At 73.7% G+C, this 109,451-nt stretch carries 95 protein-coding genes, 3 tRNA genes, 1 rRNA gene, 1 other RNA gene and 2 pseudogenes (1 of these 102 only partly in view); 53 read left to right on the top strand and 49 right to left on the bottom strand.

The window, feature by feature from the left end; translation table 11 throughout:
- Positions 1–74, top strand: a 5S ribosomal RNA gene (gene rrf, locus ACLQ22_RS26945); the annotation flags it as partial.
- Between the two features lie 115 nt (positions 75–189).
- Here rrf and ACLQ22_RS26940 read toward each other — a convergent pair.
- Positions 190–576, bottom strand: coding sequence for a hypothetical protein (locus ACLQ22_RS26940; protein ID WP_425694769.1), 387 nt, complete (start codon positions 574–576; stop codon positions 190–192).
- 86 nt (positions 577–662) lie between these two features.
- Positions 663–2,477 carry a VanW family protein gene (locus ACLQ22_RS26935; protein WP_425694768.1) on the bottom strand — a complete coding sequence of 605 codons (1,815 nt, stop codon included), beginning with the start codon at positions 2,475–2,477 and terminating at the stop codon, positions 663–665.
- Between the two features lie 179 nt (positions 2,478–2,656).
- Here ACLQ22_RS26935 and nudC point away from each other — a divergent pair, with 179 nt between their 5' ends.
- The gene (gene nudC, locus ACLQ22_RS26930; RefSeq protein WP_425694767.1) at positions 2,657–3,577 is read left to right on the top strand and encodes an NAD(+) diphosphatase; all 921 of its coding nucleotides are present in this window, start codon (positions 2,657–2,659) and stop codon (positions 3,575–3,577) included.
- Between the two features lie 42 nt (positions 3,578–3,619).
- On the opposite strand, the gene ACLQ22_RS26925 is transcribed toward nudC, so the two are convergent.
- A complete protein-coding gene (locus tag ACLQ22_RS26925) occupies positions 3,620–6,082 on the bottom strand; it encodes a DUF5005 domain-containing protein (RefSeq protein WP_425694766.1) in 2,463 nt (820 codons plus the stop codon).
- 89 nt (positions 6,083–6,171) lie between these two features.
- On the bottom strand, positions 6,172–7,431 hold the full coding sequence (locus ACLQ22_RS26920; RefSeq protein ID WP_425694765.1) for a polysaccharide biosynthesis protein: 1,260 nt from the start codon (positions 7,429–7,431) through the stop codon (positions 6,172–6,174).
- 86 nt (positions 7,432–7,517) lie between these two features.
- On the opposite strand from ACLQ22_RS26920, the pseudogene ACLQ22_RS26915 reads away from it, so the two are divergent.
- Together ACLQ22_RS26915 and ACLQ22_RS26910 are read left to right on the top strand one after the other, a co-directional pair.
- A pseudogene (locus ACLQ22_RS26915) lies at positions 7,518–9,083 on the top strand (hypothetical protein); the annotation flags it as partial.
- A 139-nt stretch (positions 9,084–9,222) separates the two neighbouring features.
- Entirely contained in the window at positions 9,223–9,417 is a 195-nt protein-coding gene (locus tag ACLQ22_RS26910; protein WP_132238409.1) for a hypothetical protein, read from the top strand.
- Here ACLQ22_RS26910 and ACLQ22_RS26905 read toward each other — a convergent pair.
- Positions 9,402–10,613 (bottom strand): glycosyltransferase family 4 protein, encoded by a 1,212-nt coding sequence (locus ACLQ22_RS26905; RefSeq protein ID WP_425694764.1) that lies wholly within the window; start codon positions 10,611–10,613, stop codon positions 9,402–9,404. The two genes, ACLQ22_RS26910 and ACLQ22_RS26905, sit on opposite strands and share 16 nt — an antisense overlap.
- Before the next feature lie 86 nt (positions 10,614–10,699).
- Between ACLQ22_RS26905 and ACLQ22_RS26900 the strand changes: the two genes are divergently transcribed.
- On the top strand, positions 10,700–15,010 hold the full coding sequence (locus tag ACLQ22_RS26900) for an alpha-(1->3)-arabinofuranosyltransferase domain-containing protein (protein ID WP_425694763.1): 4,311 nt from the start codon (positions 10,700–10,702) through the stop codon (positions 15,008–15,010).
- On the opposite strand, the gene ACLQ22_RS26895 is transcribed toward ACLQ22_RS26900, so the two are convergent.
- Positions 14,902–16,101, bottom strand: coding sequence for an acyltransferase family protein (locus ACLQ22_RS26895; RefSeq protein ID WP_425694762.1), 1,200 nt, complete (start codon positions 16,099–16,101; stop codon positions 14,902–14,904). The genes ACLQ22_RS26900 and ACLQ22_RS26895 overlap by 109 nt on opposite strands.
- A 110-nt stretch (positions 16,102–16,211) precedes the next feature.
- Here ACLQ22_RS26895 and ACLQ22_RS26890 point away from each other — a divergent pair, with 110 nt between their 5' ends.
- From ACLQ22_RS26890 to ACLQ22_RS26880, 3 genes are all read left to right on the top strand, one after another.
- Entirely contained in the window at positions 16,212–17,333 is a 1,122-nt protein-coding gene (locus ACLQ22_RS26890) for a DUF3068 domain-containing protein (RefSeq protein ID WP_425694761.1), read from the top strand.
- 416 nt (positions 17,334–17,749) lie between these two features.
- Complete coding sequence (locus ACLQ22_RS26885) at positions 17,750–18,025, top strand: DUF6230 family protein (RefSeq protein WP_425694760.1); 276 nt, start codon at positions 17,750–17,752, stop codon at positions 18,023–18,025.
- Positions 18,026–18,097: 72 nt separating this feature from the next.
- A complete protein-coding gene (locus tag ACLQ22_RS26880; protein ID WP_425694759.1) occupies positions 18,098–19,342 on the top strand; it encodes a DUF6114 domain-containing protein in 1,245 nt (414 codons plus the stop codon).
- A gap of 59 nt (positions 19,343–19,401) precedes the next feature.
- On the opposite strand, the gene ACLQ22_RS26875 is transcribed toward ACLQ22_RS26880, so the two are convergent.
- Positions 19,402–21,072: a DUF885 domain-containing protein gene (locus ACLQ22_RS26875; RefSeq protein ID WP_425694758.1), complete on the bottom strand. Its 1,671-nt coding sequence runs from the start codon at positions 21,070–21,072 to the stop codon at positions 19,402–19,404.
- Positions 21,073–21,124: 52 nt separating this feature from the next.
- Positions 21,125–21,718 (bottom strand): Uma2 family endonuclease, encoded by a 594-nt coding sequence (locus ACLQ22_RS26870; protein ID WP_425694775.1) that lies wholly within the window; start codon positions 21,716–21,718, stop codon positions 21,125–21,127.
- A gap of 123 nt (positions 21,719–21,841) precedes the next feature.
- Between ACLQ22_RS26870 and ACLQ22_RS26865 the strand changes: the two genes are divergently transcribed.
- The gene (locus ACLQ22_RS26865; RefSeq protein ID WP_425694757.1) at positions 21,842–22,999 is read left to right on the top strand and encodes a DMT family transporter; all 1,158 of its coding nucleotides are present in this window, start codon (positions 21,842–21,844) and stop codon (positions 22,997–22,999) included.
- Positions 23,000–23,137: 138 nt separating this feature from the next.
- On the opposite strand, the gene ACLQ22_RS26860 is transcribed toward ACLQ22_RS26865, so the two are convergent.
- The 3 genes from ACLQ22_RS26860 to ACLQ22_RS26850 all read right to left on the bottom strand — a co-directional run bounded on the left by ACLQ22_RS26860 (position 23,138) and on the right by ACLQ22_RS26850 (position 28,137).
- Positions 23,138–24,214, bottom strand: coding sequence for a PHP domain-containing protein (locus ACLQ22_RS26860; RefSeq protein ID WP_425694756.1), 1,077 nt, complete (start codon positions 24,212–24,214; stop codon positions 23,138–23,140).
- A gap of 65 nt (positions 24,215–24,279) precedes the next feature.
- Positions 24,280–27,204, bottom strand: a complete 2,925-nt coding sequence (locus ACLQ22_RS26855) for a glycosyl hydrolase (RefSeq protein ID WP_425694755.1) — start codon at positions 27,202–27,204, stop codon at positions 24,280–24,282.
- Between the two features lie 171 nt (positions 27,205–27,375).
- The gene (locus ACLQ22_RS26850; RefSeq protein WP_425694754.1) at positions 27,376–28,137 is read right to left on the bottom strand and encodes a M23 family metallopeptidase; all 762 of its coding nucleotides are present in this window, start codon (positions 28,135–28,137) and stop codon (positions 27,376–27,378) included.
- A 60-nt stretch (positions 28,138–28,197) separates the two neighbouring features.
- Between ACLQ22_RS26850 and ACLQ22_RS26845 the strand changes: the two genes are divergently transcribed.
- The 4 genes from ACLQ22_RS26845 to ACLQ22_RS26830 all read left to right on the top strand — a co-directional run bounded on the left by ACLQ22_RS26845 (position 28,198) and on the right by ACLQ22_RS26830 (position 30,185).
- On the top strand, positions 28,198–28,590 hold the full coding sequence (locus ACLQ22_RS26845) for a hypothetical protein (RefSeq protein WP_425694753.1): 393 nt from the start codon (positions 28,198–28,200) through the stop codon (positions 28,588–28,590).
- A 143-nt stretch (positions 28,591–28,733) separates the two neighbouring features.
- The gene (locus ACLQ22_RS26840) at positions 28,734–28,901 is read left to right on the top strand and encodes a hypothetical protein (protein ID WP_165947875.1); all 168 of its coding nucleotides are present in this window, start codon (positions 28,734–28,736) and stop codon (positions 28,899–28,901) included.
- Between the two features lie 122 nt (positions 28,902–29,023).
- Positions 29,024–29,551 (top strand): tRNA adenosine deaminase-associated protein, encoded by a 528-nt coding sequence (locus tag ACLQ22_RS26835; protein ID WP_425694752.1) that lies wholly within the window; start codon positions 29,024–29,026, stop codon positions 29,549–29,551.
- Positions 29,552–29,735: 184 nt separating this feature from the next.
- Positions 29,736–30,185: a nucleoside deaminase gene (locus tag ACLQ22_RS26830; RefSeq protein ID WP_425694774.1), complete on the top strand. Its 450-nt coding sequence runs from the start codon at positions 29,736–29,738 to the stop codon at positions 30,183–30,185.
- A 5-nt stretch (positions 30,186–30,190) separates the two neighbouring features.
- On the opposite strand, the gene ACLQ22_RS26825 is transcribed toward ACLQ22_RS26830, so the two are convergent.
- From ACLQ22_RS26825 to deoD, 3 genes are all read right to left on the bottom strand, one after another.
- Positions 30,191–30,658 carry an acyl-CoA thioesterase gene (locus tag ACLQ22_RS26825; RefSeq protein ID WP_425694751.1) on the bottom strand — a complete coding sequence of 156 codons (468 nt, stop codon included), beginning with the start codon at positions 30,656–30,658 and terminating at the stop codon, positions 30,191–30,193.
- Entirely contained in the window at positions 30,655–31,293 is a 639-nt protein-coding gene (locus ACLQ22_RS26820; protein WP_425694750.1) for a TetR/AcrR family transcriptional regulator, read from the bottom strand. The genes ACLQ22_RS26825 and ACLQ22_RS26820 overlap by 4 nt, the downstream gene beginning before the upstream one ends.
- 111 nt (positions 31,294–31,404) lie before the next feature.
- The gene (gene deoD, locus ACLQ22_RS26815; protein WP_089003001.1) at positions 31,405–32,112 is read right to left on the bottom strand and encodes a purine-nucleoside phosphorylase; all 708 of its coding nucleotides are present in this window, start codon (positions 32,110–32,112) and stop codon (positions 31,405–31,407) included.
- Between the two features lie 75 nt (positions 32,113–32,187).
- Here deoD and ACLQ22_RS26810 point away from each other — a divergent pair.
- A tRNA-Ser gene (locus ACLQ22_RS26810) sits at positions 32,188–32,274 on the top strand.
- Between the two features lie 229 nt (positions 32,275–32,503).
- Here the strand turns inward: ACLQ22_RS26810 and ACLQ22_RS26805 are convergent.
- From ACLQ22_RS26805 to ACLQ22_RS26795, 3 genes are all read right to left on the bottom strand, one after another.
- Positions 32,504–33,058: a DUF4362 domain-containing protein gene (locus ACLQ22_RS26805; protein WP_425694749.1), complete on the bottom strand. Its 555-nt coding sequence runs from the start codon at positions 33,056–33,058 to the stop codon at positions 32,504–32,506.
- Complete coding sequence (locus ACLQ22_RS26800) at positions 33,039–33,551, bottom strand: SigE family RNA polymerase sigma factor (protein ID WP_425694748.1); 513 nt, start codon at positions 33,549–33,551, stop codon at positions 33,039–33,041. The genes ACLQ22_RS26805 and ACLQ22_RS26800 overlap by 20 nt, the downstream gene beginning before the upstream one ends.
- 381 nt (positions 33,552–33,932) lie before the next feature.
- On the bottom strand, positions 33,933–34,484 hold the full coding sequence (locus tag ACLQ22_RS26795) for a DUF5872 domain-containing protein (protein ID WP_425694747.1): 552 nt from the start codon (positions 34,482–34,484) through the stop codon (positions 33,933–33,935).
- Positions 34,485–34,669: 185 nt separating this feature from the next.
- Between ACLQ22_RS26795 and ACLQ22_RS26790 the strand changes: the two genes are divergently transcribed.
- Positions 34,670–35,245, top strand: a complete 576-nt coding sequence (locus ACLQ22_RS26790; RefSeq protein WP_425694746.1) for a kinase — start codon at positions 34,670–34,672, stop codon at positions 35,243–35,245.
- On the opposite strand, the gene ACLQ22_RS26785 is transcribed toward ACLQ22_RS26790, so the two are convergent.
- The 5 genes from ACLQ22_RS26785 to ACLQ22_RS26765 form a co-directional block, all read right to left on the bottom strand.
- On the bottom strand, positions 35,246–35,776 hold the full coding sequence (locus ACLQ22_RS26785) for a hypothetical protein (RefSeq protein ID WP_121401707.1): 531 nt from the start codon (positions 35,774–35,776) through the stop codon (positions 35,246–35,248). It lies immediately after the preceding gene.
- Positions 35,773–36,387, bottom strand: coding sequence for a hypothetical protein (locus tag ACLQ22_RS26780; RefSeq protein ID WP_425694745.1), 615 nt, complete (start codon positions 36,385–36,387; stop codon positions 35,773–35,775). Before ACLQ22_RS26780 ends, ACLQ22_RS26785 begins: the two co-directional genes overlap by 4 nt.
- Positions 36,388–36,721: 334 nt before the next feature.
- Positions 36,722–37,516, bottom strand: a complete 795-nt coding sequence (locus ACLQ22_RS26775; RefSeq protein WP_425694773.1) for a sulfite exporter TauE/SafE family protein — start codon at positions 37,514–37,516, stop codon at positions 36,722–36,724.
- A 166-nt stretch (positions 37,517–37,682) separates the two neighbouring features.
- A complete protein-coding gene (locus ACLQ22_RS26770) occupies positions 37,683–38,123 on the bottom strand; it encodes a hypothetical protein (protein ID WP_425694744.1) in 441 nt (146 codons plus the stop codon).
- A 176-nt stretch (positions 38,124–38,299) separates the two neighbouring features.
- A tRNA-Ser gene (locus ACLQ22_RS26765) sits at positions 38,300–38,384 on the bottom strand.
- An 82-nt stretch (positions 38,385–38,466) separates the two neighbouring features.
- On the opposite strand from ACLQ22_RS26765, the gene ffs reads away from it, so the two are divergent.
- Positions 38,467–38,556: signal recognition particle sRNA small type (gene ffs, locus ACLQ22_RS26760), an RNA gene on the top strand.
- A 107-nt stretch (positions 38,557–38,663) separates the two neighbouring features.
- On the top strand, positions 38,664–41,468 hold the full coding sequence (locus tag ACLQ22_RS26755; RefSeq protein ID WP_425694743.1) for a DNA polymerase III subunit gamma and tau: 2,805 nt from the start codon (positions 38,664–38,666) through the stop codon (positions 41,466–41,468).
- A 115-nt stretch (positions 41,469–41,583) separates the two neighbouring features.
- On the opposite strand, the gene ACLQ22_RS26750 is transcribed toward ACLQ22_RS26755, so the two are convergent.
- Positions 41,584–42,657 carry a DUF2332 domain-containing protein gene (locus ACLQ22_RS26750; protein WP_425694742.1) on the bottom strand — a complete coding sequence of 358 codons (1,074 nt, stop codon included), beginning with the start codon at positions 42,655–42,657 and terminating at the stop codon, positions 41,584–41,586.
- Between the two features lie 159 nt (positions 42,658–42,816).
- On the opposite strand from ACLQ22_RS26750, the gene ACLQ22_RS26745 reads away from it, so the two are divergent.
- From ACLQ22_RS26745 to ACLQ22_RS26715, 7 genes are all read left to right on the top strand, one after another.
- Positions 42,817–43,125 carry a YbaB/EbfC family nucleoid-associated protein gene (locus ACLQ22_RS26745; RefSeq protein WP_233600326.1) on the top strand — a complete coding sequence of 103 codons (309 nt, stop codon included), beginning with the start codon at positions 42,817–42,819 and terminating at the stop codon, positions 43,123–43,125.
- A 7-nt stretch (positions 43,126–43,132) separates the two neighbouring features.
- Positions 43,133–43,726 carry a recombination mediator RecR gene (recR, locus tag ACLQ22_RS26740; protein ID WP_089003014.1) on the top strand — a complete coding sequence of 198 codons (594 nt, stop codon included), beginning with the start codon at positions 43,133–43,135 and terminating at the stop codon, positions 43,724–43,726.
- A 320-nt stretch (positions 43,727–44,046) separates the two neighbouring features.
- Positions 44,047–45,711, top strand: coding sequence for an ABC transporter substrate-binding protein (locus tag ACLQ22_RS26735; protein WP_425694741.1), 1,665 nt, complete (start codon positions 44,047–44,049; stop codon positions 45,709–45,711).
- Between the two features lie 101 nt (positions 45,712–45,812).
- A complete protein-coding gene (locus ACLQ22_RS26730) occupies positions 45,813–46,817 on the top strand; it encodes an ABC transporter permease (RefSeq protein ID WP_357877825.1) in 1,005 nt (334 codons plus the stop codon).
- A complete protein-coding gene (locus ACLQ22_RS26725) occupies positions 46,814–47,770 on the top strand; it encodes an ABC transporter permease (RefSeq protein WP_121401700.1) in 957 nt (318 codons plus the stop codon). The genes ACLQ22_RS26730 and ACLQ22_RS26725 overlap by 4 nt, the downstream gene beginning before the upstream one ends.
- Positions 47,771–47,889: 119 nt before the next feature.
- Positions 47,890–48,987 (top strand): ABC transporter ATP-binding protein, encoded by a 1,098-nt coding sequence (locus ACLQ22_RS26720; protein WP_425694740.1) that lies wholly within the window; start codon positions 47,890–47,892, stop codon positions 48,985–48,987.
- The gene (locus tag ACLQ22_RS26715; protein ID WP_121401698.1) at positions 48,984–50,087 is read left to right on the top strand and encodes an ABC transporter ATP-binding protein; all 1,104 of its coding nucleotides are present in this window, start codon (positions 48,984–48,986) and stop codon (positions 50,085–50,087) included. The genes ACLQ22_RS26720 and ACLQ22_RS26715 overlap by 4 nt, the downstream gene beginning before the upstream one ends.
- Positions 50,088–50,144: 57 nt before the next feature.
- Here ACLQ22_RS26715 and ACLQ22_RS26710 read toward each other — a convergent pair whose 3' ends face one another.
- Both ACLQ22_RS26710 and ACLQ22_RS26705 read right to left on the bottom strand, forming a co-directional pair.
- The gene (locus ACLQ22_RS26710; RefSeq protein ID WP_425694772.1) at positions 50,145–50,585 is read right to left on the bottom strand and encodes a hypothetical protein; all 441 of its coding nucleotides are present in this window, start codon (positions 50,583–50,585) and stop codon (positions 50,145–50,147) included.
- A complete protein-coding gene (locus ACLQ22_RS26705; protein ID WP_416610740.1) occupies positions 50,582–51,247 on the bottom strand; it encodes an HNH endonuclease family protein in 666 nt (221 codons plus the stop codon). The genes ACLQ22_RS26710 and ACLQ22_RS26705 overlap by 4 nt, the downstream gene beginning before the upstream one ends.
- 108 nt (positions 51,248–51,355) lie before the next feature.
- Between ACLQ22_RS26705 and ACLQ22_RS26700 the strand changes: the two genes are divergently transcribed.
- A complete protein-coding gene (locus tag ACLQ22_RS26700) occupies positions 51,356–52,810 on the top strand; it encodes an MFS transporter (protein ID WP_425694739.1) in 1,455 nt (484 codons plus the stop codon).
- A 22-nt stretch (positions 52,811–52,832) separates the two neighbouring features.
- Here the strand turns inward: ACLQ22_RS26700 and leuA are convergent, their stop codons facing one another.
- From leuA to ACLQ22_RS26685, 3 genes are all read right to left on the bottom strand, one after another.
- A complete protein-coding gene (leuA, locus tag ACLQ22_RS26695) occupies positions 52,833–54,584 on the bottom strand; it encodes a 2-isopropylmalate synthase (protein WP_425694738.1) in 1,752 nt (583 codons plus the stop codon).
- 237 nt (positions 54,585–54,821) lie between these two features.
- On the bottom strand, positions 54,822–55,373 hold the full coding sequence (locus tag ACLQ22_RS26690) for a nitroreductase family protein (protein ID WP_425694737.1): 552 nt from the start codon (positions 55,371–55,373) through the stop codon (positions 54,822–54,824).
- Between the two features lie 85 nt (positions 55,374–55,458).
- Entirely contained in the window at positions 55,459–56,295 is an 837-nt protein-coding gene (locus ACLQ22_RS26685; RefSeq protein WP_425694736.1) for a hypothetical protein, read from the bottom strand.
- A 224-nt stretch (positions 56,296–56,519) separates the two neighbouring features.
- Between ACLQ22_RS26685 and ACLQ22_RS26680 the strand changes: the two genes are divergently transcribed.
- The 4 genes from ACLQ22_RS26680 to ACLQ22_RS26665 all read left to right on the top strand — a co-directional run bounded on the left by ACLQ22_RS26680 (position 56,520) and on the right by ACLQ22_RS26665 (position 61,492).
- Positions 56,520–57,785 carry an aspartate kinase gene (locus ACLQ22_RS26680; RefSeq protein ID WP_121401692.1) on the top strand — a complete coding sequence of 422 codons (1,266 nt, stop codon included), beginning with the start codon at positions 56,520–56,522 and terminating at the stop codon, positions 57,783–57,785.
- 5 nt (positions 57,786–57,790) lie between these two features.
- Complete coding sequence (locus tag ACLQ22_RS26675; protein ID WP_425694735.1) at positions 57,791–58,852, top strand: aspartate-semialdehyde dehydrogenase; 1,062 nt, start codon at positions 57,791–57,793, stop codon at positions 58,850–58,852.
- A 1,762-nt stretch (positions 58,853–60,614) separates the two neighbouring features.
- Positions 60,615–60,926, top strand: a complete 312-nt coding sequence (locus ACLQ22_RS26670) for a hypothetical protein (protein WP_425694734.1) — start codon at positions 60,615–60,617, stop codon at positions 60,924–60,926.
- Between the two features lie 62 nt (positions 60,927–60,988).
- Positions 60,989–61,492, top strand: coding sequence for a helix-turn-helix domain-containing protein (locus tag ACLQ22_RS26665; RefSeq protein ID WP_425694733.1), 504 nt, complete (start codon positions 60,989–60,991; stop codon positions 61,490–61,492).
- 14 nt (positions 61,493–61,506) lie between these two features.
- Here ACLQ22_RS26665 and ACLQ22_RS26660 read toward each other — a convergent pair whose 3' ends face one another.
- The gene (locus tag ACLQ22_RS26660; protein ID WP_425694732.1) at positions 61,507–62,928 is read right to left on the bottom strand and encodes a diguanylate cyclase; all 1,422 of its coding nucleotides are present in this window, start codon (positions 62,926–62,928) and stop codon (positions 61,507–61,509) included.
- A gap of 215 nt (positions 62,929–63,143) precedes the next feature.
- Here ACLQ22_RS26660 and ACLQ22_RS26655 point away from each other — a divergent pair, with 215 nt between their 5' ends.
- The 4 genes from ACLQ22_RS26655 to ACLQ22_RS26640 all read left to right on the top strand — a co-directional run bounded on the left by ACLQ22_RS26655 (position 63,144) and on the right by ACLQ22_RS26640 (position 67,316).
- Positions 63,144–63,926, top strand: a complete 783-nt coding sequence (locus tag ACLQ22_RS26655; protein ID WP_425694731.1) for a phosphodiesterase — start codon at positions 63,144–63,146, stop codon at positions 63,924–63,926.
- Between the two features lie 22 nt (positions 63,927–63,948).
- The gene (locus ACLQ22_RS26650; RefSeq protein ID WP_425694730.1) at positions 63,949–64,590 is read left to right on the top strand and encodes a histone deacetylase; all 642 of its coding nucleotides are present in this window, start codon (positions 63,949–63,951) and stop codon (positions 64,588–64,590) included.
- A gap of 272 nt (positions 64,591–64,862) precedes the next feature.
- Positions 64,863–65,318 (top strand): lamin tail domain-containing protein, encoded by a 456-nt coding sequence (locus ACLQ22_RS26645; RefSeq protein ID WP_425694729.1) that lies wholly within the window; start codon positions 64,863–64,865, stop codon positions 65,316–65,318.
- Positions 65,319–65,606: 288 nt separating this feature from the next.
- Positions 65,607–67,316, top strand: coding sequence for a bifunctional metallophosphatase/5'-nucleotidase (locus ACLQ22_RS26640; RefSeq protein ID WP_425694728.1), 1,710 nt, complete (start codon positions 65,607–65,609; stop codon positions 67,314–67,316).
- 224 nt (positions 67,317–67,540) lie between these two features.
- Here ACLQ22_RS26640 and ACLQ22_RS26635 read toward each other — a convergent pair whose 3' ends face one another.
- A complete protein-coding gene (locus tag ACLQ22_RS26635) occupies positions 67,541–68,824 on the bottom strand; it encodes an MFS transporter (protein ID WP_425694727.1) in 1,284 nt (427 codons plus the stop codon).
- A gap of 131 nt (positions 68,825–68,955) precedes the next feature.
- Here ACLQ22_RS26635 and ACLQ22_RS26630 point away from each other — a divergent pair, with 131 nt between their 5' ends.
- Both ACLQ22_RS26630 and ACLQ22_RS26625 read left to right on the top strand, forming a co-directional pair.
- Positions 68,956–69,429, top strand: coding sequence for a hypothetical protein (locus ACLQ22_RS26630; protein ID WP_425694726.1), 474 nt, complete (start codon positions 68,956–68,958; stop codon positions 69,427–69,429).
- Between the two features lie 280 nt (positions 69,430–69,709).
- Positions 69,710–70,978, top strand: a complete 1,269-nt coding sequence (locus tag ACLQ22_RS26625) for a cytochrome P450 (RefSeq protein WP_425694725.1) — start codon at positions 69,710–69,712, stop codon at positions 70,976–70,978.
- A gap of 61 nt (positions 70,979–71,039) precedes the next feature.
- Here ACLQ22_RS26625 and ACLQ22_RS26620 read toward each other — a convergent pair whose 3' ends face one another.
- The gene (locus ACLQ22_RS26620) at positions 71,040–71,384 is read right to left on the bottom strand and encodes a LysR family transcriptional regulator (RefSeq protein ID WP_425694724.1); all 345 of its coding nucleotides are present in this window, start codon (positions 71,382–71,384) and stop codon (positions 71,040–71,042) included.
- A 425-nt stretch (positions 71,385–71,809) separates the two neighbouring features.
- On the bottom strand, positions 71,810–72,742 hold the full coding sequence (locus tag ACLQ22_RS26615; RefSeq protein WP_425694723.1) for a quinone oxidoreductase family protein: 933 nt from the start codon (positions 72,740–72,742) through the stop codon (positions 71,810–71,812).
- Positions 72,743–72,903: 161 nt separating this feature from the next.
- Between ACLQ22_RS26615 and ACLQ22_RS26610 the strand changes: the two genes are divergently transcribed.
- Positions 72,904–73,278 carry a winged helix-turn-helix transcriptional regulator gene (locus ACLQ22_RS26610; protein ID WP_425694722.1) on the top strand — a complete coding sequence of 125 codons (375 nt, stop codon included), beginning with the start codon at positions 72,904–72,906 and terminating at the stop codon, positions 73,276–73,278.
- 140 nt (positions 73,279–73,418) lie between these two features.
- Here ACLQ22_RS26610 and ACLQ22_RS26605 read toward each other — a convergent pair.
- Positions 73,419–73,492 (bottom strand) — tRNA-Pro (locus tag ACLQ22_RS26605).
- A gap of 300 nt (positions 73,493–73,792) precedes the next feature.
- A complete protein-coding gene (locus tag ACLQ22_RS26600; RefSeq protein WP_425694721.1) occupies positions 73,793–74,686 on the bottom strand; it encodes a metallophosphoesterase in 894 nt (297 codons plus the stop codon).
- Positions 74,687–74,711: 25 nt separating this feature from the next.
- Between ACLQ22_RS26600 and ACLQ22_RS26595 the strand changes: the two genes are divergently transcribed.
- The gene (locus ACLQ22_RS26595; protein ID WP_121401662.1) at positions 74,712–75,167 is read left to right on the top strand and encodes a GatB/YqeY domain-containing protein; all 456 of its coding nucleotides are present in this window, start codon (positions 74,712–74,714) and stop codon (positions 75,165–75,167) included.
- A gap of 82 nt (positions 75,168–75,249) precedes the next feature.
- On the opposite strand, the gene ACLQ22_RS26590 is transcribed toward ACLQ22_RS26595, so the two are convergent.
- Positions 75,250–77,688, bottom strand: a complete 2,439-nt coding sequence (locus tag ACLQ22_RS26590; RefSeq protein WP_425694720.1) for a penicillin-binding protein — start codon at positions 77,686–77,688, stop codon at positions 75,250–75,252.
- A 405-nt stretch (positions 77,689–78,093) separates the two neighbouring features.
- On the opposite strand from ACLQ22_RS26590, the gene ACLQ22_RS26585 reads away from it, so the two are divergent.
- The gene (locus ACLQ22_RS26585) at positions 78,094–78,414 is read left to right on the top strand and encodes a WhiB family transcriptional regulator (protein WP_089003040.1); all 321 of its coding nucleotides are present in this window, start codon (positions 78,094–78,096) and stop codon (positions 78,412–78,414) included.
- A 6-nt stretch (positions 78,415–78,420) separates the two neighbouring features.
- Here the strand turns inward: ACLQ22_RS26585 and ACLQ22_RS26580 are convergent, their stop codons facing one another.
- From ACLQ22_RS26580 to ACLQ22_RS26570, 3 genes are read right to left on the bottom strand one after another with little or no spacing between them, the layout of a single operon-like run.
- A complete protein-coding gene (locus ACLQ22_RS26580) occupies positions 78,421–79,572 on the bottom strand; it encodes an ArsA family ATPase (protein ID WP_425694719.1) in 1,152 nt (383 codons plus the stop codon).
- A gap of 54 nt (positions 79,573–79,626) precedes the next feature.
- The gene (locus ACLQ22_RS26575) at positions 79,627–80,604 is read right to left on the bottom strand and encodes an ArsA family ATPase (RefSeq protein WP_121401659.1); all 978 of its coding nucleotides are present in this window, start codon (positions 80,602–80,604) and stop codon (positions 79,627–79,629) included.
- Between the two features lie 26 nt (positions 80,605–80,630).
- A complete protein-coding gene (locus ACLQ22_RS26570; RefSeq protein ID WP_425694718.1) occupies positions 80,631–81,302 on the bottom strand; it encodes a hypothetical protein in 672 nt (223 codons plus the stop codon).
- 309 nt (positions 81,303–81,611) lie between these two features.
- Here ACLQ22_RS26570 and ACLQ22_RS26565 point away from each other — a divergent pair, with 309 nt between their 5' ends.
- The 7 genes from ACLQ22_RS26565 to ACLQ22_RS26535 all read left to right on the top strand — a co-directional run bounded on the left by ACLQ22_RS26565 (position 81,612) and on the right by ACLQ22_RS26535 (position 89,507).
- Positions 81,612–82,091: a hypothetical protein gene (locus ACLQ22_RS26565; RefSeq protein ID WP_425694717.1), complete on the top strand. Its 480-nt coding sequence runs from the start codon at positions 81,612–81,614 to the stop codon at positions 82,089–82,091.
- Between the two features lie 46 nt (positions 82,092–82,137).
- The gene (locus ACLQ22_RS26560) at positions 82,138–82,293 is read left to right on the top strand and encodes a DUF4177 domain-containing protein (protein WP_018222171.1); all 156 of its coding nucleotides are present in this window, start codon (positions 82,138–82,140) and stop codon (positions 82,291–82,293) included.
- Positions 82,294–82,369: 76 nt separating this feature from the next.
- Entirely contained in the window at positions 82,370–82,831 is a 462-nt protein-coding gene (locus tag ACLQ22_RS26555; protein ID WP_366643684.1) for a RidA family protein, read from the top strand.
- A 120-nt stretch (positions 82,832–82,951) separates the two neighbouring features.
- Positions 82,952–83,779, top strand: coding sequence for an MBL fold metallo-hydrolase (locus ACLQ22_RS26550; RefSeq protein WP_425694716.1), 828 nt, complete (start codon positions 82,952–82,954; stop codon positions 83,777–83,779).
- The gene (locus tag ACLQ22_RS26545) at positions 83,776–87,360 is read left to right on the top strand and encodes an adenylate/guanylate cyclase domain-containing protein (RefSeq protein WP_425694715.1); all 3,585 of its coding nucleotides are present in this window, start codon (positions 83,776–83,778) and stop codon (positions 87,358–87,360) included. The genes ACLQ22_RS26550 and ACLQ22_RS26545 overlap by 4 nt, the downstream gene beginning before the upstream one ends.
- Before the next feature lie 128 nt (positions 87,361–87,488).
- Positions 87,489–87,959 carry a hypothetical protein gene (locus ACLQ22_RS26540; protein ID WP_425694714.1) on the top strand — a complete coding sequence of 157 codons (471 nt, stop codon included), beginning with the start codon at positions 87,489–87,491 and terminating at the stop codon, positions 87,957–87,959.
- A 30-nt stretch (positions 87,960–87,989) separates the two neighbouring features.
- A complete protein-coding gene (locus ACLQ22_RS26535; RefSeq protein WP_425694713.1) occupies positions 87,990–89,507 on the top strand; it encodes a protein kinase domain-containing protein in 1,518 nt (505 codons plus the stop codon).
- On the opposite strand, the gene ACLQ22_RS26530 is transcribed toward ACLQ22_RS26535, so the two are convergent.
- The gene (locus ACLQ22_RS26530; RefSeq protein ID WP_425694712.1) at positions 89,484–89,831 is read right to left on the bottom strand and encodes a hypothetical protein; all 348 of its coding nucleotides are present in this window, start codon (positions 89,829–89,831) and stop codon (positions 89,484–89,486) included. The two genes, ACLQ22_RS26535 and ACLQ22_RS26530, sit on opposite strands and share 24 nt — an antisense overlap.
- 99 nt (positions 89,832–89,930) lie before the next feature.
- Between ACLQ22_RS26530 and ACLQ22_RS26525 the strand changes: the two genes are divergently transcribed.
- A complete protein-coding gene (locus tag ACLQ22_RS26525) occupies positions 89,931–90,428 on the top strand; it encodes a hypothetical protein (protein WP_425694711.1) in 498 nt (165 codons plus the stop codon).
- A 209-nt stretch (positions 90,429–90,637) separates the two neighbouring features.
- Positions 90,638–92,443, top strand: coding sequence for an alpha/beta hydrolase (locus ACLQ22_RS26520; RefSeq protein WP_425694710.1), 1,806 nt, complete (start codon positions 90,638–90,640; stop codon positions 92,441–92,443).
- 61 nt (positions 92,444–92,504) lie between these two features.
- On the opposite strand, the gene ACLQ22_RS26515 is transcribed toward ACLQ22_RS26520, so the two are convergent.
- The 9 genes and pseudogenes from ACLQ22_RS26515 to ACLQ22_RS26475 form a co-directional block, all read right to left on the bottom strand.
- Positions 92,505–93,668: an acyl-CoA dehydrogenase family protein gene (locus ACLQ22_RS26515; RefSeq protein WP_425694709.1), complete on the bottom strand. Its 1,164-nt coding sequence runs from the start codon at positions 93,666–93,668 to the stop codon at positions 92,505–92,507.
- Between the two features lie 16 nt (positions 93,669–93,684).
- Entirely contained in the window at positions 93,685–95,772 is a 2,088-nt protein-coding gene (locus ACLQ22_RS26510; RefSeq protein WP_425694708.1) for an acetyl/propionyl/methylcrotonyl-CoA carboxylase subunit alpha, read from the bottom strand.
- 105 nt (positions 95,773–95,877) lie between these two features.
- Complete coding sequence (locus ACLQ22_RS26505; protein WP_425694707.1) at positions 95,878–97,479, bottom strand: acyl-CoA carboxylase subunit beta; 1,602 nt, start codon at positions 97,477–97,479, stop codon at positions 95,878–95,880.
- Positions 97,476–98,615 carry an acyl-CoA dehydrogenase family protein gene (locus ACLQ22_RS26500; RefSeq protein ID WP_425694706.1) on the bottom strand — a complete coding sequence of 380 codons (1,140 nt, stop codon included), beginning with the start codon at positions 98,613–98,615 and terminating at the stop codon, positions 97,476–97,478. The genes ACLQ22_RS26505 and ACLQ22_RS26500 overlap by 4 nt, the downstream gene beginning before the upstream one ends.
- Entirely contained in the window at positions 98,612–100,432 is a 1,821-nt protein-coding gene (locus ACLQ22_RS26495; RefSeq protein ID WP_425694705.1) for an acyclic terpene utilization AtuA family protein, read from the bottom strand. Before ACLQ22_RS26495 ends, ACLQ22_RS26500 begins: the two co-directional genes overlap by 4 nt.
- Before the next feature lie 95 nt (positions 100,433–100,527).
- Positions 100,528–101,310: pseudogene (locus tag ACLQ22_RS26490) on the bottom strand (TIGR03084 family metal-binding protein); the annotation flags it as partial.
- A 55-nt stretch (positions 101,311–101,365) separates the two neighbouring features.
- Entirely contained in the window at positions 101,366–101,968 is a 603-nt protein-coding gene (locus tag ACLQ22_RS26485; RefSeq protein WP_132238580.1) for a TetR/AcrR family transcriptional regulator, read from the bottom strand.
- Between the two features lie 400 nt (positions 101,969–102,368).
- Positions 102,369–103,112 carry a metallophosphoesterase family protein gene (locus ACLQ22_RS26480; protein ID WP_425694704.1) on the bottom strand — a complete coding sequence of 248 codons (744 nt, stop codon included), beginning with the start codon at positions 103,110–103,112 and terminating at the stop codon, positions 102,369–102,371.
- A 71-nt stretch (positions 103,113–103,183) separates the two neighbouring features.
- Positions 103,184–103,861 carry a Crp/Fnr family transcriptional regulator gene (locus tag ACLQ22_RS26475; protein ID WP_089003062.1) on the bottom strand — a complete coding sequence of 226 codons (678 nt, stop codon included), beginning with the start codon at positions 103,859–103,861 and terminating at the stop codon, positions 103,184–103,186.
- A gap of 219 nt (positions 103,862–104,080) precedes the next feature.
- Here ACLQ22_RS26475 and ACLQ22_RS26470 point away from each other — a divergent pair, with 219 nt between their 5' ends.
- The 6 genes from ACLQ22_RS26470 to ACLQ22_RS26445 all read left to right on the top strand — a co-directional run bounded on the left by ACLQ22_RS26470 (position 104,081) and on the right by ACLQ22_RS26445 (position 109,412).
- Complete coding sequence (locus ACLQ22_RS26470; protein ID WP_425694703.1) at positions 104,081–104,743, top strand: adenosylcobinamide amidohydrolase; 663 nt, start codon at positions 104,081–104,083, stop codon at positions 104,741–104,743.
- Between the two features lie 56 nt (positions 104,744–104,799).
- Entirely contained in the window at positions 104,800–105,963 is a 1,164-nt protein-coding gene (locus ACLQ22_RS26465; RefSeq protein WP_425694702.1) for a CapA family protein, read from the top strand.
- Between the two features lie 61 nt (positions 105,964–106,024).
- On the top strand, positions 106,025–106,813 hold the full coding sequence (gene nth, locus ACLQ22_RS26460) for an endonuclease III (RefSeq protein WP_121401627.1): 789 nt from the start codon (positions 106,025–106,027) through the stop codon (positions 106,811–106,813).
- A gap of 44 nt (positions 106,814–106,857) precedes the next feature.
- On the top strand, positions 106,858–107,481 hold the full coding sequence (locus ACLQ22_RS26455) for a TlpA family protein disulfide reductase (protein ID WP_425694701.1): 624 nt from the start codon (positions 106,858–106,860) through the stop codon (positions 107,479–107,481).
- Positions 107,478–108,170, top strand: coding sequence for an NUDIX hydrolase (locus ACLQ22_RS26450; RefSeq protein WP_425694700.1), 693 nt, complete (start codon positions 107,478–107,480; stop codon positions 108,168–108,170). The genes ACLQ22_RS26455 and ACLQ22_RS26450 overlap by 4 nt, the downstream gene beginning before the upstream one ends.
- A 63-nt stretch (positions 108,171–108,233) precedes the next feature.
- Complete coding sequence (locus tag ACLQ22_RS26445) at positions 108,234–109,412, top strand: MarP family serine protease (protein ID WP_425694699.1); 1,179 nt, start codon at positions 108,234–108,236, stop codon at positions 109,410–109,412.
- 4 nt (positions 109,413–109,416) lie between these two features.
- Here ACLQ22_RS26445 and ACLQ22_RS26440 read toward each other — a convergent pair whose 3' ends face one another.
- On the bottom strand, positions 109,417–109,451 hold the 3' end of the coding sequence (locus ACLQ22_RS26440; protein WP_425694698.1) for a phosphatase PAP2 family protein. The gene runs 736 nt beyond the window's last position; only the last 35 of its 771 coding nucleotides appear in the window; the start codon falls outside the window, past its right edge; the stop codon is at positions 109,417–109,419.

Raw genomic sequence — 109,451 nt, 5'->3', positions numbered from 1 at the left:
ACCCGGAAGCTAAGCCCTCCAGCGCCGATGGTACTGCACTCGGGAGGGTGTGGGAGAGTAGGACACCGCCGGACAATCTTTCAGTTCAGGGTCACCCTTCGGGGTGGCCCTGAACTGCGTTACGGACCAATTCGAGGCCGAAAGGCGCCAGCGCGTCAGCGCCGAGCTGAACGCCGCTCGGCGACTGTGTCAACGATCAGGCCGTGGCGGATCGTCCGGGTGTGCCGGCACAGTCATTCCGACCTGCTCGAACGGGCCGACGATCAAGTGGTACTGCTCAGGCGTGAGCTGCTCCGGCTTCCAGATCGCACGGGCCGCGCTCAGGGTCGCCACGATCGCCTCGCTGATCGCCCCGACACGGTACGCCCAGAACTGCGGGCCGCGGGCGCGCAGGTCATCCCGCACGCGCTTGTCCAGCTTGCTGAACGCCGCAGCGGACAGGCTCGGCTTCGGCTGCCGTCCGTGAGCCCGGCGCACCGCCATCCGCAACTCGTACACCCGCTCCAGGTCCTCCCTGCTCAACTGCGTCGCGACAGTGATGAACTGGTCAACCTCCGCCGTGAACGAAATTGCCACTGCGGCACCGACCTTTTTCTACAGGGCGGGCAGCTCTACAGGACGGGTGCGCCGTACCTCCGCACCTCCGCGCGTTCACGCGGTGGTCAGGACGGTTCGCGGGCGCAGATGAAGCGCGGCTCCGCCAGGTAGCGCCAGGTGAACTTCTCCCGCTTCACGACCTTGCCGTCCTTCTTGAACACCCGGAAGGCGTCCTGGGTGAAACCCTGGCTGCCGCTGGCGGGGATGCAGGTCGGGCCGGGCTCCAGGTAGACCGTCTTCGCGTGGGTGATGTTGCGGCGCGGGCTGTACTCGGTCTTCACGCTGTCCCAGATCTTCGTGCTCCAGATCGACACGGTGATCGAACTCGACGTGTAGGAGGTGTCGATCAGGACGCCGTGCTCGGTGTTGTTGCGGAACTTGAAGTCCAGGTCAGGCCAGAAGATGGTCGACTCGATGACCGCCGGATACCGGCTGAACCAGTACGAGTGCGGCTTGTGCTCGACGTCCTCCAGCCCGGCGTAGTACGTCGCGTTGAACAGCGTCGTGGTGAACTGCGAGGTGCCGCCGCCAACCCCCGGGACCAGCTTGCCGTCGAGGATGACCGGGGCGTCCCGGTAGCCCTGGGCGTAGCCGCGCTCGCCGGTGTGCCCGTTGAGCGAGAACGTCTCGCCGGGCAGCACGACCGTGCCGTCCACGTCCTTCGCGATCGTGACGATGTTCTGGCTGCGCGGCGAGGAGAGCCCACCGGTGAAGTGCGTGGTGAAGGTGGAGACCCGCTCCTTGATGCCCAGGCCGGCCAGCTTCTCCGCGGTCAGCTCCGGCTCCGCCGGCTTCAGCTCGCCGGTGACCTTCCGGTCGTCGGCCTTCGGCAGGACGGCGAGCAGGTCGCGGCCGAGGGCCGCGCTGTCGAGCTGCTGCCCGGGCTTGCCGTCGACGACCTTCGGCTTGCCGCCGGAGATGGTCATCCGGGCGTCCCTCGGCGGCACCTCGATCGCGGCCAGGTCGCCGCCGAGCGCGGCCCGCAGCCGCTTCACGTCGACCTGCGGGGTCAGCTTGCCGGCCTTGTCGGCGGTGAACCGGAGGCTCCTCGCGATCGCCTTCGGCGGGATCTGCACCGAGCCCTTGCCGGTGGTCAGCGTGACCGGGGCAGCGACGGCCGGCTTCGCCAGCTCGGCGACCAGCCGGTCCACCTCCTCGGCGGTGGTCGCCGGGTGCGTCTCGACCAGCGGCACGGTCACCGGCTGGCCGCTGAGCCAGCCCTCCCGCACCACCTGCGCGGACCGTTCCGGATCCAGCGCGAGGCTCGGCTTCGGGTGCACCGCCTTCGGCGTGGTGCCCTTCCAGGTGATCGCCGGCATGGTCATCTTCCGGCCCTGGTCGCCGACGACCTTCTCCAGGGCGGCGTCGAGCCGGGCCGCGTCCACGGTCACCACCGGCTGCACCGCCCGCGACCCCACGAGCCGGTCGACGGCGTGCGCCTCGGCCTCGGCCGCCGCCGCCACGGTGGCGTCGACGTCGACCGCCAGGCCGACGGTGGCCGGGTCGATCGTGGCGGTCCGCTCGCCGACGCGTACCGACAGCGGGGCGTTGAGCGTGCCGGCGCGGCGTTCGAGCTCGGTCCGCAGCTCCCGGGCGGCGTCCGCGCGGCTCCGGCCGCCCAGCTCCGCGCCGAGCACCGTCGTCCCGCGCGGCACGTCACCGGCGTACGCGTAGGCGCCCGCCCCCGCCACGGAGGCCAGCACCGCCGTGGCGGCCCCGGCGGCCAACAGCAGGCGGAACCGGCGGGACCGTGACCCGCCCGGCCTGCCCGCCGGCGCGGCCGGCTCCGGCTCGTCACCGGGCCAGGTCACAGCCTTGACCTGCACGGTGGGCCGGTCGTCGGCGGGTGGAGTCTGCTCGCCGTACAGCGTCACGGTCACCTCGATCGGACGTACCACAACGGGGGAGCACGCCTCCGCCCGGAAGACACCTACGGTAACCGGCGCTCCGCCGGGGCGGGAGCCAGCGCCCCACCCGTCGCGTCGCGGCGTGTCGCACGGCGTGTCGGGGGACACCGGCCGGTGTCCGGGCGGGCCGGCGGGCATGGCACGGTAGGGGCATGGGAGCGGACGAGGCGGTCCTGGCGTACGGGGGCGGTTGGCTGGACCGGGCGGGGGAACTGCGTGCCGACCCCGAACGGATCGGCGCGCTGCTCGCGAACCCGGCGAGCACCCTGCTGCCGCTCTGGCGGGACCGCTGCCTGGTCGCGGGGGACGTGCCGGTGCGGTTGACCGGGGAACGGGCGGCCAAGGCGCTCACCGTCGCCGACGAGACCGTCTTCCTGGGCATGCACGAGGGCTCGGCCGTCTTCGCCGTCGACCTCTCCGGGCTGCCCGAGGCCGCCGCCGTCGAGGTGGCGGAGGCGGACGCCGCCGTGGACGTCCGGGCGCTGGTGGGCCGGCTCGACCCGGCCGGGGCGGCCGTCCAGGCGTACGCGCGGGGGCTGCTGCACTGGCACCGCCAGCAGCGCTTCTGCGGCACGTGCGGGGCGTCGACCGTCGCCCGGGGCGGCGGGCACGTCCGGTCGTGCGCGCGGGCGGACTGCGGTCGGCTCCTCTTCCCCCGGATCGAACCGGCGGTCATCGTGCTGATCGAGGCGCCCGGCGCCCCCGACCGCTGCCTGCTGGCCCGGCACGCGGGCGCGCCCGAGGGGGCGTACTCGACGCTCGCCGGCTTCGTCGAGGTGGGCGAGAGCCTGGAGGACGCCGTCCGGCGGGAGATGGCCGAGGAGGCCGGCGTGACGGTGACCGACCTGGCGTACGTGGGCTCGCAGGCGTGGCCCTTCCCGGCCGGCCTGATGGTCGGCTTCCGGGCCACCGCCGCGTCCGAGGAGGTGCGGGTGGACGGCGAGGAGCTGCTGGAGGCACGCTGGTTCACCCGGGACGAGCTGCGCGAGCGGGCGGCCGCCGGGCGGCCGCTGGGCCGCGCCGACTCGATCGACCACCACCTGCTGCACTCCTGGCTCGCCGCCGGGGCCTGACCGGGCCAGCTCCTCCCGCGCGACGCGGCCGCCGCCGGTTTTTCAGCGGACGAGCACGGCGACCGGCGCGGACGGCGTACCGGTGTCGACGCCGTCGGTGGCGGCGACCCGGAACTCGTAGCGGTGCCCGCGGACCAGCAGCACGGCGGTGAAGTCCGTCCCGCCGACCGGCACCGGGTCCGTCCGCCACTCCCCGCCGGACGTGACGTCCCGGATCTGGACGCGGTAGGCGAGGCCCGGCCCCGCCGGACGCCAGGTCAGCCGGGCCTCGCCGTTGCCGGCCGCCGTCGCCGCCAGCCCGGCCGGCGTGGGCAGCCGCGGGACGGCCCGGACGGGCCTGCTCTGCCGCCCGGCGCCGGCCTGGTTGGCCGCGGCGACCACGAACTCGTACTCGTGACCGTTGCGCAGCTGGCGGATGGTGGCCTCGGTGCCCTGCACGGGCACCTCCTCCTCGGTGAACTCCCGCTCCCCGGCGGTGAGGTCCCGCCGGTAGACGCGGTGCCACCCGCCGGGATTGGCCGACCGCCAGGTCAGCTCCACCTCGCCCAGCCCGATCTTCGACACCCGCAGGTCGGTCGGCACCACCGTCGGCGCGGTGAAGCGCGCCTGCGCCCGCACCGGCGGGGAGAGCGGACCCTCACGGTCGCGGTCCACCGCGCTGACGGCGAACTCGTACTCGTGGCCGTGCTCCAGGTAGCGGGCGAGGTGGCTCGGCCGGGTCTCGAGTGCGGGCGAGCCGGGGCGGCTCCGGCCCGCCGTCACGTCGCGGCGGTAGACCCGGTAGGAGACGCCCGGCCCGAGGCTGGCCCAGCGGAGCCGGAGGTTGCCGTCCGGCTGGGCCTGGACGGTCAGCCTTGCCGGCGCGGCCGGCGGGCTGACCGAGGCGGTGGCCCGGACGGGCGTCGAGGGCGGGCTGTCCCCGCCGCCACCGACCGCGACGACGGTGAACTCGTACGTCCGGGCGTGCCACAGCGAGCCGACGGTCGCGCTGGTGCCGGTGAACGTGCCGACGAGGGCCGGTTCCCGCTGCCCCGTCGTGACGTCGCGCCGGTAGAGCCGGAACAGCTGGACGAACGGCACCGGCTCCCAGTGCACCGCGACGTCCCCGGTGCGGCCGGCCTCGGCCCGCACCCCGCCCGGCGGCGGTGGCGGCGGCACGGTGGCGGTCATCCGCGCCACGGGCGAGGGAGGGCCCTCGCCGCGCCGCCCGACGGCGGTCACCCGGAACTCGTACTGGTGCCCGTTGACCAGGAAGTCGGCCGAGGAGCGGGGCTCGGCGGTCGGCTCGCCGATCCGCACGAAGTGGGTCTGGCCGGCGGTCACGTTCCGGCGGTGCACCAGGTAGCGCAGCTCGTCGTCGGTCGGGACGGGACGCCACCGCAGCTCGGCGTTGCCCGCGCCCCGCGCCTCGGCCGTGAGCGCCGCCGGCGCCGGCGGGACGTCGGCCCGGTCCGGCCGGGGGCGGGGCCAGTCGACCTCGACGAAGCGCGGCCGGTAGAGGCCGGCGTCGGCGTACGTCACGGCGTCGTCGACGTTGTTGACGTTGTAGGAGACCAGCAGCTTGCCCGGACGAGCCAGTTCGGGGTGCAGGTCGGCGTCGTAGACGAGGTGCCCGGCTTCGGTCTCGGGCGCGCGGTGCAGGTAGTCCGGCCCGTCGAACGGACCCGTCGGCCCGTCGGCCGAGTACGCCACCAGGTCGGCGCTGAACACCAGGTTGTTCTCGTGGGTCACGAGCACGTACCGGTCGCCGACCCGCTGCACCCCGTACGACGTGCCGACCCCGCTCAGGATGCGGGCGGACCGGTGCGCCGCGGGCGCCCAGCCCGTGCCCGTCCAGAACTCCCACGGGCCGTTCAGGTCGGTCCCGGCGACCCGGGCGACATGCGCGAACTTCGTCTCGCCGCTCGCCTCGGTGCCGTAGATCAGGGTGTGTCCGCCGTCGCGCAGCAGGGTGGAGCCCCACGAGACGTGCTCCCCCAGCGGCAGCGGCCGCACCCCGGTGGGCGTCAGGCCGGGCAGCGCGAAGGTCGCCAGCGAGGTGCCCAGCAGGACGTGGTCCAGCGGGCCGTCGCCCGTCCGGCGGTAGCGGTTGACCAGCACCTGGAGGGTCTCGCCGACGACCTGGGCGTCGCCGATCCAGTGGAACTGGTCGGCGGCCGGCGGCGGCACCAGCGAGGCGGGGTCGTCGGCGGTGCCGCCGTGCACCGTCTCGCGCAGCTCGTCGCCCTGCTGCACCACGGCCGAGTTGTTGATGAACGACGCGGTGCGGGGGCGGGAGCCGTCCGGGCCCACGGGGCCGAGGAAGGTGTCGGAGAAGAGCCAGAGGAGCCGGCCGTCCGGGAGCCGGACCGAGGCCGTCCGGTCGGCGCCGTTCCACCGGCCGGAGGTGTCGCCGTAGCGCTCGAAGAGGGCGGTGAGCCGGTCGGCCGACATGCCGCCCTCGGCCCGCGCCCGGCCCGGTACGCCGGCCGTCAGGGTGAGCACCAGCGCGGTCGCGTACAACACGAGCAACCAGCGTGCGTGGGTGCGGCCCTTCCCTGGCCCGGATCCGGTCGTGGCCGTGCTGACGCTCACCAGAAACCCCCGTCTCCTGGTTATCCGTCCCGCACTGTGACATGTCCTCCCGCTGGGGTGGTAGTGGCCGTACGGGTGCGTTTCGGCCTGCTGTCCCGTTCGCGGGCCAATGTCAGGAATCCGGTCACGACGGCGGTGACGGCCGCCGTCGCCAGGGCGGCCCCGGCGATCCCGGCGACGGTCCGCGGCACGACGGTCGCGACGGCGGCCACGAAGATCGCCGTGGACGTCCACAGCGGAGCGGCGGGCCACCGGGCCGATGCCGCTACCCGGGCGTTGACCAGGATGAACACGACCGCGTACAGGGCGCCGGTGGCGGCGAAGAGCGGGGCGTGACGGCCGGCCGCGGCGTAGGCGGGGCCCCCGGCCAGGCGGAAGGCCAGCCCGCCGGCGAGCGCCGAGCCGAGCACCAGCACCGCCCCGGCGCCGGCGACCAGGGCCAGCGCGGTGAGCAGGGCCCGCCGGTCACCCCTGGCCAGCCGGGGCAGCGCGATCACCGTCACCACCTGCGGCGCCCACAGGGCCCCCTTGGTCAGCACGGTGCCGACGGCGTAGGTGCCGGAGACGTCCGGCGGCAGGAAGCGGCGGGCGAGCAGGAGATCCGCGTAGGAGACCACCAGCATCGCCAGGGTGGCCCCGCTGGCGGTGAGCACCGTCCGGGTGGCGAGGGAGGGCACGGTCGGGTCGACGCCGGCGCCCCGGTTGAGGCGTACCAGCAGGGCCAGCACCAGGACCGAGGTGAGCGCGCCGGCCAGCAGCGACCCGGTGAGCCCGCCGCCGAGCGAGAGCCCGGCGACCATTCCCCCGTACCGGCCGGCGCCGAGCAGCGCCATGCCGCCGGCGAGGCGCAGGAAGCGCTGGTCGCCCTGCAACTCGCCGAGCCAGCGGCCGGCCGCCACGACCGCCACGGTGAGCACGCCGAGCAGCAGCACCGCCGGGGCGGACAGCCGGAGCTGGACGGCGGCCACCGGCAGCGCCAGGGCGAGCAGCGCGGCGGAGACGAGCACCGTGAGCAGGGTCGGTCGGGCGGTGGCGGCGCGACCGTGCCGGGCCCGGTGCACGGCGACCGCGATCTGGAGCCCGGTGCTGGCCACGCCGCCGATCGCACCCAACGCCAGGAGCGTGGCGAGCGCGCTCAGCTCCGCCGCACCGAGGTGCCGCGCGCCGAGGACGGGCACCACGTAGGCGAGCCCGTTGACGAACACGCCGGCCAGCGTCACCGCGACGCCGGCGGTGCCGATACCGGTCGCCCGGCCGGGCTGCTCCGAATCCGTACCCATCAACCGTCCCGTGTCGCCGGCACTCCCGGCTGTGCAACGGGCGCGCGTACAGTGGCGCCACGCCGGTGCCACGCCCGGTCAGCGTAATGAGGAGGTCAACCCTGCGGGAGAGGTCGATGCTCGTCGGGCTCGGGCTGGCCGTCACCCTGCTGGTGCTGGCTCCGCTGGCGGCACCCGGTTACGTGCTCAGCTACGACATGGTCTTCGTGCCGCACCAGCCGTGGCGCGCCGAACTCGTCGCCCCGTCCGACTCGCTGCCCCGGGCGGTGCCGTTGGACGCCCTGGTGTCGCTGGCGAGCCAGGCGGTGCCCGGGTGGCTGGTGCAGCGGCTGGCGCTGGTCGCGGTGCTGCTGCTCGCCACCGTCGGCGCCGGGTTGCTGGTGCCGGCCCGGCACCCGGTCACCCGGCTGGTGGCCGCCGTCGGGTACGCGTGGACTCCCTACCTGGCGGAGCGGCTGCTGATCGGGCACTGGGGCCTGCTCCTGGCGTACGCGTCGCTGCCCTGGCTGGTGCTGGCGGTGATCCGGCTGCGGGCCGGTGGACGGCGGGCCCTGCCGCTGCTGGTGCTGGCCGCCGCGCTCGCCGCGGTGACCCCGACCGGCGGGCTCGTCGCGCTGGCCGCCACCGTCGTGCTGGTGCCGCGACGGGGCGGGGGCCGGGTCGGCGCGATCGCGATCGCGGCGGTGCTGCTGCTGAACGCGCCCTGGCTGGTGGCGGCGGCACTGACCAGGGCGGACGCCCGGACCGACCCCGACGGGGTGGCGGCGTTCGCGGCGCGGGCGGAGAACTGGAGCGGAGCCCTCGGCGCCCTGGCCGGCACCGGTGGGATCTGGAACGCGCAGACCACGCCGGCGAGCCGGTCGTCCCCGCTGGCGCCGCTGGCCACCGCCGTCGTGCTGGCCCTGGCGGTCCTCGGCTACCGGGCGCTGCGCCGCCGGTGGCCGGACGGGTTCGGCGACCGGCTCGCCGTGCTGGCGGCCGGCGGCTTCCTGCTCGCCGCCCTGGGCGTGCTGCCCGGCCTGGGCGCGTCGCTGGAGTGGCTGGTGGCCGCGGTGCCGGGAGCCGGGGTGCTGCGCGACGGGCAGAAGTTCCTCGTCCCGTACGCCCTGCTGGTCGCCCTGGGGTTCGCGCTCGGGGCGGAACGGCTGGCCGGGGCGGCGGGCCGGACCGGGCGGGCCGGCGCGGGCGCGGTGCTGGCCGGGGCGTTGGCGCTGCCGGTGGTGGTGCTGCCGGACCTGGCGTTCGGCGTGGCCGGCCGGCTGCGGCCGGTGGCCTATCCGGCGGACTGGGACGCCGTCGCCGCCCGCCTCGACGGCCAACCGGGCGAGGTGCTCTCGTTGCCGCTGGGCTCCTACCGGGCGTATCCCTGGAACGGGGGCCGGACGGTGCTCGACCCGCTGCCCCGTTACGTCGACGCCGACGTCCTCGTCGACGACACGCTCTGGGTGGGCACGAGCGAGGTGAGCGGGGAGAACCCGCGCGTCGCGCAGGTGCGGCGGGTGCTCGACGCCGGTGCCCCGGTGCGGGACACCGGAGTGCGCTGGGTGGTGGTGCAGCGGGTGGCCGGCGGGCAGCGGGCGGACCCGGCGGCGTTGGTCGGGCTGCGCGAGGTGTACGCCGGCGAGGACCTGACCCTGTACGAGAACCCGGCCGCGCGCGGCCCCGGTGCGCGGTGAACTGCCGCCGGTTCCCGCCGCCGGGCCGGTATCGATCGTCCTCGCGGCCCTCCCCACTGACGCTACTTGGTGGTAACGTCCCGCGCACGCAGCTCACGAGGAGGAAGTCAGCACCATGCGCAGTGCTCTCTCGTTGGTTCTCGCCGGAGTGATCGCGGTCGCTCTCGGCGTCTTCGGGTCGGTGGCGCTGGCCACCACCCTCACCGGCACCTCGTCGTCCGAGGCCGCCAAGGCCGAGCAGGCCGCGCGGACCAGCTCGGACGGCGGTGGCGGCGGCGCCAACAAGCCGCTGGTCTACGGCACGAGGTAGGACGGCTCCACCGGCTCCAACTGCTCCGCCGGCACCACAGCCCGAACGTTCGCGGCCCTCGTCACGAGGGCCGCGAATTTTTCGCCCGAGACCGGCCAGGTGAAGCGGGCCGCGTGCGCCCGCGCCGCCGTGCCCATCGTGGTGCGCCGGCCGTCGTCGGTCAGCAGCAGCCGCACCTTGGCGACGAAGTCGTCGACGTCGTCGGCGAGCAGGCCGGTCTCGCCGTCGACGAGCGCCTCCTCGACGCCGCCGGCGCCGCGGAACGCCACCGTCGGCGTGCCGACCGCCCCGGCCTCCACGATGGTCAGCCCCCAGCCCTCCTTGAGCGAGGGGGTGAGCGCGACCCACGCGCTGGCCAGCAGCTCCCGCTTCTCGGCGTCGCTGACGAAGCCGGTGAACCGGACCCGGTCGGTGACGCCCAGCTCTCCGGCGAGCTGGCGCAGCTGCGGCTCCCACCAGCCCTGGCCGGCGACCACGAGGGTGAGCCCGGGCAGCTCGCCGACGAGCCCGGCGAGCGCGTGCAGGGCCAGCTCGACCTGCTTGTGCGGGACCAGCCGACCGAGCACCACCAGGGACGGGTGCGGGGTGCGCGGCACGGGCCCGACCGTCATGTCGGGCGTGCCGTTGTGCACGACGGCGACCCGGGACGGGTCGATGCCGAGGGTGCCCAGCTCCTGCCGGGTGGCGGTGGAGACGGTCACGTACTGGCAGTGGCGGTAGACGCGCGGGGCGAGCCAGGACTCGACCCACCAGCCGAAGCCGGCCAGCCAGCGGCCCAGCACCACCGGCCACTGCTCGCGGTGCACGTGGTGCACCAGCGCGATCACCGGCCGGCGGGCGTACAGGGCGGACAGGAAGGGCAGGCCGTTGCCGACGTCCACGATCACGTCGGGGCGACCGCCCCGCCGCCGGGTCAGCGGCCCGAGGCCCAACGCGCCGGCCAGGTAGACGAGCGCGGCGCGCAGGTAGACGGTGTGCCGGCCGCCGCGCCGCAGCACCCGTACGCCGGCGGCGGTGACCTCCTCGGCGGGGCCGGCGGAGTGGGTGGCGCAGAGCAGCGTGGCCCGGTGGCCCCGGCGCACGAGTTCACCGGCGATCCGCTCGACGTACACCTCCGAACCGCCGCCCTCCGGGTTCCGGGTGTCACGCCAGTTGAGGAAAAGTACGTGCCGGGTGGCGGCAGGCGGTGCTTCCACACTTACTCCTACTGCCGAGTAGTCTTCGCGTCGCGTCACACTATGGGCTTCGTCACGCCCCCCGCAATGCCCCGATCGGAGGCGAAATGCAGCAGGCGCCGGCCCGCCCGGAGCTGACCGACCGACCGGACGTCACATCGAGAAGGGTGTGGCGTCTGCGCTTGGTCGCGGTCTGTCTCGGTTTGTCGGCCCTGGCGTTCCTCCAGGATCCGGGCATGATCGTCATCGACACGAAGGTGGACCTGGCGGTCGATCCGGCCGGATGGCTGAGCCGCGCCCTGCACGTGTGGGACCCCGACGGCACCTTCGGCCAGCTTCAGAATCAGGCGTACGGCTACCTCTGGCCGATGGGCCCGTTCTTCCTGCTCGGCGATGAACTCGGCATCCCGGCCTGGGTGGTGCAGCGGCTCTGGTGGGCGCTGCTCATGACGGTGGCCTGCACCGGCGTGGTCCGGCTGGCCGAGCGGCTGCACATCGGCACGCCGGCCGCCCGCCTGGTCGCCGGGGTGGCCTTCGCGCTCTCCCCCCGGCTGGTCACCGAGCTGGGCCCGATCTCGGTGGAGGCGTGGCCGAGCGCCCTCGCGCCCTGGGTGCTGGTGCCCCTCGTGGGGCTGGCCCGGGGTGGCTCCGTACGCCGCGCGGTCACCCTGTCCGCGCTGGTGGTGGCGTGCGCCGGCGGCGTCAACGCGACGGCGGTGCTGGCCGTCGTGCCGCTGGCCGGTCTCTGGCTGGTCGGCCTGCACCCGTTCCGGCTGCGGATCCGGGCGCTGGTCGCCTGGGGGCTGGCGGTGGGCGCCGCCACCGCCTGGTGGCTGGTGCCCCTGCTGCTGCTGGGCCGGTACAGCCCGCCGTTCCTCGACTACATCGAGACGGCGCCGGTCACCACGGCCCCCACCGACATGACCACCGTGCTGCGCGGCGCCTCGCACTGGCACGCGTACCTCAACGGCGCCTACGGGCCGTCCTGGTCGGCCGGGTGGCGGCTGGCCACCGAGCAGCCGCTGGTGGTCGCCACCCTGGTGGTCGCCGGCCTGGGCCTCGCCGGCCTGGCGCGGCGCGGGATGCCGCACCGGCGTTTCCTGGTCACCGGCCTGCTGGTCGGGCTGGCCCTGGTCGGGCTCGGCCACGTCGGCGCGGTCGACGGGTTCGGCGCCCAGACGCAGCGGGACTTCCTCGACGCGGCCGGCGCGCCGCTGCGCAACGTGCACAAGTTCGACGTGGTGCTGCGGCTGCCGCTCATCCTCGGGCTCGCCCACCTGCTCGGGCTTGTGGCCCGGGCGGCCCGCGCGGGCGACCGGCCCGACGTGAACCCGGGCCTGCCCCGCCTGCTCCAGCCGGTGCGGCTGCGCGCCGTGCTGGTCACCGGCACCGCCCTCGTCGCGGTCGCCGGGGTGGCCGCGCCGGCACTGGCCGCCGGACTGCCCGCTCAGGGCAGCTTCCGGGAGGTGCCCGGCTACTGGCACCAGGCGACCTCCTGGCTGGACCGCAACCTCGGCGACGACCGGGTGCTGGTGGTGCCCGCCGCCCGCTTCCCCCGCTACCTGTGGGGCAGCCCGAGCGACGAGGTCACCCAGCCGCTGCTGGAAAGCCCCTGGGCGGTACGCAGCTCGGTGCCGCTCACCCCGCCGGGCACGATCCGGCTGCTCGACGCCGTCGAGTCGGCGCTGGCCAACGGCGAGGGCTCCGCCGGGCTGGCCGACCTGCTCGCCCGCTCCGGCGTGCGCTACCTGCTGCTCCGCTCCGACCTCGACTACGGGCGCTCGGGCGCCACCCAACCGGTGGTGGTCCGGCAGGCGCTGCAACGCTCGCCCGGTATCCGTCCGGTGCGGGCCTTCGGGCCGGAGGTCGGCGGCGGCCAACTGCCCGGCAACTTCGTCGACCACGGGCTCGACGTGAAGGTCCGGGCCCTGGAGGTGTACGAGGTCGCGCGGCCGGTGAGCCCCGTCGTCGCGTACGACGCGAAGGGCCTCACCACCGTGGTGGGTGGGCCGGAGTCGCTGCTCCAGATCGCGGCGGCCGGCCGGCTCTCCGACGCCCCGACGGTGCTCGCCGGGGACCGGCCGGCGGGACTGGCCGACGGCCCGGTGGTGCTCACCGACGGGATGCGCCGGCGCGAGGTCGCGTTCGGGCAGCCGCACGACAACGCCTCCGCGACCATGGCCTCCGCCGACGAGGCGAGGCTCGGCGCGCCCGCCCGGGACTACCTGCCGCCGTGGGGCGAGGACCAGGCCACCACCGTGCGCTACCTGGGCATCGGGTCGGTCACCGCGTCGAGTTCCTGGTCCGACGCCCAGCCGCTGGTCGGTGGCCGGCCGGCGCACCAGCCGTACGCGGCGCTCGACGGCAGCCTCGCCACCACCTGGCGCTCGGCGCCCGGGACGGTCACCACCCAGCAGTGGCTGGAGGTGGAGCTGACCGAGCCGCAGGTGGTCCGCGAGGTGGGCATCGTCTTCGACACCGGCGCCGACTCCCTGCCCACGAGGATCACCGTCAGTGCCGGCAACCAGCAGGCGGTGGTGGAGAACCCGGGCCAGAGCGTGCAGGTCACCGTGCCCGCCGGCTACCCGACCCGGCGGGTGCGGATCTCCATCGACGAGGTCTTCGACATCCGGGCCGGCTTCGGCGGCGTCGGCATCGCCGAGGTCACCATCCCGGGCGTGCGGGCCGAGCGCACCCTGGCCGTGCCGGCGCCCCCGGCGACCGCCGCCCCGGCCTCCGTGGTGCTCACGGCCGCCGCCGGCGCCTCGCCCTGCGTCTTCGACGAGGGCCGGCCGATCTGCGACGGCGGGCTCGTCCGGGAGTCCGAGGACGGCGACCGGATCGACCGGACGCTGAGCCTGCCGGTCGCCGCCGGCTACGACGTCGCGCTGCGGGTGCGCCCGCGAGCGGGTGGGGCGCTGAACGCGCTGCTGGACGGCGGCGGCGCGGCGGCCGTCGCACGCGGGGTCAGCCCGGTGGTCGTCGCCTCCAGCGTCGGCGTCGCGCACCCCGCCGCCCGGCCGGGCGCGGTGGTCGACGGCGACCCGGCGACGACCTGGTACGCCGCCGGCTCCGACCGGCAGCCGTGGCTGCGCCTCACCTGGCCGAAGCCCCAACAGATCGCCGGGCTGAAGGTGACCCTGCCGCCCACCGCGGCGGCGGCCCGCCCGTGGCAGGCGACCGTGATCGGGGACGGCGGCATGCGCGGCGGCGTCTTCGACGAGGGCGGCAGCCTGGTCTTCGACCGGCCGCTGAAGACGGACGAGATCACCGTGCTGATCTCCGACGTGGTGCCGGCCAACACCTTCGACCCGTACCGGCGGCTGTCACAGGGCCTGCCGGTCGGCGTCGGCGAGCTGACCGTGCTGCCGGACGGACCGGTGCTCCGCAACGACCCGGAGGCGCGCGTCACGCTCCCCTGCGGCTCCGGGCCCACCGTCGAGGTCGGCGCCGTGCGGCGCCGTACGGCGCTGGTGGCCAGCCGGCGGGAGCTGGCGGAGCTGCGCGAGGTGAACGCGCTCCTGTGCGGTGCCGGCGCGAGGGATCCGCTGCCGCTGGCCGGCGGAGAGGTGCGGGTGGTGGCGGCGGCGAGCCGGCTGGCGACGCCCACCCGGCTCGTCCTGACCCCGCACGCCGCGGTCCCGGGGCCCTCCGACGGCAGTGCGGCCGGCTCGGCGGGCGTCGCCGGCTCGGCGCAGGTGGCGGACGCCGTGCAGACCCCGGTCCGGGTGGACGGCTGGTCGGCCACCCGCCGGTCGCTGCACCTGGACGGGTACCCCGGTCAGCGGGTGCTGGCCCTGCGGGAGAACGCGAACGCCGGGTGGGAGGCCACCGCGGGCGGCGAGCGACTCACCCCGTTCGTGGTGGACGGCTGGCAGCAGGGCTGGCTGGTGCCAGCCGGGTTCTCCGGCGAGGTGCTGCTGCGGTTCGCCCCCGACGACGGGTACGTCCTGGCGCTGGGCGCCGGCGCGATCGCGCTGGGCGGGGTCGCGGTGGCCGCCCTGCTCCCGAGCCGGGGCGTGCCGGCGCCGGTGGCGGGGCCGCCGCGTCGACGCCGGCACCGGCTGCTCGCCCTCGTGTTCGGCGGGGCGGCGCTGCTGCTGGTCGGCGGCCTGGCCGCGGTCGCGGTGGCGCTGCTGGCGGCGGCCGGCGTGGTGGCCGGCCACGCGCTGGCGCCGCAACTGCACCCGCCGGACCGGCGCGGGCTGCGCCGGGTCCACCGGGTGGCCGGACGCTGGCTGCCGGTGGCCTGCTTCGGCCTGGCCGGCTGGTACGCGGTGACCCGGGGCGGGCACACCGACGCGGCGCCTCAGTTGGCGGCGGTCGCCGCCGTGACCGTGCTCTGGTTCTCCCTCGTGCTTGCGCCGCGGCGCGGCCGGGGGGCGTTCCAGCGTTGGAAGGGGCGCTCGACGGCGTAGTAGCTGATGGCGGCAAGGACCAGCCCCCCGGCGACGGTGAGCAGGAAGATCTCGCCCGTGTCGCCGGTGAAGTTCGGCCGGTCGCCCACGATGTAGACCCCCTCCAGCACGAACGGGTGCCAGAGGAACAGCCCGTAGGACACCCGGCCGAGCCACCGGCCGACGGCGCCGCCGAGGACGGCCTTGGTGCGGGTGGCCGGCCCGAACGCCACCGGCAGCACCATCATCACCGCCACCAGGGCGTACAGCGCCATCTTCAGCCCGAACTGGGCGGCGGTGGGCTCGGCCAGGTCGCGGGGACCCACGATCGGCGTGGTGGCCACGGCCAGGGCGGCCAGCGCGACCGACCAGCAGGCCAGCGGCGCGGCGCCGAGGTCGTCCAGCCACCTCCAGCGGTGACCGGTGCCGGTGCGCAGCGACACGTGGACGGTCGCCAGCGCCATGCCGGCGCCGAACCAGGCGGCGTACGAGGGCAGCCACATGGTGTGCAGGCCCAGGTCGAGCAGGCCGAATCCCATCAGGGCCACCCAGCCGGCGGTGATCGCCAGCCCCGCCGCGACGATGAGGACGGTGGACCGGCCGGGACGCCAGCGCCGCCGGAGCAGCAGCGCGGCGAGCAGCGGCAGCAGCAGGTAGAAGGCCGCCTCGGTGGCCAGGCTCCAGGTCTGGCTCAGGCCGTGGCGCAACTGCCGGGGTTCGTAGATCTGGGCCAGCGCCAGGTGCCGCCACCAGTCGCCGGCGGCCGTCGGCTGGTTCTGCGGCAGCACCAGCAGGCAGACCACCACGGTCAGCCAGTAGGCGGGCAGGATGCGGGTCGCGCGGCGCCACAGGTAGCGCCGGGCGGAGGGGGACCGCTGCCCGGTGGCCGACGCGTGGGCGTACGGACGGAAGAGCAGGAAGCCGGAGAGCACGAAGAAGACGGCGACGCCCACGTCGAGGCGGGACAACCAGCTGCCCAGCCCCGAGTCGCCGGTGTTCGCACCGGTGGCGAACCCAACGTGGTGCCCGACGACGGCCAGCGCGCCGATCACCCGTACGGCGTCCAACGCGGGCAGTCGGCGGAGGTCGTGATCCGGAGTTGGGGCAGACATCAACCGTCCAGAGGGTCGCGTGAATATGTAACCCGGGAGTAACCTGCGGCCAAGTTTAGGGACAGGACCGCTCGCCGGACACCGGCTGACTGTCTTTGTTGGGAGGATCAGTGAAGGCTCGTCTGGGCGCCGTGCTGTTCGGGATAGGCGTCTTGTGTCTTGTGCTCGCCGCGGGAGCGGCGTTCTTCGTGGCGCCGACGGTGACGAAACTGCCGTACGACCTCAAGTTGTGCAACGCGGAGGGCAAGCCGGAGGGCTGCCTGAAGTCGAGCGTCGCGGTGGCGGAGAACGCCAAGTTCCTGCAGCTCAAGAAGGATGCCCCGCCGACGGTGCAGACCGGCTCGCTGGAGGCCACCACCGAGGTGGCGCCGCAGGCGGGCAACACCGAGGCGGAGATGACCGGTGACCTGGAGGGCAAGGCGGTCGTCTGGGGCGCGTACGGCACGGTGAAGTGGGTCCAGACCGGCGAGGTGATCAGCCAGTACTCCGCGGAGCTGGCCCTGGACCGGCGCACCGCCGCGGCGGTCGGCTGGGACAAGCAGTTCCTCCAGGCCGACGGCCCGGAGGGGCCGAGCGAGGTTGCCTTCGGCGGGCAGACCTACAAGTTCCCGTTCCACACGGAGCGCAAGGACTACGAGTACTTCGACCGGGACGTGCGCAAGGCGCTGCCGATCCGGTTCGACGGCACCGAGAAGATCAACGGCACGGAGGCGTACCGGTTCCAGCAGGTCATCGAGGAGACCGACCTGGGCATGCCGGCCGAGCGGGTCGGTGGCCTGCTCGGGGCGTTCGCTCCGGGCGCGACCAGCGGCAAGGTGATGTACAGCAACACCCGCACCATCTGGGTCGAGCCGGTCAGCGGCAACTTCGTCAAGGTGCGGGAGCAGCAGAAGAAGACGCTGGTGCCGGACCAGGGCGCGCCCACCGCGCTGCTGGACGCCGACTTCGTCTACACCGACCAGACCATCGCGAACAGCGTCGAGTCGGCCGGTAAGAACCGGGACAAGCTGCTGCTGATCGGGCGGACCATTCCGCTCGTGCTGACGGTCATCGGCGCGCTGGCGCTGATCGTCGGGCTCTGGCTAGTGCTGGCCGGCCGCCGGGCCACCGCCGCCGCGCGGCACCGCGCCGACGGCGACGCCGACGCCACCACGGCGCCCGCGCCGCGGGCGTCGTCCGAGCAGGTCACCTCCGGGGGACCCGTGCGCGACGGCGAGGCCGGGCACCGGTAGCGGACCGTCGGGCGGCGTCCACGTACGGGCGCCGATCACCGGCAGAAGGCAGGCCGCCACCGTCTCCCCGTACGCGGGGGGACGGTGGCGGCCTCTTTTGCGCAGACAGGACCCTTGTCGTTACTGAACCGTGACCTGCGTCGCTGCTCGTCACGGACGGTCGTGGCGGAACGACGATATGCCCGGTTTGCGTGACAATCATTGATCAATGCCGATGCATTCCAGGACCTCCTCGCTGCTACTCGCTACCCAGCGTGGCCTTGGTTGTGACGGACGGCGATCCGGGCCTTGTGACCTGCGCCTCCGCACGGCATCATCATCGCAGCTTCGTTACTCGCCGGTAACTGTGGCGACTCGGGTGCGGGGCCGTCGCCGCTCGACCGGCGACCCGCGCGACGTTCCCTGAGGAGGAAGCCGTGCAGGATCGGTTCGACGACCAGGGCCGCACCCGGTCGCGGCGCTTCGCCGCGATGCCGGTGCCCGCGACGGCCGTCGCCGGCGCGATCGTGTTCGACCCTCACGGGCGACCCGGCGGGCGCGAGGGGCGACGCGAAGGCTTCGGGCAGCAGGCCGACACGGTGGTCATCAAGGACGTGCGGCAGGTCGTCCGATCCACCCACGCCGGCATCTTCAACCTGACCGGACTGACGATGAAGGTCGACGTCGGCGCGGACGCCAGGGAATGCTCCTGACCTGATCCGCAGGCCCACAGGGTCTCGCTCCGCGGGCCCGACCCCTCCCTCTGCTCCCGGCAGGAGGCGTACGTGACGACCGTCGATCCGCAGCCCGCGTGGCGCGACCGGTTCCGCGAGGCGTGGCACGGGTTCCGCCGCTGGCGGCGGGCGCGACCGTTCTGGGGCGGCCTGCTGACCGCGCTGGCCCAGCCGGTGCCTGCCGTGCCGGCCGGCACCAAACCTGCCAGGGCCGTGCCGGCGGTTGGGTCGATCCGGTGCGACGCCGGGCCGCGCGATCTTCGACCGTACGCGGTGCTGCCGGTGCTGCTCGGCCTCGCCGCCGCCGTCGCCCTCGCCGCGCCCGGTTCCACGCCGGTGCAGGCCGTGGCGCCGCCGACCGCCCCCTGCCCGACCACGGCTCCCGACCAGGGCGGAACGCGACCCACGCCGAGCGGCACGCCGGGCACGACGCCGGCCCCGACCGGCACGCCGGGCGCGACGCTGGCCCCGACCGGCACGCCGGGCGCGACGCCCGCCCCCGCCCAAACGCCGGCCGAAACGCCGGACCCGATCGCCCCCAGCCCGTCCCCGGCGGCGGGCGGCGGCCGCGAAGTCGTCCGCGACATCCTCGACGGCATCGGCGACCTCATCGATGGCGGCCGGGACGCCGACGAGGCGGCCCCCGGGGCGACGCCGTCGACCACGCCGAGCGTTCGCCCCACGGCCATCCCGAGCGTGCACCCCACGGCCATCCCGGGCGTTCGCCCCCCGGTCACCCCGAGCGTCCGCCCCACGGCCACGGGTCGGCCGGCGGCTCCCGGCCGGGTGTGTGCCCCGGCCAGCCCGAAGCCGAGCCGACCCGGGCAGGTGGTGCCGGGCAGGCCACTGCCCTCGATCGCCGCCGACCCGGGGCAGCCGATGGTGGCGGCGGTCCCGTCGAAGCTCACCGGTTCGGAGGTGACCATGGTCGGGCTGCGGTTCGAGGGCATCGTCGACCTGCCCACCGCCGACGGCAGCCTGAAGGCGCTGAAGTTCACCATGGACAGCGCGGTCACCGAAGATTTCCTGCTCCGTGCGCCCGCGCCGGCCGGCCGGACGATGCGGTTCGCCACGGACCGGCTGACGGTGCAGGGGAACGTCGCCTTCTACGCCACCCGGTTCGTCGGGCGGCTGCTCGGCGTCAAGATCACGCTGACTCCGGACCTGCCGTTCCCCGACGGCCTGCCGATCACGTCACCTGTTCCGATCACCTTCACCGAGCCGGCCATGGAGCTGGCGTTCGTCACCAGCGACACGCTGACCGCCCGGCCGGCGTTGGAGCTGACCCTCTCCTGACCTCACTCCACCACCACCCGGTGCGGGGCCGGTGTCCCTCCGGCCCCGCACCGCCGGGCTCAGAGGCGGGCGAGCGCCTTGCGCAACGGGTCGAGCCCCAGCGAGCCGAGGTCGAGCGCCTGGCGGTGGAACTCCTTGAGGTCGAAGTCGGCGCCCTTGCGGGCCTTCGCCTCGTCACGGGCCTGGAGCCAGATCCGCTCGCCCACCTTGTAGGAGGGGGCCTGCCCCGGCCAGCCGAGGTAGCGGTTCAGCTCGAAACGCAGGTTCTCGTCCGGCACCCGGCAGTGCGCCCGCATGAACTCCCAGCCCAGTTCCGGCGTCCAGCGCTCGCCGGGGTGGAAGCCGAACGGGTTGTCCTTCGGGATCTCCAGCTCCAGGTGCATGCCGATGTCGACGATCACCCGGGCGGCCCGGAACGCCTGCCCGTCGAGCATGCCGAGCTTGTCGCCCGGATCCTCCAGGTAGCCCAGCTCGTCCATCAGCCGCTCCGCGTAGAGCGCCCAGCCCTCGCCGTGCCCGGAGACCCAGCAGAGCAGCCGCTGCCAGCGGTTGAGCAGCTCGGCCCGGACGGCGGTCTGGGCGACCTGGAGGTGGTGACCCGGCACGCCCTCGTGGAAGACGGTGGTCACCTCGCGCCAGGTGGAGAAGTCGGTGACGCCCTGCGGCACCGCCCACCACATCCGCCCGGGGCGGGAGAAGTCCTCGCTCGGGCCGGTGTAGTAGATCGCGCCGTCGCTGGTCGGGGCGAGGCAGCACTCGATGCGGCGTACCTGCTCCGGGATGTCGAAGTGGGTGCCGTGCAGGTCGCCGATGGCCTTGTCGGCGAGCGCCTGCATCCAGTCCCGGAACGCCTCCTTGCCCCGGATCGTCCGGGCGGGGTCGGCGTCGAGCGCCTCGACCGCCTCGTCGATGGTGGCGCCGGGGCCGACGATCCGGCCGGCCACCGCCCGCATCTCGGCCTCCAGCCGGGCCAGTTCCTCGAACCCCCAGGCGTACGTCTCGTCGAGGTCGACCCTGGCGCCGAGGAAGTACTGCGACGCCAGCTCGTAGCGCTCGCGACCCGCGGCCTGCTTCTCCCGGCCGAGCGGGGCCAGCTCGGTGCGGAGGAACTGGCCGAACTCGGCCGTCGCCGCGGTGGCCGCCGCCGCGCCCCGACGCAGCTCGGCGCCGAGGGTGCCGTCGGCGCCCAGCCGCTCGACCAGCCCGTGGAAGAAGTTGTCGCCGTCCGGGTCGACCCAGATGTCGCACTGCTTGGCGACCTCCACGAGCTGGACCCGGGCGCTGACGTGGCCGGCGGCGGCCGCCTCGCGCAGCGTCGCCTTGTAACCCTCCAGGGTGCTCGCGAAGCGGTTGAGCCGGGCCGCCACGTCGGCCTTGGCGTCGTCGCCCTCGGTCGGCATCAGGTCGAAGACCATGCGGACCTCGTGCAGACCGCTGGAGATCACGTTGACCTCGCTGCTCGCCTCGCCGGCGTCGTAGCGGGCGAGGTCGAGGCCGAGCCGCTCCTGCATGGCCTCCTTGGCGGTCCGCTCCGCCTCCGACTCCGGCTCGGTCACGTCCAGTTCGGCCAGCGTCCGCCGGATCAGCTCCGCGCGGGCCGTGTAACCGTCGGGCGACAGGTCGTCGAGCTGGTCGTCGTAGCCGGCGATGCCGACGTAGGTGGCGCCGATCGGGCTCAGCGGCGCCCATTCGGCCACGTAGCGGTTCGCGAGGTCATCGATTCGTCCCACGCTGCGACCCTACGTGAGGGCACCGCCGGGTTGTCGAACGCGTTCTGCGTGTTCAAGGCAGCAGTTCGGCGGGGTCGAAGTCGATCGGGAACGGCAGGTCGGCCGAGAGCCGCCGACCGCCGACCGCCCTCGCGACGGTGTCGTAACCGCCGAACTTGCCGAGGGTGAAGAGCTCCGCCTGGGCATGCCCCAGCCGGCGGGAGAGTTCGACCCGCAGGAAGTACGGCACCCGCCCCTCCGCGCACCGCATCGGCTTGTCGACGAAGTCCTGCCGGCGGCTGCCGGGCGAGACGAACTCGACTGCCATCGTGCAGAGGTGGGCCGGGATCCACCGGTCCTCCTCGTCGGTCTTCGGCAGCGCGTGCAGGACGGTGACGTCGGGCTGGATCCAGCGCCGCGGCGAGAAGGTCAGATTCACCTGCCCGAACACGTAGAACCCGTTGGTCTCTGCGGCGGGTGACAGCAGACGGGCGAGCTTTATCTCGCCGTAGCTGTTCGTGCCGACCTCGGCGGGCGTCATGACCAACCTCCCGTCGATGCACTCGTAGCGCGCATCGGGTAGCCCCGGCAACGGGAGGTATCGGTCGGCGAACTCGGTCGTCCACATGCCGTCGAGGTCGACGAGCGGGTCGAAACGCATCGGCATCGCCACGGCGTGCACCTCCTCGGGGTGGTCAACGCGTCACCAGCGTAGGCGGTTTCTGTGGTGATCGACACGGCGTCCGAAAGTCGCGGGACTTCGTCGTACGGCTGCGGCAGAGTGTCAGGGGTGACAGTGGATTCCACTCCTGACCGGGCGGCGCTGCGGAGCTGGCTGCCCGGGTTCCTGGCGCTGGCCGCCATCTGGGGCTCCAGCTTCCTGTTCATCAAGATCGGCATCGGGGAGCTGCATCCACTCCACCTCACCCTCTACCGGGTCGCCGCCGGCGCGGCGACCCTGCTGCTGGTGCTCGTCGTGCTCCGCGACCGGCTGCCCGCCGAGCCCCGGGTCTGGGCGCACCTGACCGTGGTCGCCGCGTTCGGCGTCGCCGTGCCGTTCACCCTGTTCGGCTACGGCGAGCAGCGCGTCGAGTCGATGCTCGCGGGCATCTGGAACGCCACCACCCCGCTCATCGTGCTGCCGCTGGCCGTGCTGGTGTTCCGCACCGAGCGGCTGACCGCACGCCGGGCGGTCGGCATGGCGCTGGGCTTCGCCGGGGTGCTGGTGGTGCTCGGGGTCTGGCAGGGGGTGGGCGGTGCCCACTTCACCGGGCAGCTCATGTGCCTGGGCGCGGCCGCCTGCTACGGCGTCGCCATCCCGTACCAGAAGAAGTTCGTCGCCGGCAGCGCGCACTCCGGGCTCTCGCTCTCGGCGGCGCAGCTGCTGGTCGCGACCGCCCAGCTCGCGGTCGTCGCGCCGCTGGTGGCGGGGGCGCCGCCGGCCCCGACCGGCCTCTCGGCCGAGGTGCTCGCCAGCGTGCTCGCGCTAGGCGCGGTCGGCACCGGCCTCGCCTTCGTCATCAACCTGCGCAACATCCGGCTCGCCGGGGCGAGCACCGCCTCCACCGTGACCTACCTGATACCGGTGTTCGCGGTGCTGATCGGCGCCCTGGCCCTCGACGAGCGGCTCACCTGGCACCAGCCGGCGGGCGCGCTCATCGTGCTGTTCGGTGTTGCCGTCTCGCAGGGCCTGATCGGCCGCCGGCCCGCATCCGCCGGTGTCGCCGAGCCGTCCACGGTCCGCGCCCCCGAGCCGTCCGTGCCCGACGCAGCCGTGCCGGCCGATGCCGTGCCGGTCGCCGCCACGGTGCCGGCCGATGCCGGGACCGTGGCGGATGCCGGGACCGTGCCGGCGGATGCCGCGACCGTGCCGGCCGCCGCCGTGCAGCCCGTTTCCTCCGGGGCGGCCGACCTGTCGGTGCCCGCCGCGCCGGCTGCCCGCTGCTGAGCGGTCCCGGCCGTCACCACGAGGGCCGTCGGGCCCGCTGCGACGCGGTCCCATGGACGGGGCAGCTCGACAGCGGCCGTGACGCCATCGCCCGGGCCGCCGGCCAGGGCGCCGTCCGGGCAGTACGGCAGCCAGGGGTCAGCCGGTGGCGTGAGCGCGGGCCCAGTCGACCAGCCGGTCGGCGTCCCAGGTGTTGACCACCCGGTCGGCGGGCACCCCGCAGAGGGCGGCGCGCTCGCAGCCGAACCGCTGCCAGTCGAGCTGCCCGGGGGCGTGCGCGTCGGTGTTGACGGCGAAGTGGCAGCCCGCCTCCAGCGCCCGGCGGATGAGCCGCTTCGGCGGGTCCTGCCGCTCCGGCCGCGAGTTGATCTCGACGGCCACCCCGTGCTCGGCGCAGGCGGCGAAGACGGCGTCGGCGTCGAAGTCGCTCTCCGCCCGGGTACGCGGCCGGTGCGCCCGGTCGCCCGGTCCCTTGACCCCGGCGGGCCGGGACGCCACCATCCGTCCGGTGCAGTGGCCGAGGATGTCCAGGTGCGGGTTCGCGATCGCGGTCAGCATCCGCCGGGTCATCTTCGCCCGCTCGTCGTTCAGGCCGCTGTGCACCGACCCGACCACCACGTCGAGGCGGGCCAGCAGCTCCTCGTCCTGGTCGAGTGACCCGTCGGCGAGGATGTCGACCTCGATGCCGGTCAGGATCCGGAAGCCCTCCGGCAGCGCGTCGTTGACCTTCGCCACGTGGTCGAGCTGCCGGCGCAGCCGGTCGGCGGTCAGCCCCCGGGCCACCTTCAGCCGGGGCGAGTGGTCGGTCAGCACCACGTACTCGTGGCCCAGCTCGACGGCCGCGAGCGCCATCTCCTCGATGGGTGAGCCGCCGTCGGACCAGTCGGAGTGGGTGTGGCAGTCACCGCGCAGCGCCGTACGCAGCGCGGCGGCCGCCGCGTCCAGGTCCGTGCCCTCCGTGGCGAGCAGCCGGCGCAGGTAGACCGGCTCCTCGCCGGCGAGCGACTCGGCCACGCAGCGGGCGGTGACGTCGCCGACCCCGGACAGCTCGGTGAGCTTGCCGGCGCGGGCCCGTTCGGCCAGTTCCCTCCCCGGCAGCGCGGCGAGGGCCGTGGCCGCCGACCGGAACGCCCGGACCCGGTAGGTCGCCTCGTTCGCCCGTTCCAGGAGGAAGGCGATCCGGCGTAGGTCGGCGATGGGGTCCCGGGCGCTCATGCCATGGAAAATACGCCTCCGCGCCGCCGGTCGTCAGACGACCGACGGCGCGGAGGCTCACGGGATCAGGAGTGCGGCAGCTTCACCAGCGACCGGTCGCCGATGCCGAGGGTGGTCGGGTTGTTCCCGATCGCCGACCAGACCTCCACCCGTACGGTGCCGTTCGACAGGTTGCCGAGGGCGCCGGTGGCGGAGTGCAGGCCGCTCTGCTGGGTGTAGCGCTCGTAGCCGGGAACCGGGTCGGTGGCGAAGTAGCGGTACGTCTCCACCCGCTCCCAGCTGCCGTTGCCCGTCAGGTCGTAGGAGACCCGCACCTGCACCCCGTTGCCGACCGCGTTGCCGGCGTCGAGGAACAGGTCGAAGGCGGTCTGCCCGCCGGCGTACGCCAGATCCAGGCCCGTCGCGGTGAAGACCTGCGGGTTGGTCGGCGTGCCGTCGCGGTTCGCGCCGCCCGCGCCGGCCACCGTGGCGGTCGCGGTGCCGCCGGCCGCGGCCAGCCCGCCACCGGGCAGCAGGTACCGGGTGGGGAAGTCCGCCGACGGCGGCGGGGTGGTGGGCGGCGGGGTCGTCGGCGGGGCCGTGGTGGGCGGCGGGGTCGTCGGCGGGGTGGTCGTGGGCGGCGGCGTGCCGGTGACCCCACCGGTCGCGGTGCCGCCGCTCCAGGTGTACGCCCCGCTGGTGGCCGTCTTCCCGGCGGGCACGGCGAGCCGGGTGCCGTCGGAGAACGTGACCGTCAGCGGCGCGGCGGTGATGTTGCTCGCCACGTAGGTGCGGACGCCGTTGCGCTGGAACACCGAGGCCAGCGGGTGGTTGGCGGTGATTCCGGTGTGCACCGTGCCGAGGGCGGCGAGGTTGCGGATCCAGTGGAAGGTGTGTGCCCGGCTCTCGCCCTCCTCGGGCGTGTACCCGGGGTTCGCGCGGAGCTTCGCCAGCGCCGCGTCCGGGTCGCCGAGCGCCAGGAACTGCCAGAGGATGTCCTGCCACACGGTCGGTTCCCCGCCGTTGTTGCGCACCAGTTCCTGGTAGTTCGCGCGGTTGGACGCCGGGTGGTGACCGAGGTAGAGGTGCCCGCCGGTGACCGGGAGCATGTTGATGCCCTGGATCATCTCCGGCTCGGCGCTGAACCAGGTGGCGTACGCGCCGCCGTCACCCCAGACCATGCCGACCGTGGAGTGCCCGAACGCCGCCGGGTAGTTCTCGTTCGTCACGTCGAACCAGTACTCGTGGATCGCCGCGGCCTGGGTGGTGTGGATGAAGATGCCGGCGTCGCGTACGGCGGTGTTGCCGGTGGCCTGCCCCCACTGGATGAGGGCGTTGGCGAAGTTCATCCCCTCGGACGAGGACTCCTGGTTGTTGCCGGCGTTGAACGAGCCGTGTCCGGCGGCCCAGTCGTGCCCGGCGTAGATGTCGAAGTCGCGCAGGTACGGGAAGCGGTTGTCCGTACGGTCGTAGTTGTTCGCGTCCCGGATCAGCAGGTCGATCATGCCGCCGTACTGGTCCTGGCGCGCCCAGGTCGGGTCGAACTTGGCCAGGGTGGCGGCGGCGGCGATGTAGTAGCCGTAGTGGAAGTGGTGGTCGTTGAGTTCCTGGTCGGAGCCGTAGGAGGCCGGGTAGCCGATCAGGGTCCCCCAGTTGCGGTCGTAGTGGAAGACGCCCTCGGTCTCCCCGGGCGTGGCGGTGAGCCAGTCGTTGAGCGTGCTCCGGATGGCGTTCAGCGCGGAGGTCCGGGTCTCGGCGTCGCCGACCTGGTCGGCGATCTCGGCGATCCGGGCGGCCCGGCCCAGGCCCTTGCCCGTCCAGTAGGTGTCGCCGCCGCGCTGGTCCATCGGGTTGCCCCTGACCGCGGCCAGGTGGTTGCGCAGCGTCGTCAGGTCCGCCCCGGTGCCGGTGGCGACGGCCGGGACCTCCGGCAGTACCCCGTTGAACTTCATCGAGGTGCGGAACGAGTTGACGCCGGTGAGCACCTTCATCCGGCCGCGCGCCGACGGGTAGGTGAGCGCCAGCGGGGTGGAGCCGGTCAGCGACCGCCACTGGTGCGGGTAGAGGCTGACGACCGTCTGGTTCGCCGTGCCCTCCCGGGCGGTCGTGGTGAAGGCGTACGTGGTGTTGACGGTGCTGGTCGTCTGGTCGTAGGCGTACGAGACCCGGGTGCCGGTGACGTGCGCGTGGGCGTACCGGCCGTAGGTGGTGGCCAGTTCGGCGCGGGACGCGGCGTCGGTGCTCGGGGTGGTGGGCAGCAGGGCGACCGAGAAGTAGCCCTTCCCGGCGAGGTTGGAGGTGATCCGTCCACCGTTGACGGACCAGGTGGCGCCGGTGGGCGCGTACGCGACGTAGTCGTGCCCCCGGACGGTGAAGCCGATCGTGGCGCCGCTGTTCGACCAGACCGTGGCGCTGCCGCCGGTGGCGTTGATCAGGGCGTCGCCGCCGCTGGTGCGGAAGTACGCGAACGGCAGGCCGTGGCCGATGGTGGCGCGCATGGTCCGGGCGCCGTCGGTCCAGTACGGGGTGACCGTCCAGTCGGTCCAGCCGTCGACCTTGACGACCGGGGCGCCGAGCCCGGCGATGCCGACCCGGATGTCCTCGGAGTACGTGTACTTGAACTCGCCGACGCCGGTCGCGGTGCCGCTGATCGTGGGCGTGGAGGTGGCCGAGAGGCCGAGGCCGTCGCCGGCCGGCTGGTAGGAGACCGGGTGCGCGTGCAGCGGCTCGCTGTAGGAGCAGTTGGTCCGCTTCCACAGCAGCGACGACCACCAGTCGTTGGTGGGGATCGGCCCGGCAGGGGCGTCGGCGGTGGCGAACTGCCGGGGGTTGGTGGTCATGTCTCCGCAGCCGGTGGGCAGGGGGCCCACGCGGTCCGTGGTGTAGCTGCCGGCGCCGACGGTGGCGGCCTGGGCGGGGGTGGTGGTCACGACGGCGAGGCCGCCGAGGGCGAGGGCCAGGGCGGAGGTGGCCGCCACGGCCCAGGTGCGGCGTGTCGCAGGAGGTGTCACAGTGCCTCCGGTCGGGGAGCGCCGGTCGGGGACGGGCGCGTTCTGCGGGCGAATTGTGTGGAAAGTGGCCTCAGAGAGCGCTCTCTTGCAGCGGGACGCTAGCCCAGCGCCGAGACTTCCGTCAATGTTTCCGACCGATGAAGCGCTGATGACGACAAACGGGAGCGGTCGTCAGGCGGCCGGCGGCGCCTTCGGGCAGCCGTGCCGGCGGTGCCAGGCGGCCACCTCGGCGGCCGGTTCCTTGTTGCCCTTGCGCCGCCACGAGTTCAGGTACGGCGCCGGCCATACCACGCCCCGGCGGATCCACCAGCCGTCCCGGCCGGTGCACGGCGGGGAGATGCCGAAGTGCAGGTGGCAGACGTTGTTCGCGTTCCCGGTCCGGCCCACCTCGCCGAGCCGCTGCCCGGCGCGCACGCGTACCCCCGCGTCGATGCCGTCGGCGATGCGACGCAGGTGCGAGCCGTAGTAGCGCACCCCGTCGTCGCCGAGCAGCGACACCGACAGCCCGCCGTTGTGCGGCCCTCGCGGCCCGCGCTTGTCGAACCGGTCGACCCGGCTGACCTCGAGCAGCACGCCGTCGGTCACCGCCACGACCGGCTCGCCGCAGTCGGCGAAGATGTCCGCCCCCGGGTAGGCCGAGTGGGTCGGGTGGTAGGCGACGTTCGCCGCGCGTACCGGGAAGACGTGCGGCAGCCCGGCGCGGGTCGGCGCGGTCGACGGGCCGGTCGGGGCGGCGGCCGTCGGGGTGCCGGCGCGGGTCGGGCTGGCGGCCGGCGGCGCGGGCTGCCCGGCCGTCGCCGGCAGGCTCGGCCGGGGTTCACCGGGCGTCGTCCCGGGCCGCGTCGTCGCGCAGCCGGCGGCCAGCACCGGCACGAGGACCAGCAGGACCGGGTACGCCGGGCGCGCGCGGCGTCCGATCGTCGGCGAGGGCATCCGGTCATCCTGACAGAGTCGGTACGGTGGTGGAGGCGCACGGCAGAAGGGGAGGGGTCGATGACGACCGGACGGTACGCCTTCCCGCCCGAGCCGGACGCCGGGTTCCGGCCGGCGCCACGGGTCCCCTCGGGGCTCTTCCCGTCCGGGCCGCCGTCCCAGCCCACCTACCGCGAACCGCACCCGGTCACCGGCGCGGGCGTCGCGTCCGGCGCCGCCGTGGCGGCCGTCTGGCTGCTCCTGTTCGGCCTGCTCGGTCGCGGCGTGTCCGGGTACGCCTGGTGGACGCTGCTGGCCGGCGGGCTGGCCTGGCTGGCCGCGCTGCTGCTGGTCCGCGCGGGCGACCGGGGCGTGGCCACCGGGATCGCGATCGTCACCGCCGGCGGGTGGAGCATCGCCGCCGCCATCGTGACGGTGCGGTGGGCGTCGAACGGGGACTGGCCGCTCTGGTGAGCCCGGTCCGGCCCCTCCCGCCCGGGCCGCGACCCGCCGCCCGGGACCCTTTCCGGCGGGCCCGTGGCTGCGCTGCGTCGCGGGCCGGCTGCGCAGCGAATCCCGCCTTGACGTGGCCGCCCGAACTCGGCACCCTCGGCGGTATGGCCTGGACCACTCCGCGGCTCGATCCCGAGCGCAGCCGCCGTCGCCAGCAGCTCCTCGCCGAATTGGCGGGCGCCCGGGCGGTACGCCAGCGCGTACGGCCGCAGCGGGTGCGCAGCGAGCGCCTGCGGGAGCTGATCGCCACCCGCCGCCGGGTCGCCGGCTGACGACAGGCAGACTTTCCCCAGGATTGACCGGCCCTTCGGGGCGTTGACCGGTCGCCTGCCGACCCGACCGGCTAACGTGCACGCGTAACGGGTCGGCCTGCCGAGGCTCTTTTGGGGGAACCGTGTCGTACTTCGCTGCGGCCGTCGTACGTGACGACAGCGGTTGGACGGCCGCCGAGGTGAACCTGCGGGGTGTCACCGACATCGAGGACGTCGCCGACCGGCTGCGCGACGTCGACTCCGACGCCGACCTGTCGCTGCTCTTCGTCGAGGCGGACGACACGTACCTGGTGGTCATGCGCCTGGACGAGGGGGAGGACCTGCGGGTCTTCGGCTCCGACTCGGCCTACGCCGAGGAGTCCCGGCTGGGCGCCCTGCTGGTCGGGGACCTGAAGACCTCGGTGACCGGGCTGGACGACACCGAGGAACCGCGCCCGTCCGGCCGCGGCGACGATGACACCGAGCAGCCCGCCGTCGACCCCGAGGCCGACCCGGTCGGCGAGGCCGACCTCCTGGCCGACCTGGGCATCTCCGCGCAGAAGCTGCTCAACCTCTGCGCGCGGGAGGGCATGATGCCGGGCGACGTCACCGCCGAGGTGTGCCAGGTGCTCGGCTGCGCCGACGAGGTCGAGGAACTGCGTGAGGTCTGAGCCGTCCGGGCCGGGCCGGGCCGGGGCGGGCGGCGCCGAGCCGGCCGACGCCACGGATCCGGCGCTGGGCACCGTACGCCCCGGGCAGCCGACCCCGGGCGCGGCGGGCCGGGTCGGGCCCGGCGCCCACGAGGGGCTGGCCGAGCCGGACGGCGCCGGCCGGCGGCAGCGGCACGAGCTGTGGATGCGGCGGGCGCTGGAAGCGGCCGTCACCGGGCCCGACAGCCCGGCCGGCGCGGGCCCCGACGCCGCCGACGACATCCCGGTCGGTGCCGTGCTCTACGGGCCGGACGGCACCGAGCTGGCGATCGGACGCAACGAGCGGGAGCTGACCGGCGACCCGACCGCGCACGCCGAGGTGCTGGCGCTGCGCCGGGCGGCCGAACGGCTGGGTCGCTGGCGGCTCGACGGTTGCACCCTGGTCGTCACCCTGGAGCCCTGCACGATGTGCGCGGGCGCGCTGGTGCTCGCCCGGGTGTCCACCGTGGTCTTCGGCGCCTGGGAGCCCAAGACCGGGGCGGCCGGATCGCTGTGGGACGTGCTGCGCGACCGCCGGCTCAACCACCGGCCGGAGGTCTACGGCGGCGTCCTGGAGTCGGAGAGCGCCGCCATCCTGCGCGCCTTCTTCCGCTGACCGGCTCAGGCACCCGTCGGGGCGGGCCGGAGCAGGGTCGCGGCCACCGCGCGGGCGGTGTCGGTCCACGGGGTGGGGCGCAGGGTCGCCGGGTCGAGCCGGACGATCGCCCGCGCGCCCTCCGCGTGCACTGTGCCGCCGTCCACCGACTGGAACCGGTAGGCGTACCGGGCGCTGCTGGTGCCGAAGTGGTCGAGCCAGAAGTGCACCGCCACGGGTCCGGTCCCGGTGACCGGCGTCCGGTAGCTGATGGTGAACTCGCGTACGGCGTGGAAGACGTCCGGCGCGCTGTGCCGCCCGCCCTGGAACGAGACGCCGTGCTCCGCCCAGTATCCGGTCAGGGCCCGTTCGAGCAGCACCGCGTACCGGGCGTTGTGCAGCAGGCCGAACGCGTCGAGGTCGTCGAAGTGCACCGCGACGTGCGCGACGTGACCGAACTCGGCGGCGGGCTGGTCGACGATGGCCTGGCTCATGAGATGCCTTCCGGTAGCAGGTTCGGATCGGGGCACAGTGCCCGCAGGCGGTTCAGCAGGCCCTGGCGGGCGTGCCGGTAGGCGGTGTCGGGGGCCAGCAGGCGGGAGCGCATCGCGGCGGTGATCCCGAGCGCGTCGATCTCGTACGCCAGCTGAGGGACGTCCACGTCGGCGGGAAGCTCGCCGGCGGCGACCGCCTCGCGGACGAGTTGTTCGAGGAACGCGGTCCAGCGGCCGAACACCTCGGCGAGCCGGTCCCGGACCGGGCCGGGACGCGCGTTGTACTCGAAGTCGGCGCTGGCGAAGAAGCAACCGCCGGGAAGCACCCGGGCGGCGAAGAAGTCGATCCGGGCCTGGTGCAGCGCCCAGAGCCGCCGTACGCCCCGGGGGGCGCGCAGAGCCGGCTCGATGATCCGTTCCCGCTGCTGCTCGACCGCCCGGTCGACCGTGGCGAGCTGGAGCGCCTCCTTGGAACCCCAGTGCGCGAAGAGGCCGGACTTGCTGACGCCGAGGGTGTCGGCGAGCTGGGCGAGGGAGAGCCCGTGCAGGCCGACCTCGGTGGCGAGGACCACGGCGGCGTCCAGCGCGGCGGTGCGGGTCCGGTCGCCCCGCGCGACACGTCCGTCGACTGTCATGGGCTGAGGCTAATGAATAAGCACGACCGTTCGTATAGTTTCTCCGCGTGACCGTGGTCACGAAACCGCCCCGCCGTCCGAGAGGACGACGGGGCGGCTGCCGAACGGAACTCAGGCGACGATCGTGTCCAGGGCGATCTCGACCATCTGGCTGAAGGTCTGCTCACGCTCCTCGGAGGTGGTCTTCTCGCCGGTCTTGATGTGGTCGCTGACGGTCAGCAGGGTCAGCGCGCGGGCCTTGAACCGGGCGGCGATCGTGTAGAGCGCCGCCGACTCCATCTCCACCGCCAGCACGCCGTAGTCGGCGAGGCTGTCGTAGAGGTCCGGGCGGTCGGTGTAGAAGGCGTCCGCCGCCAGGATCGGCCCGACCCGCATCGCGATGCCGCGCCGCTCGGCCACCTCGACCGACGTACGCAGCAGCCCGAAGTCGGCCACCGGGGCGTAGTCGATCAGCCCGTCGAAGCGCATCCGGTTCATGTTCGAGTCGGTGGACGAGCCGATCGCCGCGATCACGTCGCGCAGCCGCAGGTCCTCGGTCAGGGCCCCGCAGGAACCGACCCGGATCAGGCTCTTCACGCCGTACTCGTTGACCAGCTCGTGGGCGTAGATGGAGGCGGAGGGCATGCCCATGCCGGAGCCCTGGACGGAGACCTCGACGCCGTTCCAGCGGCCGGTGAAGCCCAGCATGCCCCGGACCGTCGAGTAGCACTGCGCGCCCTCGAGGTAGGTCTCCGCGATCCACTTGGCCCGCAGCGGGTCGCCCGGCATCAGGACCCGCTCGGCGATCTCTCCCGGCTTTGCGCCGATGTGCGTACTCATGGCAAGGATCCTGCCAGGCCGCCCCCGGGCATACCGGTTCGGCGTCCGAACCCGGGGTCATGTACCCTTCTCGGCGGTGGCGTGTCCGAGTGGCCTAAGGAGCACGCCTCGAAAGCGTGTGAGGGTTTACGCCCTCCGCGGGTTCAAATCCCGCCGCCACCGCTCACGAACAGCGCAAACGCCCGGCAGATCCGCAAGGATCAGCCGGGCGTTCCGCTTGTGGGTTCGGTTGGCTCCGAAGGTCGGTTGCACTGTCTGGCGGGCGTTCCCACAGCAGCCCGCCGACGCGCCGGACAGTGTCCCGGCGGACTTGCGCCGTCGGGACCGCTCTCTGTACTTGATGCTGAGGTACCGGGCCCAGCCGGAAGTGGCGGCGGCACGGCAGGTCGGGTCAGGCGGCTTCCGGCGAAGAGCATTGCGTGAAGCCGATGTGCCCGTGTTCGACGACGGGTCCGGTGCACGTCCGCCGGGTGATGCGCGGGACGCCGAACCTGTCCTGTCGGCTATCGATCGTGACCTGTACGGCACCGTCGGCGTCGGCAACGTAGACGGTGTGGATCGGGTCGCCTTCAATCGTCGGCCGGGTCTCGGCGAGGCGGGCGGGCCGGCGTGCCCCCACCGCGTCGAGAATGCAGGCGATCGCCGCGTCCGGCAGGCGTTCGGACTGGCGCAGCACGTGGCTGCCGCAGTCCACCTCGACCGCCGCCGTCACCGCCGCGCTCGCACCCATGGCTGGCGGGGGCGGGTTCGTCCCGCGCTCGGCTGTGGGCGAGACGGCAGCGAACACCCCGGCGACGGCCAGGACGGTGGCCGCCGCCACGCCGCCGACCACACGCCGCCGGCGCAGCGTCTCTCCGCGGGCACGCACCTGCGCTGGTGGCGCCAGCCTCAGGGCGGCGGTGTCGTGATCGAGGGCCGCGATGGCCTCACGGATGCGCGCTGACATCGGATTCCTTCCGTTCGTCGTCGGTGCCGAGCAGACAGGCGAGCGCCGTCCGCGCGCGGGCGAGGTAGACCTTGACTGTGCCGGCGGGCATGCGGGTTGCCTCGGCGATCTCGGCGACCGGAAGGTCACAGAGGTAGTGCAGAACCACGACCCGCCGTTGCGCCTCCGGCAGTCGGTGTAGCGCCGTCATCACCGCGACCCGGTCCGGCGTCGGTCCGGCGGCGGTCACGGGCGGGCCGAGCCTGGCCCGCGCGGCCAGCCAGCGCCGGGCGCTGCGCCATCGGTTGGCCGCCAACCGCCACGCCACGGTCCGTACCCACGCCTCAGGGTCGTCGTAGCCCGACAGCCGCGACCACCGTATCCAGGCGCGGGCGTACGCCTCCTGCACGGCGTCCTGAGCTTCGCCGAGATCCCCGCAGACGGCATACACCTGATGCACGACGCGCGCTGAAGTCGCCGTGTAGAAGGCGTCGAAGTTGTCGGTCGTGTCCATCCGCACCGTCCCTCTCCGTGGCCGTCACAGGTACACACACCGCTGAGGGCGCGCGGGTTACAGTCGCCGACGGTTCGGTGGCGCGTACGCCTGTCCGGTTGATCGAAGCGAATCCCTTGGCCTGACGCTGCGTCGCGAGCTGTGGCCGTGCGCCAGGCATGTTTTACCAGGGGAGACGGGAGCCCGGCGCGGTCTCAGGTTCGGTCCCATTCGGGAGCGTCTGCCGCTGTTCGGGGTCGCTACCGAAAGCCTGCGTCGAGCCTCCCTGACCAGCGTCGATCATGAAGTTGTGGTGCCCTGCAAAGGGGATGGACAGGCATTTGTCTCCCACCAGAAGTGCAAGATCGACGCCGCAAGAGGGTGGGTGGGGCGGGGTGTCTGTCAGCGGCGGGTGAGTTCCGACTCCAGCCGCTTGATGAGGGTCTTGCGGGACTTGCCGTCGCGCTCGCGGCGCAGGGCCGACTTCAGTTGGCCCTTGTCGAGGTCGCGGACCAGCTTGGCGGCCTCGGCGACCGGCAGCTCCGACAGCCGCTCGGCTGTGGTGGCGTTGCGGCGGGCGCGCTTGGCGGGCCCGGTGTTCGCCACGAACTGCTTGCCGGACTTCGATTCCTTCCGCTTCTTGGCGTCGGTCGCCCGCTTCTCCTTCTCGGAGAGCTCCTTCCAGGCCTGTTCGGGCAGGTAGCGGCTGGTCTCGTCGCCGTGCCGCGCCCGGGTGTCGCCCTCCTTGGTCTGCCAGTGCTCGCCGCCCCAGCGCTGTAGGGACTTCTGCCGCTCGTCCTTCGGGCCGAGGAAGCCCCCGCCGCGCCTCTTGTACTCCTGGGTGACCAGCTGCGACTTGCGTGCCGACCACTGCCCCGGCCGGCCGCCCTTGTCGGAGGCCTTGACCTCTTCCTTGATCTGCTCCCGGAGTTCGGGCTTCGTGTACCGCGCCATGCCCGGCGGTTACCCGGCACTCCCGGGCACATGCTTCCGTCGCCTCGGCTGCTCCCGCGAGCCTCCGACGGCTTCCGCACGCCGTCGACCCGCCGTGTGCTTCGCGCTCGGTCGGGCACGGGGCGACTGATAACGTCCGAGGCCCCGGCGGCCCGGCCGGATGCCCTCGTCGAGAGGACCGGACCATGTCTTCCTCGGGTGGGAGCGCCGGCTTGAAGCGCGGCGTCGTCCTCTACGGCCCGCCGGCGGCGGGGAAGGACACCATCACCCGCTACCTGGGGGTGTTGGACCAGCGGTACGTCCTGTTCCCCTGCCTCGAAGCCGGGCCGGGCCGGACGAACGGCCCCCGGACGGCCACCCCGACCGAGATCGAGGAACTCCGTCGGCGGGGCGAGATCGTCTGGGAGAGCCGGCGGCACGGTGCCGCCCATGTCATCGACCGGCCGGCACTCGCCGCGCGGCTCGCCGAGCATGTCCCGGTGATCCACCTCCGCCAGGTCGAAGGCATCGACGCCGTCACCGGCGCCTTCCCCGACGCGCGCTGGCTCGTGGCCTTCGTCTGGTGCCCCCGGGAGATCGCCGAGGTGCGGGTCGGGCAGCGCGGCACCGGCGACACGGACGGCTGGGACGAGGCCTCGATCATCGGGCCCGCGGACCTGACCATCAACACCCTCCTGACCGACCCGGAGGACGCCGCCCGGCAGATCGACAGCCGGGTCACCGCCATGGGCCAGCCGTGGTCAGGGCCGCCGGTCCCGTAGTCAGCAGGGGCTGTGGCCCTCGTGGAAGAGGCGCTGGGCCCAGTCGGCGTACCCGGCGATGATCTTCTTCACCGCCCGCCCGTCGTGCAGGAAGAGGTACGCCCGGTCGCCCTGCCGGGCGAGCAACCCGTCGAGCCGGTACGTCCCCTGTGGAGCGTCCAGCTCCCGCACGGACGGGTAGCGGCTGCGGACCTCCTCGACCGGCATGCCGGCGGTGACTCCCTGCGGGGTGCGCGTCGCCTCGCCGAGCCAGAGCAGCACCAGCCGGTCGTCGACGAAGATGGGGCTGGTCGTGTCGTACCCGGCGAGCGCCGGTCCGCAGGCGTCGACGTCGGAGCGTAGGATGCCCCGCCGGGTCAGCTCGTCCTCGGTGTCGCCGAACTCGACGTCGCGTAGGCCGTTGAGGTCGACCACCTCGACGGCCCCGACGGGCCGACCGTCCAACCCGGACGACGGCGGGTGTGCGCCGCTGCCCGAAACCCAGGCAGCCGTCGTCAGCGCGGCGATAAAGCCAAATTGTCGCAGTTTCATGGAATCCCCCAGTCCCCAACGGGACCGGGCCGTTCAGGTTGCTGCCCGCCCGCAGATTGCCGGTTTTCCCACTCCTCGGCCAGTTCGTCCCAGTAATCGGCGCTGAGCCGCCGGCGCCCGTGCGCCAGCCAGCCGGCGGTGTTCCGCTCGACGTGCAGACCCAGCTCGGCGAACGGGTCGATCCATGCGCCGGGTTCCGCCCCGAGCCGGGCGAGCGCCGCGTTGAGCGGCCACTGGGCGCGCGGCCCGTCGAAGAGTCGGTCGAACCCCGGCCCCCAGCTCACCTGGCCGCCGAGCCATACCACCGCCGACTGGTAGCCGGCGCCGCCGGCGAACTCCGCCTCCAGGTACGCGACCGGGCCCGACCGCGACCACCGCGCGAGGGCGTCGGCGAGGGGTGCCGAGAGCGACAGGTGGAACGGCTCCTCAGCCGACCGCTCCGCCATCGAGAAGTCGGGCAGCGCGCCGGTCAGCTCCTCGACGAGCTGCGGGGTGACCGGCAGCAGCGCGAAGTCCTGACGCAGCTCGCCCAGGACCGCGTGGTCGAGGTCGGCGGTCTGCTCGCGCAGCAGCTCGGCGTCCGCGACCACCGCGCTGAGCTGGTAACCCATGGGAGCCCTCCGCCGTCCACAGCCTGTGGATGGAACATGTGTACGACGAATGCCACCTCCGCCGCCCTCCGCACCGTACCGAATCGTCCCCTGTCGGCACCGCCCCGCGATTTGCTCTGTCGACCCCGTTCCGGGGCGAACTGCGGCCTTCGCCCGAAGGGCGCGGAGCCGGAGCGCGGCACCCAGCGTGACGGCCGGAGCGGGCCGACGCCCGGGCCGCACCTGGCGGACGGACGGGGTCGAGTGGAACACCACGGGTGTATCCCACGCCGGGAGACAACCGTGGTGTTCCACTCGCGCCCCGCGCTGAGGCCGAGCCTGCTCCGCCTGACGGTCAGAGCAGCAAATTGACCAGGGCGGCGAGCCCGACGACCACGATGATGGCGCGCAGCGCCACCGGCGGGAGCCGGCGTCCCCACCGGCCGCCGGCCAGGCCCCCCACCACCGAACCCACCGCGATCAGTAGCGCCGGCTGCCATGCCACGTTCCCCACCACGACGAACAGGACCGCCGCGACCCCGTTCACCAGGCCGGCGAGCACGTTCTTCACCCCGTTGACCCAGCGCAGGTCGGTGGAGAGCAGCACGCCGAGCAGCCCCAGCAGCAGCACTCCCTGGGCGGCGCCGAAGTAGCCGCCGTACACCCCGGTGCCGAAGACGCCGAGCAGCAGCAACGGCCCCACCCGCCGTACCGCCTGACCGCCCGCCGACGACGCGCCCGCGTCGTCCGCGACCGGCCGCCGGCGGGCCAACGCCCCCGCCAGTCGGGGCTGCACCACCACGAGCACCAACGCCAGGATGATCAGCGCCGGCACGATGGCCCGGAACGCGCCGGGCGGCAGGAGCAGCAGCAGCAGTACGCCGCCGGTGACCCCGCCGAGCACGGCGGCGACGCCCAGGCGGGCCAGCAGGCCACCGTGCCCGGCCAGCTCCCGGCGATAGGCGTACGCCGCGGAGAACGACCCCGGCACCAGCCCGACGGTGTTCGACACGTTCGCCACCACGGGCGGGTAGCCGAGGGAGAGCAGGACCGGGAAGGTCACCAGCGTGCCCGAGCCCACCACCGCGTTGATGGCGCCCGCTGCGACCCCGGCGGCCAGCACGGCCAGCCCTTCGGCGACGTTCAGCATTGCGTTCACTCGTGTCCGCGCTCTCCCCGGGCCGGTCGTCGCCCGCAGGTCGCCGCCGCTCGGTTGTCTCGCTGTCGGATGCGGCTGTCAGCGTAGGACGGGAGTCGCGTCCGGTGATCGACGTGCGGCAGGGATCACGCCGTGACCAGTAGCTTGTCGGCGCCGTTCACCTTCGCAGCTGGCGCGGTCGCCACGGCCCGGCGTGGCGGCGGCGCAGCCAGCGGGGCAGGCGGTGCCGGGGCACGAACATGCCGATGTCGTCCGCCGCGTCGTCGGCGTAGCCGCGCAGTTGGCAGCCGCCGAGCGGGGTACGGTCGCGCAGCGCGCCCCGGAGCAGGGCCAGCGACTCGACGTCGATGTCGCGGTGCAGGCGTCCGAAGTGACCCAGCGACTGCAACGCGTTCGCCCTGGTCTGCACGTCCCGCGACCGGAGCCCGCGCCTGATCCGGGGAAGGACGACGGCGGCTGGGTGGAACTCGTCCAGCACCAGCCAGAGGAGAGCTGGGCCGGCCCCCGGCTCCGCACGGTCCAGGGCCGCGTCGACGTTCTCCGGGCAGTCGCATTCGTCGAACTCAGGGCCGATGGTCCCGTCGCGCGTCTCGCTCACGGTGGCATGATCGCGCGTCCTGGTCCGGGAGTGGGGAGCCGAGGTCGGGGAGATCGACGCCGCCGTCTCGGGCGATGAGCGGGAACAGGGCAGGGAGGAACCGGGAAGGGCGGGCGTAGAGACGACTCAGGGCCGGTCCTCGTGGGGCCGGCCCTGTCGTTTCCTGCTCAAGAGAGCGGAGGATACGAGATTCGAACTCGTGAGGGTGTTAACCCAACACGCTTTCCAAGCGTGCGCCCTAGGCCTCTAGGCGAATCCTCCGCAGACGAGGATACAGGTCCCCGGCGGGTGGGCCACCCCACCACCCCCTGAAGATCGACGCGGCGTCGGGTAGGGTTGGCGGTACCTCCCGTGCGGCGGTATCTCGTGAACCTCCCCAGGGCCGGAAGGCAGCAAGGATAAGCGGGCTCTGCCGGGTGCACGGGAGGCCTTTTTGTCTCCGGGGCCCGGTAACGTCCCTGCGGGTCAGGTCACGGGGTGGTGGGTGGTCACCCGCGCCCGACCGGCGCAGAATGGCTCGGTCGAGAGGAGGCGGGACGAGTGGCACTGGCGCTCTACCGCAAGTACCGGCCGCGTACCTTCGCCGAGGTCATCGGGCAGGAGCACGTCACCGAGCCGCTGTCGCAGGCGCTGCGCAGCGGGCGGCTCAACCATGCCTACCTCTTCTCCGGCCCACGCGGCTGCGGCAAGACCTCCAGCGCCCGGATCCTGGCCCGCTCGCTCAACTGCGAGCAGGGCCCCACCCCGGAGCCGTGCGGGCAGTGCGACTCGTGCCGCGAGCTGGCCACCGACGGCGGCTCGATCGACGTGCTGGAGATCGACGCGGCCAGCCACGGTGGCGTCGACGACGCCCGCGAGCTGCGCGAGAAGGCGATCTTCGCGCCGGCCAAGAGCCGCTTCAAGATCTACGTCATCGACGAGGCGCACATGGTCTCGTCGGCCGGCTTCAACGCCCTGCTCAAGCTGGTCGAGGAGCCGCCGGAGTACGTCAAGTTCATCTTCGCGACCACCGAGCCGGAGAAGGTCCTCGGCACGATCAAGTCGCGGACCCACCACTACCCGTTCCGGCTGATCCCGCCGAAGGTGCTCCGGCCCTACCTGGAGCAGCTCTGCGAGGCCGAGGGCGTCGCCGTCGAGCCCGCGGTCTTCCCGCTGGTGGTGCGCGCCGGCGGCGGCAGCGCCCGGGACAGTCTCTCCGTGCTCGACCAGCTCATCGCCGGGGCCGGGCCGGAGGGGGTCACCTACTCCCGGGCCGCCGCCCTGCTCGGCGTGACCGACGCCGCCCTCATCGACGAAATGTGCGACGCGCTGGCGGCCGGGGACGGCGCGACGGCGTACGCGACCGTCGACCGGGTCGCCGAGGCCGGGCACGACGCGCGCCGGTTCGCCTCCGACCTGCTGGAGCGGCTGCGCGACCTGATCGTGCTCCAGCAGGTGCCGGACGCCGCCGTCAAGGGCCTGATCGACGGCCCGGCCGACCAGATCGAGCGGATGGCCGTCCAGGCCCAGCGGCTCGGTCCGGCCACGCTGTCCCGCTGCGCCGACATCGTGCACAACGGCCTGGTGGAGATGCGCGGCACCACCGCGCCCCGCCTGCTGCTGGAGCTGATCTGCGCCCGGATGCTGCTGCCCGGGGCCGACGACAGCACCGGCGGCCTGCTGCAGCGCCTCGAACGCATGGAGCGCCGGCTCACCCTCGCCGGCACCGACGCGCCGCCGGCCGCCGCCGGCCCCGCGCCGGTCGCCTCCCCTTCTTCCGCGCACCCCGAGCCCACCCCCGCCACGACCGCGACTGACCCGGAGCCCGCCGGCCCGCCGGCGGCTGCCGGCGCTCCGTCCGGTGCCGCGGCCGCCCGTGCCGTGGCTCTGGCCGCCGCCGGTTCCCCGGCTGCCACCGGTTCCCGGGCGGCGGAGGCCGCCCCGGGTGCTACCGGACCGGTGGGTGCGACCGCCGGTGGCCCGCCCGCCGATGCTCCCGTCCGCCGCCAGGTGCCGCCCTCGGCGGTGATGCCCGACCCGGCGACCCCCGCCCCGCCCCGCCACGGTGCGGCTGCGGCGGGCCCCCTGGACGCCGTCGCGGTGCGCCGGGTCTGGCCGGACATCGTCGCGAAGGTCAACCGGATCAAGAAGCCGGCCGCCGCGCTGATGCGCGACGCGGTGGTCCGCGACGTGGACGGCGATACCTTGGTGCTGACCGTCAAGTCGCCGGTGCTCGCACAGATGATGGGCAACCACACGTCGGTGCTGGCCGAGGTGCTGTACGAGGAGTTCGGCGGCCGCTGGCAGATCCGCTGCGAGGTGGCCGGCGAGCGGGGTGGCGCGTCACTCGGTGGCTCGTCCCGTCCCGCCGCGCCGGCCCGCCCGGCATCCCCGCCGCCGGCAGCCCCCGCCCACCAGGACCGAAGCGGTACCGGCAGCCCGTCCGGCGCCGGCCCATCCGGCGGCGGCGCGGGCGGCGGCATGGCCGGCGGCCCGAGCGGCCCAGGCGGCGTGAGTGGTCCGAACGGCCCGAATAGCGCGGCCGGCCCGAGTGGCCCGAGCGGCCTGGCCGGTTCGAACGGCCTGGCCGGTCCGGATGGCCTCAGTGCTGCGGCCGGCGGGCCTGGTGGCGCGGATGGTGCCGCTGCCGGCCAGGGCGGGGCGACCCGGCCCACCTCCGGCGCTGGCGCGTCGAGGGCCGGTGCTCCCGCCGCCGACGCGGCCGAGGACTGGCCCGAGCCGGCCCGCCCGGGTGGCGCGGCCGGGAGCGCCGAGGACTGGCCGGAGCCGGCCCGCCCGGGTGGCGCGGCCGGGGACGGCGACGACTGGCCGGAACCGGCTCGACCGGGCGGCACGTCGGCCGTCACGTCGACCGGCGGCACGGCAGCCGCCGCCCCGACGGCGACCGGCCTGCCCGGCGCAGCGTCGACCACCCGGCCGGCGAGCGCCGCCACGGCGTCGGCGACCGCCACGCCCGCCGTACCGAAGCCGGCCGGACCGTCGGGGGCGCCGCAGCAGGCCGCGCCCGCCGGCCCCCCGGTGAGCAGCGCGATCGCGGCCGCGCGGGCCGCTGCGGCGGGACGCGGTCCGCGTACCGGCCAGCCGGTCCGGAAGACCGCGGACGCCGACTGGGCCGGCGAGCCGCCGTACGACCCGGACTTCGACGGCCCGGTGCGCGGCGGCGGGGGACGCCCCGGCGGCGCCCGGCCGGCGGCCCCGAACTTCGAGGGCTTCGACCCGGGCGACGAGCCGCTGGACGAGGTCATCGACGAGCAGACCGCGCGGGAGTCCAGCGAGGAACAGGCGGTACGGCTGCTGCGCGAGGCCTTCGGCGCCGAGAAGATCGACGAGGTGGACGCCCGCTGACTCGCTGCGGCAGATCTTGGTAGGAGACGGCCCCTGCAGGGGCACTTCCGCACCAAGATCTCCACGGGGTGCGCCACGGACGTGCGGAGCGCGGCCGGGTGGGAGGCAGGCGAGGTCAGGCGGGCCAGGCCGGTAGGCCGTGGGGGTGCGCCTCCGCCAGCAGGCGTTCCGGGCCGGTGCCGAGCCGGACGCGGAGCTGGAAGTCGTCGCGGGCCTCGCGCGGGTGCGGCTCGAAGGACACCTGGGCGACCGGCGCGTCGGTGCCGCCGGCGGCGGCCAGCCGGTCCAGCTCGGCGGTGACCCGCGCCCACTCCTCGGCCGGGACGTACTGCCGCATCACCGAGTGCCACACCACCGTCAGCGTGCCGGGGCGCGGGGTGATCCCGGCGAGGAAGTCCGCCGCCCCCGCCGCGACGACCCGGGCCGGCAGCCGCCCGGCCAGCTCCAGCGCGCCGGCCAGCCGGGCCGCGCGGGCGGTGTGCTCCGGCCAGAGGTACGCCCGCAGCGCGAGCGCGCCGTCGGGGTCGCCCGGGTCGATCGGGGTGACGTCGCAACCGAGCCGCTCCACCACGGTCAGCTCGGGGTACGCGCCGGCCGCCGCCCGCAGCCAGTCGGGCGCCCCGCCCCGCCAGGCGTCCGGCAGCCGTACGGGGGAGTCGGCCGGCCCCCAGGCGAAGCCGGCGGCCTCGATGCGGAACCGGTCGGCGCGCAGGTTCAACCCGGCGCTCGCGCCCAGCTCGACGAGGCGCACCGGCAGCCCGCCCACCTCGTGGACGGCGTGCAGCAGACCGGCCAGCAGCAGGTTGGCCCGGCCGGTCTCGTTGGTCTGGGGCGGCCGGCGCAGCCAGCCGCGCAGCGTGTCGTGCTCGGCCTCGACGACCGCCCGGAACGTGGCCCAGCAGGCGGGGGCGTCCGCCGCCCGGTACGCCCCGCCCGCGCTGGGGTAGTACCGGGCCAGCTCCGGCGCCCGGCCGGAGAGCACCAGTGCGTGCACCCCGCCGAGCAGGCGTAGCGCCACGAGGGCGTCGGGGTCGGCGTCCTCGTACCCCGTGATGACGGTGGCGCACGGGCCGCCGGCGCGCACGTCCCCGGCGGCGCGCGCCAGCAGGTGGGCGTAGAGGGCGGCGGCCATGTCGGCGCAGGCCCGGGCCTGCCGTTCCATGGCCGCCGCGGCCTGTTCCCGGGACATCCGCCACCTCCGTCCGGTCGGTCCCGTGATCGTGCGCCCGGACCCGGCGGGAGCAAAGCACCGGGCGGGGCGAGTCCGCTCACAGCGGATAGGCTGAGCGGCGGCCGAGCAGACGAGTGCGAGAAGGAGCCATCCGTGCGCCCAGGTGGACAGCCGAACATGCAGCAGATGCTGAAGCAGGCGCAGAAGATGCAGCAGCAGATCGCCAAGGCGCAGGCCGAGCTCGCCGAGGCGGAGCTGACCGGCACCGCCGGCGGTGGCCTGGTCACCGCGACCGTCGCCGGCACCGGCGAGCTGAAGTCGATCAAGATCGACCCGAAGGCGGTGGACCCGGAGGACGTGGAGACCCTGGAGGACCTCGTCGTCGCGGCCATGCACAACGCCGCCGAGGCGGCGCGGGAGCTGACCGAGAAGAAGATGGGCCCGGTCACCGGCGGCATGGGCGGCCTCGGCCTGCCCGGTTTCTGAGCGGCAGATGTACGAGGGTGCCATCCAGGACCTGATCGACGAGCTGGGGCGGCTGCCGGGCGTGGGCCCGAAGAGCGCCCAGCGGATCGCCTTCCACGTCCTGTCCGCCGACCCCGCCGACGTCAACCGGCTGGCCGGGGCGTTGCGCAAGGTCAAGGAGCTGGTGCGGTTCTGCACCAGTTGCTACAACGTGGCCGAGTCCGACCGGTGCCGGATCTGCCGCGACCCGCGCCGCACGGACGAGGTGCTCTGCGTGGTCGAGGAGCCGAAGGACGTGGTCGCGATCGAGCGGACCGGCGAGTTCCGGGGCCGCTACCACGTGCTCGGCGGGGCGATCAACCCGCTGGAGGGGATCGGGCCGGACAACCTGCGCATCCGCGAGCTGATGGCCCGGCTCAGCGACGGCACCGTGCGGGAGCTGATCCTGGCCACGGACCCGAACACCGAGGGCGAGGCGACCGCGACGTACCTGGCGTTGATGGTCAAGCCGATGGGCATCTCGGTGACCCGGTTGGCAAGCGGCCTGCCGGTCGGCGGCGACCTGGAGTACGCCGACGAGATCACGCTCGGCCGCGCCTTCGAGGGCCGTCGCGCCGTCTGAGTTCCCGCCGACGGCCGGCACCGGAATCCGGTGCCGGCCGTCGGCGTACGGGCGCCCGCGCGTCCACTGTGGGTTCTGACATGCGAGTGATGCGGGCGACGATCGATGTAACAAATCGGCATCGCTCAACCCGGACATAGTGCGCCTTTGTCGGCGGTCCGGAACGGCCTCGGCGGCGGGGCGCATCGGTTAAGACACGATCCGGTACCAACCGGTTCCGCGATGGTTTCCCGCCGGTCCGAACGGCGGCTAAGGTCACGGCGATCGGTGACCCCTGTCACCACGATTGTCCGTAACCCCAAGGACGAGGTGAAGCACCCATGCGTGCATCCAGGCCGAAGGTCGCCCTCGCGGCCGTCGCGGTCGCGGCCCTCGCGGTAGCAGGCTGCGCCGAGAGCGACCGCGATGACAGTTCCGGCGGTAGCAAGAAGGACACCCTCGTCTTCGGCGTAGCCGGAGACCCGAAGGTGCTCGACCCGAGCTTCGCCAGCGACGGTGAGTCGCTGCGCGTGGCGCGTCAGGTCTTCGAGACGCTGGTCCGTCCGGAGGAGGGTGGCACCAAGGTCACCCCCGGCCTGGCCGAGACCTGGACCCCAGACGCCGCCGGCACCACGTGGACCTTCAAGCTGCGCTCCGGCGTGAAGTTCCACGACGGCACCGAATTCAACGCCGAGGCGGTCTGCAAGAACTTCGACCGCTGGTACAACGCCAAGGGCCTCATGCAGAGCCCGGACGTGACCCCGTACTGGCAGGACGTCATGGGCGGCTTCGCCAAGAACGAGAGCGCGGACCTGCCGCCGAGCCTCTTCAAGTCCTGCACCGCCAAGGACGCCACGACCGTCGACCTGGCCTTCACCCGGGTCTCCAGCAAGATCCCGGCCGCGCTGATGCTGCCCTCGTTCTCCATGCACAGCCCGACCGCGCTGGAGAAGTACGACGCCAGCAACGTGGGCGGCACCGCCGAGGACATCAAGTACCCGGCCTACGCCACGGCGCACCCGACCGGCACCGGCCCGTTCAAGTTCAAGTCCTGGGACGTCGCCAACAAGACGCTTACCATCGAGCGCAACGAGGACTACGCCGGCACCAAGGCCAAGCTGAAGACCCTCATCTACAAGACGATCTCGGACGAGAACGCGCGCAAGCAGGCGCTGCGCTCCGGCGACATCCAGGGGTACGACCTGGTCGGCCCGGCCGACGTCGAGCCGCTGAAGGGCGAGGGCTTCAACGTCCTGACCCGCCCGGCGTTCAACATCCTCTACCTGGCGATGAACCAGAAGGGGAACCCGAAGCTCGCCGACATCAAGGTCCGCCAGGCCATCGCGCACGCGCTGAACCGGCAGGCCCTGGTCGACTCGAAGCTGCCCCCGGGCGCCAAGGTCGCCGACAACTTCATGCCGGACACCGTCGAGGGCTGGAACGGCGACGTCACCAAGTACAACTACGACCCGGCGAAGGCGAAGGCGCTGCTGGCCGAGGCCGGCGCGACGAACCTGACCCTGCGGTTCCACTACCCGACCGAGGTCACCCGGCCGTACATGCCGAACCCGAAGGACATCTTCGAGCTGCTCTCGGCGGACCTCAAGGCGGTCGGCATCAACGTCCAGGCCATCCCGCTCAAGTGGAGCCCGGACTACCTGAACGCCACCACCTCGGGCAACAAGCACGACCTGCACTTCCTCGGCTGGACCGGTGACTACGGCGACGGCTATAACTTCATCGGCACCATGTTCGACCGGACGAAGGCCGAGTGGGGCTTCACCAACAAGGCCCTGTTCGACCAGTTCAAGGACGCGGACAGCACCGCCGACGTGGCGGCCCGGACCGAGAAGTACAAGGCCCTGAACAAGGCCATCATGGACTTCCTGCCCGGTGTCCCGGTGTCGCACTCGCCGCCGGCGATCGTGTTCGGCAAGGACGTGACCGGGGTCAAGGCGAGCCCGCTCACCGACGAGCGGTTCTCCACCGCCGAGTTCAAGTCCTGATCTGACGCTCCGAGTCGTGGGGGGGGGGGGGGGGGGGGGGGGGGGGGGGGGGGGGCCCCCCCCCCCCCCCCACGACCCTCCGTACCCCTTTCGAGGCCGCCGTGTTCCGGTTCATCGTCAGACGCCTGCTCCAGCTGATACCCACGCTGTTCGGGCTCTCCCTCCTGCTGTTCATCTGGCTCCGCCGACTGCCCGGCGGTCCCGAGACCGCCATCCTCGGTGAGCGCGGGACGCCCGAGATGCGCGCCGCGATCCGGCGCAACATGGGCCTCGACGAGCCGATCCTGGTGCAGTACGGCCGGTTCGTGCGGCGGCTGATCCGCCTCGACCTGGGCACGTCGACCTCCACCAAGCGGACCGTCGTCACCGAGTTCGTCGAACGCTTCCCCGGCACGGTCGAGCTGTCCATCACCGCGATGCTGATCGCGATCGGCGTCGGCATCCCGCTGGGCTACCTGGCGGCCCGGCGCCGCGGCCGGATGCTGGACCACCTCTCGGTCGGCGGCTCCCTGATCGGCATCTGCATCCCCGTCTTCTTCCTCGCGTACGTGCTCAAGGCGATCTTCGCGGAGAACCTCGGCTGGTTCCCGGCGAGCGGCCGGCAGGACCCGACGCTCGGGGCGACGCGGATCACCAACTTCTTCGTCCTCGACGGGATCATGACCCGGGAGTGGGACGCCGCCGCCGACGCGCTCTGGCACCTGGTGCTGCCGGCCGTCGCGCTGGCCAGCATCCCGCTGGCGATCATCGTCCGGATCACCCGCGCGAGCGTGCTGGAGGTCCTCAACGAGGACTTCGTACGCACCGCCGAGGCGAAGGGCCTGACCGAGAGCACGGTCCGGCGCCGGCACGTGCTGCGCAACTCCATGCTCCCGGTGGTCACCTCGATCGGCCTGCTCACCGGCGGCCTGCTCTCCGGCGCGGTGCTGACCGAGACCGTCTTCGCCTTCAGCGGCATCGGAGCCTTCATCTACGAGGCGATCAGCCAGCGTGACTATCCGGTCCTGATGGGCTTCATCCTGATCATCGCGGTGGTGTACGTGCTGGTGAACCTCCTGGTCGACCTCTCCTACAGCCTGATCGACCCGAGGGTGAGGGTCCGATGACGATCACCGGCGGCACCAAGAAGGAAAAGATCGACCGGCTCGCCGAACTGGCGGCCCGGGAGGACGAGCGCGGCGTCAGCCTCTGGAAGGAGGCGTTCCGCCGGCTGCGGCGCAACCCGGCGGCGATCGTCGGCGCGGTGATCCTGAGCCTGTTCCTGCTGGTCGCCATCCTCGGGCCGTTCTTCGTCCCGCACCCCCCGGACGCCCAGCTCTGGAAGAGCGAGATCCGCCTCGGCGACTTCCCCGGCTTCCGTGGCGAGAACTGGTTCGGCGTCGACCACATCGGTCGCGACGAGTTCAGCCGCATGATCGTCGGCGCCCGGCAGACCCTGCTGGTCGGCGTGGTCTCCACCCTGATCGGCCTCGCCGTCGGCTCGCTGATCGGCGGGGTCGCCGGCGCCGCCGCCGGCCTCGGCGGCCGGTGGGGCCGGGCGGTCGACAACGTGCTGATGCGCTTCGTCGACATGCTGCTGGCCATGCCGAGCCTGCTGCTGGCGATCAGCATCGCCGCCCTGCTCGGCGCCGGTCTGACCACGGTCATGATCGCGGTCGGCGTGGTGTCGGTGCCGGTCTTCGCCCGGCTGCTGCGCGGCTCGATGATCTCCCAGGCGAACAGCGACTACGTCCTGGCCGCCGTCTCGCTGGGCGTGAAGAAGCCGAAGATCGCGCTGACCCACGTGGTGCCGAACTCGCTCGCCCCGGTCATCGTGCAGGCCACCCTCACCCTGGCCACCGCGATCATCGAGGCTGCGGCGCTCTCCTTCCTCGGCCTCGGCAACAACGACGCCTCCATCCCCGAGTGGGGTGTGATGCTCGCCGACGCGCAGCAGTACCTCGACTCCGCGCCCCGGCTGGCGATCCTGCCCGCCCTCGCCATCATCGTCACCGCGCTGGGCTTCACCCTGCTCGGCGAGGCGATGCGCGAGGCACTCGACCCGAAGCTACGGAAGTAGGGCCGGTGAGCGCGAGGAGTGAGCTTGCGAGCCCCGCAGTCGCGAACGAAAGGCCAGCACGGTGAGCGCGAGGAGTGAGCTTGCGAGCCCCGCAGTCGCGAACGAAAGGCGGGCCCGACATGGCTCTGCTTGATGTCGAAGATCTCTCCGTCACCTTCGCCCGGCGCGGTCAGCGCACCGTGCACGCCGTCGACGGGGTCTCCTTCTCCGTCGACGCGGGCGAGGTGGTCGGCCTGGTCGGCGAATCCGGCTGCGGCAAGAGCGTCACCTCGCTGGCGATCATGGGTCTGCTGCCCAAGCAGCCGGGCCTGCGCGTCGGCGGCAAGGCGGTCTTCGACGGCACGGACCTGCTCCAGCTCGACGACCGGTCCCGGCGGGACATCCGGGGCCGCGACGTCGCGATGATCTTCCAGGACCCGCTCTCGTCGCTGAACCCGGTGATCCCGATCGGGTTGCAGGTCACCGAGGTGCTCACGCGGCACCGGGGGATGAAGGGCGCGGCGGCCGAGAAGGAGGCGGCGGCCCTGCTGGACCGGGTCGGCATCCCCGACCCGAAGCGGCGGCTGAAGGAGTACCCGCACCAGCTCTCCGGCGGCATGCGGCAGCGCGCACTGATCGCGATGGCGGTGGCCTGCAAGCCCCGGCTGCTGATCGCCGACGAGCCCACCACGGCGCTGGACGTCACCATCCAGGCGCAGATCCTGGAGCTGCTCAAGGAACTGGTCCGGGAGTCCGGCACCGCCCTGGTGATGATCACGCACGACCTGGGCGTGGTCGCCGGCATGTGCGACTCCATCAACGTGCTCTACGGCGGTCGGGTGGTGGAGACGGCCCGCCGTCGCCCGCTGTTCCGCGAGCCCCGGCACCCGTACACCGTGGGGCTGCTCGGCTCGGTGCCGCGCCTGGACGCCGGGCGCGGCGAGCGGCTGAACCCGATCCCCGGCTCGGTCCGCGACCTGCTGCCCTGGCCGGACGGCTGCGCCTTCGCGCCGCGCTGCACCCGGCGGGTCGACGAGTGCGTGGGGGAGCCGCCCGCGCTGGTGCTCGCCCACGACGGCCGCAGCTACCGTTGCGTCAACCCGGCGCCGGTGCCCGGCACCGCGCCCCGGCCGGCCGCCACCAGCACCGCCCCGGCGCAGGCGCCGGCCGCCACCGCCCCGGCGGCGGAGGCGACCGCGGGCCCGGTGCCCGCACCGCGCGAGGAGGAGAAGCCGTGACCGAGAGCGAATTCCTCGTCGAGGTCCGCGACCTGAAGGTGCACTTCCCGATCCGGCGGGGGGTGATCCTCGACCGGACGGTCGGTCACGTGAAGGCCGTCGACGGCGTCGACCTGAGCATCCCGCGCGGCAAGACGTACGGCCTGGTCGGCGAGTCCGGCTGCGGCAAGTCGACGCTGGGCCGGGCGCTGCTCCAGCTCACCCCGCCCACCGGCGGCGAGGTCCGGTTCGACGGCGTCGAGCTGACGAAGCTGTCGTCGGGCAAGCTGCGGTCGATGCGCCGCAGGATGCAGATGATCTTCCAGGACCCGATGTCGAGCCTGGACCCCCGGCAGAACGTCGAGTCGATCCTCACCGAGGGCCTGCAGGCCCACGGCATCGGCGGCAACCGGGACGAGCGGCGACGGGTCATCGGCGAGACCCTGGACAAGGTCGGCCTGCCCCGCTGGGCGCTCTCCCGCTATCCGCACGAGTTCTCCGGCGGCCAGCGGCAGCGCATCGGCATCGCCCGGGCGCTGGTGCTCGGGCCCGACCTGATCGTCGCCGACGAGCCGGTCTCCGCGCTCGACGTGTCGATCCAGGCCCAGGTGGTGAACCTCCTCGACGACCTCCAGGACACCCTCGGCCTGACCTACCTGGTGATCGCGCACGATCTCGCGGTGGTCCGGCACATCTCCGACACCGTCGGCGTGATGTACCTGGGCGCGCTGGTCGAGGAGGCGCCGAGCGACCGGCTCTACACGGAGCCGATGCACCCGTACACGCGGGCGCTGATGTCGGCGGTGCCGGTGCCGGACCCGGACGTGGAGGACCGCCGCGAGCGCATCCTGCTCGCCGGCGACCTGCCCTCGCCCGCCAACCCGCCGGCGGGCTGCCGGTTCCACACCCGCTGCCCGTGGGCGCAGCCGACCCGCTGCGCCGACGAGCGGCCCGCGCTGCGGGATGTCGGCGGCAGCCGGGTCGCCTGCCACTTCGCCGAGCGGATCGCCAGCGGGGAGTTGCGCCCGCACAAGGTCAGCGTGCAGCTCACCCGCCCGGTCGGCGAGGGCGAGGAGCCGCACACCGTCTCCGCGCCCAACGAGCCCGGCTCGTACGTCTGAACCCGCGTCGCGGACGCGGCCCCTCGACGGGGCCGCGTCCGGGCGGTCGTCGGTGGGTCAGCCCTCGGGGCGGTGCAGCAGGGCGACCGCGATCCCGTGCACCGCGTCCAGCCCGGCCGGGTCGGCCAGCGCCACGGTGCCGCCGCTGACCGTGTACCACTCGTCGGCGTCCTTGTACTGCACCGTCAGCGTCGCCCGGCCGTCGGCGTACCCGGTGCGCAGGGTCAGCTCGCCGGTGACCACCCCGACCTCGTCGGTCATCACCCCGCCCGGGCCGGGCACGACGTCGGCCGTCAGCTCCCGTACGGCGGTCGACGTGCCCTCGGCGTCGGCGGCCATTCCCGCCCCCGGCACCCCGGTGGTCATGCCGGCCGCGCCGTCCGCCGTCATGCCGGCCGTGGCCGGGCCGGCCGGCGCGCTGCCGGTGGCCGCCGCCGCGTCCTCCCCGGTGGCGTCCGGCGTCTGCTCCGGGGCGGGGGCGCCCCCGGCTCCGGTCACGGCTTGCTCGCCCATGTGCAGCCCTCCAGCATGTCGGTCAGGGCGGCCTTCTCGGCACTGGTCACCGTGAGCCGCCAGTGGTGCTTGACCGTCACCCAGTTCTCGGCGTACTGGCACCAGAACGACCGGTTCGCCGGCTTCCACTGGGACGGGTCCTGGTCACCCTTTGCCCGGTTCGAGGAGGCGGAAACCGCGATGAGCTGCGGCCGGTCCAGGTCGTTGGCGAACTCGCCCCGCTTCGCGTCGTCCCACTCGTCGGCGCCCGAACGCCACGCGTTCGCCAGCGGCACCATGTGGTCGATGTCCACGTCGGACGGGTCGGTGAAGGCGCGGCCGTCGTAGACGCTCTCCCAGCGGCCGTCGACCACGTTGCAGCCGGAGAGCTTGATGTCCTCCCCGTCGCGCTTGAGCACGCTGTCGCGTACGTCGCAGTTCTTGCCGGTGTCGCGCCAGTGCGGGAAGCGCTCCCGACTGTAGCCCTTCATCGACCCGGCGGTGGCCACGGTGAGCTGGGTCAGCTTCTGCGCGGCGTTGCCGCCGCCACCACCGCTGCTCGGCGCGACGTCCGGCTCGTCGACGGCGACACAACCGGCCGCGCCGAGCGCCAGCGCCGCCGCGAGCGCGGCCGTCACCGCGGCACGCGGTCCTGATCTGGTACGCACAGACGACACCTCTCCAGCTTGCGGGCTCCCGGCGATCCCGCACAGTACCCGGGCCCGGTTTCGGCGATTCGTGGCGTCTCTCATATCGCGCGGGGCAGATTGGACGCCATGACCGAAACCACGCCCGCGCTCCGGCTGGGCACCGCGCACGGACGGGGCACCCTGCTCGCCGCCGTCCTCGCCTCAGGCATGGTCTTCCTCGACACCACCGTGGTCAACGTGGCGCTGCCCCGTCTCGGTGCGGACCTCGACGCCACCGTCGCCGGTCTCCAGTGGACGGTCAACGGGTACCTGCTGATGCTCGCGGCCTTCGTCCTGCTGGGGGGCGCGCTCGGCGACCGCTTCGGGCGGCGGCGGGTCTTCCTGCTCGGTGTGGTCTGGTTCACTCTCGCGTCGCTGCTCTGCGGCCTGGCCCAGGGCACCGAGTGGCTGGTCGCGGCCCGGTTCCTCCAGGGCGCCGGGGGCGCGCTGCTCACCCCCGGCTCGCTGTCGGTGCTCCAGGCCAGCTTCCACCCGGACGACCGGGGCCGCGCCATCGGCGCCTGGTCGGGGCTGTCCGGCGTCTCCACCGCGCTCGGCCCGTTCCTCGGCGGCTGGCTGATCGACGCGCTCTCCTGGCGGTGGATCTTCTTCCTCAACCTGCCGCTGGCCGTGTTCGTGGTGCTGGCGGCGCTGCGCTGGGTGCCGGAGAGCCGGGACGAGGCCGCGTCCCGCACCGGGGGGCCGGGGCGGCATCGCCGCCGGTTCGACGTGGCCGGCGCGCTGCTCGGCGCGCTCGCCCTGGCCGGCGTCACGTACGCGCTGATCGACGCCCCCGTGCGGGGCCTCGACTCGGTGCCGGTGCTCGCCGCCGCGCTGGCGGGCGTGGCCGGCGCGGTGGCCTTCGTGCTGGTCGAGCGGCGCCGGGGGGACGGCGCGATGCTGCCCACCGGCCTGTTCGGCAGCCGGCTCTTCTCGGTGCTGAACGTCTTCACCGTGCTCGTCTACGCGGCGCTCGGCGGCTTCACGTTCTTCCTCGCCGTCTACCTGCAGAACGTGGTCGGCTGGTCGGCGCTGCTCACCGGGGTCGCGCTGCTGCCGATGACGGTGCTGCTGCTGGTCGGCTCGGCGCGGGCGGGCGCGCTGTCGGCGCGGATCGGGCCGCGGCTGCCGCTGACCGTCGGGCCGGTGGTCGCCGCCGCCGGGCTGGTGCTGCTGCGCGGCGTCGACCCCGACGCGTCGTACTGGCGGGACGTGCTGCCCGGGGTGGTGCTCTTCGGGATCGGGCTGACGCTGGTGGTGGCGCCGCTGACCGCCTCCGTGCTGGCCGCGGTCGACGACCGGTTCGCCGGTGTGGCGAGCGGCTTCAACAACGCGGCGTCCCGGGCGGGCGGCCTGCTGGCGGTGGCGGCGCTCCCGCTGCTGGTCGGGCTCTCCGGCTCCGGCTACGCGCAGCCGGCCGCGCTGACCGACGCGTACCGGGGCGCGATGCTCTGGTGCGCCGGCCTGCTGCTGGCCGGGGCGGCGATGGCGGCCCTGCTCATCCACCGCCCACCCCGGCGCCCGGAAGGGCACCCCGCCTGAACGGGGTGCCCTGCCCGGCCCGTCAGGCGCGGGCGCGGTTGACGGCGCTCGTCACGGCCTTCACGGAGGCGGTGACGATGTTGGCGTCGGTGCCGACGCCCCAGACCGTACGACCGTCGACCTCGCACTCCACGTAGGCGGCGGCCTGCGCGTCCCCGCCGGAGGAGAGCGCGTGCTCGTGGTAGTCGAGCACCCGTACCGCCACGCCCACCGACTGGAGCGCGTTGACGTACGCGTCGATCGGGCCGTTGCCGACGGCGGTCAGCGGGCGGGGCTCCCCGCCCAGGCCGACGCGGGCCTCGATCTCGACCTTGCCCTCGGCGGTGCCGATGGCGTAGTCGTCCAGGGTGAGCGCCGGGTCGACCTGGTGGTCGAGCAGGTAGTGCGTGGCGAAGATCTCCCACATGGTGCCCGGGTCGACCTCGCCGCCGTCGTGGTCGGTGACCTGCTGGACCACGCCGGAGAACTCGATCTGGAGCCGGCGCGGCAGGTCGAGCTGGTGCTCGCTCTTCATGATGTACGCGACGCCGCCCTTGCCGGACTGCGAGTTGACCCGGATGACCGCCTCGTAGGTGCGGCCCAGGTCCTTCGGGTCGACCGGCAGGTAGGGCACCGCCCAGGTGTGCTGGTCGATCGGCACCCCGGCCGCCGCCGCGTCCTTGGCGAGCGCGTCGAAGCCCTTCTTGATCGCGTCCTGGTGGGAGCCGGAGAAGGCGGTGTAGACGAGGTCGCCCGCGTACGGGTGGCGCTCGTGCACCGGGAGTTGGTTGCAGTACTCGACGGCGCGCCGCACCTCGTCGATGTTCGAGAAGTCGATCATCGGGTCGACGCCCTGGGAGAAGAGGTTCAGCCCCAGCGTCACCAGGTCGACGTTGCCGGTGCGCTCGCCGTTGCCGAAGAGGCAGCCCTCGACCCGGTCCGCGCCGGCCAGCAGCCCCAGCTCGGCGGCGGCGACGCCGGTGCCCCGGTCGTTGTGCGGGTGCAGGCTCAGCACCAGGCTGTCGCGGCGGGGCAGGTGCCGGTGCATCCACTCGATCGAGTCGGCGTAGACGTTCGGCATGGCCATCTCGACGGTGGCCGGCAGGTTGACGATCAGCTTGCGGTCCGGGGTCGGGTCGATGACCTCGATGACCTTGGCGCAGACCTCCAGCGCGTACTCCAGCTCCGTGCCCGTGTAGGACTCGGGCGAGTACTCGTAGTGGATGTCCGTGTCCGGGGTGTGGATCTCCGCGTACTTGCGGCAGAGCCGCGCGCCCTGGGTGGCGATGTCGGCGATGCCGTCGCGGTCCAGCCCGAAGACCACCCGCCGCTGGAGCGTGGAGGTCGAGTTGTAGAAGTGCACGATCGCCCGCCGCGCGCCGCGCAGCGACTCGAAGGTGCGGTCGATCAGGTGCTCCCGGCACTGGGTGAGCACCTGGATCGTGACGTCGGAGGGAATCAGGTCCTGCTCGATGAGCTGCCGCACGAAGTCGTAGTCCGTCTGGCTGGCCGAGGGGAAGCCGACCTCGATCTCCTTGTAGCCCATCTGCACGAGCAGCTGGAACATCCGGCGCTTGCGCTCCGGCGACATCGGGTCGATCAGCGCCTGGTTGCCGTCGCGCAGGTCCACCGCGCACCAGCGCGGCGCGGCCTCGACGTGCCGCGTCGGCCAGGTGCGGTCGGGCAGGTCGAGCCGGAACTGCCGCTGGTACGGCTGGTAGCGGTGGTACGGCATCCGGCTGGGGCGCTGCCGGGCGATCGGATCGGTCTCAGCGTCGGTGACGGTTTGAGCCATGACGGAGTGCTCCCTGGGACATGTGGCGTCAGCAATCGGAAGGTGTCGGCCAGGTGCCGGGCGACGGTGCCCGGGCGGTTGCCGATGGGAAGTTCGGATGTGCTGGACGGCGCGGTTCGACTCCGCGACGAGGTGCCGGCCTTCAGGCCTCGTCGCGGCGACCAAGGAGAAGGTACGCCCGCCACATGACCAGGTAACCCTACGTGGCGGGCCGGGGTGCGGGAAGGCCGGTCCGGACTATGAGACGCACTTCGCAGCCTGGCCGGTCAGCAGGAGTTCGGCCAGGGGGAGCCGGCGGCGCAGCCCGGTCTCCGAGCGCAGCAGGTCGGCGGGGAGGCTGAGCGGGTCGCCGAGTTGCCCGACGGCCGCCACCACGTGCGGCCGTACGCCCGCCGGCAGGTCGAGGTCGGCGGTCAGGCCGGCGTGGTCGAGGTCGTGCAGTTGGCGTACGTGCAGGCCGAGCGCCGTGGCCTGCACGGTGAGGTGGGCGACCGCCTGGCCCAGGTCGTACGCGTGCCCGGCGGATCCGGTGCGGTGCGCGCCGAGCAGCAGGGCGGCGGCGCGCTGCGCCCAGCGCTGCTCCCGTTCCGGCAGGTTGACCAGGATCCGCTTGAACGTCTCGTCGTCCCGGTGCCCGAGCGCGAACCGCCACGGCTGGGCGTTGCCGGCCGAGGGCGCCCAGCGGGCCGCCTCCAGCAGCGCGGAGGCGTCCTCGCGGGACAGCTCCGCCACCGGGTCGAAGGATCGGGGGCTCCAGCGGAACGCGAGCAGCGGGGTGAGGTCGGCCATGGGGCGAGTGTCCCGTAAGGGCGATTCAGTGGTTAAGGGCGGGATGTCCGAATGTGGCGAAAAGCACCCGTAACGTCGCCGACGGTCAGGGCGTTTCCGCGTCCGGGCTCGCGGTCGCCTCCGCGGTCACCTCCGGCGCCGCAGTGCCGAGCGGCTCGGCGTCGACCACCGGCCCGGCCAGCTGCACGGTGGCCGGGGCGGGCGCGGGCGTGCCGGCGAGGATCAGCGTGCCGGACGCGGTGCGCACCGCCGTGGGCGTGCCGTCGGGGCCGTAGCAGTAGATTCCCACGTCCAGCGGCGCGTTGATCGACGCCGACGTGGTCTCGACCGAGTAGCAGGCGCCGGACGCGCCGGGCGGCGGCTCGGCGGGGGACACGGCGAGCGGGGCCCGCCGGTCGGTCAGCACGTCCAGCCAGTCGGTGAACGGGTGCTGCACCCGGGGGTCGAGCCGGCGGGGCACGGCCTCGTCCCGGTCGCCGAGGCGTACGCAGGACGCCGGCTCGGGCCGGGCCACGGACGGCAGGGCGCACTGGAACAGCCCGTCGGCGGTGGCGGCGAACGAGACGTCGGCGGTGCCGCCGAGCGCGCCGCCCGGCACGTCGACCCGCCAGCTGCCGTCGTTCGCGCTGGTCACCAGGATCGTCCGGTCCGGGGACTCCGGGGCGCGCAGCGTGTAGCTGGCGACCAGGTGCCGATCCTGCGCGGCGGCCGCCAGCGCCGCCAACTCGTCGCGCGCCGCGTCCACCCCCGCCGGCGCCGGTGTCGAGGTGGGCGTGGGCCGGGTGACCGGTTCGTCGGCGGTGCAGGCGACGAGGAGCGCGGGCAGGGCGAGCGCGAGCGGGCCGGCCAGGCGTCGGGCCGGACGCACCGGCGGGCGCGCGGGCTTCGCGGGAGGGCCGGCCGGGCGGAGATGGGCGTGCACGGGGCCATTCTGCGGCCCGGAAACGACGCGCGGGGGCCCTGCCGCGCGCGCCGCCCCGGCGTGTCGCGCACCACCCCGCCCCGGGCGGCCGGGCCGGATCGTGGGATCACCCGACCCGGCCGGGTCGGCCGACCGATACCCTGGGTGCGTCTGACACGCGCCGCCGGCTCCTATCCGGCGGCGCCGGCACGCTCAGGGTCGTCGCTGGGAGGGAGTGCACCGTCGTGGCACTCGTGGTGCAGAAGTACGGCGGGTCCTCCGTCGCCAACGCGGAGCGGATCAAGCGGGTGGCCGAGCGCATCGTCGCCGCCCGCAAGGCCGGCGACGATGTCGTCGTGGTGGTCTCCGCCATGGGGGACACGACCGACGAGCTGCTCGACCTGGCCAACCAGGTCAGCCCGCTGCCGCCGGGCCGCGAGCTGGACATGCTGCTCACCGCCGGGGAGCGGATCTCCATGGCGCTGCTCGCCATGGCCATCCACAACCTGGGGTACGAGGCCCGCTCGTTCACCGGTTCGCAGGCGGGCGTGATCACCACGTCGGTGCACGGCCGGGCGCGGATCATCGACGTCACGCCGGGGCGGCTCAAGGGCGCGCTCGACGAGGGCGCGGTGGTCATCGTCGCCGGCTTCCAGGGCGTCTCGCAGGACACCAAGGACGTCACCACGCTGGGCCGGGGCGGTTCCGACACCACCGCCGTGGCGCTCGCCGCCGCGCTGCACGCGGACGTCTGCGAGATCTACACCGACGTGGACGGCGTCTTCACCGCCGACCCGCGGATCGTTCCGAACGCGCGGCACATCACCCAGATCACCTATGAGGAGATGCTGGAGCTGGCCGCCTGCGGCGCCAAGATCCTGCACCTGCGCAGCGTGGAGTACGCCCGCCGGGCGGGCTTGCCGATCCACGTCCGTTCGTCATACTCGACCAACACCGGCACGATGGTCACCGGATCGATGGAGGACCTTCCTGTGGAGCAAGCACTGATCACCGGGGTCGCCCACGACCGCAGCGAAGCCAAGATCACGATCGTGGGCGTGCCCGACGAGCCGGGCGCCGCCGCGCGGATCTTCGACACCGTGGCCGGCGCCGAGATCAACCTCGACATGATCGTGCAGAACGTGTCCACCGAGGGCACGGGCCGCACGGACATCTCCTTCACGCTGCCCAAGGCCGACGGCCCGACGGCCATGGCCGCCCTGAGCAAGATCCAGGAGTCGGTCAAGTTCAAGGGCCTGCTCTACGACGACCACGTCGGCAAGGTCTCGCTGATCGGGGCCGGCATGCGCTCGCACCCCGGCGTCGCGGCCGGCTTCTTCGCCGCCCTCGGCGCGGCCGGGGTGAACATCGAGATGATCTCCACCTCGGAGATCCGGGTGTCCGTGGTCTGCCGCGACACCGACCTCGACGCCGCCGTGCGCGCCATCCACGAGGCCTTCGACCTCGGCGGCGACACCGAGGCCGTCGTCTACGCGGGGACGGGACGGTAGCCACCGTGTCGCCGCTGCCCACCCTGGCCGTGGTCGGGGCGACCGGTGCCGTCGGCACGGTGATGTGCGAGCTGCTCAGCGGCCGGAAGAACGTCTGGGGCGAGATCCGGCTGCTCGCCTCCGAGCGCTCGGTCGGGCGGCGGCTGCGGTGCCGGGGCGAGGAGCTGACCGTCCAGGCGCTGACCTCGGAGGCGTTCGACGGCGTCGACGTGGCGATGTTCGACGTCCCGGACGAGGTCTCCGCGCGGTGGGCGCCGATCGCGGTCGGCCGCGGGGCCGTCGCGGTGGACAACTCCGGCGCCTTCCGGATGGACCGCGACGTCCCCCTGGTGGTGCCGGAGATCAACCCCGAGCAGGTGCGCAACCGGCCGAAGGGGATCATCGCCAACGCCAACTGCACGACCCTAGCGATGATCATCGCGATCGCCCCGCTGCACCGCGAGTACGGGCTGCGCGAACTGGTGCTCGCCTCGTACCAGGCGGCCTCCGGCGCCGGCCAGAGCGGCGTGGACACCCTGCACGCCCAGCTCACCAAGATCGCGGGAGACCGGGTGCTCGGCTCCCGCCCCGGTGACGTACGCCAGGCGGTCGGCGACGACGTGGGCCCGTTCCCCGCGCCGCTGGCGCTCAACGTGGTGCCCTGGGCCGGTTCCCTGGCCGACGCGGGATGGTCGTCCGAGGAGATGAAGCTGCGCAACGAGTCGCGCAAGATCCTCGGGCTGCCCGACCTGAAGGTCTCCGCCACCTGCGTACGGGTGCCGGTGGTGACCGGCCACTCCGTCGCGGTGCACGCGGTCTTCGCCACCGAGGTGGACGCCGAGGGCGCCCGCGAGGTGCTGCGGAACGCCCCCGGGGTGATCCTGGTCGACGATCCGGGGGCGGGCGAGTTCCCGATGCCCATCGACGCGGTCGGCACCGACCCCTCCTGGGTGGGCCGGATCCGCCGGGCCGTCGACGACCCCCGCGCCCTGGACTTCTTCGTCACCGGCGACAACCTCCGCAAGGGCGCCGCCCTCAACACGGCCCAGATAGCCGAACTCCTGGCCAAGGAACTGACCGCCCGCTGAGCCGCCGGCCGGCACGTCCCACGGTCGACGCCGCGCCGGAGACCCGGCCGTCCTTCCGGGGCCGCCCGCCCGGTCGCGGCGGCGTTCGCCGTGACCGCCCACCTCGACATCGTCGACCGCCCGCGCGCCCCCGTCCTGCCCCCGACGACGCCGGCGGGTTTCCCGTGGCGCCGCCGGGACGGTGCTGGGAGGCGCTGCCGCGCGGGCTTCGAGGCGCTTCGCGGCGCTGCCGCGCGGGCTTCGCGGCGTTGCCGTGCGGCGGGCCGAGGCTGCTGTCGTGCGGCGCGCCGATGCTCCGCCGCGCGATGCGCCTACGCTCCATCGGGAGCCGCCGCGCCCGACTGGGAAAGAGCACCGGGCGGCGCCGAAAATGGTCCGCGGGCAACTCCGGTCTCGAAGTGTGCAATTTTCAATCGTGGAATTTCCACCGTTGGTCTGCCCGCCGCTCGGCGTCCGCGTCGTGATGCCGACAGTCGCGCGCGTTGCTGACCGAATCGCCGCGCGGGCGCGCCATGTCGCGCAGTGCGGCGGCCGATGTTGCAGTGGCGACACGCCGGAGCGGGAGGATTTTTCACCGGCTCCGGCCGGTGTCGGCTGCCGGTGCCGATCGCCCGATGTCGATGGGTTCCGGCGGCGGCCCGCACGCCGCCGCCCGTCCCCGCAGCGGCGGTCGGCTTACCCTTTGCGCTCAGAAAGCGGCATTCGCCGGTATCCATTACCGGCGCTCCGGGCGTCGCGAGTTCGGGATCGGCGGCCGTTTCGAGGTGGAGCTACCTGCCGGTAATGTCCTTTTGGCTTCCGGCCGCCGGCACTCCTGGTGGGCCGTCGACTGACTGTCGAATAATCCTGAGCCGTCCCCCAGTGAAACCTCACGTTCGGGGGAAGCGGTGAGGGCTGTTCGGGCCATCGGGGTCGATGCGGCGGAGTGCGGACCGGACTCTCGGTCGCTGCGTGATCACGCTGGGATGAAACTTTCTCCGACTGGAGCCGGTGGATCACCCTTCAAAGGGTTCATATGGGGCGAATGGTCGAAGGGGTGTGGCATCGGCTCATGTTCGTGCGTCGATGTGTTTCATCCCGTTGCAGGTCCGGCTCCGTGGGTTGAGGTATCCCGTCCGATCGGGAAACCTGTAGCCGACTCGGCCGTCAGTCCGGCCGATGAGCGCTACCTGGTTTTCTCCATCGGGAAAACCTCCGAGTTGCTGCCTGCTGGTCCGGGCCCGATCTCGGGAAAAGCGCAATGGAAACCCCTCGTTGCAGCGGGGGGTTTCTGTTTTTCGGCGCGGATCGACAATTTCGATTGCGTCGGCGGTTCGCGCAGGACGGACGTACGGTTTTCTTCACCGGTTCGCGCATTGACGACGACGGTGCCCGGCGGGCGACTGTCCCGGCGTTTCAGCTTGATTCAGGCGCTTCAGTTGGGCCGGTTCCGTGCCCGATGATGGTCGGGTACCGCCGGACGCTGGCTGCAACCAGGGGCGGTACGCGGGCCCGCGTCGCGGGCCCGTGCTGTGCGCAACAACCGACTCCCCCGGGAGGCCCGGACCAGCACCACCGGGGCGGAGGCGCTGCCTCCGCCCCGCCTGCCGGGGTGGACGCCCGCCCCGGTCAACTCGGAGGCGGCCGCACGGCCGCCACGACCGAAGGAGTTCCGAGCCGGATGACCGAACAACCATCCCTCGACCCCCGCCGGGCGGCCGTCCCGTGCGGTGCCCCGGCAACCCGGCGAGCGGCCCCGCAGCCGGGGGCCTGGTGGCCCGGCGTGATCGTGATCGTGATCGTGATCGCCACGTCGGTGGCACTGCTGCTGTCGGGGCGGGCCCTGGACGAGACCCTGCTGACGGCGGGTGCGATCGTCCTGCTGGCCGGCGAGGTGGCACGCCGGACCGTCGGCGTCCACGGGCCGCTGCCGACGGCCCTCGTGACCGCGGCGGTCGCCGTTCTCGCCGGTGCGGTGCTGCTGACCGGTCGGCCCCCGACCGAGGTCGCGCTGGCGGTCTGCCTGACCGGCGCCGTCGCCAGCCGGGTCTCCACCTGGCTGCTCGGGGCGCCTGGCCCTCGGTGGGGGGTGTAGCGCCGACGAAGCGCGCCGGTGCCGGACGCGGGTCCGGCACCGGCGACGACGGCGCGCCGCCGATGTCCACGAACACGAACAACGCCGGGCGTGGTGGCCCGGGCTCCGAGCCCGGCAGCCCTCACCTCACCGAACTCGTCCGTCAGCTCAAGCTGACCTACCGGCAGGCGGGGAACCCGTCCTACCGCACGATCATCCGGACCACCTCCATCGGCCTGTCGACCTCCACGATCAGCCGCATCTTCACCGCCAGGAAGCCGCCGAAGTGGGAGAACCTGACCGAGCTGCTGCTCGCGCTCGGGGTCTCCCGGGAGGACATCAAGACCACCTGGCACCGGCTCTGGATGCTCGCCGACAACGAGGCCAACCCGCTCACGGGGACCGACAACGCTGGCGGGGAACTGCTGCCCGCGGGGCGGCGGCCGAAGGACGTCGAGGTCTGCCACCGGTGCGGGGCGTGGATCGCGGACACCGCGCTGCACACCCGGTGGCACGCCGGCGTCGCCCGGGGCGAGATGTCCCCGAACGAGCAGAAGTCGGTGAACGTCGCCCGTCGCCGGCGGTGACCGGACGGAGGCGGTCAGGCGGGGGCCAGGCGGACGCCGTCGCGGCCCTGGCGCTTCACCGCGTAGAGCGCCTGGTCGGCGCGGCGCAGCGTGGCCTCGGGTGACTCGCCGGGGCGGGGGAGGGCCACCCCGACGCTGATCGTGCGGCCGATCCGCCTCGCCGCCTCGGCCAGGCGCTCGGCGATCCGGACCGCCTCGTCGGGGCGGCTCACCTCGATCACCGCCACGAACTCGTCGCCGCCGATGCGGTAGAGCTCGTCGCCGTGCCGCAGCGCCGCCTCCAGGGCCCGGGCCAGCCGGACGAGCACGCGGTCGCCGGCCTGGTGGCCGTACGTGTCGTTGACGGCCTTGAAGCCGTCCACGTCGATCGCCAGCAGGGCCGTACGCCCCGGGGTGGCCACGGCGATGCGCTGGCCGAACGGCCCCGTGTGCCGCAGCCCGGTCAGCGGGTCCGAGTTGGCCTGCTCGCGCAGGCGGGCCAGGGTACGCAGCCGGTCAAGGCAGCTCCACGCCTGGCCGGCGAGCAGCTCCAACAGGTTGACCGTGGTCGGGTCGGGGCGCAGCAGCCGTTCGTCGGCCACCAGCAGCACCCCGCCGTCGTCGGGCCGGCCGACCGGCACCGCGACCAGGGTGCGTACCCCGGCCCGGGTCAGCGGCCGGTGGTCGGGGACGGGCGGGTGTCCCGCCTCGCCGAGCGTGTAGCCCACGCCGTGGCGGTGGGCGCGGGCGACCAGCCCGTCCAGCGCGGCGGGGTCCGCCTCGGCCAGCTCCGCCCGGATCCGGGCCTCCAGCTCGCCCGGGGTGGCCGGCGGCGTACCCAGGCGGGGACCGTCCGGGCCGGCGAGCACCAGTACCGCCGCGGAGAGCGTGGACACGTCCCGGGCGGCGGCGATCGCGGCGGCGAACAGGTCCCACTCCGTCGACGCGGAGGTCAGCGCGGCGGCGTGCCGCAGGAGCTTCTCGCTGCGGCTCTCCGCCGGTGGCCCGCCGAGCGCCACGATCCGGGCCCCGAGTCGCGCCGCCAGCCGCTCGGCGGTGTCGCGCCACGGGGCGAGGTCGGTCGGGCCGCACCACTGGAGGTCCAGCACCCCGATGGGCCGGCCCGCCGGGTCCAGCACCGGTACGCACACCTCGGCGGTGACGTCAGGGCGTACCGGGATGTAGTCGGGGTCGGCGGCGACGTCGGGCACGACGGCGGTCTCGCCGGAGGCGTACACCCGGCCCACGATCCCGGTCTTCGGCGGCACGGTGGAGAAGACCTGCCAGGAGCCGGTGGCCGCGACGCAGCGGAGCCGGTCGTGGACGTGCAGCAGGACGGAGATGGTGGCCGGCGCGTGGCGGGCGAGCGCGGTGACCGTCCACCGGCACGCCTCGACGACGGTCGACGCCATGGGGAGGCGGACCGTGACGTCACGGATGACTCGCTCGTGATCCACTCGGCACGTCGTTCCAGGTAGGGAGGGCTGCGACCGGCGGGCGGGCCCGCGATCAAGCGTACTCAGGGCGGCGCGGGACCACCGGGTGCCAAGATCGTCCACGCTTTCGTACACATGTGCCATCCACAGGCTGTGGACAGGGCCTGTGGGTTCGGCGGGCCGCGCGCCGGGGCTCGCGGCGATAGCGTGAGGGTCCCGGTCGAGTGGAGGCACCGATGCTCATCGCCCAGCTCAGTGATCCGCACCTGACCACCGGCGTGCTCGCCGCCGAGCCGGCGGCCGGCCTGCACCGCGCTCTGGGCCGGGTGCTGGCGCTGAACCCCCGGCCCGACTGCGTGGTGATCACCGGCGACCTGGTCGACCGCGGCCGCCCCGACGAGTACGCGACGCTGCGCGAGGTCATCGGCCGGTTCCCGCTGCCGGTGCACCTGGTCGCCGGCAACCACGACGACCGGGAGTCGCTGCTGGACGCGTTCGGGGGCACGCCGTGGCTCGGCGGCGGCTTCTCGGCGCACTACCACGTGGACCACCCGGAGGCGACGGTCGTGGTGCTGGACTCCCTGATGCCGGGCGGGGGCGGCGCCGGCTGCCTCGGCGAGGACCAGCTCGGCTGGCTGGACGGGGTGCTGGCCGGTCGTCCCGAGGTGCCGGCCGTGGTCTGCCTGCACCACCCGCCGGCACCGGTCGGCATCCCGTTCCTCGACGACATCCGGCTGACCGACGGCGACGAGCTGGCCGAGGTGGTCGCCCGCCATCCGCACGTCGTCCGGGTGGTCGCCGGGCACGTCCACCGCCCGGTCACCGTGAACTTCGCCGGCACGGTGCTCACCACGGCGCCGAGCACCTGGCGGCAGAGTTCCCTCACCACCAGCGCGGACGACCAGTTCGGCTGGGTCGTCGAGCCGACCGGCTTCCTGCTGCACCGGGTCACCGGGAGCGGCTGCGTCACGCACCTGGTGCAGGCCAGCCACGCCGCCGGCATGACCTGCGGCTTCTGACCGCCGGGACCGGTCGGTCGCGGTGGGCGAGGTCTGGTACGTCGCGTACGGGTCGAACATGCACGCCGCCCGGCTCGGCTTCTACCTGGCGGGGGGCTGCCCGCCCGGCGGGCGGCGGACGTACCCGGGCTGCCGGGACCCGCGACCACCCAGGCGTACGGTGCCGGTGTCGCTGCCCGGCGGCGTCTACTTCGCCGGCGAGTCCCGGGCGTGGACCGGCGGGATGGCGTTCTACGACCCGGCGCTCCCCGGCGAGGCGCCGGCCCGGGCCTACCTGCTCGACGTCGGGCAGTTCGCCGACGTGGCCGCCCAGGAGATGTACCGGGAACCCGGCGCCGACACCGGCCTGATCGCGGAGGCCGTCGCCACCGGGCGGGCCACCCTCGGCCCCGGCCGGTACGAGACCCTGCTCTGCCCCGGCCGGCTCGACGGGCTCCCGCTGCTGACCTTCACCGCCCCGTGGGCGGCGTCCGAGGTGCGGTGGCGGGCCCCGGCCCCGGCCTACCTCGACATGATCGCCCGTGGCCTGCGCGAGTCGCACGGCTGGGACGCCGACCGGATCGCCCGCTACCTGCTGGCCCGGCCGGGAGTCGCCGGCGCCTGGGACGCGGCGGCCGTCGCGGCGCTGATCGCCGGGACGGACCGGCACGGGGTGCCGGGCTGACCGACGCACCGTACGGTCCCGGGCGCCGAACGCCGCGCGGGGACGGGACGCTCGGTGACCGTCGTGCCGCCGCCCGGTCACCCCGGCGGTCGGTCGGACGACCGGCGCAGTCCCGCCGGCCGGCAGCGGGTCAACCGGGCGGACGCAATTGCCCGAGGCGGCCGTTTCACCGTCCACAATCACCACCGGAGATCGATAACCTCGGCCGGTCGTGCGCGGGCACGGCTCATCCGCCGGCTCCACGACCGGCCGTCTGTGTGTGGGGGAATCGCATGAGGAGAAGGCTGATCGGTCTCGCGGTGGCGCTCGCCGTCACGGTGGGCGTGTCGCTGACCGCCGCCGGCCCGGCCCAGGCCGCCACCCCGGCCGTCCAGATCACCAAGGCCTACTACAACTCGCCGGGCGTCGACAACCGCTCGAACTCCAGCCTGAACGCCGAGTACGTCCGGCTGACCAACCGGCGCTCCACCACCGTCAACCTGAAGTACTGGACGCTGCGCGACCAGTCCAACCACGTCTACAAGTTCTCCAACGACTTCCGGCTGGCCCCGGGCGCCAGCGTCTTCGTGCACACCGGCAAGGGCACCAACAGCTCGACCCACCGCTACTGGGGCTCGGGCGCCTACATCTGGAACAACACCGGCGACAAGGCGTACCTGCGCAACTCGTCCGGCACCCTGATCGACTCCTGCTCGTGGGGGAGTAAGGGCAGCTACACGTACTGCTGAGGCGGGCGGCCGGCCCCGGGCGACCGGGGCCGGCGGCAACCCGTCGGCGAACGGTGCCCACGCTGCCGGGCATGTCGGAAACGGCCGTCCGGACCGGTCGCCGGCCGCGAGTTTGCGCAGGTCCGTGGTCCCGCCCCGGTCGACCGGGGGCGGGTGACGATGAGAGGCTGTCCGCGACGCGGCGGCGGTCGGCCACCGCCGCCACGCGACCGAACCTGTCGACGGCGCGGCCCGCCCAGGCGTGGACCGTCACCCGGGTGCCCGCGCCGGCTTCCCACGAGGAGTTCCATGTCCAACCCCGGGATGCGCCGGGCCGCCATCGGCCTGACCGCGCTCGCCGTGACCGCCCTCGGCGCGGTCACGACCACCCCCGACCAGGCGGACGCCGGCCCGAAGCCGGTCGCCGTCAAGCTGCTCGCCCTCAACGACTTCCACGGTAACCTCGAACCGCCGTCCGGCTCCAGCGGCACCATCGCCGGGCAGCCCGCCGGCGGGGCCGAATACCTCGCCACCCAGCTCGCCGAGCTGCGCAAGCGCGCCGCCAAGGAGCAGAACACCATCACCGTGGCGGCCGGCGACCTGATCGGCGCCTCCCCGCTGCTCTCCGCCGCGTTCCACGACGAGCCGACCATCGAGGCGCTCTCGCTGGCCGGGCTCGACTACGCCAGCGTCGGCAACCACGAGTTCGACGAGGGCGCCGACGAGCTGCTGCGTATCCAGAACGGCGGCTGCCACCCGGTCGACGGCTGCGTCGACGGCACCCCGTACGAGGGCGCCGGCTTCCAGTACCTCTCCGCGAACGCGTTCAAGACCGCGAGCGGGCAGCCGCTGCTGGCCCCGTACGCCATCCACAAGGTGCAGGGCGTCAAGGTCGGCTTCATCGGCATGACGCTGGAGGGCACCCCGCGCATCGTCAGCCAGCAGGGTGTCGCCGGCCTGACCTTCGCCGACGAGGCGCAGACCGCCAACCGGTACGCCCGCGAGCTGCGCCGCCAGGGCGTCGAGACCATCGTCGTGCTGCTGCACGAGGGCGGCACCCAGGACGCCACCGGCGGCATCAACGACTGCAAGGGCATCTCCGGCCCCATCGTGGACATCGCCAACCGGATGGACCCGTCCATCGACGTGGTCGTCAGCGGCCACACCCACCAGGCGTACAACTGCGACATCAACGGCAAGCTGGTCACCAGCGCCAGCTCCTTCGGCCGCCTGGTCACCGACATCGACCTCTCCATCGACCGGCGCACCGGCGACGTGATCAGCGCCAAGGCCGAGAACGTGGTTGTCACCCGGGACCTCGCCCCGGACCGGGCGCAGTCCGACCTGATCAAGCGCTACAAGACCGTGCTCGGCCCGGTGGCCGGCCGCGAGGTCGGCCAGACCACCACGGAGATCAAGAAGACCCAGGAGACCCTCTTCGGTACGACCATGGGCGAGTCGCCGCTGGGCAACCTGATCGCCGACGCGCAGCTCGCCGCCACCGACGACGAGCAGGGCGCGGTCGCCGCCTTCATGAACCCCGGTGGCGTACGCGCCGACCTCGACGCCGGCCCGGTCACCTACGAGGAGGCGTTCACGGTGCAGCCGTTCGCCAACAACCTCGTGACGCTCGACCTCACCGGCGCGCAGCTCTACTGCCTGCTGGAGCAGCAGTTCGTCACCGGCCGGACGCTCTACCCGTCGTCGACCGTCCGGTACGTCGTCGACCCGGCCGGCACCACCGGCACGACCGCCGACGCCTGCGCCGGCACCCGGGTCGTCCGGGGCAGCCTCACCCTCGGCGGGGTGGCGGTCACCGCCGACGCCACGTACCGGGTGACGGTGAACAACTTCCTCTCCGGCGGCGGCGACGGCTTCACCGTCCTCACCGGCGGTACCAACGCGGTCACCGGCATGATCGACCTGGACGCGTTCGTGGCCTACCTGACCGCCGAGTCCCCGGTCTCGGCGCCGGCCCTGGACCGCATCCGCACCACCGCGGAGGTCCCCGCCGCCTGACGGCAGCGGTACGCACCCGACGGGCCCCGGAGCATCCGCTCCGGGGCCCGTCGCCGTCCGTTGACCGGGCCGAGGCCGGGTTCTCCGTCCGGTGGACGGGCCGGGGCCGGGTTCTCCGTCCGCTGGACGGGCCTGGACCGGGCCGGTTTCCCGTCGTTGGCGGGGCCGAGGCCGGGTTCTCCGTCCGGTGGTTCGGGGCCGGGGCCGGGTTGTCCGTCCGGTGGTCAGGCCTGCACGGGGGCCGGTTCGGCGGCCGGCGGGGTGGCCGGCGTGCGGCCGTCCTGGGCCGGCGTGAGCAGCCGGCGCAGGGAGAGCGCGATGAGCGAGGCCACCAGGCAACCGCTGACGACCGCCACGACCCAGATCCGGCCGTTGGCCGCACCGAGCAGCGGGCCGGCGGTGACCGGGCCGATCACCCCGCTGATGCCGAAGATCATCGAGCTCATGGCGTTGTACCGGCCGCGCAGCGCGTCCGTGGCGAGCGCGTTCGTCAGCGCCGGCATCACCGGCGACAGCAGGGTCTCGCCGAAGCCGAAGATCGCCGAGCAGGCCACGACGCAGAGGGCGGCGACCAGCGCGTTGCTCGGGCCGACCACGCCCCCGGCCCCCAGGACCAGCCAGGCGATCGCGAAGACCGCGCCCACGACCGCCAGCCCGCCCGTCCGGCTGCGCCCCTCCATCCGCCGCAGGACCAGCAGCTGGGAGAGCACGATCATCACCGTGTTGCCGGCCAGCGCCCAGGCCACCACGCGCGGCGTCACCTCGGCCACCCGCACGGCGTACGCGGTGAAGCCGACCTCGATCTGCGCGTAGCCGCAGGTGGTCAGGACGAGGCCGAAGATGACGAGCCGCCGGAACGGGCGGTCGCGCAGCACGGTGAGGTAGCCGCCGGCCGACGTCCGGTCCCCGGCCGCTGCGGCGGCGAGCCGGTGGCCGACGTGCGGCAGGGTGAGCAGGATCAGCGCGGGCATCAGGTAGCTGATCGCGTCCAGCACGTAGATCGTCTGGAAGGTGACCGCGCGGGCGGTGTCGACGATCGCGCCGGAGGTCAGGCCGCCGAGGCCGATGCCGAGGTTGAGCAGGGCGAAGTTCAGCCCGAAGACCCGCTGACGCTCGTCGGCGTCGGTGAGCGAGGCGAGGATCGTGTTCTGCCCGGGCCAGATGACGGAGCTGCCCATCGCGACCAGCGTCATCACCCCGAACGCCGAGGCGCTCGAGTCGACCAGCGCCAGCGACCCGGTGCCGACCGCCTCGATCACCAGGCCCGTCAGCAGGATCCGGCGGGCGCCGAACCGGTCGATGAGCGTGCCGCCGATCGGCGACAACGCCAGCGTGATCACGCCGTACCAACCGATCACCAGACCGGCACGGGTGTCGGTGAGACCCCGGACGTCGGTCAGGTAGATGAACAGGAACGGCAGGGTGAGGCCGCGCCCGATCGCCGACAACAGCGTGCCGATGAGCATCCGCCGGGCTTCCGGACGGCGGGGGAGGGCGCGACTGAGCATCCCCCGATTCTGTGCGCTGGGTGTGACGCAGCGCGAGACCTTTTCGCTCGGAGTTTTGCCGCTCGCCGTGTGCGCCGTCACACCGGGAGCGTGCCGGCGGGGCGTCGTACCTCTCTGCGATCCTGGTCGGGATGACCACCACCTGGCGGCACCTGCCCGCACCGGCCCGCGAGATCGCCACCGCCGCCACCGACGCGGTCGCCGCCGCGCGCGAGCGCGCACCCGAGGCGTACGACGTCGCGGTGGCCCGGCTCGCGGCGGCCGAACGGTCGGGCCTGGTGCTCGGCGCGGTGGTCCGGCTGCTGCTGGAGGAGACCCACCCGGACGGCCTGGACGGCGACGACGTCCGGCAGGTGCTCGAGGGCTGCGTCCGCGACGCCGCGCAGTGGCGGCCGGACGTCGACCCGCACGTGGTGCTCGTCCTGCTCGCGGGCGCCCTCGGCGTCTACGACCCGGACGGCGACGAGTCGCCGCCCGACCCGCCCGCCGTGGCGCGGCACGCGCCGCTGCTCGTCGCCGACCTGCTCGTCGCCACCGGCCGGCCCCTCGACGGCTATCTGAGCGCCGCGTTCGCCGAGATCGCGCGCACCGAGCGGCAGGACTGAGCGGACCGCCGGGCGCCTGCGTGCCGCCCACAGCGATAAGAATTAGTGATTAGACGAACACGAAGGGTGCTTCCTAGGGTTCTCTGCGTACGCCCGGCGGCTGAGGACCGGCACTGTCGGTGACCCGGCGCGGGTCGCTGGCTCGTTCCCCGGGGATTCGTGGTGACCGTCAGGGGGCGGTCCCGCGCGACACCTGTCCGCAGTGAAGTAGGACCGACCCCGACGGGTGCCGTTCCGCGCCGGCAATACCGCTTGAGACGCGAGCGAAGGGACCCTTCTCATGACCACCGAACAGAGCGCACCCGACCCGGTGTTCGACACCTTCTTCGACGACCCGCACGCCAAGTACCGCGAACTGCACGCCAGCGGGTGCCCGGTGCACAAGGTGGTCACCCCGCAGGGCATCCCGGCGTGGTTCGTCACCGAGCACGAGGCGGTCCGCCAAGGCCTGCGCGACCCCCGGCTCTCCCGGCGGCTGGAGAACGCGGGGCCGGGTTACCAGCGCGCGGCGGGGCCGACGCAGCTCCTCGCCAAGTCGGTCGTCACGGAGGACCCGCCGGAGCACACCCGGCTGCGCCGGGCCCTCAACCAGGCCTTCGCGCCGCGGACCATCAAGCGGCTGGAGCCCCGGATCATCGCGCTCGCCGACGAACTGGTCGACGACATCGCCAAGAAGCTCGCCGAGACGGGCCAGGCCGACCTGATGTCCGACCTGGCCCTGCCCCTGCCGCTCATCGTCATCGCGGAGATGCTCGGGGTGCCGGTCGAGCGGCGGTTGGACTTCCAGCGCTGGGGCGACGGCATGCTCGCCCTCGACGCGAAGGTGCAGAAGGAGTCGGGCGCGGCAATGATCGGCTTCCTCGGAGAGCTGGTCCGGGCCAAGACCGACAACCCGGGCGACGACATGCTGTCGTACTGGGTGGCAGCCCGCGACCAGGACGGCAATCCGTACGACGCGCAGGAGATCCTCAGCCTGACCACGGTGATGCTGGTCGGCGGGTACGACACCTCGGTCGGCATGATCGCCGGCACGCTGCTCGGCCTGCTCGCCGACCGGGAGCGCTTCGCCGACGTCTTCGAGGACCCGGACCGGCTGCCCGGCGTGCTGGAGGAGTTCCTGCGCCTGTACGGCACGGTGCACACCGGCGTGCGCCGGTTCGCCACCGAGGACTTCGAACTGGCCGGACAGGACATCGCCAAGGGGGACGCGGTCCTGCTGTCCATCGGCGCGGCGAACCGGGACCCGAACCGCTACCCGAACCCCGACGAGGTGGCCGAGGAGCGGCTCGGCAGCCGCAACCACCTGGCGTTCGGGCTGGGGCCGCACATCTGTCCCGGCAACGAACTGGCCCGCCTGGAGATCGAGATCGCGGTCCGCGCGGTGCTGACCCGCCTGCCGCGCCTGCGTCTGGCGGTGTCCACGTCCGAGGGGGCTCCGTCCCCGCACTCGCTGCGGCACGCGGTCCCGTACCGGCGGGCGTACTTCATCCGGGTGCCCCTGGCGGTGCCCGTGGAGCTGGACGTCGTGCCGGAGGCGAGCGCCTCCTGAGGTAGTACGCCGCCGGAGGCGAACTGACGACGTCCCGCCCGTGGCACCGGACCCGCCGGCGTCACGGGCGGGACGTCAACGGCAGCGGCACGTCGTACGGCTCCTCCGGCCGAGGTGGACACGCGGCGCACAGTCGACGGCTCTTCTCAAGGGAGGCGTGGTGCCGCGCGGCGAGGGTCGTCTCGTCCATCAGCCGCAAGGCCGCCCGGGCTCCCCTCAGGAAGACCCGCCCGGCCGGGGTGAGGGAGACGGCCCGGTTGTCGCGGTGCAGCAGCAGGGTGTCGACGTCCTTCTCCAGCCGGGCGATCTGCTGGCTCAGGGCCGGCTGGGTGATGTGCAGGAGCTTGGCGGCTCTACCGAAGTGCAGTTCGTCGGCGAGGCACACGAACGACCGTATCCGCGTCATGCCCAGATCGGCCGTCAAGGTCGCGCAGCCGCATGGCGGCATCGTTCTCGCCTCCGCTTCCGCTTCTCCGAGCGCTACCTCCTTGTCCTATCGCGACGGGGTCAGCGCGGGGGAACGAGGGCCCCATGTGCCGGGAACTGCTGACGCCCGGTGCCGTCGGTCGAGGCGAGGCCCGGCGGCGGCTCCGACCGTGCCACTCGGGGTGCCCCGGCCCGACCACTCGGAGGTCACCTTCGGTCTTGGTGGCGTCGTCACTCAACCGGTCGTCACGGGATCCTCGCCGCACTGTCAGCTCGGGGAATTGGATTGATCACGGTGGTGAGGGGTCGTGCCACCTGGGCAGACGGGAGCATTCAGCTTTTGTTGCTGATTGTGGTTTCACAACGGTTCATGCGAGCCGCTGGCCCGCACTGTTGTGCAGGTGATCAGGGGGTGAGGATTGTCTTGCCGACCGTCGCCCGTTCTTCGAACGCCTCGTGGGCTGCGGTGGCTTGGGCCAGCGGCATGACTGCGCCGATGATGGGCCGTAGTTCACCAGAGTCAGCCAGCGCGAACGCGTGATCGCGCAGCCGAGCCAGATGCTGCGGGGGTAGGGCCACGGACGCGAAGCCGGTGACCGACACGGCCCGGTGATAGACGCCGAGCGGGTCGAAGCGCGGCGGCTGGCCGCTGGTCGTTCCGTAGACCACCATCCGGCCGATCGTGGGTGTCAACAGGTCGAAGGCGGCCTCGGACACGGCACCGCCGGTGCTCTCCAGAACCACCGAAACGCTGCCGCCCACCGCGTCACGGACGCGTTGGGCCCAGTCGGGTGCGCTGTAATCGATCACGACATCGGCGCCGAGTTGCTTGGCCACCGCGAGTTTCGTCTCGCCCCGGGCGGTGGCGATCACCGTGGCGCCGGCGCGTTTGGCCAACTGGACCAGAAGGCTGCCCACGCCTCCGGCTGCTGCTTCGACCAGGACCGTGTCCGTCGACGTGAGGCCAGCGGCCTCGGCCACGCCGACCGCGGTCGACCCTTGGCCCAGCAGCGCCACAGCCGTCCGGTCATCGAGTCCCTCGGGCAAAGGCAACGCCGACGCTGCTGGCAGGATCGCCAGCTCCGCGTAGCCGCCGCCGGACGTCGCGCCGACCACCTGCCGGCCGACCGCCTTGGCATCCACCTCGGATCCGACCGCGACAACGGTACCCGCGATCTCGAATCCCGGCGCGAACGGCATCGGAAGATCCGGCAGTACCGTGCGCATCAGGCCGGCCCTGATCTGAACGTCAGCAAACCCGATGCCGGCTGCCGTAACCCGGACCAGCATCTCACCCGGACCCGGTCGCGGATCGGGCACCTCGTCGACACGTAACACGTCAGGCGGACCGTACTCGTGGAACCGAACAGCACGCATTTTCTCTGCCTTCGCTTTCAGCGATCGTCAGGACCGGTGGTCCGAAGCGCGGGTCACAGACTGCGAAGGTATCCGTGAGATATTGGTTACTTCAAAGGTATCTAACTACCGTGAGGGTACTGATGGACCCGCTCGACCCCGACATGTTCCACCCCTCGTGCCCCAGCAGCGTCATGCCGATCCGCATCGGCGACAAATGGTCAGCAATGATCATCGTCTGCCTGGAACAAGGCCCGCGCCGGTTCTCCGAACTCCGTGTCCCCATCCACCGCGCCACCCCCAAGGTGCTCACCCAGACCCTGCGCGCACTCGAACGTGACGGCATGATCACCCGCACCGTCTACGCCGAGGTGCCACCACGAGTGGAATACGAACTGACACCACTGGGACGCACCCTGCTCGACCTCATCGCAGCCTGCCGGCACTGGGCACACGAGCACATGCCCAGCCTCCTGGCCGCCCGCGACGCCCACGCCCACACAACTCAACCCGCCTGATCAACGGCGCTTCGGCACGCGGAGGTGTCGGTGACGATGGGCCTGGGGGAGAGCCTGCGGTGACCGTCGCTGCTGTATCGACTGCTGTACGAATGAATCAGGGGCCACTCTCATCGATGGAGAGTGGCCCCTGACCTCGGTCGGGGTGGCCGGATTCGAACCGACGACCTCTTCGTCCCGAACGAAGCGCGCTACCAAGCTGCGCCACACCCCGAGGCGTGCCGACAAATAGTAGCCCACCCCGGTCGGGGGTCCAACTCGGTACCCCCACGGCCGTGCCGGCCCTTCCGACCACGCGAACTGCGCCCCGGCGCCGGGCGGACGTGGCGCCCGATGTCGTGGACGACTCAGCTCGACAGGGCGGACAACGCCAAGGCCCGGGGGGGCGTCGGACGGTTGGTCCTCCGGCGGACGGCGCCGGTCCGATGCCGCGTGCGCCCCGGGTCACCCGGCGCGGATCACCGCCACGGCCGCCGGGCCGTGGCGGCGGCCCGGCGGACCGCAGCCGTACGGGTCAGCGGGGGATCAGGGTGAGCACGCTCGCCTCCGGAGGGCAGGCGAACCGGACCGGTGCGGTCGGGTGGGTGCCGAGCCCGGCGGAGACGTGCAGCCAGGAGTCGGAGCCGGGCCAGCGGTGCAGGCCGCGTGCCATGGAGCGGGGCAGTCCGCAGTTGGTGACCAGGGCACCGACCCCCGGTACGCAGACCTGACCGCCGTGGGTGTGCCCGGCGAGCATCAGCCCGAAGCCGTCGGCGGCCATCCGGTCGAGGACGGCCGGCTCGGGGGAGTGGGTGAGCGCGATCGACAGGTCGGCGGTGGGCGACACCGGCCCGGCCACCGAGTCGTAGTCGTCCCGTTCGACGTGCGGGTCGTCGACCCCGAGCAGCTCGACGACCCGGCCGCCGGCCTTCAGGGTGGTGCGGGCGTTGTTCAGGTCCGCCCAGCCGGCGCCGACGAAGACGTCGCGCAGCTCCTCGTGCGGCAGCTCGACGCCCTCCGTGTACTCCCGGTCGGGCAGGAAGTAGGTGAACGGGTTCTTCCAGACCGGCCCGGTGTAGTCGTTGGAGCCGAAGACGAAGGCCCCCGGGAGGTCGAGCAGCGGCTGGAGGGCGCGCAGCACGCCGGGCACGGCGCCGGGGTGCGCCATGTTGTCCCCGGTGACCACGACCAGGTCGGGGTCGAGCGCGGCCAGCGACGCCACCCAGCGCTGCTTGCGCCCCTGGTCGGGCATCATGTGCAGGTCCGACAGGTGCAGGACCCGCAGCGGCTCCGCGTCGGCCGGCAGCACCGGCACGTCGTACCGCCGTAGGGTGAACATGTTGCGCTCGACGAGTGACGCGTACGCCAGGGTCGCCGCGCCGAGGGCGGCGGTCCCGGTCGCGAGCCGGAATAGTGTGCGCTTTCGCATGCCGTTCAGGGTAGTTTCACCGACCATGAGCACGTTGAAGGACCGTCTGACCGCCGACATGCGCGCCGCCCTGAAGGCGCGCGACGAGCTGACCACCTCCACGCTGCGGATGGCGCTCGCCGCCGTCGGCACCGCCGAGGTCGCCGGCAAGGCCAAGCGCGAGCTCACCGACGACGAGGTGCTCGCGGTGCTGACCAAGGAGGCGAAGAAGCGCCGGGAGGCCGCCACCGCCTTCGGTGACGCCGGCCGCACCGAGCAGGCCGCGAAGGAGGTCGCCGAGGGCGAGGTGCTGGAGCGCTACCTGCCGAAACAGCTCCCCGACGCCGAGCTGACCGAGCTGGTCGCGGGGGCGCTCGCCGCGGGCGGCTTCACCGGCAAGTCGCAGATGGGCCCGGCCATGAAGGCGGCCCAGGCGGCGGTGGCCGGCCGGGCCGAGGGCGGTCGGGTCGCCGCCGAGGTACGCCGACAGCTCGGCCTCTGACCCGGGCCGCACCGACCCGCGTACGCGAAACGGGCGGGCACCCCCGCGAGGGGTGCCCGCCCGTGGCGTTCGTCCGGCCGGCTCAGCCGCCGGGGCGGCCCGGCGGTCGGCCGGGGTTGGTCGGCGGCCGGTTGTTGTCGGGCGTCGTGCCCGGGGCGGTGCCGCCGCCGACGCTGATCTGGATCGTGACCACGCCGCCCTTGATGGTGCGGCCGTCGGGGCTGGTGCCGGCGGCCTTGCCGGCCGGGCAGCTCGACGGGACCTTGATGTCGGAGATGACCGCGTCGAAGCCCTCCGCCTCGATCCGGGACTTCGCCTGCTCCGGGTCCAGGCACTTCACGTCGGGGATCCGGCGCTGGTCGCCCTCACGGATCTTCTGGCCCGGGGGCTCGAAGTTGACCCGCTTCTTGCCCTTCATGGCGTCGCGCAGCGTCTCGTAGACCGGCGGGTTGATGCCGTCCTTCTGGCCGTGCTTCATCTTGACGTTGGTCTGCGGCCAGTCCGGGTCGGCCATGATGCCGGCCACCGCGTACTGCTTGGTCATCGCGACCAGGGCCGCGCTCTTCTCCGAGTCGGTGGTGCCGGACTTGCCGGCCACCGGGGCGTCGACGATGCCCCGGACGTTCGCGGCCGTACGGCTGCCGCCGCACCGGCTCGTGGAGGAGTTGTCACCGACCGGGCAGCGGGCGGCGTCGACGGCGGCGCGGGCCACCTCGGTGCTCACCCGCTTCTCGCAGCGCGGGTTGGCGATGTCGAGCTTCTTGCCCTCCGGGTCCTTGATCTCCTGCACCGGGATGGGCTCGCAGTACCTGCCGTCCGCCGCCAGGGTGGCGTAGGCGTTGGCCAGTTCCAGCGGGGTGGTGTTCGAGACGCCCAGGGTGAAGGCGCCCCAGTCGTGCGCGTACTCCTTGTTGTTGGCCCACTCGTTCTCCCTGGTGACCCGGAACTGGATGCCGAGCCGCTTGGCCACGTCGACCACGTTCTCCGCGCCGACCTGCTGCTGGAGGGGCACGAAGTAGGTGTTGATGGAGGAGGAGAAGGCGCTCCACATGTTCTGCACGCCGCCGGCCTTCTTGCCGGAGTTGGTCGGGCAGTACTTGTTGGTGCCGGGGCAGGCGGCCGGGCTGCCCGCCTCGACGATGTACTCCGACTTGAAGGCCTGCGGGGCGTTGATCGTGTAGCCGAGCGGGATGCCCTTCTCCAGCGCCGCCACGATGGTGAAGATCTTGAAGGTCGAGCCGGCCTGGTAGCCCGTGATGCCGTCGCCGCCGGTGAGCAGCGGGTTTACGGTGTTGGGGTAGTTGCCGAGCTTCTTCTTCTTGCGCTGCTTCGGGTCGCTGTGCGGCTTGTTGGCCGGCTTCTTCGGGTCGTCGAGCTTGAAGTTCCGGTTCACCGCCAGCGCCCGCACCCGGCCGGTGCCCGGCTCGACCACCGCCACCATGGCGGCTTCCTTGCTCTTCTCCGACTTGGCCTTGCGGACGGCCTTGTCGGCGCCCCGCTGGGCCTGCGGGTCCAGGGTGGTGACGACGGTGTAGCCACCGCTCTTTAGCCGCCGCTCCCGGTCGTACGAGGTCGAGCCGAACGTCTCCTGCCCCATCCACCAGCGGTAGAAGTAGTCGCAGAAGAAGCCCCAGCCCTTCTCGTTGGTCGAGACGCAGCCGTTGGGGGCCCGCTTGCCGGTGACCACGAGCTTGGTGGCCTTCGCGGCGTCCGCCTCCTGCTGGGTGATGGCGCCGGTCTCGACCATGTTCTGGATGACGTAGTTGCGCCGGGCGAGGGCCGCCGCGTGGCCGCTCTTGGTGGTCGGGTCGTTGGTGCTCGGCGCCTTCACCATGCCGGCGAGCATGGCCGCTTCCTCGAGCTTCAGCTTGCTCGGCGGCTTGTTGAAGTAGACCTGGCTGGCGGCGTAGATGCCGTACGCGCCGTTGCCGAACGCGGCGATGTTGAGGTAGCGCTCCAGGATCTCGTCCTTGGAGAGCTCCTTGTCGATCTGGATCGCGTAGCGCATCTCGCGCAGCTTGCGGGCGCTGGTGTCCTCGGTGGCCGCGACCACGTCCGCCGGGTGGCTCGCCGAGTACGCGATGGCGAGCCGGACGTACTGCATGGTCAGCGTCGAGGCGCCCTGCTGGCTGGACGCGTTGGACTGGTTGTTGACGAAGGCCCGGGCGATGCCGTTGAGGTCCACGCCGTTGTGCTTGTAGAAGTCGTGGTCCTCGGCGGCGATGATCGCCTTCTGCATGATGGGCGCGATGTCGGCCAGCTTCACGTCGCGACGGTTCTCGTCGTACATGGTCGCCAGCGGGGTCTTGCCGTCGGAGGCGAGAAGGTAGCTGATCTGCGGCGCGCGCGCCACGGTCAGCTCCTTGGGCAGTGCGCCGAAGGTCTCGGCGCCGGCCTTCGCGGCCAGTCCGGACATCGCCACCGCGGGGAAGGCCGCCGCCGCGACCACCACGCCGGCCAACAGGCCACATATGAGTAGCGATGCGGCGTTGGTCAGCACATTGTGGTCACGTTTCCGCATCCAGGTCACCTCGACAGGGTACGCGAGTAGGGAACGAGGGGCGCCGGGGCGTTCTTTCCCCATTTCCTGCGCGCGCCGACCTCGTTGTGCTAAACGCACGACCCCCGGTGCGAGGTTGCGTGAATCCGCCGCCGAGTCTCCCTCCTGCGGGAGGAGGCTCGCAGCGTTTTCACGGACCCCGACGGGGTAACCGGCGGTCGCGAAGCCCGGGAAGCCGGGAGTGTCCGGAATGATGGATTTCGCCGACAACGTTGCGTAATCAGTCGACTACAGAGCATGATGGGGGCGGCGACAGCGCCACATGTCGTCCGTGCCGCCTTGGGGAAGGCGGGCAGGGCGACCGGGGGGAATTGCCGGCTGGTCCGCGACGGGGTCGGTAGGTACTGCAAGGGGGGACGTGTACAGATGGGCATGATCACTGACTGGCCGTCGCTGGCGGCGTGTCAGAACGGGGACCCGGACGCGTTGTTCGTACAGGGCGCCGAACAGAACGTGGCGAAGCGGATCTGCCGGAGCTGCCCAGTTCGGTACGAGTGCCTGGCCGACGCGCTGGACAACCGGATCGAGTTCGGCGTGTGGGGCGGCATGACCGAACGCGAACGCCGCGCGCTGTTGCGCCGTCACCCCCAGGTGGCGAGCTGGCGCAAGATGTTCGAGGCCGCGATGAAGAAGAACGCCAAGGACAAGGCCGGCAAGGACAAGATCCTCGTCACCACCGCCGGCTGAGCACCGTCACGGCCGGCTGATCGCCGCGCCGATCGTCCGCAGCCCGTCGACGTCGTGCACGTCGGCGGGCTGCGCCGTCACCGACACCGCCGGCACCGCCGGGAACGCCTCGGTGAACCGGGCCGCCACCTGCCGCTCGCGTACCGCCTGCTGGGCCAGCGCGGCGTGGGCCCGCAGCACGTCGACGGTGCCCTCGTGCCCGCCGAGGCCGGCCAGCCGCTCCGCGGCGGCCAGGCTCTCCGCTGCGTCGAGCCCGGGCGCCGCCGGGCGGTGCACCCGGTTGAGCACCAGGCCCGCGAGCGGCATCTTCTCCTCGCGCAGCCGGCCCGCGAAGTAGGCGGCCTCCCGGACCGCGTCCGGCTCCGGCGCCGCGACCAGCAGGAACGCCGTCTCCCGCGCCTGGAGGATCCGGTACGTCTGCTCGGCGCGCTGCCGGAAGCCGCCGAACATCGAATCCAACGCGGCGACGAAACCGGAGAGGTCGGTCAGCAACTGGGCCCCGAGCACCTTCTGCACGACCTTGGAGAACATCCCGAACGAGGCCGTGACCAGGCTGAACATGCTCCGCCCGCCGGTACGCGCCGGGGCCAGCAGCAGCCGCAGCATCCGCCCGTCGAGGAAGCGGGACAGGCGGGCCGGCGCGTCCAGGAAGTCCAGCGCCGAGCGGGACGGCGGGGTGTCCACCACGATCAGGTCCCACTCGCCCCGGGCGTGCAGCTGGCCCAGCTTCTCCATCGCCATGTATTCCTGGGTGCCGGCGAAGGTCGAGCTCATGGCCTGGTAGAACGGGTTGGCGAAGATCTCCGCCGCCTTCGCCGGATCGGTGTGCTGGAGCACCACGTCGTCGAAGGTGCGCTTCATGTCGAGCATCATGGCGTGCAGCTCGCCGCCGCTGGCCTCGACGTCGATCCCCTTGACCTGGCGGGGGGTGTTGTCCAGCTCGGTCAGCCCGAGCGACTGGGCCAGCCGGCGGGCCGGGTCGATGGTGAGCACCACCGTGCGCCGGCCGTGCCGCTCCGCGGCGCGCAGCGCGAGCGCGGCGGCCGTGGTCGTCTTCCCCACCCCGCCCGCCCCGCAGCACACCACGATCCGGACGCCCGGATCGGCGAGGATCTGGTCGACGTCCAGCTGCGGCGCCGCGTCTTCGGAAGGCACCAATCGAGCGTATCGGGCCGGGTCGGTCCGTGCGCCCGGGCCGGTCGCAGGTGTGAGTCAATCCGCCCGGACGAGGGTCGCGGCGAGCCGGTCCAGGCCGGCCCGGTCCACCCCGTCGGGCAGCAGCGGCAGCTCGGTCATCGGCAGCCCCAGCTCCACCAGGTCGGCGCGGAGCGAATCCTCCAGCTCGCGGCGGACGGCCTGGTCACGCGCCTCGGCGGCGAGCCCGGCGACGGTGTCCCGGTCGGTCGGCAGCCCGGCGGCGCGCAGCCCCCGCTCCAGCTCGTCGGCGGCCACCACCCGGCCCGCGGGCAGCGGGGGCCGGGCGCCGTTGACGATCACCCGCCCCACCGGGAAGCCGAGCTGGGTCAGCTCGGCGATCGCGTCCACCGTCTCCTGGACCGGCATCTCCTCCAGCAGGGTGACGACGTGCACGGCGGTGATCGGGGAGCGCAGCAGCGCGGCGACCCCCTCGCTCTGGGTCTTGATCGGGCCCACCTTGGCGAGCCGGGCCGTCTCGGCGGTGACGTTGAGGAACCGACCGATCCGCCCGGTGGGCGGCGCGTCCAGCACCACCGCGTCGTACGCGCGCCGCTGGCCGGCCGTGCGGGTGGTCGCCTCCTTCACCTTGCCGGTGAGCAGGACGTCCCGCAGGCCCGGGGCGATGGTGGTGGCGAAGTCGATCGCCCCGAGCTTGCGCAGCGCCCGGCCGGCCGCGCCGAGCTTGTAGAACATGTCGAGGTACTCCAGCAGGGCCTCCTCGGCGTCCACCGCCAGGGCCCGCACCTCTCCGCCGCCCGGCGCGTCGGTCAGGTGCCGCTCCTCGTACGGCAGCGGATCGGTGCCGAAGAGCTGGGCGATGCCCTGCCGCCCCTCGACCTCGACCAGCAGCGTGCGGCGGCCGCCGGCGGCCAGCGCCAGGGCCAGCGCCGCCGCGACGCTGGTCTTGCCGGTGCCGCCCTTGCCGGTCACGACGTGGAGGCGGGCCGGCCACTCCGGGCCGGCCGGGTCGGCCGGCGACTCTGCTGCTCGCACCCGTCGAGCCTATCCAGGCCCTGGGCTCAGGCGACCTCGCAGACCCACCAACCCGTCTTCTTCACCACGGTGAACCGCAGGTCCTGGTCGGCCACCTTCTCGTCGGCGGTGGTCATGGTGACCTTGGTGGTGACGGTGGCGCGGTCGCCGGTCTGGTTGTCCACCTTCGGGGTGCTCCACCGGAACCGGGGGTTCTGGTGCGCCGAGACGTGCTTTTCGACCTCGGCCACCTTGGCGGCGATCTTCTTCTCGTCGCGCGACGAGGAGCAGACCAGGCCGGCCGCCCGGTCCGCGTCGCGCTCCTGGTAGACGGCCTTGAGGAACTCGTCCACCGCGACCGTCGGCTCCTTGGCGCCCTCGCCGTTCTCGGCACTGCGCAGCGTCAGGAAGGTGACGACGCCACCTCCGGCGCAGAGCAGCAGGATCACGGCCAGGGCGATGGAGGCGATGAGCACGACGCGCTTCTTCCTGGGCGCGGCGGGCGGCTGGTAGGGCGGGTACCCGGCCGGGGGCGGCGGGATCGACGGGTCCGGGGCGGCGGTGGGGCCGGTGGGCGGGGCGGCCGGACCGGGTGGGACGGCCGCGCCGGGCGGAGGAGCGGGGGCCGGGCCGGGTGCGGGGGCCGGGCCGGGTGCGGCCGGGGAGCCCGGCTGGTCGGCCGGCGGTCCGACGGGGCCACCGCTGGGTGGTTGGGTCATCTCATCCCCCGGGTTGCGGCGTCGTCGCCTGACCGGGCGACGAGCGTGATCGAGCTGGCGGCGAGCCGGCGAGCGCCCGTCCGACCGGAAGGGTAGCGGTCGGTTCCCCGCTCCGGGGGGCGGCGGGTGCCGTCAGGTTCCTTACCGATGGTGTGTCGCATATGTGACTTTGTGTGATCGCTTGTGCGCGTCTGGTTGGCGCGGCTGTCGCCACGGACCTACGTTCTCAGCGGCGCGGGGGGCGGGCCGGGCGGAGGGCCCGGACCCGCAAGCGATGACCTGAACAGGTACGACGTCCGGAGGCAAGGCATGCGCGACGTGGAAAACACTCCTCGGCCCCAGTTCCCGGCGGGCGACCGAGCGCGGCGGCCCGGCTCCCCTGGGGAGGCCGAGGGCGGCGTCGGCCTGCCCATCAACGAACGGTCGTACCGGCGGCTCGCCGAACCCGTCGAGGTGGTGCGCGTGCCCGCCCGGCCGGGCCCGGGAGCCCGGGACGAGGAGGAGCCCGGCTTCGTTATCCACCTGCCGATCCGGGTCGCCAATCTGCGGGCGGCCACCGCGCTGGCCGGGACGGTCGCCACCTCGCTGAGCTTCCTCAGCGAACTGGACGCCGGCGAGACCACCGTCTCCAGCACCGACGACCAGAACAACCGGCACCGGGTCTTCTGCGACCTGCTGCTGCCCGACCGCTCCCGCTGCCCCCAGCCGTACGAGCACGGCGGCCCCTGTGGAGAGGTGCCGGCGCCCCCGGAGCAGCGTCCCGCGCCCCGCCCGTCGGCCGGACCGTAGGCTGTGCGTCGAGAAGTCGAACTCCAGCCAAGGGAGCCCTCCACCTATGCAGAAGTGGGAATACTCCACGGTCCCGCTGCTGGTCCACGCGACCAAGCAGATCCTCGACAACTGGGGTGAGGACGGGTGGGAACTCGTCTCCGTGGTTCCCGGTCCCAACCCGGAGCAGCTCGTCGCGTACCTGAAGCGGCCGAAGGCATGAGCGAGCGGAGCGAGCGAATCATTCTGCTCGGCGCGTCGGTGTCTCGTGACGCCGCCGAGCGCAGCGAGGTGGCGGCATGAGCAACGGTCCGCACGCGAAGCTCGCCGAGCTCGGGCACACGCTGCCCGAGGTGGTCCCGCCGTTGGCCAGCTACGTGCCGGCCGTCCAGTCCGGGCAGCACGTCTACGTCTCCGGGCAGCTGCCGATGGTCGAGGGGAAGCTGCTCGCCACCGGCAAGGTCGGCGCCGGCGTCTCCGCCGAGCAGGCCAAGGACCTGGCCCAGCAGTGCGCGCTCAACGCGCTGGCCGCGATCGACTCGCTGGTCGGCCTGGAGAACGTCGTCAAGGTCGTCAAGCTGACCGGCTTCGTCGCCGCCGCCTCCGGCTTCACCGCCGTCCCGGGCGTGATCAACGGCGCGTCCGACCTGTTCGGCGCGGTCTTCGGTGAGGCCGGTCGACACGCGCGCAGCGCCGTCGGGGTGGCCGAGCTGCCGCTGGACGCCCCCGTCGAGGTCGATGTCATCGTCGAGGTCGCCTGACCCGCGCCGCCTCCCCGCGATCCTGCGCCCGGTGCCCGGCAAAGCCGTGAAACGGGACGTATCGGAAGCCGGAACTGCAAGATCGCGGGGAGCGGGCGGCGGGGCCGTACGATCGCAGCCATGACCGGGCACTTCACCGCGCCGGCGGCGGCGCTCGCCGACGAGCTGCCGGGTTGGGTGACGCTGCTGCGCGCCCCGAACCCGGGGCCGATGACGCTCGACGGCACCAACACCTGGGTGCTGCGCGCCCCCGGCCAGGAGCACGCCGTCGTGGTCGACCCCGGCCCCGCCGACGAGGGGCACCTGGCGGCGATCGCCGCGCGGGGGCCGGTCGGCCTGGTGCTGATCACCCACGGCCACCCCGACCACACCGACGGCTCGCGCCGCCTGCACGAGCTGCTCGGCGGGGTGCCCGTACGCGCCGCCGACCCGGCGCACACCATCGCGGGGGAGTCGCTGGCCACGCCCGGGGAGGAGCTGGGCGGCCACGACCTGGGCGTCCGGCTCGTGCCGACCCCGGGGCACACCGGCGACTCGGTCTGCTTCCTGGTCGAGCACGGCGACGAGCGGGTGGTCCTCACCGGCGACACGATTCTGGGCCGGGGGACCACGGTGGTCGCCCACCCGGACGGGCACCTCGGGGACTACCTGGCCAGCCTGGAGCTGCTCTCGACGTACCGGGGGATCCCGGCGCTGCCGGGGCACGGCCCGGCGCTGGCCGACTGCGGCGTCGCCGCGGACTTCTACCTGGCCCACCGCCGGGCCCGGCTCGACCAGGTCAGGGCGGCGGTCGCCGGGGGCGCCACCACTCCCGCGGAGGTCGTCGCGACGGTCTACGCCGACGTCGACCGGTCGCTGTGGTGGGCCGCCGAGTGGTCCGTCCGGGCCCAGCTGGAGTACCTGGGCCGGGAATCCGGCGGAGGTGCCGCGGGGTTGGAGCAAGCGTGACCTGCCCGGTGTGCGGAACCGTCGCCGTGCCCGGCGCGCGGTTCTGCCACAACTGCGGCGCCGCGCTGCCGGCCGCCGCGACGCTGCCCGCGGCCGAACGCCGCGTGGTGACGGTGCTCTTCGGCGACCTGTCCGACTTCACCTCCTGGTCGGAGGACCTCGACCCGGAACGCGTCGGCGCGGTCACCGACCGGGTGCTCGCCGCGCTGGCCGGCGCGGTGAAGACGTTCGGCGGTCACGTCGACAAGCTCACCGGCGACGGGATCATGGCGGTCTTCGGGGCGCCGGTCGCGCACGAGGACGACGCCGAGCGGGCGGTGCGGGCCGCGCTGTCGATGCAGCGGGCGGTCCGCCGGGTGCTCGACGACGAGCGGGGCGGTGGCGCGCCGCTCGGCCTGCGGGTCGGACTGAACACCGGCGACGTGATCGCCGGCATCCAGGCCGCGATCGAGTACACGGTCATCGGTGACACCGTCAACACCGCCGCCCGGCTGGCCGACGCCGCCGCCGTCGGCGCGGTCTACGCGGGGGCACGCACCTCCGCCGCCACCCGGCACGTCGCCTCCTGGCGGGCGCTGCGCCCGCTGCGGCTCAAGGGCAAGCGCGAGCCGGTCGAGGCGTACGAGCTGCTCGGTCTCCTGGACGCCCCGGGCACCCGGTCCGGCCTCGGCGACGAGGCCCCCTTCGTCGGCCGGGAGACCGAGATCGGCCGGGTCGCCGGCCGGCTCGCCGAGGTGATCGACCGCGCCGAGCCCCGGGTGCTGCTGATGACCGCCGAGGCCGGGATCGGCAAGTCCCGGTTCGCCGCCGAGGTGGAACGCCTCGCCGCCGGCTACGACGTGGGCCCGGGCCGGTACGCCGCGCACACCGGCGCCCGGGTGCTGTCGGTGCGCTGCGCCGCGTTCGGCGAGCGGCGCCGGCTCGCGCCCCTGGCCGACCTGGTCCGGGCGGCGGTCGGCCTGCCCAACGACGCCGCCACCGCCCTCACCCGCCCGGCCGTCGAGGAACGCCTGCGCCGGCTCGGCCAGCGACTCAGCCGCTCCGGCGAGCCGGCGCCGGTCGCCGTCGACCAACTGCTGGCCCTGCTCGGGTACGCCGAGCTGCCCGGCGGCGGCCCGGCCGACCAGGGCGAATGGGGCACCGCCCAGCCCACCGACGCCGACGTCGTGCCGAACGCGGTCGCGGACCTGCTCACCGCGCTCGCCGGGGAGGCGCCCCTGGTGGTCGTCGTCGACGACCTGCACGACGCCACCGCCGAGACCATCGAGGCGCTCGGGGTCACCCTGTCCCGGCTCGCCGGCCCGGTGCTGGTGCTGCTGCTCGGCCGGCCCGAGCTGGTGCGTACCGCCGGGGCGCTGACCCGGGTCGCGGACGCCGAGGTGCACGCGCTGCCGCCGCTGCGCGGTGCCGACGCGGCCCGGCTGCTCACCACCTACCTCGGCGGCGGCAGGCTGCCGCAGGCCGACGCCGACCGGCTGCTCGCCACCGCCCAGGGCAACCCGTTCTACCTGGCCGAGCTGGTCACCCTGCTGATGGAGCGGGGCGCGCTGACCACCGTCGCCGAGCGGAACTCCCCGAATCCGGGCGGCTGGCGGCTGGTGCCCGGCTCGCTCGGCAGCCGCCTGCTCTCCCGCGACCTGGCCGCGGTGCTCGCCGCGCGCATCGACGCGCTGCCGGCGGAGGCGCGCTCCGTGCTGCGGGACGCGGCCGTCGTCGGCGACACGGTGCCGGACGGTGCGCTGGAGGCGCTGCGCGAGCAGCGGGCCGGCCGCGACGGCCGACCGGCGGCGGTGGTCGCCGTCGAGCTGGAACGGGCGGTGGAGGAGCTGCTGCAACGCCGGATGCTGCACCGCACCCGCACCGGGTACGCCTTCGCGACCCCGTTGATGCGGGAGGCCGCGTACGCCGGGGTGAGCAAGGCCGAACTGGCCGAGCGGCACGCGGCGCTGGCCCGGTGGGCCGCGGCCGGTCCGGCGGCGGGCGCGGGCACGCCGGGCGGCTTCGTCGAGGCGGCCCGGGACGTCTTCGTGGCCCAGCACGTGGAACGGGCCGCCGCGCTGGCCGACGCGGTCGGGCTGCGGCCGGACGCGCCGGCGCGGGCCGTCGTGGGTCTGGGCGTCGCCGCGCTCGGCGGGGCCGCGCGCCGGTCGTTGCAGGCGGGCGAGCCCGCGATGGCCGTGGAGTACGCCGAACGCGCGGCCGAGCTGGCCCGCGACGGGGTGCCGGCGGCCGACCGGGTGGTGCACGCCCGGGCGCTGCTCCAGGTCGGGCGCCCCGCCGACGCGCTCGCCTTCGCCGAGAAGATCGCCGCCAACGCCGGCGACGAGTCCGCCGTCCGGACCGGCGCGCTGCTGCTCGCCGGGCAGGCCCACCAGACCATGGGCGACCAGGCGCGCGCGGTGGGCTGCTGGCAGGAGGCGTTGCAGGTGGCCACGGCCGGCGGGCTGCCCACGCTGCGCGCCTCGGCGATGCGCCGACTCGGCATGGCCGACTTCGTCGCCGGGCGGTTGGGGCAGGCCAGCAGCCGGCTCGCCGCGTCGTACCAGGTGAGCCTCCAGGCGCAGGACCGCCGGGGGCAGGCGTGGTCGTTGCAGAACCTGGCCTGGGTGACCACGACCCGGGGCGACTTCGCCGGCACCGATGCCGTGCTCGGCCGGGCCGCCCGGCTCTTCGCCGAGCTGAAGGACCCGTACGGGCGTGCCTGGCTGCGCGGCACCACCGCCTTCGCCCGGCTGCTCGCCGGCCGGCTGCGCGAGGCGTGCCGGATGGCGCAGGTCTTCCTGCCGTTCGGCGAGCGGGTCGGCGAGGCGTGGGCGGTGGGCACGCTGCGCGCGGTCGAGGCGTTCGCCACCGCCGAGCTGGGCGAGCTGGGCGAGGCGGACCGGGGGGCCCGCCGGGCGTACCGGGAGTTCGCCGCCGCCTCCGACGACTGGGGGCGCGGGTTCGCGCTGGTCGTCCGGGGCGTCGTGGCGCGCGGGCTGGGCGAGCCGGAGCACGCCGCCGACCTGCTCACCGACGCGCTGTCGTACGCGGAGCGGACGTCGCACCCGTTGCTCACCGGGATGGCCGGCACGCTGCGCGGCTTCGTGGCGCTGGATCTGGGTGACTGCGAGACGGCCGAGCGGGACGCCCGGTCGGTGCTGACCGCCGTCGAGCCGCACAACCCGCAGGCGCCCGCCCAGGTGGGGCCCCGGGTGCTGCTGGCCACCGCCCGGCTGGCCGCCGGTGACTCCGCGACCGCCGTCGGGCTGCTCGCCCCGGTGGCCACCGCCGCCGCCACCGTGCCCTCGCTGCTCTTCTCCCGCCGCCAGACCATGGCCCGGTACGCTTCCGCGCTGCTCGCCCACGGCCAGTGCGAGCAGGCGCTGGACTGGGCCCGACGGGCCGTCGCCGCCCCGGCGGAGGACGTGCGCAGCCAGGTGGTCGCCGCGAGAGTGCTCGCCGAGGCGCTCGCGGCCTGCGGCCGGTCCGCGGAGGCGCTCGCCAGCGCCGAGGAGGCGGTCCGCCTGGCGTACGCGACCGAGCAGCGCAGCGAGCGCGCCGCCGCCGACGCGCTGCGGGCGCGCCTCGCCACCCCCTAGTCCCGCCGGACCCCCGAACCGGAAGGTCTGGCGGTTCTGGGGATGCGGTGTGTCGGGGGTGGCCGATAGCGTGTCAGGTCCGAGGGGCGGTCGGTCGTGCGACCGCGTCGGGTCTGGGGAGGGCCGTGATGAGGTTGCCGCGTTCGGCCGCCGGATGGACGATCGCGGTCTTCGGCGTGCTGGCCCTGCTCATGGGCGCGGTCGGGCTGGTCTGGCCGGAGGCGCTGCTGCGGCTGCTCGGCCTCGAGGTGCCGGCGACCCGCGCGGCCGGCGACCACACCGGCACCTTCCTGGTCGCCTCCTCGATGGCCTCGTTCAACATGGGGGTCTACTACCTGCTCGCCACCGCCACCGAGTGGCGGCCGTTCTTCCGCTTCACGGTGGTGTTCCGGCTGGTCACGTTCACGGTGTTCAGCATCGCGGTGCTGGCCGACATCGCGCCCGGGCGGTTCTTCGGGGTGGCCGCCTGGGAGGGCCTCGGCGCGGTGGCGACCGCCGTCGGGCTCTGGTGGGACGACCGTCGCGCGGGTCCGGGGGCGGTGGGTGGCGGAGGCGATTCCGCCGCCAGTGCCGTTCCGGCCGCTGATGCGGTTCACTGAGCCGTCGGTCCGGTTGGGTATTTTCGAGCTGTGACCGCGACCCCGCCCGGCGCCCTGCCGATGCCCATTGTGCCCGGTCTGACCGATCTGCGCGTGTTTGCCAGGGGAGGCTACGCGACGATCTACAAGGCGACCCAGATCTCGGTGGGGCGCGAGGTCGCGGTCAAGGTGGAGAATCGCACCCTCGACAGCGAGCACGACCAGGCCCGCTTCCTGCGCGAGGCGCGGGCCGCCGGGCGGATGTCGTCGCACCCGCACGTGGTCGACCTCTTCGACGTCGGGGTCACGGTCGACCAGCATCCCTACCTGATCATGGAGCTCTGCGACGGCTCGTACGCCGAGCGGATGCGGACCTCGCCGCTCGGGCCGGCCGAGGCGCGCGACCTCGGGGTCAAGATCGCCGACGCGATCGCCCACTCGCACGCGGCCGGCGTGCTGCACCGCGACGTCAAGCCGGCGAACATCCTCTACTCGCACTTCAACTCGGCGGTGCTGGCCGACTTCGGGCTGGCGGTGGTGGCCGAGATGCGTGACGCCTCGGTCGCCCTGGAGGTGCTCACCCCGGCCTACGCGCCGCCGGAGATGTTCAACCACAGCCCGCCGTCGCCGGCCGTCGACGTCTACGCCCTCTGCGCCACCCTCTACGCGGTGATGCACGGCCGCCCGCCGCGCTGGCAGTCCGAGCGCAATCCCAGCCTGGTCACCGTGCTGGAGATGTTCCACCAGCCGGTTCCCGGCCTGCCCGGGGTCCCGGCCGAGATGATCGACGTGCTCCGGGTCGGGATGTCCAACGATCCCGGCGAGCGTCCCTCGGCCGTCGAGCTGCGCGACCTGCTGGTCGGTCTGCCGCTCGGTCCGGCCGGCTCCCCGGCGGGCGGCACGGGCGTGCCGGGTCCGGTCAGCGGGCCCGGGCCCGTCGGCCCGTACGGCGTCGACCACGTCTCCCGGCCCGCCCCGCGACCGCCGGTGGAGGATCTCCACCCCACGGTGCCCACCGTCGGCCAGCGGCGCCGGCGGCGCTGGTTCCTCGGCGGCGCCGGGATGGTCGCCCTGGCCGCCTCGGCCGGCGCAGGCGCCTGGCTGGCCGGCGCGGTCTCCGGCCCGGTCCCGTCGCCGACGGCCGGCGTGGCGGCGACGAGCGTGGCGGTGAGGAGCGCGGTGCTGCCCGCCTGCGCCCTGACGACCGGGCTGCCGGCCGGCGCGGGCTGCGCCGACGAGTTGGAGTGCTTCGGGCCGATGGAGGTGCGCGGCGCGCGGGCCCGGGCGCCCCGGGTGCCCTGCGACGGCCAGCACACCTGGGAGAGCTACGCCGAGGGCAGGCTCCCCGACACCCTGGTCGGCGCCGGCCACGACGAGGTCAGCGCGGACGCGGTGGTGCGCCGGGTCTGCAACGAGACCACCTTCCGGCTCACCAGCGGGATCAGCTACGCGGAGGGCTGGAACCTGGAGGTGCTGCCCCCGGCCGGGGCGGACGCCGACCGGACGTACCGCTGCCTGGCCGGGCGTGGGCTCGACGCGCTCGCCTCACCCACCCTCACGGGCCGCTGAGCCGCTGCGTCCCCGGTGGCGCTCCCGCATGGCGCGGACGGCCTCCCGGTGGTCCAGCGACTCCAGCGTGTCGGCGTCGACGCCGTACAGGCCCCCGACCGGCTGCCCCGGACCGCCCGGCGTGACCGCCGGTTCCGTGCCGTCATCCTGCCGGGCCGCCGCCACCGACACCGCCGCGATCATCGTCGACAGGACGCAGAGCAGCGCCAGGGCCACCCCGACGAGATCCTGACGGCCCCAGACGATCAGCGTGACCAGCAGCGAAGCCGCCGTCAGCGCCGCGACGACCGCCTTCGCCCGCGCGTCGGGCCTCGGAATTCTCACCCGTCCAGGATGTCCGAGCGGGGCCTGCTGTCAACCGGGACGCCGGCACCGGATGCGATGATCTCCGCCGGAGACCGTCTCCGTGGGAGAGGAGCGCCGGTGACCCGCGTCTTCCGGATCGTCGCCGCCGTGCTGGTGTCGGGTGCGCTGGCCGCGTGCGGGTCGGACGGGGCGCCGGAGCCGGCGACCGCGCCGCCCCCCGCGAGCGACCCCGCGCCGGAGGTGCCATCGTCCGGCACACCGTCGTCGTCAGCCCCCGCGTCGTGGGCCCCCGCTTCGACGGCCCCCGCGTCGTCGACCGCCGGTCGCGGCGGGTACGCCAACCCGGACGAGGCGATAGCCGGGCACCTGTCGGCCGTGCCGGGGGTCCGCTACCTCGGCCTCTGCAAGAACGCGAAACGCGATCCGGCGGCGGTCTGCGCCCTCCGGATGGGATTCGTCGGCCAGGACGAGGTCTACGGCCTCGGCGCCCCGCACAGTGACGTCGTCGGCTTCCTGCTGCTGCGCAAGGGACCCGACGGCTGGCGGGTGGTGGACGACTACGCGCACGACGACGGGAAGGCCACGCCGCCGGCCTGGATGGCCGGCGTGGCGTAGCCGGGCGACGGTTGCGGTGCTGACGGCGTTGGGGGTGCCGCCGGGCGCGGAAGGGCGAAAAGCGTCGACGGTGAATTATTCGTTACATCGGCCGGCGGATTGTCGGATATGCGGCCACTCGTCGGCCTGCATCCATGGCGTGCCATCCATAGAGTGACGGAGGTCGAGCCACGGCCCGACCGTCCTGTCGCCCACCGGAAGGCGTCCACATGCCACGACGAAACCGGTCCCTCGCCGCCGCGGGAATCGCCGGCGTCCTCCTCGCCGGCGCCGCGGTCGCACCCGCCGCCGCCGCACCGTCCCCCGCCGGCGGGGACCGTCCGGTCACCTCCGACCGGACCAGCCCGCAGGAGGCCCGCCGGGTCGACCGGGTGCCCACGCCCACACTGGACTGGTACGCCTGCTACGACTACGCCGAGTGCGCCACCGTCCGGCTGCCCCGCGACTACGACCAGCCGAACGGCCCCACCACCGAGGTCGCCGTGCTGCGGGTCAAGGCCCGCGACCAGCAGCGGAAGATCGGCAGCCTCTTCGTCAACCCGGGCGGCCCCGGCGGGTCCGGCACCGACGTCGCGCTCGCCGCGCCGTACTTCCTCGGTGACGAGGTGCTCGACCGCTTCGACATCGTCGGCGTCGACCCGCGCGGCGTCGCCGCAAGTCAGCAGGTCAGGTGCTTCCCCTCAGTCAAGGAGCAGACCCGGGCGTACGCCGGGCTGAACGTGGCGTTCCCGTGGACGAAGGCCGAGGAGAAGGCATACGTCGCCTCCTCGAAGGCCGTCGGCAAGGGCTGCTCCACCACGGGCCGGCCGCTCAGCGGCGCGATGTCGACCGCCGAGGTCGCCCGCGACATGGACGTGCTGCGGCGCGCCGTGGGCGACCGGAAGCTCACCTTCCTCGGCTTCAGCTACGGCAGCATCCTCGGCCAGTACTACGCGAACATGTTCCCGGACCGGGTCCGCGCCCTGGTGATCGACGGCGTGCTGAACCCGAACGAGTGGGTCGGTCAGGGCAAGGCGCGCAGCCTGTCCCAGGAGGACCGGATGCGCAGCGCGCAGGGCGCGTACAAGGCGCTGCGGGAGATCCTGGTGCGCTGCGACAAGGCCGGCGCCCAGGCGTGTGCGCTGGCCGAGGGCGACCCCGTCGCGTCGTTCGACCTGGTCGCGAAGCGGCTGCGGGCCAAGCCGGTGGTCATCGAGGACCCCGACCTCGGCCCGATCACCGTCACGTACGCCGACTTCGTCGCCGCCAACCTGGGCGCGCTCTACGGCCCGACGGGCTACGCCGAGGTCGTCGACATCACCGCCGCCCTGCTGGTGCTCACCGACCCGGCGTCGTCGCCGGCCGCCCGCCGCCCGGCGACGGCCGACGTGACCCGGCAGGCCGCCAAGGCCCGCGAGCAGGCCCGGCGGTACGACTTCCCGTACAACAACGGGTTGGAGACCTTCCTCGGCGTGGACTGCACCGACGGGTACCACCCGAAGGACGCCGGCTCGTTCCCGGCGCTCGCCGCGAAGGCCGACAACCGTGACCCGTACTTCGGTCGGCTCTGGACGTGGGGCACCTCGCCGTGCGCCCGCAAGACCTGGACGGTGGGGGACGAAGACGCCTACACCGGGCCGTTCAACCGGCGGACCGCCGCGCCGGTGCTGGTGGTGGGCAACTACTGGGACCCGGCGACCAACTACCGGGGCGCGGTCAGCTCGGCCCGGCTGCTGCCGAACAGCCGCCTGCTCAGCAGCGACAGCTGGGGGCACACCGCGTACGGGACGTCCGCCTGCGTGACCGGCGCCGTCGACGCGTACCTGCTGCGCGGGGCGCTGCCGGCCAACGGCAAGGTCTGCGTGGGCGACGTCCAGCCGTTCGCCGAGCTGCCGGCCGAGCCGGAGGCGACCCGGCGGGCGGAGGCGTCGAAGGGCGCGCCGGCCGCCGAGGGGGCCCCGGGCCGGGGTGAGCCGAAGCGGCTCCCGCCGGTGGTCGCCCCGCTGCCGGCGGTCGGCACGCTGACCGTCCGCTGAGGACCCCGGGGTGGGGGGGGGGGGGGGGGGCCGCCCGCCCCCCCCCCCCCCCCCGGCCCGCTCAGTAGGACTTGTCCTGGCCGAGGACGTGCTGGGCGACGAAGTTGAGGATCATCTCGCGGCTGACCGGGGCGATCCGGCCGGCGCGCACCGCGCCGAGCAGCGTGGCCACGCCGTACTCGGTGGTCATGCCCGCCCCGCCGAGCACCTGGACGGCGGTGTCGACGGCCAGCGCGGCGGCCTCCCCGGCGGCGTACTTGGCCATGTTGCCGGAGACCCCGGCCTCCAGGTCGCGGCCCGCGTCGTAGAGGGTGGCCGCCTTGTGGATCATCAGGCGGGCCAGCTCCACCTGCACGGCCGCGTGCGCGAGCGGGTGGGCCACGCCCTGGTGGGAGCCGATGCTCCGGCCGCCCCAGACCTTGCGGGTGGCGGTGTACTCGCTGGCCCGCTCGATGGCGTACCGGCCGGTGCCGGCGCCCATCGCGGCGACCGTGATCCGTTCCGGGTTGAGCCCGGCGAAGAGCGCCGGCAGGCCGGCGTCCAGCGACTCGCCGACCAGCGCGTCGGCGGGCAGCCGCACGTCGTCGAGGTAGAGCAGGAACTGGTTCTCCGGGGAGACGATCTCCATGTCCAGCTTGGACCGCGTCAGCCCGGGGGCGTTGGTCGGCACCACGAACAGCGCCGGCTTGAGCTTTCCGGAGACCGCATCCTCGGTCCTCGCCACCACCAGCACATACGACGCCTCGTCGACGCCGGAGATGTAGCACTTGCGGCCGGAGACCAGCCAGTCGTCGCCGTCGCGGCGGGCCACCGTGCCGAGCCGGTGGAAGTTGGAGCCGGCCTCCGGTTCGGTGATCGCGAAGACCACCTTCAGCGAGCCGTCGGCGAAGCCGGGCAGGTAGCGCTTGCGCTGTTCCTCGGTGCCGTGCCGGGCGATCACCGTGGCCGCGATGGCCGGGGAGACCACCAGCAGCAGCAGCGGGCAACCGGCCGCCGCCAGCTCCTCGCAGACGATGGCCAGCTCCGTGATCCCGCCCCCGCCGCCGCCGTACTCGGTGGGGATGTTGACCCCGAGGTAGCCCAGCCGTCCGGCCTCGTCCCACAGTTCGGTGGTGTGCTCACCGGATCTCGCCTTGCCGACGAAGTAGTCGTGGCCGTACCGGCGGCCCAGCGCGCGCACGGCGTCGCGGAGCTGGTCCTGCTCGGGGGTGAGGTCGAAGTTCATCACGGGGCCTCCAGGATCACTCGGGGTTGACCACGGCCAGCACGGCGCCCGTGTCGACCTGCCCGCCGGCCGCGACCGGAAGCTCGGCGACCACGCCGTCGGCCGGGGCGAGCACGGGATGTTCCAGCTTCATCGCTTCCAGGGTCAGCAGCAGGTCGCCGGCCGCCACCCGCTGCCCGACCTCGACGTGCACCCGGGTCACCGCGCCGGGCAGCGGCGCGACCAGCGACCCGGCCGCCAGCTCCGCGGTGGGCTCGGGGAAGCGCGGCAGCTCGGCCAGGCTCGCCGCCCCGTCCGGGCCGTCCACGAAGACGTCCGAGGACACCCGGTGTACGCGGTACGCGCGCCGCACCCCGTCCACGTCGAGCACCACCCGATCGGGGTACGCCCCGACCAGGATCACGGCCGGCGGCGGCGCGTCTGCCGGGGCCGCCTCGTTCGACGTCGGCCCGTCTGCCGGGGCCGCTCCGTCCGGGGTCGGCCTGGCCGGCGGGGCTCCGTCCGGGGTCGGCCCGTCGGCGAGGGCGGCGGAACCGGCGTCCGGCGAGACCGACCACTCGGCGAGGCCGCCGGAGCGGTCCAGCCGGTAGCGGACCTCGATCTCGCCGCCCGGCCCCGCGTAGCGGGTGACCTGCGGGAAGGCGGGCACGTTGCGCCAGCCCGACGGGATCCCGGCGAGCACCGGCGCGTCGGCCCGACGGGCGGCGGCGGTGGCCAGCGCGGCGGCCAGCGCCACCAGGGGGAGCTGGCCGGCCGGCAGCAGCGGGGCGAAGACCTCGGGATGCCGGTCCAGGAAGCCGGTGTCGATCTCCACGGCGCCGAACTCCGGGCTGCGCAGCACCCGGACCAGCAGGTCGCGGTTGGTGGCAACGCCGTGCAGCTCGGCCCGGGCCAGCGCGCCGGCCAGGGCACGGGCCGCCTCGGCACGCGTGGGCGCCCAGGCGATCACCTTGGCGAGCATCGAGTCGTAGTGGACGCTCACCACCGAGCCGTCGACCACGCCCGAGTCCAGCCGCAGGCCCGGCCCGGCCAGCGGCCCGAACTCGGCCGCCGGGCCGGGCAGGGCGAACCGGTGCAGGGTGCCGGTCGCCGGCCGGTACCCCTGCGCGGGGTCCTCGGCGCAGAGGCGTACCTCGATTGCGTGGCCCTGTGCCGGCGGGGTCGCCGCCAACGGCAGCGACCCGCCCTCGGCGACGATCAGTTGCAGCCGGACCAGGTCCAGGCCGGTGGTCAGCTCGGTGACCGGGTGCTCGACCTGGAGGCGGGTGTTCATCTCCAGGAAGTAGATCTCCCCGTCGGGCGCGAGCAGGAACTCGACCGTGCCGGCGCCGACGTAGTCGACCGCCCGGCCGGCGGCCACCGCCGCCTCGTGCAGCGCCGGGCGCACCTCGTCCGGGAGGATGCCGGGCGCCTCCTCGACGATCTTCTGATGGCGGCGCTGGATCGAGCAGTCCCGCACCCCGAGGGCGGCCACCGTCCCGTGCGTGTCCCCGAAGATCTGCACCTCGACGTGCCGGCCGCGCTCGACGTACCGCTCGACGAAGACCGTGCCGTCGCCGAACGCACCGGCCGCCTCGCGGCGCGCGGAGGCCACGGCCTCGGCCAGCGCGGCGGCGTCCCGGACGACGCGCATGCCGCGCCCGCCGCCCCCGGCGGACGCCTTCACCAGCACCGGGAAGTCGGTGATCTCGTCGGCGTCGGTCCAGGTGGGCAGCATCGGCACGCCGGCCTCGGCGAGCAGGGCCTTGGCCGCCATCTTGTCGCCCATCGCGGCGATCGCCTTGGCCGGGGGGCCGACCCAGGTCAGCCCGGCGTCGGTCACCGCCGCGGCGAACTCGGCGTTCTCGGCGAGAAAGCCGTAGCCGGGGTGCACGGCGTCCGCCCCGGTCCTGCGGGCCGCGTCGAGGATCAGATCGATCCGCAGGTACGTCTCGGCGGGCGCGTTGCCGGGCAGCCGGACGGCGTGGTCGGCCTCGGCGACGAACGGCGCGTCGGCGTCGGCGTCGGAGTGCACGGCCACCGTCTCGACGCCCAGCGTGCGGCAGGTGGCGAAGACCCGACGGGCGATCTCGCCCCGGTTCGCCACGAGCAGTTTCCGGATCACTGGTCCCGCCTCTCGATCGCATTCATCGGGCGCACTGCCGCCTCACATACTGAGCCTGCTTTTCGCTCGCGACTGCGGGACTCCGCTTCGCTGCGTTCCTCGCGCTCACAGTCGGAAGACGCCGAAGCTGTCGGCGCCCCTGACCGGTGCGTTGTGGATCGCCGACAGGCAGAGCCCGAGCACGGTACGGGTGTCGCGGGGGTCGATCACCCCGTCGTCGTAGAGCCGGCCGGAGAGGAAGAGCGCGCCGGACTGCGACTCGATCTGCTGCTCGACCATCATCCGCATCGCGGCGTCGGAGTCCTCGTCGTAGTCCCGGCCCCGGGCGGCGGCGGCCTGCCGGGCCACGATGGACAGCACGCCCGCGAGCTGCGCCGGCCCCATCACCGCCGACTTGGCGTTCGGCCAGGTGAACAGGAACCTCGGCTCGTACGCCCGCCCGCACATGCCGTAGTTGCCGGCACCGTAGGAGGCGCCGAGGTTGACCGTCAGGTGCGGCACGGTCGAGTTCGACACCGCGTTGATCATCAGGGCGCCGTGCTTGATGATGCCGCGCTGCTCGTACTCGGTGCCGACCATGTAGCCGGTGGTGTTCTGGAGGAAGACCAGCGGGGTGTCGGCGGCGTTGGCGAGCTGGATGAACTGGGTCGCCTTCTGCGCCTCCTCGCTGAACAACACGCCCCGCGCGTTGGCCAGCACCCCGACGGGATAGCCGTGCAGCTCGCCCCAGCCGGTCACCAGGGCGGTGCCGTAGGCCGGCTTGAACTCGTCGAACTCGCTGCCGTCGAGCACCCGGGCCAGCACCTCGCGCGGGTCGAACGGCACCTTCAGGTCGGCGCTGGCGATGCCGAGCAGCTCCTCCGGGTCGTACCTCGGCGGCTGCGGGGACGGGTTGCGCGGCGGCGGGCCCTGCTTGCGCCAGTTCAGCCGCCGTACGCACTGCCGGGCCAGCCGGATGCCGTCGCGCTCGTCGGCGGCCAGGAAGTCCGCGAGCCCGGACGTCGTGGCGTGCATGGCCGCCCCGCCGAGGGACTCGTCGTCGGTGACCTCGCCGGTGGCCATCTTCACCAGCGGCGGCCCGGCCAGGTAGACCTGCGACCGGTCCCGGATCATGATCACGTGGTCGGACATCCCCGGCACGTACGCGCCCCCGGCGGTGGCGTTGCCGAAGACCACGCTGACCGTGGGGATCTTCGCGGCCGAGAGCCGGGTCAGGTCGCGGAACACCCGTCCACCCGGGATGAAGATCTCCGCCTGGGTGGGCAGGTCCGCGCCCGCCGACTCGACCAGGTTCACCATCGGCAGCCGGTTGGCCAGGGCGATCTCGCCCGCCCGGCGGGTCTTCGCGAGCGACCACGGGTTCACCGCGCCGCCGCGTACCGTCGGGTCGTTCGCGACGACCAGGCACTCGACGCCCTCGACGACGCCGATGCCGGTCACCACGCTGGCGCCGACGGGAAAGTCGGTGCCGTACGCCGCCACCGGGGACAGCTCCAAAAACGGGCTGTCCGGGTCGAGCAGCAGCTCGATCCGCTCCCGGGGGAGCAGCTTGCCCCGCCCGTGGTGCCGGGTCACGTACTTCTCGCCGCCGCCGGCGCGGGCCTGGTCGAGGGCGGCGTCCAGCTCGGCGAGGCGCTCCAGCAGGGCCTCCCGGTTGGCGTGGTACCCCGGCGAGGACGGGTCGATCGCGCTGCGCAGTGTCGTCACAGGCCCATGCCCTTCGCGATGATCTCGTTCATGATCTCGGTGGTGCCGCCGCCGATGCCGAGAATCCGGGCGTCGCGGTAGTGCCGCTCGACCTCGGCGTCGCGCAGGTAGCCGTAACCGCCGTGCAGTTGGAGCGCCTGGTCGACTACCTGGGCGCAGGCGGCCACCGCGACGTTCTTCGCCATCGCCACCTCGGTCACCACCGGCTCGCCCGCCGCGACCCGCGCCGCCACCTGGTGCACGTACGCGCGGGCGGCCTCGGTGCGGGTGTGCATCTCGGCCAGCCGGTGTCGGACGAGCTGACGGCTCGCCAGGGGGCGGCCGAACGTGGACCGGTCCCGGCACCAGCGCACCGCCAGCTCCACGGAACGCTGCGCGATGGCGTACGCCTGGGTGGCCAGCGAGAGCCGCTCCGCGGCGAAGTTCTGCATGATCGCCAGGAAGGCCGTGTCCTCCGCGCCGACCCGGTTGGACACCGGCACCCGTACGTCGGCGAAGGACAGCTCGGCGGTGTCCGAGCAGTGCCAGCCGAGCTTCTCCAGCCGGCGCCCGACCGTGAAGCCCGGCGTGCCCTTGTCGATCACCAGCAGGGTCAGGGCGCCGGTGCCCGGCGGCAGGGTGCAGACGGCGGTGGTCACGAAGTCGGCCCGGACGCCGCTGGTGATGTAGGTCTTCGAGCCGTTGACCACGTAGTGGCCGCCGTCGCGCCGCGCGTGGGTGCGGATGCTCGCCACGTCCGAGCCGCCGTCCGGTTCCGTGATCGCCAGCGCCCCGATCATGGTGCCGGCCAGCGTCGGCCGGACGTACCGGTCGATCAGCTCCGCGTCGCCGGAGGCGACGATGTGCGGCAGGGCGATGCCGTGGGTGAACAGCGCCGCGACCAGCCCGGACGAGCCGCCGGAGCGGATGATCTCCTCGGTGACGATGATCGAGTCGAGCAGGTCCCCGCCGCTGCCGCCGACGGCCTCCGGGAAGCCGATGCCGAGCAGGCCGAGCTTGGCGGCGGTGGCGTGCAGTTCCCGGGGAATCTCGCCGGCCCGCTCCCAGTCGGCCAGGTGCGGCAGCACCTCCCGGGTGACGAAGGCCCGGGTCAGCTCCCGCAGTTGCCGGCGCTCCGGCGTGTCCACGATGGTCATCGGCCCTCCCCGGGCGTCGCGCCGTCGGCCGGGGCGTCCGGGCCGCCAGGCGGGGAGTCCGGGCCGGGCGTGAGCTCCGCCGGCAGGTCGACGAGCCGGGAACGGAGCAGTTCGCCGAGCGCCTTGGCCTGTGGATCGAACCGGGTGGAGGCCGCCACCCCCTGCCCGAGCAGGCCCCGGACGACGAAGTTGACCGCCCGCAGGTTCGGCAGCTCGTACCGCTCCACGGTCAGCGGCGCGGTCTCCGGCAGCAGCTCGCGCAGCCGCGCGGTGGTCAGCCAGCCGCGCAGCCACGACCAGGTGACGTCGGTGCGGGCCCAGACGCCCAGGTTGGCGTCGCCGCCCTTGTCGCCGGAGCGGGCCCCGACCAGCTCGCCGAGCGGCGCGCGCCGGGTGGGCCGGTCGGCCGGCGGTTCAGCCGCCGGGGTCGTCCCGCCGGTCGGGTCGACGGCGGGCGTCGTCGCGTCGGGCGAGGCGGCGGGCGTCGTCGCGTCGGGCGAGGCGGCGGGCGCCGGCCCGTCGGGCGGGCCGGCGGTGCGCGCCGGCGGCGGAATCGGCACCCGCTCGCCGGAGGGGAGCACCGCGACGTGCGGCACCGCGTCCTGCGGCACGGCGTCGGCGGTGAACACCCCGTAGGGCGTCGCGTCGCCGGGCAGCGTGGTCAGTGTGCAGCCGGGATAGGAGGCCAGGGCCAGCTCCACCGCGGCGGCCGAGAAGGCCCGCCCGGCCCGCGCCTTGTCGCCGTCCCGCAGGTGTACGTGCAGCAGCGCGCTCGCCGCCTCGGTGTCGACCGCGTCCGCGTGGTCGGTACGGGCCAGGACGAACTCCAGCCCCTCCGTGCCGACCGCCGCCTCGACCTGACCGCGGACCAGGGCCGCCTTGGCGGGGATGTCGAGCCCGCACAGGACGAAGGTCATCGAGTTGCGGAAGCCGCCGAGGTTGTTGACGCCCACCTTGAGGGTGCCCGGCGGAGACGTGCCCCGGACGCCGCTCACCCGCACCCGGTCCGGCCCGTCGGCGCCCAGCTCCACCGTGTCCAGCCGGGTCACCACGTCCGGTCCGAGGTAGGCCGGGCCGCCGATCTCGTAGAGCAGCTGGGCGGTGACGGTCTCCACGGTGACCGCGCCGCCGGTGCCCGGGTGTTTGGTGATCACACAGGAGCCGTCGGGGTGCAGCTCGGCGACCGGGAACCCGGGGCGCCGCCCGCCGTCGGGCAGCTCGGTGAAGAAGCTGAAGTTGCCCCCGGTCACCTGCGCCCCGCACTCGACCAGGTGACCGGCGACGGTCGCCCCGGCCAGCGCGTCCAGGTCGTCGCGGCCCCAGCCGAACCGGGCGATCGCCGGCCCGACCACCAGGGACGCGTCGGTCACCCGGCCGGTGACCACCACGTCCGCCCCGCCGTCCAGGCAGGCGGCGATGCCGTACGCCCCGAGGTAGGCGTTCGCCGTGAGCGCGTCCGGGCGGGCGAGGGCGTCGCCCTCGACGTACCCGACGCGGACGGTCAGGCCGAGCCGGTCGGCGAGGGACCCGATGGCGGCGGCCAGGCCGGCCGGGTTCAGCCCGCCGGCGTTGGTCACGATCCGTACGCCCCGGTCCAGCGCGGTGCCGAGGCAGCCCTCCAGCTGGCGGAGGAAGGTCTTCGCGTAGCCGAGGGAGGGGTCGCGCAGCCGGTCCCGGCCGAGGATGAGCATGGTCAGCTCGGCGAGGTAGTCGCCGGTCAGCACGTCCAGCTCGCCGCCGTCGAGCATCTCCCGCCACGCCGTGAACCGGTCGCCGTAGAAGCCGGAGGCGTTGCCCACCCGCAGCACGTCGCTCACGCCGGCACCCCGCCCGCCACGCCGGCCCCGCCGGCCGTGTCGGCTGCCTCGGCCTGGCCGGCCGTGGGGGCCGCGTCGGTTGCGGTGGCAGAGCCGGTCGCGGTGGCCGTCGGCGGGCGGCCGGGACCCGGTGGGCCGGCGAAGGCCTGCGCGACGTCCAGCCACGCGTCGGCGACCGGGCCGGTCGCCGCCAGCGCCAGGTCCGCGCGGTGCCTCCGCTGGGTGACCAGCAGGCAGAAGTCGAGCGCGGGGCCGGTGACCCGGTCGGCGGCGTCGGCCGGGCCGTACGTCCAGGTGTCGCCGCCCGGCGCCGCCAGCTCGACCCGCACCAACGCCGTCGGCACCGGCCGGCCGTGGGCCGCGAAGCTGTGGCCGAGGGTACGGAAGCCGAGGTGCGCGACGTGCCGCAGTCGGGCCGTGCCGGGGCGCATCGCGCCGAGCGCGTCGGCCACGTCCGTACCGTGCGCCCAGGTCTCCATGATCCGCGCGGTGGCCATCGAGGCGGCCGACATCCGGGTGCCGAACCAGGGCAGCTTCCCGCCCGCCGGCACCCGCGACAACGCGTCGGCGAGCGCCACCCGGCCGGCACGCCAGCGGGGGAGCAGCTCGCTCGGCGGGGCGAGGAACTCCTCCGCGCCGGCGTCGACGAGCCGGGCCGGGTCGGGTGCGGCGAGCACGGCGGCGAGGAACGCCTCGGCGTCGGTGGCGGCGAGCAGCGCGACGTGGTCGGTCCAGGCGAGGTGGGCGATCTGGTGCCCGACGCTCCAGCCTGGCGACGGCGTGGCGCGCCCCCAGTCGGCGGGCGGGCCGGTCACCAGGTCGTCGAGCTGCTGGGACTCGTCGGCCAGATCCGCGAGCAGGTCCTTGAGGTCGACCATGGTGCCTCCGGGGGGCTGGGGCGGGCGGCCAGGGCGGGCCGGTCAGGGCGGGCGGTCAGGGGGTGAGCAGGGTGGCGAGCTGTCGCTTCCAGGTGTGCAGCAGGGCGGCGCGGCGGGACGAGTCGTCGTTGAGCAGGTTGGCCACGCCGAGCCCGCGGAGCAGGTCGAGGGTCGCCTGCACCGCCTCGCGTACGCCCGGACGGCGTTCGTCCACGTCGAGCAGCGCGACGGTGAGCCGGTGCATCTCGCGGCCGACCCGGGCCTCCAGCGGCACCAGGGCCTCGCGCAGCTCCCGGTCGGTGCGCGCGGCGACCCACAGTTCGAGGGCGGCGACGAAGAGCGGGCCGGTGAAGGCCGCGCCGAGCAGGTCGATCACCCGGTCGAGCCGCTGCGGGCCGGGCGGCAGCGCCTCGGCCTCGGTGCGCAGCTCCTCCGCACGCCGCTCCGCGAGGTGGGCGACGGCGGCCGTGACCAGCGCGGCCTTGGTGGGGTAGTGGTGCAGCTGGGCGCCGCGCGAGACGCCGGCCCGGGCCGCGACGACGGTGGTGGTGGTGCCGGACCAGCCGTGCTCGACCAGGCACTCGACGGTCGCCTCCAGCAGCCGCGCCTGGGTGGCGCGGCTGCGTTCCTGCTGAGGGACGCGGGTCGATGCGGGCACGGGGACAGCCTGCCGCCACCGAAACAAACAGTCAAGACTGACTTTTTCTGGCCGGCATCGGATCGTCCGGCCGAGGTTGGTGACCAGGTGGTCGGGCGCTGTCGAGCTGCCCCTACGGATGGGGCAGGGGCCTGTGGGGGCCACAGGCCCGCCCGGACAGCCCGGCCCGGTACCGGACGGCGACGCGGCTCCACCCCGATCCGGGCTCAGGCCCAAGCGGCTGGGTCCAGCCAGCCCCGGCTGGGCTCTCGATCCGAAGCTGGGCTCGGTCGCGGGCTGGGATCGCGTTCGCCTGGGCTCGCGTCGGTAGGGGAGGCCGGCCGGTCCTACGGACGGGGCAGCTCGACAGGGCGCGACGGGTGTCGTCCCACCCGGGCGGGAGTCATCCGTCGGTCACTGCTCAGCGGCCGTCGCGCGGGGCGAACACCGCGAGGGCGGTGGCGTCGCTGTGTCGGGAGCGCAGGTACTCGTCCGCCCACTCGGCGGCGTCGGGGAAGCCCGACCCGGCCGTCACCCGGGCGCAGGCGGCGTCCACGTCGAAGGAGGTACGCCGCAGGTGCACCCCCGGCCCGAGGAGCGCCCAGTAGGCGCCGGGACCGCCGTAGGGCATCCCGACGCTGCCCGGGTTGACGATCAGCCGCCGGTCGGCCAGCCGGGTGAACGGCATGTGGGTGTGCCCGCAGACCACCGTCGGAACCTCGGCCGGGACGTCGGCGAGCACCTCCGCCCAGCGTTCCATCCGGGAGTCGACGAGCACGACCTCCTCGTCGTCGCGGGGGGTGGCGTGGCAGAACAGCACCGGACCGAGGCCGCCGACCTCCAGGGTGACCGTCAGCGGCAGCGCCGCCAACCGGGCCACCTGGTCGTCGCGGAGCTGCTCCGCCGCCCAGTTGGAGACGTCGACCGGGGACGGGCGGCCGGCGCGTGCCTGCACCAGCTCGCGGTCCGCGTTGCCCCGTACCCAGCAGGCCCGGTCGCCGAGGCCGGCGAGCACGTCCAGCACCTCGACCGGCTGCGGGCCGGCCGCGATGTCGCCGGTGAGCACGATCAGGTCGGCAGCGGCGACGTCCGGCTCGGCCAGCACGGCCTCCAGCGCCGGCAGCGCACCGTGGATGTCGGAGAGAACGGCCACCCGGTCCAGCATCGCTTCACCGTGCCCGCCGCGCGGGCACGGTGTCCAGCGATTCTGCCCCAGGCAGATCCGGGTCGTACGCGTCAGACGCGGGCGCGGCGGGCCAGGCGTTCCGGGTCGAGGATGATGATGCTCTTGCCGTCCAGGCGCAGCCATCCGCGCGAGGCGAAGTCGGCCAGCGCCTTGTTGACCGTTTCCCGGGAGGCGCCGACGAGCTGGGCGATCTCCTCCTGGGTGAGGTCGTGGGTCACCCGCAGCACCCCGCCGTCGCGGGTGCCGAAGCGGCCGGCCATCTGGAGCAGGTTCTTGGCGACGCGGCCGGGGACGTCGGTGAAGATCAGGTCGGCCAGCGAGTCGTTCGTGCGCCGGAGCCGGCGGGCGAGCACCCGCAGCAGCTGCTCCGCGATCTCCGGGCGGTTGTTCAGCCACGGGCGCAGGGCCTGCTTGCGCAGCCGCACCAGCCGGGTGTCGGTGACCGCCGTGGCCGTCGCCGTACGCGGGCCGGGGTCGAAGAGCGACAGCTCGCCCACCATGTCCGACGGGCCCATCACCGCGATCAGGTTCTGCCGGCCGTCGGCAGCGCGCCGACCGACCTTGATCTTGCCGGACAGCAGGATGTAGAGACTGTCGCCGGGCTCGCCCTCGTTGAAGACGATCTCGCCCTTACGGACCTCGAGCGTCTCCATCTCCTTGGCGAGCGCCTCGGCAGCCTCCGGGTCGACGCCCTGGAAGATCCCGCTGCGAGCCAGTACCTCGTCCATCGCGCACCTCCGCCTGCGCGTGCCGTCCGTCGGCCGGGTCCGCCGTCCGCTGATCCCTCGCGCGTCGCCAGTCTAGGCGCACGTGAGCAGCAATCAGAGGTGCACCCCTGGAATCTTGATCGTTGGGCGTAACCTGCCGGCCCTGATCAAGCACTAGGATCGCGCGCCCGCCCGGGCGCCGGGGGCGGCCCCCGACGCCCGGGTCGTAGGGTCACCCACGTGCTGAGTGAACCCGTGCTGACCGCCCGACAGGAAGACGGTCGGGACGTCCCGCTGCTGGTCTGGCGCGCCGACCGCCCGCTGCGCGCGGTCAGCTCCGCGCCACTGGGTGGCGGGATCGGCGTCCGGCACTGGGTCGTCAACGCGACCGTGCCCATGTCGTACGACCGGGACGACCCCGCCGACCACCTGGCCGAACTGGCCGACCGGCTCGACCTCGACGGGCCCGGGGTGGGCCTGCTGACCGGGGTGGACGTTGCCGAGGTGGTCGCCCGGACGGACACCGGCGTGCGGGCCTGGGCGACGGTCGGGCTGGGCACCCCGGTCCGGGCGGCGGAGCCCGCACCGGCGGCGCTGACCCAGCGGGTCGGCACCGTCAACATCGTGGTGTACGTCCCGGCCCGGCTCGGCGACGCCGCCCTGGTCAACGCGGTCGCCACGGCCACCGAGGCGAAGGCGCAGGCGATCGCGGAGCTGGGCGTGCCGGGCACCGGCACCCCGACGGACGCGGTCACCGTGCTCTGCCCGGTCGACGGCCCCGAGTCGGCGTACGGCGGACCGCGCTCCACCTGGGGCGCCCCGCTGGCCCGGGCCGTGCACGCCGCCGTGACGGCGGGCGGGGCGGGCACCGTCGTGCCGTGGTCGGACCGACCGGCGGGCTGAGACTCCGTCCGATCGGCCCTCGTTTCGGCGTTGCACAGCCGATAAGGTCGCGCTCGATGTACGCTGCCGCCTCTCCTCCGCGTCGCCGGGCCGCACTCGCCCTCGGCGCGCTGCTCGCCGTCCTGCTCACCGCCGGCTGTGGGGGGCCCGGGTCCGGGTCCGACGCGGTCTGGCAGCCCGGCACGGGTGGCGGCAACACCGGCGCCCCGGTCCGCTCGGGCGAGCCCACGAGCACCGCACAGCCCGCCGAGCAGGCGATCTCGCTCTCGGCGACCGGCGACATCATCATGGGCAACGCGCCGAACCGGCTGCCCCCCAACGGCGGGAAGGGCTTCTTCGACTCGGTCGAGAAGGCGCTCGCCGCCGACCTGGTGATGGGCAACCTGGAGGAGCCGCTCACCGTCGACACCGGCACCGGCAAGTGCGGCCCGAACTCGACCCGCTGCTTCCAGTTCCGGGCCCCGCCCGAGTACGCCGCGCACCTGCGCGACGCGGGCTTCGACCTGCTCAACCAGGCCAACAACCACGGCTACGACTTCGGTCCGAAGGGCTACGAGAACACCCAGAAGGCGCTGGAGAAGCACGACCTCGCGCACACCGGGGCGCCCGACCAGATCACCGTGGTCGACGTCAAGGGGGTCAAGGTCGCGGTCGCCGGCTTCTCGTCGTACGTCTGGTCCAACAGCCTCACCGACATCGCCGCGGCGAAGAAGGTGATCACCAAGGCGGCCGGCATGGCCGACGTGGTCGTCGTGCAGGTGCACATGGGCGGCGAGGGCTCCGAGAAGACGCGGGTGCGGCCCGGCACCGAGATGTTCCTCGGCGAGAACCGGGGCGACCCGGTCAAGTTCTCCAAGGCGATGATCGACGCCGGGGCGGACCTGATCGTCGGGCACGGCCCGCACGTGCTGCGCGGCATGGAGTTCTACAAGGGCCGGCTGATCGCGTACAGCCTGGGCAACTTCGCCGGCGGGGGCAACTCGCTGAGCAACGCCGGCCGGCTCGGCTGGGGCGGGGTGCTGAAGGTGTCGCTGAAGCCGGACGGCAGCTGGGCCGGCGGCTCGTTCGCCTCGACGTACATGAACTCCATCGGCAAGCCGACCATGGACCGCGACGACCGCGGGCTGGGCCTCGTGAAGCAGTTGACCAAGAGCGACTTCCCGGAGACCGGCGCCCGGTTCGACGACTCCGGCGCGATCAGCGCGCCCCAGGGCGGCTGACCGGGACGGCACGGCGCGTGGACCCGGCCGACCGTCGGCCGGGCGACGTAGGCTGGCCGGCGTGACCACGAGTTCCTCCGGCTTCACCGAGACCGACCTCGGGCGCACCCGTCGCGCCCGGCGGATCGGCCGGGTACTGACCGAGACCCACCCCGACGCGCACTGTGAACTGGACCACTCCAACCCCCTGGAGCTGGCCGTCGCGACGATCCTCTCCGCGCAGTGCACGGACAAGAAGGTCAACGAGGTCACCCCGAAGCTCTTCGCCCGCTACCCGACCGCCGCCGACTACGCGGGGGCGGACCGGGCGGAGCTGGAGGAGCTGATCCGGCCCACCGGCTTCTACCGCAACAAGACCGACTCGCTGATCAAGCTCGGCCAGGCCCTCGTGGAGCGGTACGACGCCCGGGTCCCCGGCAAGCTCGCCGACCTGGTGACGCTGCCCGGCATCGGCCGCAAGACCGCCAACGTCATCCTCGGCAACGCCTTCGACGTTCCCGGGATCACCGTCGACACCCACTTCCAGCGGCTGGTCCAGCGCTGGCGGCTGACCGCCGAGACCGACCCCGTCAAGATCGAGCACGCGATCGGGGCGCTCTTCCCGCGGCGCGACTGGACCATGCTGTCGCACCGGATCATCTTCCACGGCCGGCGGGTCTGCCACGCCCGCAAGCCGGCCTGCGGCGCGTGCACGCTGGCGAAGCTCTGCCCGTCGTACGGCACCGGCCCGACCGAGCCGGCGGCGGCCGCGAAGCTGCTCAAGGGCCCCCGGGCCCGGGACCTGGCGGTGGCGGCCGGGGTCGACCCGGAGCTGGTGCCGGTCCAGGCCGTCGTGGCGGAGGCACCGTGAGCGCGGGGAGCGGACGGGTGTCGAGGGCCCCGCGGTCGCGACCGATGAACCGCCGGCTCGCCGCCCTGCTCGTACCCGTGCTGCTGGCCGTCGCCGGGTGCACCGCCGGCACCGAGGAGAAGGATCCGGGCCCCACCGAGCGGCAGAAGGCCGCCGCCAACCGGCCGTCGCCCTTCCAGGACTGCTCCGCCCTCGGTACGCCGCCCGCGTCCGCCGCACCTGCCCCACCGTCCGGGGGCGGGGGCCAGGCGCTGCCCGAGCTGACCCTGGAGTGCTTCACCGGCGGCGCCCCCGTCGCCCTGCGGGACCTGCGCGGCCCGGCGGTGGTCAACGTCTGGGCCTCCTGGTGCCCGCCCTGCCGCCAGGAACTGCCGGCCTTCCAGCGGCTCAGCGAGCGGGCCGCCGGCCAGTTCCGGGTGGTCGGCGTCAACAGCGGGGACGGCCGCGAGGCCGCCCAGGCCATCGGCGAGGACCTCGGCGTCCGCTTCCCGGTGCTGGTCGACCGGGGCGAGAGGGTGAAGCAGGAACTGCTGCGCAAGGGCATTCCCCTGACCGTCTTCGTCGACGGGCAGTCTCGCGTCCGGCACGTCGACTCCTCGGGCGCGCTCGACGACGCCAGCCTGGCCGAGCTGGTCCGGCAGCACCTCGGCGTGACGGTGCGGGCGTGAGCCGGCGTCCGCCGGGCTGGTTCGACCCGCTGCTGACCCGGCTCGGCAGCGCGCGCAGCGAGGACTTCACCCGGCTGGTCACCCCGGAGAGCGGGGGGCGGGAGAGCGCGGTGCTGGTGCTGCTCGGCGAGGAGCCCGGCGCCGGACCGGACGTGCTGATCCTCCAGCGGGCGGCCACCCTGCGTAACCACGCCGGCCAGCCCGCCTTCCCCGGCGGCGCGGCCGACCCGGAGGACGCCGACACCCGGGCGACCGCGCTGCGCGAGGCGAACGAGGAGGTCGGCCTCGACCCGGCCAGCGTCACCGTCCTGGCCGAGCTGCCGAAGCTCTGGATCCCGGTCAGCGACTTCGTGGTCACCCCCGTGCTCGCCTGGTGGCACGCGCCGCACCCGGTGCACCCCCGGGAGCCGGCCGAGGTGGCGCACGTGGCCCGGCTGCCGGTCGCCGAGCTGGTCGACCCGGCCAACCGGATGCGGGTCCGCCACCCGAGCGGCTGGATCGGCCCGGCCTTCTCGGCGCGCGGGATGCTGGTCTGGGGCTTCACCGCCGGGGTGCTTTCCGCCCTGCTCGACATGGGCGGCTGGGCCAGGCCGTGGCCCCGCGACCGGGTCGTGGACCTGCCGCCGACCGGGGCTGCCCCGGCGCCCTCGGCCGGCACCGACGCGGTCGACGAGACCCCGGTGCGCTGACCGGACGGTCACCTTCCGCAAGCGATGGTCATCTCGCGAGCCCGGTGCCCGTACGCTTGACGCGTGTCCGCCGTGGATCTCGTACTGCTGCTGCTCATGCTCGTGTTCGCGATCAGCGGATACCGCCAGGGCTTCGTCATCGGGGTGCTGTCGTTCTCCGGTTTCTTCCTGGGCGCGCTGGTGGGCCTCCAGGTGGGGCCGCTGCTGGCCCAGCAGTTCGTCGACAGCGGCACCCGGGTGCTGATCTCCCTGGTGGCGATCTTCGGGCTGGCGGTGGTCGGCCAGGCGCTCGCCGGCTGGGTCGGTTCGCACCTGCGCAAGACGATCACCAGTGACGTCGCCAAGCGGGTCGACGACGTCGGCGGGGCGTTCGTCTCGCTCTTCGCCGTGCTGCTGGTCGCCTGGCTCGTCGCGGTGCCGCTCGGCTCGTCGTCGCTGCCCTGGCTGGCCTCCTCGGTGCGCAACAGCGCGCTGCTCACGGTGGTCGACCGGGTCCTGCCCGACCAGGCGCAGCAGCTCTCCACGGCACTGCGGGACACCGTCGACACCAACGGCTTCCCCGACGTCTTCGGCGACCTGGCGCCCACCCGCGCCCGGCAGGTGTCCCCGCCCGACCCGGCGCTCGCCGGCTCCCAGGTGGTGGTCAACAGCCAGCGTTCGGTGGTCAAGGTGCTCGGCTCCGCCCCGAGCTGTTCGCGCCGGATCGAGGGCTCCGGCTTCGTCTACGCCGACGACCGGGTGATGACCAACGCCCACGTCGTCGCCGGGACCCGGTCCACCGTCGTCGAGCTGAACGGCGACCGGTACGACAGCAAGGTGGTCGTCTACGACCCCGACCGCGACCTGGCCGTGCTGCACGTGCCCGGGCTGCCCGGCCCGTCGATGCGGTTCGCCGCCGGCAACGCGGGCAGCGGCGCGGACGCGATCGTGCTGGGCTTCCCGCTCGACGGGCCGTACAACGCCCAGTCGGCGCGGATCCGGGACGTCGACCGGATCACCGGGCCGGACATCTACTCCGCCGGCAACGTGACGCGGGAGGTCTACACCATCCGGGCGCTGGTGCAGAGCGGCAACTCCGGCGGCCCGCTGGTCTCCTCGAACGGGCTGGTGCTTGGGGTGATCTTCGCGGCGGCGGCCGACGACCCGAACACCGGCTTCGCGGTGACCGCGGCCGAGGCCCGTCCCGTCGCCCTCGCCGGCGCCGAGCGCACCCGCGCCGTCGGCACCGGCGACTGCACCTGACCGGTCAGCTTCCCGCCGCCGGCCCGTGACCCGTGGGCG

This window comes from Micromonospora sp. DT178 (assembly GCF_049841695.1).
In the GTDB taxonomy this organism is placed as follows: domain Bacteria; phylum Actinomycetota; class Actinomycetes; order Mycobacteriales; family Micromonosporaceae; genus Micromonospora.
The sequence above is the reverse complement of the archived record's forward strand: the minus strand, read 5'-3'. Positions and strand labels throughout refer to the sequence as shown.

Excerpts from the sequence above, each read along its gene's own strand:
- ACLQ22_RS26550 (WP_425694716.1), top strand. The coding sequence starts at position 82,952 with ATGACCGGGCACTTCACCGCGCCGGCGGCGGCGCTCGCCGACGAGCTG.
- ACLQ22_RS26920 (WP_425694765.1), bottom strand. The coding sequence starts at position 7,431 with ATGGGTACGGATTCGGAGCAGCCCGGCCGGGCGACCGGTATCGGCACC.
- ACLQ22_RS26800 (WP_425694748.1), bottom strand. The coding sequence starts at position 33,551 with ATGGACACGACCGACAACTTCGACGCCTTCTACACGGCGACTTCAGCG.
- ACLQ22_RS26750 (WP_425694742.1), bottom strand. The coding sequence starts at position 42,657 with ATGTCCCGGGAACAGGCCGCGGCGGCCATGGAACGGCAGGCCCGGGCC.
- ACLQ22_RS26895 (WP_425694762.1), bottom strand. The coding sequence starts at position 16,101 with ATGTCTGCCCCAACTCCGGATCACGACCTCCGCCGACTGCCCGCGTTG.
- ACLQ22_RS26610 (WP_425694722.1), top strand. The coding sequence starts at position 72,904 with ATGGACCCGCTCGACCCCGACATGTTCCACCCCTCGTGCCCCAGCAGC.
- ACLQ22_RS26665 (WP_425694733.1), top strand. The coding sequence starts at position 60,989 with ATGTCCACGAACACGAACAACGCCGGGCGTGGTGGCCCGGGCTCCGAG.
- ACLQ22_RS26840 (WP_165947875.1), top strand. The coding sequence starts at position 28,734 with ATGGCCTGGACCACTCCGCGGCTCGATCCCGAGCGCAGCCGCCGTCGC.
- ACLQ22_RS26745 (WP_233600326.1), top strand. The coding sequence starts at position 42,817 with ATGCAGCAGATGCTGAAGCAGGCGCAGAAGATGCAGCAGCAGATCGCC.
- ACLQ22_RS26725 (WP_121401700.1), top strand. The coding sequence starts at position 46,814 with ATGACGATCACCGGCGGCACCAAGAAGGAAAAGATCGACCGGCTCGCC.
- ACLQ22_RS26520 (WP_425694710.1), top strand. The coding sequence starts at position 90,638 with ATGCCACGACGAAACCGGTCCCTCGCCGCCGCGGGAATCGCCGGCGTC.
- ACLQ22_RS26720 (WP_425694740.1), top strand. The coding sequence starts at position 47,890 with ATGGCTCTGCTTGATGTCGAAGATCTCTCCGTCACCTTCGCCCGGCGC.
- ACLQ22_RS26560 (WP_018222171.1), top strand. The coding sequence starts at position 82,138 with ATGCAGAAGTGGGAATACTCCACGGTCCCGCTGCTGGTCCACGCGACC.
- ACLQ22_RS26845 (WP_425694753.1), top strand. The coding sequence starts at position 28,198 with ATGACGACCGGACGGTACGCCTTCCCGCCCGAGCCGGACGCCGGGTTC.
- ACLQ22_RS26900 (WP_425694763.1), top strand. The coding sequence starts at position 10,700 with ATGCAGCAGGCGCCGGCCCGCCCGGAGCTGACCGACCGACCGGACGTC.
- ACLQ22_RS26625 (WP_425694725.1), top strand. The coding sequence starts at position 69,710 with ATGACCACCGAACAGAGCGCACCCGACCCGGTGTTCGACACCTTCTTC.
- ACLQ22_RS26860 (WP_425694756.1), bottom strand. The coding sequence starts at position 24,214 with ATGAGCGCCCGGGACCCCATCGCCGACCTACGCCGGATCGCCTTCCTC.
- ACLQ22_RS26600 (WP_425694721.1), bottom strand. The coding sequence starts at position 74,686 with ATGCGAAAGCGCACACTATTCCGGCTCGCGACCGGGACCGCCGCCCTC.
- ACLQ22_RS26630 (WP_425694726.1), top strand. The coding sequence starts at position 68,956 with ATGACCACCACCTGGCGGCACCTGCCCGCACCGGCCCGCGAGATCGCC.
- ACLQ22_RS26910 (WP_132238409.1), top strand. The coding sequence starts at position 9,223 with ATGCGCAGTGCTCTCTCGTTGGTTCTCGCCGGAGTGATCGCGGTCGCT.
- ACLQ22_RS26690 (WP_425694737.1), bottom strand. The coding sequence starts at position 55,373 with ATGGCCGACCTCACCCCGCTGCTCGCGTTCCGCTGGAGCCCCCGATCC.
- ACLQ22_RS26595 (WP_121401662.1), top strand. The coding sequence starts at position 74,712 with ATGAGCACGTTGAAGGACCGTCTGACCGCCGACATGCGCGCCGCCCTG.
- nudC (WP_425694767.1), top strand. The coding sequence starts at position 2,657 with ATGGGAGCGGACGAGGCGGTCCTGGCGTACGGGGGCGGTTGGCTGGAC.
- ACLQ22_RS26830 (WP_425694774.1), top strand. The coding sequence starts at position 29,736 with ATGCGGCGGGCGCTGGAAGCGGCCGTCACCGGGCCCGACAGCCCGGCC.
- ACLQ22_RS26565 (WP_425694717.1), top strand. The coding sequence starts at position 81,612 with ATGCGCGACGTGGAAAACACTCCTCGGCCCCAGTTCCCGGCGGGCGAC.
- leuA (WP_425694738.1), bottom strand. The coding sequence starts at position 54,584 with ATGGCTCAAACCGTCACCGACGCTGAGACCGATCCGATCGCCCGGCAG.
- ACLQ22_RS26555 (WP_366643684.1), top strand. The coding sequence starts at position 82,370 with ATGAGCAACGGTCCGCACGCGAAGCTCGCCGAGCTCGGGCACACGCTG.
- ACLQ22_RS26585 (WP_089003040.1), top strand. The coding sequence starts at position 78,094 with ATGGGCATGATCACTGACTGGCCGTCGCTGGCGGCGTGTCAGAACGGG.
- ACLQ22_RS26620 (WP_425694724.1), bottom strand. The coding sequence starts at position 71,384 with ATGACGCGGATACGGTCGTTCGTGTGCCTCGCCGACGAACTGCACTTC.
- deoD (WP_089003001.1), bottom strand. The coding sequence starts at position 32,112 with ATGAGTACGCACATCGGCGCAAAGCCGGGAGAGATCGCCGAGCGGGTC.
- ACLQ22_RS26850 (WP_425694754.1), bottom strand. The coding sequence starts at position 28,137 with ATGCCCTCGCCGACGATCGGACGCCGCGCGCGCCCGGCGTACCCGGTC.
- ACLQ22_RS26775 (WP_425694773.1), bottom strand. The coding sequence starts at position 37,516 with ATGCTGAACGTCGCCGAAGGGCTGGCCGTGCTGGCCGCCGGGGTCGCA.
- ACLQ22_RS26790 (WP_425694746.1), top strand. The coding sequence starts at position 34,670 with ATGTCTTCCTCGGGTGGGAGCGCCGGCTTGAAGCGCGGCGTCGTCCTC.
- ACLQ22_RS26785 (WP_121401707.1), bottom strand. The coding sequence starts at position 35,776 with ATGAAACTGCGACAATTTGGCTTTATCGCCGCGCTGACGACGGCTGCC.
- ACLQ22_RS26655 (WP_425694731.1), top strand. The coding sequence starts at position 63,144 with ATGCTCATCGCCCAGCTCAGTGATCCGCACCTGACCACCGGCGTGCTC.
- ACLQ22_RS26640 (WP_425694728.1), top strand. The coding sequence starts at position 65,607 with ATGTCCAACCCCGGGATGCGCCGGGCCGCCATCGGCCTGACCGCGCTC.
- recR (WP_089003014.1), top strand. The coding sequence starts at position 43,133 with ATGTACGAGGGTGCCATCCAGGACCTGATCGACGAGCTGGGGCGGCTG.
- ACLQ22_RS26475 (WP_089003062.1), bottom strand. The coding sequence starts at position 103,861 with ATGGACGAGGTACTGGCTCGCAGCGGGATCTTCCAGGGCGTCGACCCG.
- ACLQ22_RS26515 (WP_425694709.1), bottom strand. The coding sequence starts at position 93,668 with ATGAACTTCGACCTCACCCCCGAGCAGGACCAGCTCCGCGACGCCGTG.
- ACLQ22_RS26500 (WP_425694706.1), bottom strand. The coding sequence starts at position 98,615 with ATGACCATCGTGGACACGCCGGAGCGCCGGCAACTGCGGGAGCTGACC.
- ACLQ22_RS26780 (WP_425694745.1), bottom strand. The coding sequence starts at position 36,387 with ATGGGTTACCAGCTCAGCGCGGTGGTCGCGGACGCCGAGCTGCTGCGC.
- ACLQ22_RS26795 (WP_425694747.1), bottom strand. The coding sequence starts at position 34,484 with ATGGCGCGGTACACGAAGCCCGAACTCCGGGAGCAGATCAAGGAAGAG.
- ACLQ22_RS26635 (WP_425694727.1), bottom strand. The coding sequence starts at position 68,824 with ATGCTCAGTCGCGCCCTCCCCCGCCGTCCGGAAGCCCGGCGGATGCTC.
- ACLQ22_RS26805 (WP_425694749.1), bottom strand. The coding sequence starts at position 33,058 with ATGTCAGCGCGCATCCGTGAGGCCATCGCGGCCCTCGATCACGACACC.
- ACLQ22_RS26870 (WP_425694775.1), bottom strand. The coding sequence starts at position 21,718 with ATGCCGATGCGTTTCGACCCGCTCGTCGACCTCGACGGCATGTGGACG.
- ACLQ22_RS26735 (WP_425694741.1), top strand. The coding sequence starts at position 44,047 with ATGCGTGCATCCAGGCCGAAGGTCGCCCTCGCGGCCGTCGCGGTCGCG.
- ACLQ22_RS26465 (WP_425694702.1), top strand. The coding sequence starts at position 104,800 with ATGTACGCTGCCGCCTCTCCTCCGCGTCGCCGGGCCGCACTCGCCCTC.
- ACLQ22_RS26645 (WP_425694729.1), top strand. The coding sequence starts at position 64,863 with ATGAGGAGAAGGCTGATCGGTCTCGCGGTGGCGCTCGCCGTCACGGTG.
- ACLQ22_RS26700 (WP_425694739.1), top strand. The coding sequence starts at position 51,356 with ATGACCGAAACCACGCCCGCGCTCCGGCTGGGCACCGCGCACGGACGG.
- ACLQ22_RS26480 (WP_425694704.1), bottom strand. The coding sequence starts at position 103,112 with ATGCTGGACCGGGTGGCCGTTCTCTCCGACATCCACGGTGCGCTGCCG.
- ACLQ22_RS26540 (WP_425694714.1), top strand. The coding sequence starts at position 87,489 with ATGAGGTTGCCGCGTTCGGCCGCCGGATGGACGATCGCGGTCTTCGGC.
- ACLQ22_RS26455 (WP_425694701.1), top strand. The coding sequence starts at position 106,858 with ATGAACCGCCGGCTCGCCGCCCTGCTCGTACCCGTGCTGCTGGCCGTC.
- ACLQ22_RS26590 (WP_425694720.1), bottom strand. The coding sequence starts at position 77,688 with ATGCGGAAACGTGACCACAATGTGCTGACCAACGCCGCATCGCTACTC.
- ACLQ22_RS26825 (WP_425694751.1), bottom strand. The coding sequence starts at position 30,658 with ATGAGCCAGGCCATCGTCGACCAGCCCGCCGCCGAGTTCGGTCACGTC.
- ACLQ22_RS26820 (WP_425694750.1), bottom strand. The coding sequence starts at position 31,293 with ATGACAGTCGACGGACGTGTCGCGCGGGGCGACCGGACCCGCACCGCC.
- ACLQ22_RS26570 (WP_425694718.1), bottom strand. The coding sequence starts at position 81,302 with ATGACCCAACCACCCAGCGGTGGCCCCGTCGGACCGCCGGCCGACCAG.